Annotated in this window: 110 protein-coding genes and 2 tRNA genes (1 of these 112 running past the window's edge); 63 read left to right on the plus strand and 49 right to left on the minus strand. The window is 52.1% G+C overall.

Annotated features, from left to right (window positions below):
• Window positions 1–279: 279 nt before the first annotated feature.
• Window positions 280–355, plus strand: a tRNA-Val gene (locus tag H8K38_RS07585).
• A gap of 34 nt (window positions 356–389) precedes the next feature.
• Window positions 390–466 (plus strand) — tRNA-Asp (locus tag H8K38_RS07590).
• 183 nt (window positions 467–649) lie between these two features.
• On the opposite strand, the gene H8K38_RS07595 is transcribed toward H8K38_RS07590, so the two are convergent.
• On the minus strand, window positions 650–1,558 hold the full coding sequence (locus H8K38_RS07595) for a recombination-associated protein RdgC (protein WP_186884220.1): 909 nt from the start codon (window positions 1,556–1,558) through the stop codon (window positions 650–652).
• Between the two features lie 180 nt (window positions 1,559–1,738).
• Between H8K38_RS07595 and H8K38_RS07600 the strand changes: the two genes are divergently transcribed.
• The 7 genes from H8K38_RS07600 (at window position 1,739) to H8K38_RS07630 (ending at window position 9,907) form a co-directional block, all read left to right on the plus strand.
• The gene (locus tag H8K38_RS07600; RefSeq protein WP_370587073.1) at window positions 1,739–2,299 is read left to right on the plus strand and encodes a DUF6622 family protein; all 561 of its coding nucleotides are present in this window, start codon (window positions 1,739–1,741) and stop codon (window positions 2,297–2,299) included.
• A gap of 55 nt (window positions 2,300–2,354) precedes the next feature.
• Window positions 2,355–4,067 (plus strand): arginine--tRNA ligase, encoded by a 1,713-nt coding sequence (gene argS, locus H8K38_RS07605; RefSeq protein WP_186884222.1) that lies wholly within the window; start codon window positions 2,355–2,357, stop codon window positions 4,065–4,067.
• A 120-nt stretch (window positions 4,068–4,187) separates the two neighbouring features.
• Window positions 4,188–4,832, plus strand: a complete 645-nt coding sequence (locus tag H8K38_RS07610) for an SPOR domain-containing protein (protein WP_186884223.1) — start codon at window positions 4,188–4,190, stop codon at window positions 4,830–4,832.
• Window positions 4,833–4,868: 36 nt separating this feature from the next.
• Window positions 4,869–5,585 carry a thiol:disulfide interchange protein DsbA/DsbL gene (locus H8K38_RS07615; RefSeq protein WP_186884224.1) on the plus strand — a complete coding sequence of 239 codons (717 nt, stop codon included), beginning with the start codon at window positions 4,869–4,871 and terminating at the stop codon, window positions 5,583–5,585.
• A 57-nt stretch (window positions 5,586–5,642) separates the two neighbouring features.
• The gene (locus H8K38_RS07620; RefSeq protein ID WP_186884225.1) at window positions 5,643–6,425 is read left to right on the plus strand and encodes an SDR family oxidoreductase; all 783 of its coding nucleotides are present in this window, start codon (window positions 5,643–5,645) and stop codon (window positions 6,423–6,425) included.
• Between the two features lie 48 nt (window positions 6,426–6,473).
• Window positions 6,474–7,256, plus strand: coding sequence for a helical backbone metal receptor (locus H8K38_RS07625; protein WP_186884589.1), 783 nt, complete (start codon window positions 6,474–6,476; stop codon window positions 7,254–7,256).
• A 254-nt stretch (window positions 7,257–7,510) separates the two neighbouring features.
• Window positions 7,511–9,907, plus strand: a complete 2,397-nt coding sequence (locus H8K38_RS07630) for a TonB-dependent siderophore receptor (RefSeq protein ID WP_186884226.1) — start codon at window positions 7,511–7,513, stop codon at window positions 9,905–9,907.
• A 97-nt stretch (window positions 9,908–10,004) separates the two neighbouring features.
• Here the strand turns inward: H8K38_RS07630 and H8K38_RS07635 are convergent, their stop codons facing one another.
• Window positions 10,005–10,871, minus strand: coding sequence for a DMT family transporter (locus H8K38_RS07635; RefSeq protein WP_255422885.1), 867 nt, complete (start codon window positions 10,869–10,871; stop codon window positions 10,005–10,007).
• 372 nt (window positions 10,872–11,243) lie between these two features.
• On the opposite strand from H8K38_RS07635, the gene H8K38_RS07640 reads away from it, so the two are divergent.
• From H8K38_RS07640 to H8K38_RS07660, 5 genes are all read left to right on the plus strand, one after another.
• Entirely contained in the window at window positions 11,244–11,543 is a 300-nt protein-coding gene (locus tag H8K38_RS07640; protein ID WP_186884228.1) for a helix-hairpin-helix domain-containing protein, read from the plus strand.
• Between the two features lie 270 nt (window positions 11,544–11,813).
• Window positions 11,814–12,905 (plus strand): zinc ribbon domain-containing protein, encoded by a 1,092-nt coding sequence (locus H8K38_RS07645; protein ID WP_186884229.1) that lies wholly within the window; start codon window positions 11,814–11,816, stop codon window positions 12,903–12,905.
• A 136-nt stretch (window positions 12,906–13,041) separates the two neighbouring features.
• On the plus strand, window positions 13,042–14,250 hold the full coding sequence (locus H8K38_RS07650) for a zinc ribbon domain-containing protein (protein WP_186884230.1): 1,209 nt from the start codon (window positions 13,042–13,044) through the stop codon (window positions 14,248–14,250).
• 227 nt (window positions 14,251–14,477) lie between these two features.
• Entirely contained in the window at window positions 14,478–14,975 is a 498-nt protein-coding gene (locus H8K38_RS07655) for a YfbM family protein (protein WP_186884231.1), read from the plus strand.
• A 44-nt stretch (window positions 14,976–15,019) separates the two neighbouring features.
• Window positions 15,020–15,892 carry an alpha/beta fold hydrolase gene (locus tag H8K38_RS07660; protein WP_186884232.1) on the plus strand — a complete coding sequence of 291 codons (873 nt, stop codon included), beginning with the start codon at window positions 15,020–15,022 and terminating at the stop codon, window positions 15,890–15,892.
• 68 nt (window positions 15,893–15,960) lie between these two features.
• Here H8K38_RS07660 and H8K38_RS07665 read toward each other — a convergent pair whose 3' ends face one another.
• A complete protein-coding gene (locus tag H8K38_RS07665) occupies window positions 15,961–17,034 on the minus strand; it encodes an MBL fold metallo-hydrolase (protein ID WP_186884233.1) in 1,074 nt (357 codons plus the stop codon).
• 131 nt (window positions 17,035–17,165) lie between these two features.
• Here H8K38_RS07665 and H8K38_RS07670 point away from each other — a divergent pair, with 131 nt between their 5' ends.
• From H8K38_RS07670 to H8K38_RS07780, 23 genes are all read left to right on the plus strand, one after another.
• Window positions 17,166–17,567, plus strand: coding sequence for a MerR family DNA-binding transcriptional regulator (locus H8K38_RS07670; RefSeq protein ID WP_186884590.1), 402 nt, complete (start codon window positions 17,166–17,168; stop codon window positions 17,565–17,567).
• A 112-nt stretch (window positions 17,568–17,679) separates the two neighbouring features.
• A complete protein-coding gene (locus H8K38_RS07675; protein ID WP_186884234.1) occupies window positions 17,680–18,138 on the plus strand; it encodes a PaaI family thioesterase in 459 nt (152 codons plus the stop codon).
• Window positions 18,139–18,289: 151 nt separating this feature from the next.
• Entirely contained in the window at window positions 18,290–19,474 is a 1,185-nt protein-coding gene (locus H8K38_RS07680; protein ID WP_186884235.1) for an isovaleryl-CoA dehydrogenase, read from the plus strand.
• 84 nt (window positions 19,475–19,558) lie between these two features.
• Window positions 19,559–20,488 carry a pyridoxal-phosphate dependent enzyme gene (locus H8K38_RS07685; protein WP_186884236.1) on the plus strand — a complete coding sequence of 310 codons (930 nt, stop codon included), beginning with the start codon at window positions 19,559–19,561 and terminating at the stop codon, window positions 20,486–20,488.
• Window positions 20,489–20,497: 9 nt separating this feature from the next.
• Entirely contained in the window at window positions 20,498–22,282 is a 1,785-nt protein-coding gene (gene aceK / locus H8K38_RS07690) for a bifunctional isocitrate dehydrogenase kinase/phosphatase (protein ID WP_186884237.1), read from the plus strand.
• A 110-nt stretch (window positions 22,283–22,392) separates the two neighbouring features.
• A complete protein-coding gene (locus H8K38_RS07695) occupies window positions 22,393–23,574 on the plus strand; it encodes an acetyl-CoA C-acetyltransferase (RefSeq protein ID WP_186884238.1) in 1,182 nt (393 codons plus the stop codon).
• A 238-nt stretch (window positions 23,575–23,812) separates the two neighbouring features.
• Window positions 23,813–24,481 carry an SDR family oxidoreductase gene (locus tag H8K38_RS07700; protein WP_186884239.1) on the plus strand — a complete coding sequence of 223 codons (669 nt, stop codon included), beginning with the start codon at window positions 23,813–23,815 and terminating at the stop codon, window positions 24,479–24,481.
• Between the two features lie 49 nt (window positions 24,482–24,530).
• Window positions 24,531–25,661, plus strand: coding sequence for an acyl-CoA dehydrogenase family protein (locus H8K38_RS07705; protein WP_186884240.1), 1,131 nt, complete (start codon window positions 24,531–24,533; stop codon window positions 25,659–25,661).
• A 47-nt stretch (window positions 25,662–25,708) separates the two neighbouring features.
• Entirely contained in the window at window positions 25,709–26,314 is a 606-nt protein-coding gene (locus tag H8K38_RS07710) for a 2-hydroxychromene-2-carboxylate isomerase (RefSeq protein ID WP_186884241.1), read from the plus strand.
• An 87-nt stretch (window positions 26,315–26,401) separates the two neighbouring features.
• A complete protein-coding gene (locus tag H8K38_RS07715) occupies window positions 26,402–26,806 on the plus strand; it encodes a rhodanese-like domain-containing protein (protein WP_186884242.1) in 405 nt (134 codons plus the stop codon).
• The gene (locus tag H8K38_RS07720) at window positions 26,803–27,204 is read left to right on the plus strand and encodes a YchJ family protein (protein WP_186884243.1); all 402 of its coding nucleotides are present in this window, start codon (window positions 26,803–26,805) and stop codon (window positions 27,202–27,204) included. The genes H8K38_RS07715 and H8K38_RS07720 overlap by 4 nt, the downstream gene beginning before the upstream one ends.
• Before the next feature lie 21 nt (window positions 27,205–27,225).
• Entirely contained in the window at window positions 27,226–28,848 is a 1,623-nt protein-coding gene (locus tag H8K38_RS07725; RefSeq protein ID WP_186884244.1) for a carboxyl transferase domain-containing protein, read from the plus strand.
• Window positions 28,849–28,853: 5 nt separating this feature from the next.
• Window positions 28,854–30,047 (plus strand): dienelactone hydrolase family protein, encoded by a 1,194-nt coding sequence (locus H8K38_RS07730; RefSeq protein WP_255422874.1) that lies wholly within the window; start codon window positions 28,854–28,856, stop codon window positions 30,045–30,047.
• 73 nt (window positions 30,048–30,120) lie between these two features.
• Window positions 30,121–30,900: an enoyl-CoA hydratase/isomerase family protein gene (locus tag H8K38_RS07735; RefSeq protein ID WP_186884245.1), complete on the plus strand. Its 780-nt coding sequence runs from the start codon at window positions 30,121–30,123 to the stop codon at window positions 30,898–30,900.
• Window positions 30,897–31,418 (plus strand): DUF1569 domain-containing protein, encoded by a 522-nt coding sequence (locus H8K38_RS07740; protein ID WP_186884246.1) that lies wholly within the window; start codon window positions 30,897–30,899, stop codon window positions 31,416–31,418. Before H8K38_RS07735 ends, H8K38_RS07740 begins: the two co-directional genes overlap by 4 nt.
• Window positions 31,419–31,648: 230 nt before the next feature.
• On the plus strand, window positions 31,649–32,986 hold the full coding sequence (bioA, locus tag H8K38_RS07745; RefSeq protein WP_186884247.1) for an adenosylmethionine--8-amino-7-oxononanoate transaminase: 1,338 nt from the start codon (window positions 31,649–31,651) through the stop codon (window positions 32,984–32,986).
• Window positions 32,987–33,087: 101 nt separating this feature from the next.
• The gene (gene bioF, locus H8K38_RS07750) at window positions 33,088–34,299 is read left to right on the plus strand and encodes an 8-amino-7-oxononanoate synthase (protein ID WP_186884592.1); all 1,212 of its coding nucleotides are present in this window, start codon (window positions 33,088–33,090) and stop codon (window positions 34,297–34,299) included.
• Window positions 34,299–34,997: a dethiobiotin synthase gene (gene bioD, locus H8K38_RS07755; RefSeq protein ID WP_186884248.1), complete on the plus strand. Its 699-nt coding sequence runs from the start codon at window positions 34,299–34,301 to the stop codon at window positions 34,995–34,997. The genes bioF and bioD overlap by 1 nt, the downstream gene beginning before the upstream one ends.
• A gap of 10 nt (window positions 34,998–35,007) precedes the next feature.
• On the plus strand, window positions 35,008–36,036 hold the full coding sequence (gene bioB / locus H8K38_RS07760; RefSeq protein ID WP_186884249.1) for a biotin synthase BioB: 1,029 nt from the start codon (window positions 35,008–35,010) through the stop codon (window positions 36,034–36,036).
• 97 nt (window positions 36,037–36,133) lie between these two features.
• Window positions 36,134–38,137, plus strand: a complete 2,004-nt coding sequence (locus H8K38_RS07765; protein ID WP_186884250.1) for an acetyl/propionyl/methylcrotonyl-CoA carboxylase subunit alpha — start codon at window positions 36,134–36,136, stop codon at window positions 38,135–38,137.
• A gap of 817 nt (window positions 38,138–38,954) precedes the next feature.
• Window positions 38,955–39,362: an endonuclease domain-containing protein gene (locus H8K38_RS07770; protein WP_186884251.1), complete on the plus strand. Its 408-nt coding sequence runs from the start codon at window positions 38,955–38,957 to the stop codon at window positions 39,360–39,362.
• Window positions 39,363–39,364: 2 nt separating this feature from the next.
• Entirely contained in the window at window positions 39,365–40,108 is a 744-nt protein-coding gene (locus H8K38_RS07775) for a pyridoxine 5'-phosphate synthase (protein ID WP_186884252.1), read from the plus strand.
• 47 nt (window positions 40,109–40,155) lie between these two features.
• Window positions 40,156–41,070, plus strand: coding sequence for a hydroxymethylglutaryl-CoA lyase (locus tag H8K38_RS07780; RefSeq protein WP_186884253.1), 915 nt, complete (start codon window positions 40,156–40,158; stop codon window positions 41,068–41,070).
• A 34-nt stretch (window positions 41,071–41,104) separates the two neighbouring features.
• Here the strand turns inward: H8K38_RS07780 and H8K38_RS07785 are convergent, their stop codons facing one another.
• The 14 genes from H8K38_RS07785 to H8K38_RS07850 form a co-directional block, all read right to left on the minus strand.
• Window positions 41,105–41,620, minus strand: a complete 516-nt coding sequence (locus H8K38_RS07785; protein WP_222610799.1) for a hypothetical protein — start codon at window positions 41,618–41,620, stop codon at window positions 41,105–41,107.
• Window positions 41,621–41,652: 32 nt separating this feature from the next.
• Entirely contained in the window at window positions 41,653–42,324 is a 672-nt protein-coding gene (locus H8K38_RS07790) for a hypothetical protein (RefSeq protein ID WP_186884254.1), read from the minus strand.
• Between the two features lie 508 nt (window positions 42,325–42,832).
• Window positions 42,833–43,342, minus strand: coding sequence for a hypothetical protein (locus H8K38_RS07795; protein ID WP_186884255.1), 510 nt, complete (start codon window positions 43,340–43,342; stop codon window positions 42,833–42,835).
• Window positions 43,343–43,401: 59 nt separating this feature from the next.
• Complete coding sequence (locus H8K38_RS07800) at window positions 43,402–43,803, minus strand: hypothetical protein (protein ID WP_186884256.1); 402 nt, start codon at window positions 43,801–43,803, stop codon at window positions 43,402–43,404.
• 21 nt (window positions 43,804–43,824) lie between these two features.
• Window positions 43,825–44,316 carry a GNAT family N-acetyltransferase gene (locus H8K38_RS07805; protein WP_186884257.1) on the minus strand — a complete coding sequence of 164 codons (492 nt, stop codon included), beginning with the start codon at window positions 44,314–44,316 and terminating at the stop codon, window positions 43,825–43,827.
• An 880-nt stretch (window positions 44,317–45,196) separates the two neighbouring features.
• The gene (locus tag H8K38_RS07810; protein WP_186884258.1) at window positions 45,197–45,925 is read right to left on the minus strand and encodes a tetratricopeptide repeat protein; all 729 of its coding nucleotides are present in this window, start codon (window positions 45,923–45,925) and stop codon (window positions 45,197–45,199) included.
• 140 nt (window positions 45,926–46,065) lie between these two features.
• Window positions 46,066–46,572: a hypothetical protein gene (locus tag H8K38_RS07815; protein WP_186884259.1), complete on the minus strand. Its 507-nt coding sequence runs from the start codon at window positions 46,570–46,572 to the stop codon at window positions 46,066–46,068.
• Window positions 46,573–46,633: 61 nt separating this feature from the next.
• Window positions 46,634–47,242, minus strand: a complete 609-nt coding sequence (locus tag H8K38_RS07820) for a GyrI-like domain-containing protein (protein ID WP_186884260.1) — start codon at window positions 47,240–47,242, stop codon at window positions 46,634–46,636.
• Between the two features lie 106 nt (window positions 47,243–47,348).
• Entirely contained in the window at window positions 47,349–47,831 is a 483-nt protein-coding gene (locus tag H8K38_RS07825; protein WP_186884261.1) for a cupin domain-containing protein, read from the minus strand.
• A 59-nt stretch (window positions 47,832–47,890) separates the two neighbouring features.
• Window positions 47,891–48,520 carry a glutathione S-transferase gene (locus H8K38_RS07830; protein WP_186884262.1) on the minus strand — a complete coding sequence of 210 codons (630 nt, stop codon included), beginning with the start codon at window positions 48,518–48,520 and terminating at the stop codon, window positions 47,891–47,893.
• 182 nt (window positions 48,521–48,702) lie between these two features.
• Window positions 48,703–49,131: a VOC family protein gene (locus H8K38_RS07835; protein WP_186884263.1), complete on the minus strand. Its 429-nt coding sequence runs from the start codon at window positions 49,129–49,131 to the stop codon at window positions 48,703–48,705.
• A gap of 76 nt (window positions 49,132–49,207) precedes the next feature.
• Entirely contained in the window at window positions 49,208–49,915 is a 708-nt protein-coding gene (locus H8K38_RS07840; RefSeq protein WP_186884264.1) for a hypothetical protein, read from the minus strand.
• A gap of 246 nt (window positions 49,916–50,161) precedes the next feature.
• Window positions 50,162–50,593, minus strand: a complete 432-nt coding sequence (locus tag H8K38_RS07845) for a hypothetical protein (RefSeq protein ID WP_186884265.1) — start codon at window positions 50,591–50,593, stop codon at window positions 50,162–50,164.
• 91 nt (window positions 50,594–50,684) lie between these two features.
• Window positions 50,685–51,092, minus strand: coding sequence for an SRPBCC family protein (locus H8K38_RS07850; RefSeq protein ID WP_186884266.1), 408 nt, complete (start codon window positions 51,090–51,092; stop codon window positions 50,685–50,687).
• A 598-nt stretch (window positions 51,093–51,690) separates the two neighbouring features.
• On the opposite strand from H8K38_RS07850, the gene H8K38_RS07855 reads away from it, so the two are divergent.
• The 5 genes from H8K38_RS07855 to H8K38_RS07875 are packed head-to-tail and all read left to right on the plus strand — an operon-like array spanning window position 51,691 to window position 56,354.
• A complete protein-coding gene (locus H8K38_RS07855; protein WP_186884267.1) occupies window positions 51,691–52,323 on the plus strand; it encodes a hypothetical protein in 633 nt (210 codons plus the stop codon).
• Window positions 52,320–52,991, plus strand: a complete 672-nt coding sequence (locus tag H8K38_RS07860) for an ABC transporter ATP-binding protein (protein WP_222610800.1) — start codon at window positions 52,320–52,322, stop codon at window positions 52,989–52,991. Before H8K38_RS07855 ends, H8K38_RS07860 begins: the two co-directional genes overlap by 4 nt.
• Window positions 52,988–54,217, plus strand: a complete 1,230-nt coding sequence (locus tag H8K38_RS07865; protein ID WP_186884268.1) for an ABC transporter permease — start codon at window positions 52,988–52,990, stop codon at window positions 54,215–54,217. The genes H8K38_RS07860 and H8K38_RS07865 overlap by 4 nt, the downstream gene beginning before the upstream one ends.
• A 14-nt stretch (window positions 54,218–54,231) precedes the next feature.
• On the plus strand, window positions 54,232–55,020 hold the full coding sequence (locus tag H8K38_RS07870) for an outer membrane lipoprotein-sorting protein (protein ID WP_186884269.1): 789 nt from the start codon (window positions 54,232–54,234) through the stop codon (window positions 55,018–55,020).
• A 5-nt stretch (window positions 55,021–55,025) separates the two neighbouring features.
• Window positions 55,026–56,354 (plus strand): hypothetical protein, encoded by a 1,329-nt coding sequence (locus H8K38_RS07875; protein WP_186884270.1) that lies wholly within the window; start codon window positions 55,026–55,028, stop codon window positions 56,352–56,354.
• Between the two features lie 39 nt (window positions 56,355–56,393).
• Here H8K38_RS07875 and H8K38_RS07880 read toward each other — a convergent pair whose 3' ends face one another.
• From H8K38_RS07880 to H8K38_RS07925, 11 genes are all read right to left on the minus strand, one after another.
• A complete protein-coding gene (locus H8K38_RS07880; RefSeq protein WP_222610801.1) occupies window positions 56,394–57,452 on the minus strand; it encodes an HD-GYP domain-containing protein in 1,059 nt (352 codons plus the stop codon).
• A gap of 382 nt (window positions 57,453–57,834) precedes the next feature.
• Window positions 57,835–58,431, minus strand: a complete 597-nt coding sequence (locus H8K38_RS18690; RefSeq protein ID WP_222610802.1) for a DUF6151 family protein — start codon at window positions 58,429–58,431, stop codon at window positions 57,835–57,837.
• A 79-nt stretch (window positions 58,432–58,510) separates the two neighbouring features.
• Window positions 58,511–58,864: a hypothetical protein gene (locus tag H8K38_RS07885; protein WP_186884272.1), complete on the minus strand. Its 354-nt coding sequence runs from the start codon at window positions 58,862–58,864 to the stop codon at window positions 58,511–58,513.
• A gap of 89 nt (window positions 58,865–58,953) precedes the next feature.
• Entirely contained in the window at window positions 58,954–59,481 is a 528-nt protein-coding gene (locus tag H8K38_RS07890; protein ID WP_186884273.1) for a hypothetical protein, read from the minus strand.
• 620 nt (window positions 59,482–60,101) lie between these two features.
• Entirely contained in the window at window positions 60,102–61,103 is a 1,002-nt protein-coding gene (locus H8K38_RS07895) for a DUF535 family protein (RefSeq protein WP_186884274.1), read from the minus strand.
• Between the two features lie 352 nt (window positions 61,104–61,455).
• A complete protein-coding gene (locus tag H8K38_RS07900) occupies window positions 61,456–61,842 on the minus strand; it encodes a VOC family protein (protein ID WP_186884275.1) in 387 nt (128 codons plus the stop codon).
• 154 nt (window positions 61,843–61,996) lie between these two features.
• A complete protein-coding gene (locus tag H8K38_RS07905) occupies window positions 61,997–62,296 on the minus strand; it encodes a hypothetical protein (protein ID WP_186884276.1) in 300 nt (99 codons plus the stop codon).
• A 24-nt stretch (window positions 62,297–62,320) separates the two neighbouring features.
• On the minus strand, window positions 62,321–63,190 hold the full coding sequence (locus H8K38_RS07910; RefSeq protein ID WP_186884277.1) for a hypothetical protein: 870 nt from the start codon (window positions 63,188–63,190) through the stop codon (window positions 62,321–62,323).
• A 233-nt stretch (window positions 63,191–63,423) separates the two neighbouring features.
• Complete coding sequence (locus tag H8K38_RS07915; protein ID WP_186884278.1) at window positions 63,424–63,783, minus strand: hypothetical protein; 360 nt, start codon at window positions 63,781–63,783, stop codon at window positions 63,424–63,426.
• Window positions 63,784–63,939: 156 nt separating this feature from the next.
• Window positions 63,940–64,686, minus strand: coding sequence for an alpha/beta fold hydrolase (locus H8K38_RS07920; protein ID WP_186884279.1), 747 nt, complete (start codon window positions 64,684–64,686; stop codon window positions 63,940–63,942).
• Entirely contained in the window at window positions 64,683–65,693 is a 1,011-nt protein-coding gene (locus H8K38_RS07925; RefSeq protein WP_186884280.1) for a M14 family zinc carboxypeptidase, read from the minus strand. Before H8K38_RS07925 ends, H8K38_RS07920 begins: the two co-directional genes overlap by 4 nt.
• Window positions 65,694–65,969: 276 nt before the next feature.
• Between H8K38_RS07925 and H8K38_RS07930 the strand changes: the two genes are divergently transcribed.
• Window positions 65,970–66,761: a TIGR00266 family protein gene (locus H8K38_RS07930; protein WP_186884281.1), complete on the plus strand. Its 792-nt coding sequence runs from the start codon at window positions 65,970–65,972 to the stop codon at window positions 66,759–66,761.
• Between the two features lie 86 nt (window positions 66,762–66,847).
• On the opposite strand, the gene gshA (H8K38_RS07935) is transcribed toward H8K38_RS07930, so the two are convergent.
• On the minus strand, window positions 66,848–68,440 hold the full coding sequence (gene gshA, locus H8K38_RS07935; RefSeq protein WP_186884282.1) for a glutamate--cysteine ligase: 1,593 nt from the start codon (window positions 68,438–68,440) through the stop codon (window positions 66,848–66,850).
• Window positions 68,441–68,728: 288 nt separating this feature from the next.
• Between gshA (H8K38_RS07935) and H8K38_RS07940 the strand changes: the two genes are divergently transcribed.
• Window positions 68,729–69,121, plus strand: a complete 393-nt coding sequence (locus H8K38_RS07940) for a VOC family protein (RefSeq protein WP_186884283.1) — start codon at window positions 68,729–68,731, stop codon at window positions 69,119–69,121.
• 107 nt (window positions 69,122–69,228) lie between these two features.
• A complete protein-coding gene (locus H8K38_RS07945; protein ID WP_186884284.1) occupies window positions 69,229–69,732 on the plus strand; it encodes a hypothetical protein in 504 nt (167 codons plus the stop codon).
• Between the two features lie 82 nt (window positions 69,733–69,814).
• Here the strand turns inward: H8K38_RS07945 and H8K38_RS07950 are convergent, their stop codons facing one another.
• Both H8K38_RS07950 and H8K38_RS07955 read right to left on the minus strand, forming a co-directional pair.
• Window positions 69,815–74,791, minus strand: coding sequence for a PAS domain S-box protein (locus H8K38_RS07950; protein ID WP_186884285.1), 4,977 nt, complete (start codon window positions 74,789–74,791; stop codon window positions 69,815–69,817).
• 146 nt (window positions 74,792–74,937) lie between these two features.
• The gene (locus H8K38_RS07955) at window positions 74,938–76,110 is read right to left on the minus strand and encodes a two-component system response regulator (RefSeq protein WP_186884286.1); all 1,173 of its coding nucleotides are present in this window, start codon (window positions 76,108–76,110) and stop codon (window positions 74,938–74,940) included.
• 312 nt (window positions 76,111–76,422) lie between these two features.
• Here H8K38_RS07955 and H8K38_RS07960 point away from each other — a divergent pair, with 312 nt between their 5' ends.
• The 3 genes from H8K38_RS07960 to H8K38_RS07970 all read left to right on the plus strand — a co-directional run bounded on the left by H8K38_RS07960 (window position 76,423) and on the right by H8K38_RS07970 (window position 79,610).
• Window positions 76,423–77,181, plus strand: coding sequence for a DUF1700 domain-containing protein (locus H8K38_RS07960; protein ID WP_186884287.1), 759 nt, complete (start codon window positions 76,423–76,425; stop codon window positions 77,179–77,181).
• 82 nt (window positions 77,182–77,263) lie between these two features.
• Window positions 77,264–78,088: a head GIN domain-containing protein gene (locus H8K38_RS07965; protein ID WP_186884288.1), complete on the plus strand. Its 825-nt coding sequence runs from the start codon at window positions 77,264–77,266 to the stop codon at window positions 78,086–78,088.
• A gap of 415 nt (window positions 78,089–78,503) precedes the next feature.
• Complete coding sequence (locus H8K38_RS07970) at window positions 78,504–79,610, plus strand: substrate-binding domain-containing protein (RefSeq protein WP_186884289.1); 1,107 nt, start codon at window positions 78,504–78,506, stop codon at window positions 79,608–79,610.
• An 86-nt stretch (window positions 79,611–79,696) separates the two neighbouring features.
• Here the strand turns inward: H8K38_RS07970 and H8K38_RS07975 are convergent, their stop codons facing one another.
• The 4 genes from H8K38_RS07975 to H8K38_RS07990 are packed head-to-tail and all read right to left on the minus strand — an operon-like array spanning window position 79,697 to window position 85,573.
• Window positions 79,697–80,971: a TolC family protein gene (locus H8K38_RS07975; RefSeq protein WP_186884290.1), complete on the minus strand. Its 1,275-nt coding sequence runs from the start codon at window positions 80,969–80,971 to the stop codon at window positions 79,697–79,699.
• Complete coding sequence (locus H8K38_RS07980; protein ID WP_186884291.1) at window positions 80,968–81,291, minus strand: DUF3240 family protein; 324 nt, start codon at window positions 81,289–81,291, stop codon at window positions 80,968–80,970. The genes H8K38_RS07975 and H8K38_RS07980 overlap by 4 nt, the downstream gene beginning before the upstream one ends.
• An 11-nt stretch (window positions 81,292–81,302) precedes the next feature.
• A complete protein-coding gene (locus tag H8K38_RS07985) occupies window positions 81,303–84,383 on the minus strand; it encodes an efflux RND transporter permease subunit (RefSeq protein WP_186884292.1) in 3,081 nt (1,026 codons plus the stop codon).
• A complete protein-coding gene (locus H8K38_RS07990) occupies window positions 84,383–85,573 on the minus strand; it encodes an efflux RND transporter periplasmic adaptor subunit (protein WP_186884293.1) in 1,191 nt (396 codons plus the stop codon). Before H8K38_RS07990 ends, H8K38_RS07985 begins: the two co-directional genes overlap by 1 nt.
• A gap of 112 nt (window positions 85,574–85,685) precedes the next feature.
• Here H8K38_RS07990 and H8K38_RS07995 point away from each other — a divergent pair, with 112 nt between their 5' ends.
• From H8K38_RS07995 to H8K38_RS08025, 7 genes are all read left to right on the plus strand, one after another.
• Window positions 85,686–86,372, plus strand: a complete 687-nt coding sequence (locus H8K38_RS07995; RefSeq protein ID WP_186884294.1) for a response regulator transcription factor — start codon at window positions 85,686–85,688, stop codon at window positions 86,370–86,372.
• Entirely contained in the window at window positions 86,369–87,802 is a 1,434-nt protein-coding gene (locus tag H8K38_RS08000) for an ATP-binding protein (RefSeq protein ID WP_186884295.1), read from the plus strand. The genes H8K38_RS07995 and H8K38_RS08000 overlap by 4 nt, the downstream gene beginning before the upstream one ends.
• 130 nt (window positions 87,803–87,932) lie before the next feature.
• Window positions 87,933–89,210 (plus strand): TIGR03862 family flavoprotein, encoded by a 1,278-nt coding sequence (locus H8K38_RS08005; RefSeq protein WP_186884296.1) that lies wholly within the window; start codon window positions 87,933–87,935, stop codon window positions 89,208–89,210.
• A 107-nt stretch (window positions 89,211–89,317) separates the two neighbouring features.
• Window positions 89,318–89,644 (plus strand): PilZ domain-containing protein, encoded by a 327-nt coding sequence (locus tag H8K38_RS08010; protein ID WP_186884297.1) that lies wholly within the window; start codon window positions 89,318–89,320, stop codon window positions 89,642–89,644.
• A 118-nt stretch (window positions 89,645–89,762) separates the two neighbouring features.
• Entirely contained in the window at window positions 89,763–90,254 is a 492-nt protein-coding gene (locus H8K38_RS08015; protein WP_370587074.1) for a YbaK/EbsC family protein, read from the plus strand.
• Window positions 90,251–90,457, plus strand: a complete 207-nt coding sequence (locus tag H8K38_RS08020; RefSeq protein WP_186884299.1) for a DUF1289 domain-containing protein — start codon at window positions 90,251–90,253, stop codon at window positions 90,455–90,457. Before H8K38_RS08015 ends, H8K38_RS08020 begins: the two co-directional genes overlap by 4 nt.
• 22 nt (window positions 90,458–90,479) lie before the next feature.
• A complete protein-coding gene (locus H8K38_RS08025) occupies window positions 90,480–91,400 on the plus strand; it encodes an MBL fold metallo-hydrolase (RefSeq protein ID WP_255422875.1) in 921 nt (306 codons plus the stop codon).
• 61 nt (window positions 91,401–91,461) lie between these two features.
• On the opposite strand, the gene H8K38_RS08030 is transcribed toward H8K38_RS08025, so the two are convergent.
• Together H8K38_RS08030 and H8K38_RS08035 are read right to left on the minus strand one after the other, a co-directional pair.
• A complete protein-coding gene (locus H8K38_RS08030; RefSeq protein ID WP_186884300.1) occupies window positions 91,462–92,316 on the minus strand; it encodes an enoyl-CoA hydratase-related protein in 855 nt (284 codons plus the stop codon).
• A 13-nt stretch (window positions 92,317–92,329) separates the two neighbouring features.
• The gene (locus H8K38_RS08035) at window positions 92,330–92,971 is read right to left on the minus strand and encodes a TetR/AcrR family transcriptional regulator (RefSeq protein ID WP_186884301.1); all 642 of its coding nucleotides are present in this window, start codon (window positions 92,969–92,971) and stop codon (window positions 92,330–92,332) included.
• Window positions 92,972–93,130: 159 nt separating this feature from the next.
• Here H8K38_RS08035 and H8K38_RS08040 point away from each other — a divergent pair, with 159 nt between their 5' ends.
• The 3 genes from H8K38_RS08040 to H8K38_RS08050 all read left to right on the plus strand — a co-directional run bounded on the left by H8K38_RS08040 (window position 93,131) and on the right by H8K38_RS08050 (window position 96,534).
• A complete protein-coding gene (locus H8K38_RS08040; protein WP_186884302.1) occupies window positions 93,131–94,108 on the plus strand; it encodes a nitronate monooxygenase family protein in 978 nt (325 codons plus the stop codon).
• 201 nt (window positions 94,109–94,309) lie between these two features.
• The gene (locus H8K38_RS08045) at window positions 94,310–95,368 is read left to right on the plus strand and encodes a carbonic anhydrase (protein WP_255422876.1); all 1,059 of its coding nucleotides are present in this window, start codon (window positions 94,310–94,312) and stop codon (window positions 95,366–95,368) included.
• Between the two features lie 386 nt (window positions 95,369–95,754).
• A complete protein-coding gene (locus tag H8K38_RS08050) occupies window positions 95,755–96,534 on the plus strand; it encodes an EAL domain-containing protein (protein WP_186884304.1) in 780 nt (259 codons plus the stop codon).
• Between the two features lie 150 nt (window positions 96,535–96,684).
• Here the strand turns inward: H8K38_RS08050 and H8K38_RS08055 are convergent, their stop codons facing one another.
• The 10 genes from H8K38_RS08055 to H8K38_RS08100 form a co-directional block, all read right to left on the minus strand.
• Window positions 96,685–97,143 carry a cache domain-containing protein gene (locus H8K38_RS08055; protein WP_186884305.1) on the minus strand — a complete coding sequence of 153 codons (459 nt, stop codon included), beginning with the start codon at window positions 97,141–97,143 and terminating at the stop codon, window positions 96,685–96,687.
• A gap of 475 nt (window positions 97,144–97,618) precedes the next feature.
• Window positions 97,619–99,871, minus strand: a complete 2,253-nt coding sequence (locus tag H8K38_RS08060; protein ID WP_186884306.1) for a xanthine dehydrogenase family protein molybdopterin-binding subunit — start codon at window positions 99,869–99,871, stop codon at window positions 97,619–97,621.
• A gap of 13 nt (window positions 99,872–99,884) precedes the next feature.
• Complete coding sequence (locus tag H8K38_RS08065) at window positions 99,885–100,343, minus strand: (2Fe-2S)-binding protein (RefSeq protein WP_186884307.1); 459 nt, start codon at window positions 100,341–100,343, stop codon at window positions 99,885–99,887.
• A 206-nt stretch (window positions 100,344–100,549) separates the two neighbouring features.
• Window positions 100,550–101,797, minus strand: coding sequence for a phenylacetate--CoA ligase family protein (locus H8K38_RS08070; protein WP_186884308.1), 1,248 nt, complete (start codon window positions 101,795–101,797; stop codon window positions 100,550–100,552).
• A 71-nt stretch (window positions 101,798–101,868) separates the two neighbouring features.
• Window positions 101,869–102,711, minus strand: a complete 843-nt coding sequence (locus tag H8K38_RS08075) for an ABC transporter ATP-binding protein (protein WP_186884309.1) — start codon at window positions 102,709–102,711, stop codon at window positions 101,869–101,871.
• A gap of 69 nt (window positions 102,712–102,780) precedes the next feature.
• Window positions 102,781–104,082: an ABC transporter substrate-binding protein gene (locus H8K38_RS08080; protein ID WP_186884310.1), complete on the minus strand. Its 1,302-nt coding sequence runs from the start codon at window positions 104,080–104,082 to the stop codon at window positions 102,781–102,783.
• 82 nt (window positions 104,083–104,164) lie between these two features.
• Window positions 104,165–105,223: a branched-chain amino acid ABC transporter permease gene (locus H8K38_RS08085; RefSeq protein ID WP_186884311.1), complete on the minus strand. Its 1,059-nt coding sequence runs from the start codon at window positions 105,221–105,223 to the stop codon at window positions 104,165–104,167.
• Window positions 105,224–105,341: 118 nt separating this feature from the next.
• Entirely contained in the window at window positions 105,342–106,244 is a 903-nt protein-coding gene (locus H8K38_RS08090) for a branched-chain amino acid ABC transporter permease (protein WP_186884312.1), read from the minus strand.
• A gap of 24 nt (window positions 106,245–106,268) precedes the next feature.
• Complete coding sequence (locus H8K38_RS08095) at window positions 106,269–107,057, minus strand: ABC transporter ATP-binding protein (RefSeq protein ID WP_186884313.1); 789 nt, start codon at window positions 107,055–107,057, stop codon at window positions 106,269–106,271.
• 9 nt (window positions 107,058–107,066) lie between these two features.
• Window positions 107,067–109,013, minus strand: a complete 1,947-nt coding sequence (locus tag H8K38_RS08100) for a long-chain fatty acid--CoA ligase (RefSeq protein ID WP_186884314.1) — start codon at window positions 109,011–109,013, stop codon at window positions 107,067–107,069.
• 473 nt (window positions 109,014–109,486) lie between these two features.
• On the opposite strand from H8K38_RS08100, the gene H8K38_RS08105 reads away from it, so the two are divergent.
• Entirely contained in the window at window positions 109,487–110,140 is a 654-nt protein-coding gene (locus H8K38_RS08105; protein ID WP_370527181.1) for a Crp/Fnr family transcriptional regulator, read from the plus strand.
• The gene (locus H8K38_RS08110) at window positions 110,137–110,970 is read left to right on the plus strand and encodes a Rossmann-like and DUF2520 domain-containing protein (protein ID WP_186884315.1); all 834 of its coding nucleotides are present in this window, start codon (window positions 110,137–110,139) and stop codon (window positions 110,968–110,970) included. The genes H8K38_RS08105 and H8K38_RS08110 overlap by 4 nt, the downstream gene beginning before the upstream one ends.
• Here H8K38_RS08110 and H8K38_RS08115 read toward each other — a convergent pair.
• Both H8K38_RS08115 and H8K38_RS08120 read right to left on the minus strand, forming a co-directional pair.
• Window positions 110,955–112,415 (minus strand): sensor domain-containing diguanylate cyclase, encoded by a 1,461-nt coding sequence (locus tag H8K38_RS08115; RefSeq protein ID WP_255422878.1) that lies wholly within the window; start codon window positions 112,413–112,415, stop codon window positions 110,955–110,957. The genes H8K38_RS08110 and H8K38_RS08115 overlap by 16 nt on opposite strands.
• 194 nt (window positions 112,416–112,609) lie before the next feature.
• The gene (locus H8K38_RS08120; RefSeq protein ID WP_186884317.1) at window positions 112,610–113,128 is read right to left on the minus strand and encodes a glycine zipper 2TM domain-containing protein; all 519 of its coding nucleotides are present in this window, start codon (window positions 113,126–113,128) and stop codon (window positions 112,610–112,612) included.
• 325 nt (window positions 113,129–113,453) lie between these two features.
• Between H8K38_RS08120 and H8K38_RS08125 the strand changes: the two genes are divergently transcribed.
• From H8K38_RS08125 to gshA (H8K38_RS08135), 3 genes are all read left to right on the plus strand, one after another.
• Complete coding sequence (locus tag H8K38_RS08125; RefSeq protein WP_186884318.1) at window positions 113,454–114,467, plus strand: AI-2E family transporter; 1,014 nt, start codon at window positions 113,454–113,456, stop codon at window positions 114,465–114,467.
• 76 nt (window positions 114,468–114,543) lie between these two features.
• Complete coding sequence (locus H8K38_RS08130; protein WP_186884319.1) at window positions 114,544–114,846, plus strand: antibiotic biosynthesis monooxygenase; 303 nt, start codon at window positions 114,544–114,546, stop codon at window positions 114,844–114,846.
• 138 nt (window positions 114,847–114,984) lie between these two features.
• A protein-coding gene (gene gshA, locus H8K38_RS08135) for a glutamate--cysteine ligase (RefSeq protein WP_186884320.1) crosses the window boundary here: on the plus strand, window positions 114,985–115,343 show its 5' portion. It continues 940 nt past the right edge of the window; the window shows 359 of its 1,299 coding nt (coding positions 1–359); its start codon is at window positions 114,985–114,987; its stop codon lies off the right edge, out of view.

Raw genomic sequence — 115,343 nt, forward strand, 5'->3', positions numbered from 1 at the left:
CCCGAACAGGACCGTGAAACGACTCTGCGCCAATGATAGTGCTGCAACCAGTGTGAAAGTAGGTTATCGTCAGGCTTGTATTCTGCGAACCCCCCGTTACTAGCGTAACGGGGGGTTTTGCTTTTAGTGAGAGTACTAGTTTTTTAAAGGTGTTTTCGCTGAAATTAAGCGAAAAAACTGATTGAGAGGCTAGACAAAAAGCAGATGTTAAACTATAATGTTGCTTCTGTTGACGTTGGTGACACAGCGTTAAATGTTTGTCTGACTAAGCAAGAATATGGGTGCTTAGCTCAGTTGGTAGAGCGGCGCCCTTACAAGGCGTAGGTCGGGAGTTCGAGCCTCTCAGCACCCACCACAGATAAACATCGCAGTACAGGTTAAGTAGTTTCGGAGTGGTAGTTCAGTTGGTTAGAATACCGGCCTGTCACGCCGGGGGTCGCGGGTTCGAGCCCCGTCCGCTCCGCCAGTAATTGAGCAAACGAGTTGCGTAAGCAGCTCGTTTTTTTTATTTGTACGTTCTGAATTCAATTTACCGTGCGCTGTGTCACTTATGCTGCATCACTGTATTTTTCCGGACGTGACGCTAAGTATCAGGTATAAAAAAAGACGAGTGAGATACTCGTCTTTTAAATTCTCCCATCAAACTTGCTTACGCCGTTTTAGGACTTTCGAGTTCTCCATCCAGAGCAAACACGATGTCATCCAGCATTTTTGCTAATTCCGCCGTCATCAGCATAAAGTCTGCATCGAAGCGCTCTTCCTCATTGGTTCCTTTGTCTTTATCTTCATCGAGAATATCCAGTGGCTTAATCCGTTTGATCGTCAGTGTATCTGTCAACACAAAGCTGATGCGGTCGTCCCAGGTTAATGCCAGCTTCGTGCACTGCTTACCAGCCGCGATATGTTTCTGGACGTCGTCAGGGTCAAGCGTATGACGCACATAGCGCACCGTCGCTTTATCTTCGGTCGATGATTTCAGCTCCGTATCCTGGTCAATCGTGAAGCCTTTTGGCGCTTCATTGCCAGCCAACCAGCCTGTCATTGCAGCCTGAGGGGAGGATTTGACCCGCAAACCTTCGAGCGGAAGCTTGTCACAGCACTTCAATAGCAATTTAATGACTTCATCGGCACGAGACGGGCTTGATGCGTCAATCACCAGCCAACGATTCGCCGGGTCGATCCAGACAAAGGTATTTCGCTTAACGCCAAATGCGCGAGGCAATAATTCATCAGTTACGCGTTCTTTTAAATCTTTCATCGCCTTTCTGCCGGGCGCAAAACCTTGCTGCTCCTCTAACTCTGCCGCGCGCGCTTTCGTGACCTGATTAATAACGCTGGACGGCAGCAGCTTTTTCTCTGTTGCCAGTGCTATCAGAAACTGATGATTGACACTGTGAACCAGCATATCGTTGTTGCGAGGCGATGCCCAACCCTGGCTTTGCATTTCATTCGATGCACATTGCGCGAAAGAGATTCTGGATAATTGCGCATTTAATTCCTCTGCGCTGATGTTCCAGGGAGAGGTAAGACGAAAAACCTGTAAGTTCTTAAACCACATAGCGTATCCAAACGAAGAAAACTGACATTCTACACGCCGCCCCATCGCAACTCACGTCGTAAAACGCCAGCTTCACGACATTCAACGTCCACTGGTCGTATAGGACTGGAACGAAGTTCAATTGCCCAACATACTTCGCTCACAAATACATCAATTCATTACTTACCGAAGGGGGCAATCATGTTGCAACAAATCCTGATCAACACACCAATCTGGGTATGGGCGTTACTGGCGTTTCTCATTTATCGCGGAGTCTTGATGAGTCGTGACCGCCAGGTCACTTTACGTGCAACATTTATTTTGCCTCTGCTCATGTTGGGTCTGTCTTTGCAAGGGCTGATACAGCATTTTGGCATTCGCTTTGAATCAGTAGGGCTGTGGCTGCTTGCCACTGTTTGCGCCAGTATTTTGTACGCCAAGTTTTTTGGCAAAAGCGGTGTCCAAGTGCTGTCTGAACGCTTGATTCAGTTGCAGGGCAGTTGGATGCCACTCATCCTTATGATGTTGATTTTCTTCTTGAAATACTGTGAAAACATTGCTGTTGTAGTACAGCCAGAGCTGCGCTCTGACGCTATGTTCATGAGTGTCTGCAGCATCAGCTTCGGCATCATGAATGGTCTGTTTTTCGGTAAGCTACTGAGAGTGCTGAGTTTGCTGACAAAACATAAACAACCTGCTTTGATGAAAACCGCATCAACGCTTACACTTGCAGACGGACATGGCGCGGGGGAGACAGTATAATGACCGCTGTCCTTATTTAGATTTGTTGCGCGAAACGCGATGAACCCTATGTGCCATGTTAGCTGAACAAAAACAAGAAATTCTCAATTCCTTAAAAAACGCGGTTGCCCCCATTTTGGAAGGCAGCGATCTGCAACCCACGATATTGCTTGAACGCCCACGAGATCCTTCGCATGGCGATATCGCTTGCAATATCGCCATGCAGATCGCCAAACCTTTGCGTAAAAATCCACGTGAAATCGCTCAGGCAGTTGTTGCGAACCTGGAGGCACAAAATAATCCTCTGATCAGCGCGGTAGAAATTGCGGGTCCGGGCTTTATTAATATTCGTATCGCAACGGCTGCCAAACAGTCAGTGGTCAAAACGGTGCTGCAACAAGGCGCGACTTACGGTCAGAGTCAACGCGGAGCCGGGCAAAAAGTTGTTGTCGAATTCGTGTCGGCAAACCCTACCGGTCCTTTGCATGTCGGCCATGGCCGTCAGGGCGCGCTCGGTGATGCACTTGCTGCCTTGCTGGATGTTCAGGGGTACGATGTATCGCGCGAGTTTTACTACAACGATGCCGGTGTGCAAATCGGGAATCTGGCTTTATCCGTGCAGGCGCGCGCAAAAGGTCATGCGCCGGGTGATGTCGCATGGCCGGAATCAGCGTATAACGGCGATTACATCGCTGATATTGCCCGCGATTTTCTCGACAAAAAAACCGTTTCTGCCAGCAATGGTCAGCCAGTCACAGCCACGGGTGATGTCGACGATATAAATTCCATCCGTGAATTCAGTGTGACTTATCTGCGCCGCGAACAAGATACCGATTTGCTCGCATTCGGTGTCAAGTTCGATAATTATTACCTTGAAACTTCGCTGTACACCGACGGTAAAGTCGAAGCCACTGTCAATGCGCTCAAAGCTGCGGGTAAAACATACGAACAAGATGGCGCATTGTGGCTGCGTACGACCGAGTATGGTGACGACAAAGACCGGGTGATGAAAAAATCGGACGGTACTTACACTTACTTCGTCCCGGACGTTGCCTATCACGTCACCAAGTGGGAACGAGGTTATCGCCAGGCCATCAATGTGCAGGGTAGCGATCATCATGGCACGATAGCCCGCGTCCGAGCCGGTTTGCAGGCATTGAATGTCGGTATTCCACAAGGCTACCCTGACTACATCCTGCACAAAATGGTCACCGTTATGAAGGATGGTGCCGAAGTCAAGATTTCCAAACGGGCTGGATCTTATGTGACCGTGCGTGATCTGATCGAATGGTCAGGCGGCGGTGATGAACAGCGTGGCCGGGATGCAGTGCGTTTCTTCCTGATCTCGCGTAAAGCTGATACCGAGTTTGTATTTGATGTCGACGTTGCTCTGGCACGTTCAGATGAAAATCCAGTGTATTACGTCCAGTATGCGCATGCGCGTATCTGTTCCGTACTCGCACAATATGCGACCGATGAAGCCGCTTTTGCGCCTTTGCTGAATGTTGATCTGTCGCCGCTGACAGCGCCGCGCGAAGCGAGTTTGCTGGCAAAAATTGCGGAATATCCTGAAGCATTGGAAAAAGCACTGGATGAACTCGGCCCGCATCAGGTTGCTTTCTATTTACGCGATCTGGCTGGTGAATTGCATAGTTATTACAATGCCGAACGGGTATTAGTGGATGATGAGCCGACCAAGCTGGCACGTCTGGCACTGATGCTGGCAACCCGTCAGGTGATCCGTAACGGTCTGGCTCTGATCGGTGTATCTGCACCGAATAAAATGTAATAGTCATTTCCTTTCTGTCGTTCTGGTTACAACTGTTGTCATGATTTTCAACCAGAATGACAGATTGCCTAAGCAGTACCGGTCAGTATTCACAGAGTACAATTTTTTCGTCGGAGACGCATGAAATCACATCACTCAACGCTGCAGCGTCAGCAAGGTAATACCTTAACAGGCATCATTATTGGTCTGGTCATTGGACTGGGCATTGCGGTGGCAGTCGCATTGCTGATCACAAAATCATCGATGCCTTTTACAAACAAAGGTGGAAAATCTGACAAACCCGATCAGCCGGTGACGCAGTTGCAGGATCCGAACCGGCCTATGTATGGCAAGCCTGATGCGGTTAAAGAGGCGGCAAAGGAACAGGCAAAAGACGCCGCAGTGGCCAAACCAGCCGACGCTGCACCGGCGCAGGCGGCTGTCCGCCCACCTGAAGTGAAAGCCGAAGCAAAGCCAGCGCAGGAAAAACCGGCGGCTGATAAAGTGAGCGACAAATCGGAAAAAGCAGCAGATGCGGCGGCGGATGATAAATACATCTATTTCCTGCAGGCTGGCGCTTTCAAAGAGCAGGCCGATGCTGATAGTGCCCGTGCCAAGCTGGCTCTGATAGGCTTTGAAGCCAGAGTGACAGAGAAAAATTCAGATACCGGTACGATGTATCGCGTCCGTGTCGGCCCGATAAATAATGCCGAAACAATGAACCGAATGAAGGCCAAATTGTCTGAGAATGGCGTTGATGTGGCAATTGTCAGAACTGCGAAGTAATCAGATTCAGTAATTCAGATTAATAAAGGAAAAGATATGCGTAGATTTACTCAAGCGATATATGCAGTATTTTTGCTGGGCTTAGGCCTGGTTTCAGCAGGTGCGGGAGCCTCTCCGGCGATGCCGCAATCCGGCGTTGAATACCGCGTACTCGGTCGTCCGCAGCCAACAGAAGCTGGTAAAAAAATTGAAGTCATCGAATTTTTTGGCTATTTTTGCCCGCACTGCAATGCGCTCGAGCCTTTGATCGCCGAATGGGTCAAAAAGCAGGGCGACAATATCGTGTTCAAGCGTGTGCACGTGAATTTTCATAATCTGGTGCAACAGCAAAAACTGTATCTGACACTGGAAGCAATGGGTAAAGCCGACGAGTATCAAATCAAAGCGTTTAACGCTTTGCACGTCGAGCGTAACCGTTTGCAATCCGATGCAGAAGTCATGAGTTTCGTTGCCAAGTCGGGTCTCGATAAACAGAAATTTACGGATGTTTATAATTCCTTTGCGATTCAAAGCAAACTGAACCGTACCAATCAATTGCTGGAGTCGTATCAGGTTGATAGCGTTCCTATGGTTGCGGTGGATGGCCGTTTCCTTACTTCACCGGTAGAGTCTGTCCGCACCATGGGTCGCGTTTCTGAAGAAACTCAGAACCGTTCATTGTTGCAGGTACTCGATTTCCTGGTCAGTAAAGCGCAAAAAGAAAAAGCGGGCGCAGCACCTGCTGCTGCGGCTGACAGTGGCAAGAAAAAATAAGCTGAAGTACGATGCAATAAGTCCGCTTCTGGCGGACTTTTTTTTTAATTGGACACTATGAAAAATGTTTTTATTACGGGTGCATCTTCCGGCATAGGCGCTGCGCTTGCGCGTGAATATGCGGCGCAAGGCGCAACGCTGGGCTTGCTGGCTCGCCGCCGCGATAATCTTGAACAATTACGCTGCAGCCTGCCAAATCCCGAGCTACATCATATTTATGCGCTCGACGTCACCGATCATGCGGCCTTAGCTGCCGCCGCTGCCGATTTCATACAAAAGACCGGCAAAGTCCATGTGGTGATTGCGAATGCAGGTATTTCCGTCGGCACCTTGACCGAATACGCTGGCGACCTCGCTGTTTTTGAACGCGTTGTACAAACCAATCTGACCGCCACCGTGGCGACGTTTGCGCCATTCATCCAGACCATGAAATGCGATGCGCAACAGGATACATGCCGGCTCGTCGGTATTGCCAGCGTCGCCGGTATCCGTGGTCTGCCTGGCGCTGAAGCCTACAGCGCCTCCAAAGCTGCTGTCATCAGCTATTGCGAATCGCTGCGGGTTGAATTGAAAAAAAGCGGCATCCGCGTTGTCACGATTGCGCCGGGCTACATCGACACGCCGATGACGCAGATTAACACCTATCGCATGCCTTTCCTGATGCCGGTGCAAAAATTTGCGGCGAAAGCAGTACAGACGATTGATGCCGGTTGCTCGTATCGTGTTATTCCGTGGCAGATGGGCATAGTCGCCAAGTGTTTGAGGTTGTTACCGAACGCCTTGTACGATGCTGTATTTTCACGCGCCCCGCACAAGGCGCGCGCAGACGATCAGCATTAGTTCATACCCGATACCTACGATGACGATAGTCAAAAAATGACGAACGATATCTCCCTTACCGATGCTATCGGGCAGCAACATCAGCCCGTGGCGGCAGCGCAAGCCAGAATCGTCAGTCTGGTGCCATCAATAACTGAGCTGATCTGCGATCTCGGTCTGGCATCTTCACTGGTCGGGCGTACCGGGTTTTGTATACATCCTGCCGACGTGGTAAAAGCGATTCCCAAAATCGGCGGTACTAAGGACGTAAATATAGAAAAAATCCGCCGGCTCGCACCGACGCATCTGATTGTGAATATCGATGAAAATGAAAAACCGACCGTGGACTTGCTCGCAGAATTTATCCCGCATGTGATCGTGACGCATCCGAATACCCCGCGCGACAATCTGGCTTTATATCGTCTGCTCGGTGGAATTTTTCAAGTCGAGGCCGCTGCCGAACAACTCTGCACGGCCTTTGACAAGGCGTACGCTGATCTGCCTTTGCGTGTATCCACGCAGCGCGTTTTGTACTGTATCTGGAAAGACCCGTGGATGACCATTGCGGGCGATACCTATATCGCGAATATGCTGAAGCTGGCGGGTTGCCAGGTCTGGGCTCCGGAAAACAATACCTTGCGCTATCCGGCTTTCAGTTGGAATGACACGATGGCGACGCAATTTGACAGCGTCTTATTATCGACCGAACCTTATCGCTTCACCGAAGTCCATGTCGATGCGCTGGAACGCCAACTCGGCAAGCCTGTGCAACTGGTCGATGGTGAAATGCTGTCGTGGTATGGCAGCCGGGCGATCAAAGGCTTGATGTATTTAAAAACATTGAGATTTTAAATCTGAAAATATTTTTACAAATTTTGGCTATTCCGCATAAATGTCACACTGAGGACACAAACCAGACACACCAGGATTGACATGTTTTTCTTCAGGGGCTGATACTCAAATGCATAGAAATCTGTCTGAAACCAAGGGCTGGCCTGCACTTCGATTGGGCATGGCCTGACGCTATTGCTATTTTGCCCGGCTGACAGATTTCTCATCAAATTGAATATCTCCCAATCAACATTGCAATTCTAAGGAATCTTGTCATGACCAAAATGCGTAAGGCCATTTTGCTCGCCCTCTATGGTGCCAGCTCTGCCGCAGCGTTGACTCCGGTTTGCGTGTACGCGCAGACCAGCCCGGAAAAAGCCTCTGATGCACCGGTACAAACGATGACCATCGTCGGTTCCCGCCGGATTAATTCTTCGGCCACGGAAACACCATTACCAATCGACTTTATTTCTGTTTCCAAATCCGCTGAACAAGGTGGACAGTTCGATCTTGCTCAGACTCTGGCGAATATCTCGCCTTCGTTCAATTCCACCCGCCAGACTGGTGCCGATGGTGCTGATCTGGTGGATTCTGCAGCATTGCGCGGCCTGGGTTCAGACCAGACGCTGGTGCTTGTGAACGGTAAACGTCGCCACACCGTGTCGCTGGTCAATCTGTTCGGCGCGCGTAACCGTGGCAATACCGGTACCGATCTGAATGCGATTCCGGTCATGGCGATTAGCAATGTACAGGTGTTGCGTGATGGCGCAGCGGCGCAATACGGCTCCGATGCGATTGCCGGTGTGATGGATATCAGCCTGAAAAAAAATCTGGGTTGCGAAGCCAGTTTCGGTTACAGCCAGTATTCTGTCGGCGATGGTAAAAACTATCTGCCGTCTGCCTATTGCGGCATACAGATCGGTGAAAAAGGCGTGCTCGGCGTGACTGTGGAATACACTGATCGCGGCCGTTCAAACCGGGCAGATCCGGGCAATCCGCGCACCATCGGTGACACTAAAGTCACAGGGCCTACCGTGTATCTGAACGGTGAAGTGCCGAATGGCGGCAACGATAAATTCTATTTCACGCTGGGAACGCAGCAACGTAAAGCGTCTTCAGCAGCATGGGCACGTGGCGGTGTGGGGTCTGACGACATTCCTTCGCGCAATTCTGCGGCGATGTACCCGAACGGCTTTGTGCCTTACATCAATGGCGATATCAACGATATCTACGGCATCGCCGGTTACCGCTTCAGCATAGGCGAGTGGCGTGCGGATTTGTCGCAGACTTACGGTTTCAACGAACTCAAGTACAACATCAGCAATACTCTGAATGCCTCCATCGCGAATAAAGATTTGCTGAGCGGCGGCAAAGGCATCAGCCCGAGCAGTTTTGATGCGGGCGGCTTCTCATTTTCTCAGGCGACGACGAATCTGGATTTCAGCCGTTTCTTTGACGGTTTCATGAATGGCGTGAACGTCGCGTTTGGTGGTGAATATCGCCGTGAAAACTATAAGATTTTTTCCGGTGAACCAGGCTCTTACAATGATGTCGATGGCGTCGGCTTCGGTGGTAATGCCGGTAGTCAGGGCTTTCCTGGTTTTCAACCGGGGGATCGTACTGATCGCAGCCGCAACAGCCTCGCGGCCTATGTCGATATCGAAACCGATGTGACGAATCGCTTTAAAGTACAAACCGCGGTGCGTGGTGAACGTTACAGTGATTTCGGCTCCACGCTCACCGGTAAAGTTGCTGCGAGCTACAAAGCGACCGACGACGTGAATCTGCGTGGCTCGTTGAGCACAGGTTTCCGCGCACCGTCGCTGCAGCAAGTGTATTTTTCGTCGACCTTCACCGACTTCATTTCCGGCGTACCGATGGATGTGGTGCTGGCACCGAATGGCGGCACCATTGCGAACGCCGCAGGCATCCCGAAACTGCATGAAGAAAAATCGAAAAACTATACGCTGGGTCTGACGTATAAACCAAGCAATACGTTTTCTATGACAGCCGATTTGTACCGCATCGATATTTCTGATCGCATCGTTTTATCGGGTCGTTTTGATGCGAATAATTATCCGGCGCTGGGTGCAACGCTGTCTGCGCTGGGTGTTGGTCAGGCACAGTTTTTTGTGAATTCCATCAATACCAAAACGCAAGGTATCGATCTGACCGCATCGCATAAAACCAATCTTGGTGCCGGCAAACTCTCGACCTATCTGGGCCTCAATTACAGCAAAACTGAAGTCACGAAAGTGAATGCGCCGACATCGCTGAAAGGCTATGAAGATGTGTTGCTGTCCGAGCGTGAACGCCTGTTCATCGAACAAGGCGGCCCGCGCGTGAAAGGCACGCTGGCATTTAACTATGAGCAAGGTCCGTGGGCCAGCGAATTCAAAGTCATCCACTATGGTTCGCAAACACTGGGTACTTTCTCTGGTACGGCAGCAGGTGTGCCGAATGCGTATTACGAACCAAAAACATCTGCCGATCTGGCAGTGACGTATGCATTCAATGACACCACCAAACTGACGGTTGGCGGTACGAATATTTTCAACGTCAAACCAACGCGTCAGAATCCGAATGAAACCGACAACGGTTTCTATTACGACAGCGTGCAGTTCGGTCTGGGCGGTGCGGCGTATTTCGTCAAACTGTGGAAAAAATTCTGATCAGGACACTGATCTTTCCGCCTGTATTTCCGGCGTAAAAAAAGGAGGCAAATGCCTCCTTTTTTATTCGATCATCGATGCAGAACATGCGCTGATATTATTGCCGGTTGGTCAGTGATACGCCCGCAATCACCAGCAAACCGCCGACGATCATCGACAACAAAATTGGTTCGCCCAGCAACAGCGCGGCGAGCGTGATACCGAACACCGGCACCAGATTATTGAATACCGCGGTTCGCGCCGGGCCGATGGCTTTCACGCCTTCGTAATACCAGACAAAACCAATCACCGTACCGAATGCACCCAGATACACAATCGCAGCCAGTACCGGCCAGGTCAGACGGCTGGTATCGAATTGCGGCCATTCCGTGACCGCGCCGCAGACCAATAACGACAAGCCCCACAGCGATGCATACGTGGTTGCAGCGATAGGCGACAAACCGCGCAGCGCATGTTTGCCGATGATGGTGTAGGCGGCCCAGCCGCAGACCGCGCACAGCATGAATAATTCACCTTTACCGACTGATTGCGAGACATCACGGATCGCGCTACCCAGATCGCCGCGCGTGATCACCACCGCCGCACCGGCAAACGCAATCGCGATGCCCAGCCAGCGCCGCGCGCCGAGGCGTTCACCAAACAGTGCCGCCAGTGCCAGCGCCGTGACAATCGGATTCAGCGCGACAAACAAGGCCGTGCGTCCGGCGGGCATCAGTGCCAGTGCTGAAAAAAAGCAGATGTTATATAAAAAGATGCCCGTCGCACCAAGCGCAAATGTCGCCTGCATCTGCTGCCGCGTCAGTTTCGGCAAGCCGCCTTCGAGCTTCCACGCCAGCAACCACAGCAGGCCGCTGGCCACCGCAAAACGCAGCGCCGCCGCTGTCATGTGCGGAATTTCACTCGCCACAATACGACCCGCAATAAAAGTGCCGCCCCAGAACAAGGCGACCGCAACCAGTTTCAGATACGTGGTGACAGGAACGGGAGTGTGGGCAGATTTCACGATAGCGCGCTTCAACAGAAAGCGTGAAGGGTACACGAAAATGCCGGTTCGCCGCATCAGCGCGACGCTGAGTTGTGCTATATCGCGTAAATCCCGGCACGAAAGGAGCTGAAAATTCCCCGAAAAATGCCATAAAAAGCGAAAAAATGGGGAGTATCAGCCATTTTTGCCTTCATCTCCTTATAAACAAAGGGCGTTAAAAAATACTGGGGGGAGTATATTTTTGACTTTGGGAGGCCGGAATCACCGTTGCCGACGACTTGTAAGCGGATTGCCAATCGATCTGCATACGGTTATTGTGCGGTGATCAGTACACAGATCCGGAGTCCATCCATGCATCCCGACAAAGTTGACCGAAACCGCTTGCGCCAGCTGACGGATTTACCGAATATCGGCAAGGCCGGTGCGGCGGATCTGCGCTTGCTGGGCATCAGCGCGCCTGCGGATTTGGTGGGGCAGTGTCCGTGGCAGATGTATGAAAAGCTGTGCCAGCTGACCGGCGTGCGGCATGATCCCTGCGTGATCGATGTGTTCATGTCGGTTACCGCATTCATGAATGGCGAACCTGCGAAACCGTGGTGGGAATTTACCGATGCCCGCAAGCTAGCGCAGGCTGCGAAAGCCGTTTTCTGAGTAAAAACGGGGAGTATCCGGCTTTTTCGCATTGATCTCCTTATAAACAAAGGGGATTGAAAAATACCCCACCCAGTATGTTGATGGTCTCAACAACGGCTTTGCTACGTTGTTGTGTTGCACAGCTGAGCCGTTACCTGTCGTATTCCTGATTTTTTGCCATCGTTTTAATTGTCTTGTTACAAACCCCTTGTATAATTTTTGCAATAACTTCTTTGCTACTGATCGTAGTGATTGATTGCTGAGTAAACCGACAAAAAAGGAAGATGGATGAATACCTGTGTGAGCTGCGGTACTGACAACCGGGATGGTGCCAATTTTTGTAAATCGTGTGGCACTGCGTTGTTACCGCCAGCGCCGTCGATGCCTGAATGTCATCAATGCCATGCGCCACTGACCCCGGGCGCGCGTTTCTGCAAAAAATGCGGTGCCAGCACTGGCGCTGATGCGGCCGCTGCTACGGCAACGGATGTTGTGGCGGCAAATGCCAGCGAGGCACCAGTCAGCACGACAGAAAAACCACCAGAACAACCGACAGAACAACCGACAGAACAGCCAGCAGATCTGCCGACAGCGCAGACATTTATTGCCAGCATTGCCAGCGAAGCCGCGACAAATCCGCCTGTGCAAAGCGTGAGCGCCGCTGTTGTCGATGCTGTGCCATCCGCAAACACGGATGTCCCTGTCGCTGCAGCGACGCCAGCCGCAAGCACCGCGAGCGTCATTGAGACGCAGGCCGCCGCTAATGCAGCGGCGCAGCCATCGCTGCCAACTGGCGCTGACGGTTCTCCTTCCTACAATGCGCTGCCGGTCAGCAAGACGGCGACGCCGGTGACGGCCATCGTGCTGGTTGCGGCGGTCGTGGCAATTGCCGCTGGCGCTGGTGCTTACGTCTGGTATGCAAAATCCCGTTCGCAGACCGAGCCCGTCGTGACCAGTGCTGAACCCGTCGCCGCCTCATTGCCGAGCAGCCCGCCGGCGGATGTTGCACCGGCTCCAGCTTCCGCCGTTGCAATGCCGGAAGTGACGACAGCACCGACGATACCCGCAGCCACGGAAGCGCCTGCGCCCGCGACCGCCAAAAAGAAACGTCGGAATGACGATGATGAATTTGACGAAGATGACGATTTTTACGATGAACCGGTCAACGCTAAACGCCAACCGCGGGCACAGGCGCAGCCAGGCGGCGAAATGATGCATGGTAAGGCGACGGCTTTGTTAAACCGTGCCGACAGTTTTATCGCCAGCGGTGATTACGATAATGCACTGGCGACCGCGCAGACGGCACTGGCGCTGGACCCTGGAAATACCGCGGCTCTCGCAAAAATCAGGAAAATCAAACAACTGCGTTCACGCTATTAAACCAGTTCAGCACATGGGCATACGCATGATTTCGTGTGCCCATGTTCCGGCGTGGCATTGATAGCCCGTGCCGCACATCTTCCATCACCCATCATTGTTAACCCCGTCCAGAGTGACGACATCCATCGGAGACTACATGAGCAGCAATCCAACGACTTCCGGCAGCCCATTTGTGTTGCTGCGTGCCGCAGAGGCCGCAACGAACTGGCGCGCGCTTGCCATGACTGGCATGGCAGCACTGGCTTTTTTCCTGTCTATGGCGATGACCGCCTGGCTGACACGCCACAGCTTTTTGCTGGGTGGCCTGTTTTCCATCGTGACGTTGATTGTCGGTATCACTGGCTATTCGGCAGTCGGTATTTTGTTGATGCGCCAGTCGCAGGGGCGTGAACTCAGTTTCACCGATGCGATTATCCAGGGCGTCTTTACGGTACATCGCATGCTGGGCGTGGCGCTGGTGTTGCTGGTGATTTTTTTGCTGGTGGCGCTGCTTGCGTTTGCCGTGCTGTTTTTGTGTAAGTTGCCCGGACTTGGTTCCTTGCTGTATGCCGTTATGTTGCCATTGCTGACGGTGATCATCGGCGTCACTTTTGCCAGTATATTTTATGTAGCCATGCCACTGGCGGCACCGGCAATCTGGGCCGGTAACTCGGTAATGGAAACGATTGCCCGTTTGTTTGTGATTGTCCGTCAGCGTTTGCTGATGACGATTACTTATATCGTCGTGCTGTCTTTCCTGGTGCTGTTTTTGTCTGGCGTGGTGTCTTTCATTTTGTTTTCCGGCTATGTCACGACAATGGGAATTTCTCAGGCCGTCGGCATTAATCCTATGGGAAATGTGATGGGAATGATGTCCGGCATCATGGGAAACCATATGGGAAATCAGATGGGATATGGCGGCGGCTTTGAGGCTCTGGAGAGCGGCATGGCGTACACCGGTGCGTTTGGTTTCGCAACCGGGCTGCTGTTCAGCGTTGGTATGGTCATTCCGTTTCTGACGATGATTAACGGTACCTGCCTGATTTATCTGCAAGTGACGGATGGTCTGAATTTCACCGAAGCGGAAGAACAATTACAGGCGCAGATGCAGGAGGCAAAACGTCGCGCCAACGAGGCCAAAGACCGTGCCGGGGCAAAATTGCAGGAAGCAAAAGACGCCGCAGCTGCATCTGCAGCGGCGGCCAAGAATAATCAGCCAGCGGCGAAAGCAGAAGCAGATATCGCCCCAACAGTGACGCCAGCAGCGCCGCCTGCGCCTGTTGCCAGAGTATGTTCTGCCTGCAAAGCACCATTGGCAGCAGACGACATTTTCTGTGGTGAATGCGGCACAAAAAATCCTCTGTAAAACTCTTATAAATCCGGTGCGATACCAGCTTCAGGTCAGTCGTCAAAGCGAAATTCCAGCGTTGTACGACTGGCCTGACAGATCAGATCAAACGCCATCGGCGGGTTGTTTCGGACGACAGAAATTTATGCGGAAATGGGTCGCACTCAGTTATATTGTGAATGCCGTTCGTGTTGAAGGCAGTGGATTTTGACTGAGTGACGATAGCCGATTTTCGGGAGCATTTCATGGGCATGAGCTGTTTTTATCTGACGCTGACACAGGAAAAACTGGATGAACTGAAACAGCATCCCGGACAAGTCCGCCAATTTATTTTTGCCAAAAACGGCGGCAATGACGAAGCGGAATTGTTTGATCTCGAAAAAGCCTGGCATGGCATACAGTATTTGCTCAACGGCGCGACATTTGGTGGTGATGAACCTTTGGGATGGGCCGTGTTTGGCGATCAGGAAGTCAGTGATGATCTCGGTAACGGCCCCGCCCGTTGCCTGACCGCGCCTCAGGTCGCCGCAGTCAGTGCCGCGTTGCAGGAAATGCCCGCATCCGCGCTGGCGCAGCGCTTTGACGCAGCAAAGATGGAAAAAGCGCAGGTTTATCCTGAAGGGATGTGGATCACCGACGGGGTGCAGGCATTAAATTATTTGCTGGAACATTATTCCCATCTGCAAAATTTTTATGCAAATGCCGCCGCACATGGCAAGGCGGTCATCTGTTTTATCAGTTAGATCGTTGAGGTGTGTGTTATCCAGATTAGATAAGGAGCAGCGTGATGCATACAGCAACAGGATTCAGAAAGCGTTCATACATCGGTATGTTGATCGGTTTGACGGCATTGACGGTCACGTCGACTCAGGTTGTCGCGGCGGAGCGTATTTCTCTGACGCGTCAGGATGGTCAGAGTGTTCCTGCTATGGTGTATCAGAATGCGGGAGCATGTCAGGGTGTGGCAATTATTTCCCATGGCGCTGGTGGTTCGGAAAAAGGCTATGTTTATCTGGCTGAATTCATGGCGAAAGAGGGTTTTCTGAGCGTTGTGCCGGGGCATCTGGAAAGCGGCAGACAATCTTTGCGTGAAGCCAAGCGCGGCGGCAGTTTGCAGGATGGTCTGACAGAATTAGTCACCGATGCCCCTGCTTATACGGCGCGGCTGATGGACATTAATGCAGCGCGTCAATGGGCTGCATCACGTTGCACCGGAAAACGCGCGGTCTTACTCGGTCATTCCATGGGGGCGGCAGTGGCCATGATGGAAGCCGGTGCCGACAATAAAATGGGCGTGACCGGCACTGCCAGTTTCGATGCGTATATTGCCTTGTCGCCACAAGGTGAAGGATTAATTTTTCCCGCCCATGCCTGGTACAAAATCAGTAAGCCGGTGTTATTGATGACAGGAACCAGAGATGATGATCTGGCACATGCTTCCTGGCGTACCCGTACCGAACCGTTTGCCGACATGTCTCCGGGTTGCAAATGGCTGGGCATCGTGAATGGCGCGTCACATATGAATTTTGGCGGGAATGGTTTATTGCATCGCACCGAAGGACTGACCACGCAAACCATCCATGCGTTTTTGCAAGGTGCGCAAAGCGGAAATTGTGTGGCTCCGCCACCGTTGGCGGGCATGGAACTCAGAACAAAATAGCCACCTGCCATCAGTTCGTGTGAACCGTTGCAGGCAGGTCAGCTCGCTTGTTACCGCAATGTCAGTGCCTATGTTCTGGCAACAAAACGGATGATGCCGTCATCACCTGTTTGCCGCTGCAAAATGTCGTCAAACCATAATTTATGCAGATGCGCGAGTGCTTCGCCGATGGCAAACGTTAATTGGTGGGCATCGAGCGGACGGCGGAACATCAGTGGCACGATGTCACAGGCTGATTGCGGCGTCGTACAAGCAGCAACGACCTCGGCCAGGCGTTCAGCGTGATGTTCTTCTAATTGCGTGATGCGCGTGTGCAGCCCCTTGAACGGCTTGCCATGCGAAGGCAGGATAAGCACATCCTCAGGCAGCGGCAGGTATTTTTTGAGGGAGTCGAGATACTGCTGCACCGGATTGGCTTCCGGCTCAATCGCAAACACGGACACATTCGTAGAAATGCGTGGCAACAGCATATCGCCAGAAATCAGGATATTCAGATCGGCACAATACAATGAGGCGTGTTCTGGCGAGTGACCAAAACCGGTGATGATCTGCCAGCGCCGCTGATGAATCGTCAGGTCGATGCCTTCTTGCATGCGGCGATACGAAGTCGGCACCGTCGGTACCATGCGGCTGTAATGACTTTTTCTTTCCTGTATCTGTTCTTGCATCGCCGGATCTAGTCCGTGTTTGCGGAAATGCGGAAACATCGCTGTGCCATCCGCACCCGGTAAGCCAGCCGACATCATGCGGGCAAAGCCATATTCGCCCGCTGTCATCCACAGCGGCACGTTCCACAAGGTGCACAACCAGTCTGCTAGGCCGATATGATCGGGATGACAGTGGGTGGCAATCACCCGCACCACTGGCAAGCCGCGCAGATGATTGTGCAGATCACCGAACAACACTTCCCAGGCATCACGGGTGGCATCGCTGGCGATGCCGCAATCGACAATTGTCCAGCCATGTACCCGCCCCTGCGCAGTCTCGACTTCATCTTCCAGCAGCCACAGATTGATGTGGTTCAGTGCAAACGGCAGGCCCATGCGTATCCATAAAACGCCGGGCGCTATTTCCACCGTCTTGCCAGATTCCGGCAGGGTTTCGCCAAACGGATAATCGAGTTGTTGTTCCAGGTGATTCATTGTTGTCTCTTCTCTTTTTGGTACGTACGTTATAGCCGGAATAGCCTACAATGCGTTTTTATGCAATTGACGTTAACGTCAATTCGATTTCAGCGATTGTAATCAGAAAAACGATTTTGTGTACTAAAACTATGGCCACCTACACCATTACTGACTTAGCCCGCGAATTTGATATCACGCCACGAGCGATACGTTTTTACGAAGATCAGGGCTTGTTAAGCCCGACCCGCGAAGGTCCCAGCGGTCGCAATCGCGTCTATACCGCGCGCGAACGCACACAGCTGAAGCTGACCCTGCGTGGTAAGCGTCTGGGTCTGAGCCTGTCGGATATCAAGAGCCTGGTCGATATGTACCGCTCACCAAAAGATACCGAAGCGCAATTACAGAGCTTTCTGGTGGTGCTGGCACGTCACCGCGCCTCACTTGAGCAGCAGCGCGAGGATATTGAAGTCATGCTGGCGGAAATCAGTGCACATGAAGATAAAAGCCGGCGTTTGCTGGCCTTGCATACGAAAGCTGGTCAGACCGCGTAGAAATACCAGTCTGCACAAAACGCAATGAATTGACGTTTACGTTAACGTCAATTAGTCGTATTATTTCCTACGCTCAGATTTTGCTCAGATTTTGTATTCCCGGGGAGACTTTATGTATCAGGACGCCACATCCGCAGCACCCGCCGCGCTCGATCCCACGCTGGCGTTGACCTTACTGCAGAGCTTCAACGGGCAGGGTGCGTTGATGGCGTGGAATGCGAAACTGACCGGAATGACACCCGGCACCTGTGAGATCAGCTTGCCATACAGCGATGCTGTCAGTCAGCAACACGGCTATTTTCATGGCGGCGTGATTGGCACACTGGCGGATGCTGCCGGTGGTTATGCCGCAAATACATTGTTGATGCCTGTAAGTGAGTGCTTAACTGCTGAGTATAAAATTAATATCGTTGCACCCGGCATAGGCGATACCCTGATCGCCCGTGGCAAGGTCTTGAAATCAGGAAAAACTCTGGTCGTTTCAAGCGCCGAGGTGTTTGTCGTCAATCAGGGGCAAGAAAAATTGTGCGCGATCATGCAACAGACTTTGTTTGTGATCGCAAAAAAATAACTGACGGTTCGCCGTGACGGTCAATGTAGTCGCAGCAAAAAATAACAGAGTGGAGGCAAAATTGGTTTGGCAAGGCTATCGCTGCGAAACCGGGATTGCGCCACTCTGATGAATAAAAAAGATTCTGTTCCATCATTACAGTGAGGATGACATGCTCCATTTACCCGGTTTAACTTTCGATCATGGCGACGATATCGCCGCTTTGCGTGAAGCTGTTCAACAATTTGCTGCCGCCGAAATCGCGCCGCGTGCGGCCGAAATCGACCGCAACGACCAATTCCCCATGGATCTGTGGCGCAAGATGGGCGATCTCGGCATTCTGGGTGTGACCGTCAGCGAAGAATACGGCGGCGCCAACATGGGCTATCTCGCCCACATCATCGCCATGGAAGAAATCTCACGCGCCTCTGCCTCGGTTGGTCTGTCGTACGGTGCTCACTCGAATCTGTGCGTGAACCAGATCAAACGCAACGGCACCGAAGAGCAAAAACAAAAATACCTGCCGAAACTGATTTCCGGCGAACACATCGGTGCGCTCGCGATGTCCGAGCCAAATGCCGGTTCTGACGTCGTCAGCATGAAATTGCGCGCTGATTTCAAAGGTGACCGCTGGGTGCTGAATGGCACCAAGATGTGGATCACTAATGGCCCTGACGCCGACGTGCTGGTGGTGTATGCAAAAAACGATCTGGAAGCTGGCCCACGTGGCATGACCGCTTTCCTGATTGAAAAAGGATACAAAGGTTTCAGCATTGCGCAAAAACTCGACAAGCTCGGCATGCGCGGTTCCCATACCGGTGAACTGGTATTTGAAGATTGCGAAGTACCTGCAGAAAACGTGCTCGGCGGCTTGGGCAAAGGCGTTAATGTGCTGATGTCCGGCCTCGATTTCGAGCGCACGGTTTTGTCCGGCGGCCCGCTGGGCATCATGCAGGCGTGTATGGATGCCGTCGTGCCTTATGTGCATGACCGCAAACAATTCGGTCAGCCGATTGGCGAATTCCAACTGATGCAAGGCAAACTGGCGGATATGTATTCCACCATGATGGCCTGCAAAGCCTATGTCTACGCGGTTGGCCAGGCTTGCGACCGTGCCACCAATCCGGAACAAGTCCGCGCCTTACGCAAAGATGCTGCGGGCGCGATTTTGTATTCCGCAGAAAAAGCCACCTGGATGGCAGGTGAAGCGATTCAGACGCTGGGCGGCAATGGCTATATCAACGAATACCCGGTTGGTCGCCTGTGGCGCGATGCCAAACTGTATGAAATCGGTGCTGGTACCAGCGAAATCCGCCGCATGCTGATAGGCCGCGAGCTGTTTGCGGAAACGAAGTAAACTGGATTTTTCGTACTGGTGCGCACTCCTTTAAGCCACGCTTACACGTAAGGGATTGCGCGTACACAGCAACTATACACAGTCATGACTCAATTACACATCACGACACCGGTGCTTGCGCATCGCCCGCTTTCCGCTCAGCTAAATAAATCAGTCTGGCTGAAGATGGATAATTCGCAGCCCTCGGGCTCGTTCAAATTACGCGGCATCGGTCTGATGTGTCAGCGCGCCGCTGTGCTGGGGGCACAACATTTTGTCTGCCCATCTGGCGGGAATGCGGGTTTTGCGGCTGCGGTTGCGGGTGTGGCGCTGGGTCTGCCGACCACGATTTTTGTCCCGGAAACTACTGCTGAAAGTGTGCGTGCCGAGATATGCGCGATCGGTGCAACGGTGATCGTCACTGGCAAAGTGTGGGACGAAACCAACCAGGCGGCTTTGCAAGCCTGCAAACAGCCGGGTGCGGTATATATCCCACCATTCGACCATCCTGATATCTGGAATGGCAATGCGACTTTGATCGACGAGCTTGCTGGTACGCTGGATTTTGACGTTGTGCTGTGCTCTGTCGGCGGTGGCGGCTTATTAAGCGGCATTGTGCAGGGCTTACACCGCAATGGTCTGGCGCATATTCCTGTTATTGCTGTAGAAACAGAAGGTGCGGCATCCTTACATGCATCGGTACTAGCGGGTGAACTGGTGACATTGCCTGCGATTACCTCGATTGCCACCACATTAGGTGCCCGTCGGGTGGCGCAACAAGCGTTCGACTGGACGCAGAAACATGAGATTCACAGTGTCACCGTCAGCGATGCACAGGCAGTTGCCGCCTGTCTCGCGTTTGCGGATGATATGCGCACGCTGGTAGAACCCGCTTGCGGTGCCACGCTGGCGGTGGCGTACCAGAACCTGCCTGTATTAAAAGAATTTAAGCGTCCCTTGATCGTGGTATGCGGTGGTATCGCTGTTGATATGGTAAAACTAGAGGCTTGGAAAACCCAGTTCAACCTGCCCTGAGCCATCGCCATGCCAAACACACATTTTCCTAAGTTATTGTCGTCCCAGATCGCGTTTGATATCGCGCGTACGATACTGGATGGCTTTGACAAGCATTACCATTTATTCCGTATCAGTAGTCAGCAGGCAAAGCAGTTTTTTGAGGCGGGCGACTGGAAAGCAGCGCAAATCGCGGCCCGTGAACGTATTCAGTTTTACGACACCCGCGTGCGGGAATGTGTGCGCGTGCTGGAAGATGACTACGATGAAAACGATCTGACCGATGAGGTCTGGCGTGAAGTCAAACTGCATTACATGGGTTTGCTGATCGACCACTTACGGCCGGAACTGGCTGAGACTTTTTTCAACACCGTCTGCACGAAATTGCTTAACAGAAATTATTTTCATAATGATTTCATTTTCGTGCGTCCGGCAACTTCAACTGAATACATAGAACGTGACGATACGCCGCCGACTTATCGCGTGTATTACCCGGCAACTGACGGTCTGAACTACACGATCAAACGTATCGTCACGAATTTTCAGCTCAATACCCCTTTTGAAGATCTTGATCGCGATGTCGCCGTCGTCGAGGCACGTTTGCGTGAACATTTCGGGCGTGAAAAGCTGGAACCGAATCACCAGATTCAGGTGTTGGCGAATTTGTTTTACCGGAATAAATCTGCCTACATCATTGGTAAAGGGATTAACGGTAATCGCGAATATCCGTTTGTGATTCCTCTGATGCATAAACGGAAAAATGAGCTGGTACTCGATACGATCTTGTTTGATGTGATGCAGATTACGGTGCTGTTTTCATTCACACGTGCGTATTTCATGGTCGATATGGAAGTGCCATCGGCGTATGTACAATTCATCCGCAGCATTTTGCCGAAGAAACCTCGTAGCGAAATCTATACGATGATAGGTTTGCAAAAACATGGCAAAAACCTGTTCTATCGCGATTTTCTGCATCATCTGAAATACTCGTCGGATCGCATCGAAGCGGCGCCCGGTATTCGCGGTCTCGTTATGCTGGTGTTCGCACTGCCTTCTTTCCCGTATGTGTTCAAGCTGATCAAAGACAGTTTCCCGCCGCCGAAAGAAACCACCCGGGCGCTGATTAAAGAAAAATATCTGCTGGTGAAAAACCATGACCGTGTTGGTCGCATGGCCGACACGCTGGAATATTCCGATGTCGCTTTTCCACGTTCGCGGTTCTCTGAAGAATTGCTCGAAGAAATCCGCCAATACGCGCCGTCCATGCTGGAAGTGAATGATGAAGAAGTCGTCATCAAACATCTGTACATAGAACGCCGCATGACGCCTCTCAATATTTGGCTGACTGAAGCCGAACAACGTGGCGATATGCAGGCCATGGAACAGGGCGTGCTGGAATACGGTAATGCGATTAAAGATCTGGTGTCGGCCAATATTTTCCCGGGCGACATGTTGTATAAAAACTTTGGCGTGACACGTCATGGTCGTGTCGTTTTTTATGACTACGATGAAATTGAATACATCACCGACTGCACTTTCCGCAAGATACCGTTGCCGCGCAATGAAGAAGATGAGATGTCCGCTGAACCGTGGTATCCGATCGCAAAGAATGACGTATTTCCTGAGCAATTCGGTACTTTCCTGCTCGGAAATCAGAAAGTAAAAGAATTTTTTATGAAACACCACGCTGACTTGCTGACCGCCGATTACTGGCAGGGTCGCAAGCTGCGCATCGTGGACGGCAAGGTGGATGATGTCTTCCCGTATCCGCAGGAAGTCAGGTTTATCAATAAAGAGTTAGCACAGCAAAAATAATTTTTTTATGTCTTATCAGTATCAACAGTCTTAATCGCGCTTGCAGATGTTTTCAGAGAAAAACAGACAAGCAGAAATTTTGTATCACCTCACATTCAATGGAGAAAAACATGACAGATCCTATCGTAATCGTTGGCGCAGCCCGTACCCCTATGGGTGCATTTCAGAGCGATTTCGCTTCCCTGACGGCAAGTCAGCTCGGTGCTGTGGCGATCAAGGCCGCGGTTGAACGTGCTAGCGTCAAGCCCGAGCTGATTGAAGAAGTCCTGTTTGGTAACTGCTTGATGGCCGGTCAGGGTCAGGCACCTGCGCGTCAGGCCGCACTGGCGGCAGGTTTGCCGATGTCCACTGGTGCAGTGACCTTGTCCAAGATGTGCGGTTCCGCGATGAAGGCAACGATGATGGCATTCGATTCCATCAGCGCAGGCAGCAATGAAGTGATGATCACTGGCGGTATGGAGTCCATGACCAACGCACCCTACATTATTCCAAAAGCACGCGGCGGCTATCGTATCGGTCACGGCATGATTTACGATCACATGATGCTGGATGGTCTGGAAGACGCTTACGACAAAGGCCGTTCCATGGGAACTTTTGCTGAAGATTGTTCTGCCAAATACCAGTTCAGCCGCGAAGATCAGGACGCATTTGCGATTGCTTCCGTCAAGCGCGCGCAAGCAGCGACAGCAGACGGCTCGTTTGCGTGGGAAATCGCACCGGTTACCGTTTCCGGTCGCGGTGGTGACGTCGTCATCGATAAAGACGAAGGCCCGCTGAAAGCCAAGCTCGACAAAATCCCGGCTCTGAAACCAGCCTTCAAAAAAGACGGCACGATCACTGCCGCATCTTCTTCCTCCATCAACGATGGCGCTGCAGCGCTGGTGCTGATGCGCGAGTCCAAAGCCAAAGAACTCGGCCTGACACCGATCGCAAAAATCGTCGCTCACGCATCGCATGCACAGGAACCAGGTTGGTTCACGACCGCGCCGATCGGTGCGATACAAAAGCTGTACAAAAAAACCGGCTGGACAACGGCAGATGTCGATCTGTTTGAAATCAACGAAGCTTTCGCTGCCGTACCTATGGCCGCGATGAAAGATCTCGGCATCTCCCACGACAAAGTCAACGTCCACGGTGGTGCCTGCGCACTCGGCCATCCTATCGGCGCATCCGGTGCACGTATCATCATCACGCTGATCGGCGCGTTGAAAAAACAAGGTAAGAAGCGCGGTGTGGCATCCCTGTGTATCGGAGGTGGTGAAGGCACAGCGATGGCCATCGAGTTGTTCTAAATAGTGTGCGCTGCGTTCATCCAATATCCGGGCGCATAGCGGCGTTGCAAAGCCTCGCAATACCGACGTATTGCTGCGTTTTGCGCCTTGCTCTGCATCCCGGATATTGAATGAACTTGCGCACTTGAATTGCGGACGTAGCGTACGCCGCGCGCATCGTTAATCGCGGTAAGCGTGTCGACAATGAGATTGCAGCTACATCGTCGACATGCGGCTGAAAATACGAAAAGGAAGCAAGATGCCCACAGCACTTATCATCGGCGCGTCACGCGGTATCGGTCACGAACTGGCTTTGCAATATAAGGCGGCTGGCTGGCGTGTGATTGCCACGGCGCGTAAGGCGGTTGATCTGACAACTTTGCAGGCGCAGGGTTGTGAGGTCGTTCCTTTGGATGTCACGAACATCAATGATTGCGGTGGTCTTGGCTGGCGACTCGATGATGAAAAAATCGATGTCGCTATTCTGAACGCCGGTGTGTATGGCCCGCGCACCACAGGATTGCAGACACCGCATGATACGCAGTTTGATGAAGTGATGCATACCAATGTGCTGGCCGCGATGCGGATTCTTCCTATCGTGCTGCCGCTGGTCGAGAATGCCGGTGGCCGTCTTGCCGTCATTTCATCGATGATGGGTTCCATCAGTGAACGTAACGGTAGTCACGGCTGGTTATATCGTGCCAGCAAAGCCGCGTTGAATTCTGTACTGAAGGATGTGTCTTTACAGACGCGACAAGCGATTTGCGTGGCGTTGCATCCGGGTTGGGTTAAAACAGAAATGGGCGGCGTCGGTGCTGAACTTCCGGTGGCAGACAGTGCGCACGGCATACGCAAAACACTGGCGGGTTTGCAGTCAGACGACAACGGCCAGTTTTTCAATTACAACGGTGCCAGCCTGAACTGGTAAGCAGAAAAAACAAAAAAACAGACAGAACAACATCAGAACGAGACCAGGTATGTTACTTACAGCAGAACACGAAATGATCCGCGATGCGATACGCGCATTTGCACAGGAAAAACTGGTGCCGAATGCGGCGCGCTGGGACAAGGAACACCATTTTCCGGCAGCAGAATTAAAAGAACTGGCGCAGATGGGCGCGTATGGCGTTGCGGTGCCGGAAGAATTCGGCGGTGCCGGGATGGATTACCTGTCGCTGGCGCTGGTGCTGGAAGAAATCGCCGCCGGCGATGGCGGTACATCGACGGTTGTGTCCGTGAACAACTGCCCGGTCTGCAGTATCGCGATGATGTATGCGAATGATGCGCAGAAACAGCAATGGCTGCGGCCGCTCGCACAAGGTGAGATGTTGGGTGCGTTCTGCCTGACCGAGCCGCATGCAGGCAGCGATGCGTCTGATCTGAAAACCACCGCCCGTCGCGAAGGCAATGACTATGTGCTGAATGGCGTCAAGCAATTCATCACCAGCGGCAAGCATGCAGATGTCGCCATCGTTATGGCCGTGACGGATAAAGCTGCGGGTAAAAAAGGCATCAGCGCATTTTGGGTGCCGACGAAAACGCCGGGTTACATCGTTGCCGGGCTCGAAAATAAAATGGGTCAGCATTCTTCCGATACCGCGCAAATCCTGTTTGAGAATTGCCGTATCCCTGCTGAAAATCTGATTGGCGAAGAAGGCATGGGCTACAAAATCGCCTTGTCCGGACTCGAAGGTGGCCGCATCGGAATCGCATCACAATCGGTAGGCATGGCGCGCGCCGCGTTTGAAGCCGCTCTGGCCTATGCCAAAGACCGCAGCAGCTTTGGTAAATCAATTTACGAACATCAGGCAGTGCAATTCAAACTGGCGGACATGGCAACCCAGATCGAAGCCGCACGTCAGCTGATCTGGCATGCAGCGAGTATGAAAGATGCTGGTAAGCCTTGCCTGAAAGAAGCGGCGATGGCGAAATTGTTTGCGTCTGAAATGGCAGAAAAAGTCTGCTCCGATGCGATACAGATACACGGCGGTTACGGCTACGTCAGTGATTTTCCGGTGGAGCGGATTTATCGCGATGTGCGCGTATGCCAGATTTACGAAGGCACCTCAGAGATACAGAAAATCCTGATCAGCCGCGCGCTGGCCTGAGCGTACACCTTGTCAACAGCTTCCTGCATTTTCAAAAGGACACCGTGATGAAAGCACCCGTGGAATTCTGGTTTGATTTTGTTTCGCCGTATGCGTATATCGCTGCGCAATCCATAGAACAGCTGGCCGCCAGACATGGGCGTGAAGTGAGCTGGAAACCGATGTTGCTGGGTGCCGTATTCAAAGTGACCGGCTCCAGTCCGCTGACCATGCGGCCGCCGCAAATGGCGGACTATTTCAAGCATGATTTTTTGCGCTCTGCGCGTTATGCAGGAGTGCCGTTTGTTTTGCCGGAACTGTTTCCTATCGCAACCCAGAATACCTCACGGGTCTGCCTGTGGCTGCAAGACACTGCACCGCAGCGTGTCGGTGAATTCGTGCGTCAGGTCACACGTGCATATTTCTCCGGACCGGCGGCATTGAATGACACCGGCTGGCTGGCGGCGCAGATAGCGGCGATGGGGCTGGACGGTGCCGCCGCAGCGGCTGCCTGCGAAGATACTCATTACAAGCAGGCACTGAAAGCGCAATGCGAACAGGCGATAGAAAAAGGCATCTTTGGTGCACCGTGGATCATCGTTGATGGTGAATCGTTTTGGGGCAATGACCGCTTGCCGCAAGTCGAACAATGGCTGGCGCAAGGTGGCTTTTAATTAGCATCTTCCAGATAAAAGATCGGATTCATCAAAACATAACAGGTCAGCAAACGCAGAATTTTTCTGCGTCATGAGGAGAACAGCATGTTAAAAAAAGGCTATCAGCAGTTGGTAGACGAAGCGTACGCACAGATTAAGACTTACAGCGTCGCCGAAGCGCTGACGAAGCTGGACAAAGGCGACGTGCAATTCATTGATGTGCGCGACATCCGTGAGCTTGAGCGCGAAGGCGTGATCGTTGGCGCATTCCACGCGCCGCGCGGCATGATCGAATTCTGGGTCGATCCGGATTCACCTTACTTCCGTCCTGTTTTTGGTGAGAACAAAGAATTTATTTTATTTTGTGCCGCAGGCTGGCGCAGCGCCCTGACCACCAAGACTTTGATGGATATGGGTCTGGAAAATGTTGCCCATATCGAAGGTGGCTTTACTGCCTGGAAAGCCGCGGGCGCACCTACTGTTGCCAAGGAAATCAAGAAAGTTGTATGAGTCGTCAAGAGCAAAAAAATGCTAGCCCGTGTCCCTGTGGTTCAGCAAAAAAGTATGAACAATGCTGCGGCGTGTATATCAGCGGTACTGCCGCCGCACCAACCGCAGAAGCGCTGATGCGCTCACGTTACAGCGCGTATACGCGCAATGATGAAGCCTATCTGCGCGCGACCTGGGATGAACGTACTTGTCCGTCAGAGCGCATCACCCATGATGATCCGACCAACTGGCTGGGGCTGGAAGTCAGGAAACATCAGCAGGACGGCGATCAGGCCATCGTGGAATTTGTCGCCCGCTACAAAATTGCAGGTAAAGCGCACCGCCTGCACGAAGTCAGTCGTTTTGTGAAATATGACGGCAAATGGTTGTATGTCGATGGCAGCTTTCCTCAAAAATAAATCAATACCGGAATCCAAATAATGACAATCCTAGAATCCAAACTGAGCCCACGTTCTGATGATTTCAAAGTCAACGCCGCAGCAATGCAGGCGGTGGTGGATGATCTGAAAGCCAAAATAGAAAAAATCGCGCTGGGTGGCGGAGACGAAGCGCGCAGCAAACATCTGGCACGCGGCAAACTGTTGCCGCGTGACCGCGTGCAAATGCTGCTGGATGCCGGCACACCGTTTCTGGAATTTTCCCAGCTTGCGGCCTACGACATGTACAAAGAAAAAAGCGGTAATGATGCGGCGCCGTCGGCTGGTGTGATTACCGGCATCGGCCGCGTGGCAGGGCAGGAATGCGTGATCGTCTGTAATGATGCGACCGTCAAGGGCGGCACTTACTATCCGCTGACCGTCAAAAAACATCTGCGTGCACAAGAGATTGCTGAGCAAAATAATCTGCCATGTATTTATCTGGTCGATAGCGGCGGCGCGAATCTGCCGAATCAGGATGATGTTTTTCCCGATCGCGATCACTTCGGTCGTATCTTCTACAATCAGGCAACGATGTCGGCCAAGGGTATACCGCAAATCGCGGTGGTGATGGGTTCTTGTACTGCTGGCGGCGCGTATGTGCCGGCGATGAGTGACGAATCCATTATCGTTAAAAATCAGGGCACGATTTTTCTCGGCGGCCCGCCTTTGGTGAAAGCTGCGACTGGCGAAGTGGTTAGCGCCGAAGACCTTGGTGGTGGTGATGTGCATACGCGTTTGTCGGGCGTGGTCGATCATCTGGCACAAAACGATACCCATGCGCTGTCGCTGGCGCGTACCATCGTCTCGAATCTGAACCGCCAGAAGCCACAAACCGTGGTGCTGAAAGAAGTGGAAGAACCGAAGTATCCGGCCAGCGAATTGTATGGTGTGATTCCGGTTGATACGCGCAAGCCTTTCGATGTGCGTGAAGTGATTGCGCGGATTGTCGATGGCAGCCATTTCGACGAATTCAAAGCGCGTTATGGCACGACTTTAGTCTGCGGCTTTGCGCATATTCATGGCATGCCGGTCGGCATCATTGCGAATAACGGTATTTTGTTTTCTGAGTCTGCATTAAAAGGCACGCACTTCATTGAACTGTGCTGCCAGCGCAAAATCCCGCTGGTATTTTTGCAGAACATCACCGGCTTCATGGTCGGGCGCAAATACGAAAACGAAGGCATCGCGCGTAACGGCGCGAAGATGGTGACGGCGGTTGCAACGGCGAATGTGCCGAAATTTACGGTGATTATCGGTGGCAGTTTTGGTGCTGGCAATTACGGTATGTGCGGCCGCGCTTTCTCGCCACGCTTTATGTGGATGTGGCCGAATGCGCGCATCAGCGTCATGGGTGGCGAGCAGGCCGCCAGCGTACTGGCGACCGTTAAACGCGATGGCATAGAAGGCAAAGGCGGTAGCTGGAGTGCCGACGAAGAAGCCGCGTTCAAACAACCGATCAAAGAGCAATACGAACATCAGGGGCACCCGTATTACGCCTCCGCCCGTTTGTGGGATGACGGCGTGATCGACCCTGCCGATACCCGCATGGTGCTGGGGCTGGGCTTGAGCGCCGCGCTGAATGCGCCGATTCCGGATGTGAAGTTTGGTTTGTTCAGGATGTAAGTTATATGAAACGCTATGCGCTGATTAGCGTATTCATGCTGGCTGCAAGTTCGGGAATTGCCCGGGCAGAGGAGCAATTATCCACAGCTTTAAATGAATCGGTGATTAAGCTTCCTACCACCGTTAGTAACATATTTAATCAGGTGATTACTAAGGACATGGTCGTGACCCAGTTTCGGCCCCATGGTGAAGGACCGTTTCCGATCGCAATTTTATTGCATGGACGTAGTTATAAAGATCGCTCTAAACCAGGCCGCGAACGTTTTTTGCAGGCCACGAAATATTTTGTTAACCGAGGTTTTGCCGTTTGGGTACCGACACGTCTTGGATATGGTGAGTCAGGAACTGAGCCTGATCCTGAATACTCGGGGACTTGTTCGGGTAAAAAATATATACCTGCATATGAGGTTGCGGCAAGCAGTACGCTTGATGTGATCGCCTACGCAAAGCAGCAAAGTTATGTCGATCCGGCGCGTATTGTCGTTCTTGGGCAATCCTATGGTGGTACGACCGCTATCACGCTCGCTGCGAAGAATCCATCAGGTCTGATCGCCACTATTAATTTTGCTGGCGGTGGTGGTGGCAATCCCGAGACGCAGCCAAATGAGCCATGCCGTCCTGATTTATTGAAAGAGATGTTCGGGCTTTACGGCAAAACTGCAAAGGTGCCCAGTCTGTGGATTTATACCGAGAACGATAAATATTTTGGTCCTGTTTATCCTAAGCAATGGTTTGCAGAATTTCAAAAACAATCTCCTGTCAGTCAGCTTGCCGAATACCGGGCTATGCCTGCGTTTGGCGATAATGGACACTTCTTTTTCTCGCGAGGGTTTTCTATCTGGCGGCCTGTTGTTGACGAATTTTTGCGTCGCCAAGGCGTTCCCATTCCGCACACTCCCGGAAGTTTTCAAGACACAGGTTTTGCAAATATCCATGAGCCTGCCAGCTTACCTGTCAACAAAGCTGAAATACGGGAGCGCTACGTGAAATTTCTAGATTTAGACCTTCCGCGTGCCTTTGTTTTGGATGCTGCCGGTGAATTTGCCGGATATGCAGGAGGAATGCCCGATGCGCTGGAAAAAGCAATGGCGATTTGTAAAAAACGTGCGCAAAAGGAATGCTTGGCTTATGCGGTGGATGATAAGGTTGTCTGGAAAAATCTAATATCAGAGAACACTAAGGAGCAGTTACTCCGGTGATTTTTCAGATCGTCAAAAAACTCAATGAGAAAATCCTCATAACGATGGCCAACTATTCGTAAGGAAGTGCAGTATGCAAACCCTGAGTCTCACTATTCAACACGCGGTTGCCACCGTGACCCTGAATCGTCCCGATGTGCGCAATGCATTCAATGAAACCACGATTGCTGAAATCACGCAGGTGTTTCAGGCACTCGATGCGGACGCGGGTGTGCGTGCGATTGTGCTGGCAGCGAATGGCCCGGCGTTTTGTGCTGGTGCTGATCTGAACTGGATGAAAAAGATGGCGGATTACACGCATGCCGAAAATCTTGCCGATGCTGCTCAGCTGGCGGCGATGCTGGCAGCGATCTACCGTTGCAGCAAGCCGGTGGTGGCAAAAGTGCAGGGCGATTGCTATGCCGGTGGCATGGGGCTGGTGGCCGCATGCGATATTGCGGTCAGTGTGGATGGCGCGAATTACTGCCTCAGTGAAGTGAAGCTGGGTTTGATTCCGGCGACGATTTCGCCGTATGTAATCAAGGCCATGGGTGAGAGTGCAGCGCGCCGTTACTTCATCACGGCAGAGCGTTTCAGCGCGACAGAGGCGCATCGTATTGGCTTCGTGCATGAAGTGGTGAGCGCTGACATGCTCGATAGCAAAGTGGCAGAGATCGTCAAGGCGCTGGTATCGAACAGCCCGCATGCCGTGCGTCAGGCCAAGCGTCTGGTACAGGACGTCGCCAGCCGTGAGCTGACGCCTGAACTGATCGCGGCGACGGTGGAAGGGATTGCGCAAATACGCGCGTCTGATGAAGGGCGCGAGGGTGTGCGCTCTTTCCTGGAAAAACGCAAACCGGAGTGGTTAGTATGAAAAAGCGCACCTTATTAACGGGCGCCGTCGCAGTGACGGCGCTGGCAGCAGCAGGTCTGGCGACGTACCGCAAATCGACCGTAGAAATCACATCGGTAGAGCGTATGCTGACCCTGTTAGACAGCCTGAAGTCACGGCAGTTAGCCGCCAAAAGCGGCTGGTCGCCGTACAAGGTGTTTGTGCATCTGGCGCAGAGCATACAGTATTCGATGAGCGGCTATCCTGAGTTGAAATCAGAAGTATTTCAGCACACGGCGGGCAGTGCGGCTTTTTACGCATTCTCAGTTGCCGGTGCGATGCGCCACAATCTGACCGAGCCTATTCCCGGCGCCCCGGCTATTGCTGACGAGGGCAATGTGAATGAGGCGATTGATCTGGTGATCGCTGCCCTGCAGCAGTTTCAGGCATATCGTGGTCAGCTGCAACCGCACTTCGCGTATGGCTTGCTGAGTAAGACTGAATTCGCGCATGCGCATGTGATGCATATTGAAAACCATCTGCTGGAAATGCAGACCTGACCTGATTAGTGGCAGATACGGCAGGTGCATCGACTTGCAACAATGGCTGTAATGGCTGTGATGGCTGGATTGGCTGCATTCTCCGCTCAACGTGCGGCTTTCAGGCGGTAATAGCATGGTTTTTTTGAAAACTTTCAATACAGATGCCCAGTATTTATGCGGCTTGCGAAATTAAATTAGCTGGAAATGCCCGTAAAATGTGCGGGTTTTAAAAGTAGTCTGGAGCAAGTTTGAATTTCAACACACAAAATGATTGGGTCGCACGCAGCCTGCAACATGTATGGCATCCGTGTACCCAGATGCAGCACCATGAAACGGTGCCCCTGATTCCGGTCAGTCACGGGCGCGGTGCATGGTTGTACGATATGGATGGCAAGCGGTATCTGGATGCCATCAGCTCATGGTGGGTGAATCTGTTTGGTCACGCCAATCCACGCATCAATGCTGCACTCAAGGATCAGCTCGATCAGCTGGAACACGCGATGCTGGCGGGTTTTACGCATACGCCCGTCATTGAATTATCAGAAAAATTAGCCGCAATGACCGACCACCAGCTTGGTCATTGCTTTTACGCCTCCGATGGTGCGTCGGCGGTCGAGATTGCGCTGAAGATGAGTTTTCATTCGTGGCGTAACCGCGAGCAGACCGACAAACAGGAATTCATCTGCATCCAAGGCAGCTATCACGGCGAAACCATCGGTGCGCTGGCGGTCACTGATGTCAGCCTGTTCCGCGAAGCGTATGGCCCTATGTTGCAACGGGCGCATGTGGTCGCTTCGCCGGATGCACGTCTGGCGCAGGAAGGCGAAAGCGCTGCCGATGTGGCATTGCGTGCCGCCGCCGATCTGGAACGTGTGTTGCAGCAGCGCGAAGGCAAGATTGCCGCAGTGATTATCGAGCCGCTGGTGCAATGTGCGACTGGCATGGCGATGCACGATCCTGTGTATCTGCGCCGTTTGCGCGAGTTGTGCGATCAATACCATGTGCATCTGATCGCCGATGAAATTGCGGTGGGTTGTGGCCGCAGCGGCACTTTCTTTGCCTGTGAATCGGCACAGATCTGGCCTGATTTTTTATGTCTGTCGAAAGGCATCAGCGGCGGTTATCTGCCCTTGAGTCTGGTGATGACGACCGATACGGTCTATCAGTCATTTTACGATGCCGATGTACGGCGTGGCTTTTTGCACTCGCATTCGTACACCGGCAATCCGCTTGCCTGCCGTGCGGCACTGGCGACGCTGGCAATTTTTGCAGAGGACGATGTGCTGGCGCAGAACCGCCGCAAAGCACAGTTGTTTGCAGACGCGTTTGCACCATTGCGCGATGATCCGCGTGTGCGGCATGTGCGCCAGCAAGGGATGATTTTTGCGTTTGATGCGATTGTCGATGACGCTGAAAAAGCCGCGACATTTTCGCGCCGTTTTTTCAGCGCCGCCTTGCAGCAGGAATTATTGATGCGCCCGATAGGACGCAGTGTCTATCTGATGCCGCCGTATATTCTGAGCGATGATGAAATCGCTTTGCTGGCGCAGAAGACCATGAAAGTATTTGAAGAGGTTATGGCATGAGTGGCATCAGTAGTAATCAAAGTAATCAACATCCGGAGAGTAAAAATCCGGTGCATCAGAGTAATGAAAAGAGCGGTAATCTGCGGATTGCTGCTGCCAGAATGCCGCTGTTGCAAACCCTGCGTGACGACCTTGATGTGCTGGAAGCACAGCATCTGATCCGTCGTCGCCGCACCGTAGAAACGCCATGCGCACCGAATGTGCGTGCCGATGGCAAAGAGTATGTCGCCTTTTGCAGCAATGATTATCTGGGGCTGGCGGCGCATCCCTTAGTCACACAGGCATTGCAAAAAGGTGTCAGTCTGTATGGAGCCGGAAGTGGCGCATCCCATCTGATCAGCGGTCACAGTCGCGCTCATGCGAATCTGGAACAGAAGCTGGCAGAATTCATGGCACCGAATATCGATCAGGCGCGCGCTTTGTATTTCTGTACCGGTTACATGGCGAATCAGGCCGTGATCACCGCACTGACAGGCAAAGATGCCGCCGTGTTTTCAGAAGAACTGAACCACGCTTCGCTGATCGATGGTGTGCGTTTATCGCGCGCCGCAACCCAGGTTTTTGCGCACCGCGATTACGCCGCGCTGGAAACTATGCTGAAAAATTGCACCAGCAAAAAACGTATCGTCGTCACCGACAGCGTTTTCAGTATGGATGGCAATATCGCCGATATTCCTGCCTTGCTGGCTTTATGTGAGCAATACGATGCGTGGCTGATTGTCGATGATGCGCACGGCTTTGGTGTGCTGGGCGAACATGGTCGCGGTGTGTTTGAACATTTCAATCTGCGTTCACCGAATCTGGTGTACATGGGCACGCTGGGTAAAGCCGCCGGTGTCGGTGGCGCGTTTGTCGCTGCGCATGAAACCGTGATCGAATGGTTGATACAAAAAGCCCGTGCCTATATTTTCACCACTGCCGCCGCGCCCGCGCTGGCGCATGCGCTGCTCACCAGCATCGATATTATTGCCGGTGAAGAAGGGCAGCAAAGACGCGCGCATTTGAACAAACTCATACAGATGTTCCGCCACGGACAGGATTTAAAAGTCTGGCAAGGTATGCCGTCCGACACCGCGATTCAACCGGTTGTCATCGGCAAAAACGATGCGATGCTGGCCGTTGCTGGCAACTTGCTGGATCAGGGTTATTGGGTCGGGGCGATACGCCCGCCAACTGTGCCTTTGGATACAGCACGTTTGCGCGTGACCTTATCCGCTGCACATACGGAAGTGCAGGTGCTGCAACTGGTGCAGGCGATTAACCGTCTGGATCAGATGCATTATGTGGCGCAGTGTTTTGCGGAGGTAGCCTGATGTCTGCGTTGCGTCCGCACGATTATTTTGTGACCGGTACTGACACCGAAATCGGCAAGACGCTGGTCAGTAGTGCTTTGCTGCTGGCCTTGTCACAACGCGGTGTACGCAGCCTGGGGATGAAACCCATCGCTGCTGGTGCAGTATTACAAGATGGCGTCTGGCATAACGATGATGTCGATAGTCTGGTGCAGGCGTCTGACGTAAAAGCGCCGCAACACATCGTTTGTCCGTATCTGATGCAGACCCCGGCAGCACCGCACATCGTGGCGCGGCAAGAGCAGGTCCGTATTTCGCTGCCGCAGATTGTGGATGCGTATCAGCAGGCAATGCAGCTCGCTGATGCGGTGATCGTCGAAGGTGTCGGTGGTTTCTGCGTACCGCTGGATGACCGCCACGACACTGCCGACATGGCGCAGGTATTGAATCTACCGGTGATCATGGTAGTTGGCATACGCCTCGGTTGTATCAACCATGCTTTACTGACGGCGCAGGCGATTACAGCGCGCGGGCTGCGACTGGCGGGCTGGGTCGCTAATATCGTCGATACACAAATGCTGTATCCCGACGAAAATATCGCCGCATTACGTGATCGTTTGACAGCGCCGCTGCTGGGATGTATTCCGCGTCTGAACCTTGAGGATACGCAGAAGGCAAAAGCTGCCGCCGCGCATCTTGATCTGAATTTTTTGAAGTGAAGGAAGTTTTATGCAAGCCAATGACACTCAGCAACACGCCGTACAGTTTCAAGCGCCCGTCAAAAAAATCGAAGCCGAAACCTGGCCGGTCGATGATGTGCTGGCGCTGTTTGATCTGCCATTCAACGATCTGATGTTCAAAGCACAGACCGCCCATCGCGCCAATTTCCCGGATGGCGATGTCGAGCTGGCGACGCTGCTGTCGATCAAGACCGGCGGCTGCGAAGAAGATTGCGGCTACTGCCCGCAAGCCGCGCGTTACGACACTGGCGTCGAAGCCAAAAAAATGCTGGATGTGCGCGAAGTGTTGGACGCTGCCAAAGCGGCGCGTGAAAACGGCGCGACCCGTTTCTGCATGGGCGCAGCATGGCGCTCGCCAAAAGACCGCGACATGGAAAAAGTCGAAACCATGGTGCGCGAAGTCAAAGCCATGGGTCTGGAAACCTGCGCCACGCTGGGCATGTTGAAAGAAGAACAGGCACAACGTCTGGCTGATGCCGGTCTCGATTACTACAACCACAATCTCGATACCGCGCCGGAGTTTTACAGCAATGTGATTTCCACGCGCGACTATCAGGATAGACTCGATACGCTGGGTCATGTGCGCACCGCTGGCCTGAAAGTCTGCTGCGGCGGCATCGTCGGTATGGGCGAATCACGCCGTCAACGCGCTGGCCTGATTGCGCAACTGGCGAATCTGAATCCGTATCCGGAATCAGTGCCGGTCAATCATCTGGTGCAGGTTGAGGGAACGCCTTTGCACGGGCTAGATCCGCTGGATCCACTGGAATTTGTCCGCACGATTGCGGTTGCCCGCATCACCATGCCGAAAGCGCGCGTGCGCTTGTCCGCAGGCCGCCGTCAGATGGGCGAAGCGGTGCAGGCGATGTGCTTCCTCGCTGGCGCGAATTCGATTTTCTACGGCGATAAATTGCTGACGACAGAAAATCCGGAAGCCGCCGATGATCGCGTCTTGCTGGATAAATTAGGTTTGAAAACCCGTGGCAAAGTCGAAGCAAAAGCGGGTAGCTGCAGTTAAATCATTTCAAAAAAAGAGCCGATACACGCTGTAAAACATGCTCCCGCCTGTCTGACAGGCTTGTATCTGCTACTCCAAAAAATAAGGACAACGAGACATGTTCACCAAAATCCTGATCGCCAATCGCGGCGAAATCGCCTGCCGTGTCGCTGCTACTGCACGCCGCATGGGTATCAAAACCGTCGCCGTTTATTCGGAAGCCGACGCCAATGCCAAGCATGTGACTGTCTGCGATGAAGCGGTGCTGATCGGTCCGGCTGCCGCCAAAGAAAGCTATCTGTGTGCTGACAAAATCATCGCAGTGGCGCTGGCGACCGGCGCACAGGCGATACATCCGGGTTATGGTTTCTTGTCTGAAAACAGTGAATTCGCCGAAGCCTGCGCCAAAAACGGCATCGCCTTCATCGGCCCGCCAGCCTCTGCAATTCAAGCGATGGGCAGCAAATCTGCGGCGAAATCGCTGATGGAAAAAGCCAATGTGCCGCTGGTGCCTGGCTATCACGGCGATAATCAGGATGCCGATTTTTTGCAGAACGAAGCCGACCGCATCGGTTATCCGGTGTTGCTGAAAGCCAGCGCCGGTGGCGGTGGCAAAGGCATGCGTGTAATCGAACACAGCAAGGATTTTAAAGAGGCGCTGGCATCGTGCAAACGCGAAGCGATCAATTCTTTTGGTGACGATAAAGTGCTGGCAGAAAAATATCTGCAACGTCCGCGCCATATCGAAATTCAGGTGTTTGCCGATACGCATGGCAATTGCGTCTATCTGTTTGAACGCGATTGCTCGGTGCAACGTCGCCATCAAAAAGTATTAGAAGAAGCACCGGCACCCGGCATGACGCCAGAGCGCCGCGCAGCAATGGGCGAAGCGGCTGTCGCCGCCGCGAAAGCAGTGGGTTATGTTGGCGCGGGCACGGTCGAATTTATTGCAAATCAGGATGGTTCTTTCTACTTCATGGAAATGAATACGCGCTTGCAGGTCGAACATCCGGTCACAGAAATGATCACCGGCACCGATCTGGTGGAGTGGCAATTGCGCGTGGCAGCAGGTGAAGCCTTGCCGCTGCAACAGGAACAATTACAGATACACGGCCATGCGATTGAAGCGCGTGTGTATGCTGAAAATCCGGAAAAAGGTTTCCTGCCATCGATAGGCACTTTGCGTCATGCACGTACCCCGGCGGCAGTGAATTTTGAACTTGGCGGCAGCGCAGAACCAGCGGCTTTCCGCATTGACAGCGGCGTGCGCGAGGGCGATACGATTTCGCCTTTCTATGATCCTATGATCGCCAAAATGATCGTCTGGGGCAAAGACCGCACCGAAGCATTGGCGCGCATGGCGCAGGCTTTATCGCAATATCAGATCGTTGGCTTATCATCGAATATCGCCTTCCTGTCGCGCCTGATACACAGCGACGCCTTTGCCAATGCCGATCTGGATACCGGCCTGATTGCGCGTAACGAAGCACAACTGTTCCCGCCAGCCCAACCAGCATCGGTGGATGTGGTCGCATTGGCTGTCGTGTCGCTGTTGCTGTCTGAAAAATCCGGCGGCAGTGACCCGTGGCAGAGCAGCCACGGCTGGCGCATGAACAGCCTGATGCAGCGCGCCTTGCAATTTGCTGAAGAACATCACCAGCACAGCGTACAGATCACGTATCTGGCCGATGGCTGGAAATTACGCACCGATAGTGGTGCGGTAGAGATCAAGCTCGCGTCGGCGAGTGGCAGCGGCGGCAACGATCTGGTATTGAAAATCGCCGACCGCACCGTCAGCGGCACCGTCGTGCGCGATGGTGAACATTTCCACATCTTCAGCCAGGGTGTGCATACCGATCTGCATTACAGCGATGCCCTTGCTCATGCCGGTGAAACCGAAGCCGAAGGCGGCCGCCTGACCGCACCGATGCCGGGCAAGATTGTCGCGGTGTTGGTAACCAAAGCACAGGAAGTCAAAAAAGGCGACGCGCTGCTGATCATGGAAGCCATGAAAATGGAACACACGATCTCCGCCCCGCACGATGGCGTAATCGACGATGTGCTGTACGCGATCGGCGATCAGGTCACCGAAGGCGCACAATTACTGGCGTTTGCGCAGTAAGAGCGAAGATAGAATTTGCAGTCAGAACCCTTATCCCGCACGCGGGAGAAGGGCAGGGATGAGGGCGCTGGATAAGCCGTGTAATGATTAACGGCGTTGCCCTCACCCCCAGCCCCTCTCCCGCCAGCGGGCGAGGGGAGTAAAAAATAGTGTTTGCCGCAGGTGCACAGTTGCTGGCGTTCGCTCAGTAAGAGCGAAAATAGAACAAGCAGTCAGAACCCTTCTCCCGCATGCGGGAGAAGGGCAGGGATGAGGGCGCTGGATTAGCCGTGGAATGATCAACGGCGTTGCCCTCACCCCCAGCCCCTCTCCCACCAGTGGGCGAGGGGAGTAAAAAGCAGCGTTTGCCGCAGGCGCAGAATGAAGGCGTTTGCGCAGTAAGCGCGAAAATAGAATGAGCAGTCAGAACCCTTCTCCCGCACGCGGGAGAAGGGCAGGGATGAGGGCGCTGGATCAGTCGTGGAATGATCAACGGCGTTCCCCTCCCCCCCAGCCCCTCTCCCACCAGTGGGCGAGGGGAGTAAAAAGCAGCGTTTGCCGTAGGCGCACAGTTATTGGCATTTGCGCAGTAAGCGCGAAGATAGAATGAGCAGTCAGAACCCTTCTCCCGCGCGCGGGAGAAGGGCAGGGATGAGGGCGCTGGATCAGCCGTGTAATGATCAACGGCATTGCCCTCACCCCCAGCCCCTCTCCCGCCAGTGGGAGAGGGGAGTAAAAAGCAGCCCTCTCCCAAAAGTGGGCGAGGGAAGCACAAAGCAACAACGATGCAACACAAAGCAAACTTTACCGACAGATAGTGCCGTTGAGAGTGAACAATATGCCTGACCTCTTTCCTCGTCATCCCAGCGTTGTGCCGGAAGATTTAAAGCGCTATGCCAGGACAATGCGAACGTCGATGCCGGATGCAGAGGCTTTGTTATGGAGTTTGTTACGCAACCGCCGGCTGGCGAATGCCAAGTTCCGGCGGCAACATGTGATTGCGCCTTACATCGTTGATTTTTATTGTGCAGAACACAGGCTGGTGATCGAACTCGATGGCGGGCAGCATAGCGAACAGCAAGACTACGATCAGCGGCGCGATGCATTTTTAGAACAGAAAAATATCACGGTGCTCCGTTTCTGGAATCATCAGATGCTCAATGAAACAGAGGCCGTGCTGGAAGCAATTTACCGTATGGTGTCAACCGCGATCACGCCTGCAATGCGCGTATCGCCTAAGGAATAAGCATGACTCTACTCTCTGTCAATATCAACAAAATCGCTTTACTGCGGAATTCACGCGGTCGCAATTACCCCGATGTCGATGCGTTTGCCGCGCGCTTTCTCGATCTTGGCGCGGCGGGCATCACGCTGCATCCGCGTCAGGATCAACGCCACGCACGTTATTCGGATGTCGAAAGTCTCGGTCAGTTGTGTCAACAGCGCGGTGCAGAATTGAATGTCGAAGGTTACCCGGCAACGGAATTCATGGAAGTCGTCTATCGCTATCGCCCCGCGCAATGCACGCTGGTGCCGGATGCGCCGGATCAGCTGACTTCCGATCACGGCTGGGACATGCGCAAAGATGCTGCCTTATTGCAGCCAGTGCTGGCGGGTTTGAAAGCCGCTGGCATACGCAGCAGCCTGTTTGTGGATGCCGGTATCAGCGATGCCGATCTGGCGCTGGCAAAACAAATGGGTGCCGACCGCGTCGAGTTATATACCGAGCCGTATGCCGAAACCTATGGCACAGCGCAAAACGATGCCGTGTTGCAGACTTTTGCCGACACCGCCTTGCGCGCGCAACGCGCCGGTCTGGGTGTGAATGCCGGACATGATCTGAACCTGCAAAACCTGAGCAAATTTTTGCAGATCAAAGACATACTCGAAGTCTCTATCGGCCATGCCGTGATCGTTGAAAGCCTGGAACAAGGCATGGACAATGTCACGCGCCAGTATCTCGACATCATCCGTCGCGCAGCACAGGCATAAGCGCACGCATAAGCCATCCACAGACTATGCAGGCAAAAGGAAAACAGATGAACACATCACTACCGCAACAAGTCAAAATCGTTGAAGTCGGCCCGCGTGACGGCTTGCAAAACGAAAAAGAAAGCATCCCCGCCGACATTAAAATCGAACTCGTGAATCGCCTCACTGCTGCCGGTTTTGCGAACATCGAAGCCGCCTCTTTCGTCTCGCCAAAATGGGTGCCGCAGATGGCGACGTCGGCCGAAGTCATGGCTGGCATCAGCCGCAAACCCGGCGTGATTTATTCGGTGCTGACGCCGAACATGAAAGGCTTTGAAGCCGCACTCGCTGCCGGTGCTGATGAAGTCGTGATTTTCAGTTCCGCCTCCGAAGCCTTTGCGCAAAAAAATATCAACTGCTCGATAGAAGAATCGATAGAACGTTTCCGCGATGTCGCGCTGGCGGCCAAGCAAAATAACATCCGTTTGCGCGGCTCCATCAGTTGTGCTTTCGGCTGCCCGTATCAGGGCGAAGTCGCACCTGCCAGCGTGGCCGATGTCGTCCGCCGCCTGCGCGATCTGGGCTGCGATGAAATCGACATCGCCGACACCATCGGCGTCGGCACTGCGCGCCAGGTGCAAAACGTGATGCAAGTCGTCGCACAGGAATTCCCGCTGCACAGTTTATCGGGCCATTTTCATGACACCTACGGCCAGGCGCTGGCGAATATTTACGCCAGTCTGGAAGTCGGCATCAGCATCTTCCATTCCAGCGTCGCTGGCCTCGGCGGCTGCCCTTACGCCAAAGGCGCGACCGGCAACGTCGCCACCGAAGACGTGCTGTTCCTGATGCAAGGCTTAGGCATCCACACCGGCATTGATCTGAATGCCGTGGTCGACGCCGGACAATTCATCTCCACCCACCTCGGCCGCAAAGCCGTCAGCCGCGCAGGCAATGCGATTGCGGCGAAACGGGCGGGGTGAAACAGAGAGGGTTGCTGGGTGCTTGTGGATAAGTTTAGAGCGCATCTGCAGTATGCCATTGTTCTAGCATTTGTTTCGAAACACGATCAACGTATTGCGTCGATATACCGTGCTTCTGGCCGAAGGAGACAGTTTCCTCTGCGATGTACTTGAGCAAAGAGAGCGCTTCGTCGGCAATACCGTTAAGCCTAAGAGTCAGAGCATTTAGGGCTGAATCGTGGTGGATCGCATCGCGACTATCGGCGCGAGAACGATGGACTAACCAGTTTCTTTCAGCGAGGAGCTTTTTGAATCTTTCTTCGATTTCTGGTGGAACAAGACCAGCCTTTGTGACCTGATTTAGTGTTGCTCCAAATGTCTTAGCTAGAGCCTTCTCTACAAGAACGCTGCCTTCGGAAAGACCCATGCCTTTCTTCGCCTGAGTAAGCAAGACGAAATATTGAGCGGTGACGCCCTCTAATTCTTGAAGTTGCCACAGGGCAAAGCCGACGCTCTGACTCACGGCGGCCAAGCGGTCTGCCTTCATAAGTTGATGTGTAAGATAGTTCATCTGCTCTAACGTTCAAGTTCCGGGACGCTGGGTTACCCCTTATTTTTCCATCGTGCATCAATTTCCTCACAAGCTGCCTCGATGTCGTGCATTTTTCGTTTGAAGGACTTCGGTGCAATAACAACTCGCTGAGTTGGTACATCAACCACATAGCATTTGGAATGATCGATTGCTGAGTTTTTTTCGGTACTTTCCAAATATACCCTCATCGCAGTAGCCACATATTCGGCCGCCTGAGGCGTCAATGGACTTGTCTTGGGGAAATGGAGTTTTACACAACCGACGACTTGTCCAGATTCTTGATCTTTAAGAACGGCGTCCGGCCTCATGCTGATGTCCACCCCGGCGACTTCCATATTATTGGATGAAGTAGATTCTCCCGATTCAACAAAGAGGCCTTCCAAATCCAAATCTCCTGAGGCCTCTAAGAAGTCCTCAATTGCCGAAGCGGAAGCTTGACGATCCTGTTCTACGAATTCACTTCCACCATTTGAGATTCTAAGTTCTGCCGTAGCGGATAGAATTTTTGATTCGTCGTTCATGCCAGTTGAGAGGTATTCAACTATTTCTTTTCTAGCGTCAGAGTACCTAGCTGCGATAAATGTCTTTGGCTGCTGCTGATCTTCGATGATTCTCTTTCGTCTGGAAGGTGTTGCAGTAAGATACTCACCAAGTTTATTAACACTAATTCTAGGCTTTGACATGAATAGACTCCTGTGAGAAAGGTCTAACGTGATTTAATTTTCATTTTTGAAAGATAACTGATTGTCAAAATAATTACAATTTGTTTCTATCCTTTAGAAACTCGCATGGTGCTGATTGTTTTTGCTGATACCTGATCAGTAGTAGGTATAACTGAATCGACAAAAAGTACTGATTAAATCAACTCAACACGCATCTTGTCTGCACGAGGCAAATAGCAAAAAAAGCAACCAAAGCCATCGTTTTTCATCAGACCAAAAAATCAGAATCTGACATTGCCCGGCGTAGGCGGGAACCGAGCTGCAGCGCTCTTTAAATCATGCGATTTTTGGAAAAAACAGGGGAGTATGCGCCAAAAATGCCTTAATCTCTGAATAAAACAAAGGGGTTTTAAATATACTCCACCCAGTATATTTTTAGCCTCAACGGACAAAAGAGACGCATGAAGAGGGGAAATGCCGGTCTCAGTGTTCCGGTGATGCCAGCAGTGTAGGGCGGCTTGAGCGTAGGCTAGACTTCTGTCTCCGGGCCATCTGCGCGAATCGATGCCATTAACGTCTGTGGGTCCTCAATGGACACTTTGCCAGAGAGTGCGCGGACTAAGAAATCGGATACCTTGCCGTGCAGAGTTTCGTTCCAATCTGGCTTCACTTCTTCAAACGTTCCGCCGACGTTGACAAGGCGATAGATGCGTCCGGCTCTGGAGCCGTAAACGATCACATGGCTTAACTGTTCAAGCGGGATGGCGACGCCGCCGCGACTGTCGTTTGGTCTGTCAATGTACAGCGTTTGGTTTGACACTGAGACGGCAGGTTTTCCATTCGCGCCGTAGCGTTTGTAGTCCCGATACCGCCGCCATGCAAAGGACAGTATCAAGGGAAAAAGAATAATCAGAGCGAATTGGGAGCGATAAACTGCCATCGTTAGCAACGTAGCGAGCGCGATGCCAAACCCGATCAGCTCAAGCTGAACGTTGATGGGTTGGGTGTGAAGGCTGGTGGGCGTTTCGATCATTTTCATCTTAATCGGTGCCTGTTCCAGGAAGCCTGAAGTTTGACATGAGAAGATCAGACGGCGTGCTATTCATTGCGATGGTCTGTGTGATTCTGCGTGAGCGACTTGAGTGTTTGTGCCGCAGTGAGTTGAATCGGCAGCGCAGCGAACACGAGCATGGGTGATAGAAATGCGTCCCAGAACAGCGCGCTTGCAATCGCCAGCCCTTGAATCATTCCGACGAATATCAATGCCGTCACGCACTGAATCAGCACAGCGCCCTTGCGAATGAGCACCAGACCCGCACACAGAACGACAATTAGGCTCCAACTGATGAAAGGATTGTTGACCAAGCGATACGGCGTCGTTTTGGGTCGCCACTCTATCGTGATGCCTGCAACCGGCAACAGAAGAAGCACAGTCAGCAGCACTGTTGCAGCCAGCAAGGCGGCAGAGCCGAGGTGATTGATGTGTTTCATTGTGGGCATGGTCAACATTGTTTGTGGCTTTTAACGTTGAAATTCAGCAGACCAGCCAGCGAAGCTGGCGCAGGTCGGCTGCAATGAAAGGTTAGGGCTCTGGCGGAAGGACAGGACCACAAACGCGCCGTGCTCGGACTCGCCCGAACCGACCTCCTCCCAGCCGGCACGCAGGTAGAACCTGAGAGCACCAACATTCTTGCGAACGCATTTCAATTGCCACGGCTGAGGTAGCCAGACTTGAAGCGAATTCAGCAATGCCTGCCCAACACCCAACCCTCGGGCATCCGGATGCACATAGAGATGATGAACGAAGGAGTCACCTGTCTGGACGGACACGAAGCCAGCCACCACACCCGCGTTGGCCTCTGCCACGTGAATGACCTCGCCATGAGAAACGCCCGCAAATGCGGTGTTCTGCTTCGCAGACGCTGGCAACCAGCTCGCCTCCAAGAGGCTTAGCTCATAGATCGTCTGGACTGCGGCGCAATCGTCTGCTGTTGCGGAACGGACGGCAATCATCTCTGAGAGCTCTAACGTTGAATTGTGCGGCGCGCGCACGAGTTATTAAAATATAGCGAAGCGCTAATTGGCGCGTCTGTCACGAATGTCATGTTATATGTCATTATCACCGATCAATATGCGGTGTAAATCTAGAACAACTGGGTTGCAAAATTTATTCATAGAATCTAAGGATAAACCTACCGGGAAGTCATCATAAGTAAGCCAAAAAAAGCGCCATTTAATTATGACAATCCACATTCTTTCAACCGGCGTATCAATACTTTTTAGTCGTATTCCATTAAATCGATTGAGGAAATTTTGAGCCTGATCCGGAAAGGACTCCCAGCTTACATCTTCAGTGATAAGCAAGGATAAATTTCCACATGCCATTTTAGAGATTGATGGAGGCTGCATTATTTTCTAAATTTCGAGCTATTGTTGCCTGTTCTTGAGTAGGGCATATAACGTGTTTTAATTTTCATTTTTGAAAGATAACTGACTGCCAAAATAAATGCAATTTGTTTCCATCCTTTTGAAACCCGCATGGCGCTTGATTATTTTTTCTGATACCTGATCAATAGCAGGTATAACTGAATCGAGAAAAATTGCAGATCGAATCAACCCAGCACGCATCGTGTCAGCACCGGGCTAGCATTAAAAAAATCAGCCAAAGCCCCCCGTTTCTCATCAAACCAAAAATCTGAATCTGACATTGCCAAGCGTAGGTGGAAACAGAGCTACATCACTCTTCAAATCATGCCGTTTTTGGCAAAAACAGGGGAGTATGTGCCAAAAATGCTTTATTCTCTGAATAAAACAAAGGGGTTTTAAAGATACTCCACCCAGTATATTTTCAGCCCAGCAGGCAAAAAAGAGGAAAAAACAGGCAATGCCGGTCTCAGTGTTCCAGCGATGTCAGCAATTTGGGGACGGCGGCAACGCCGCTGCGGGCGAGTGCGGTGAGTGGGGTGACGCCTGTGTACCATGATGCGCGTATGACGTCGGCGGCGGTTTTTTCTTCCGGCGAGAGTCGGGCTTCAACGCTGGCGATTCTTTCTTTTAACTGCGGCGTCACTTGCGGTGTCGCTTCTTTGTAGAGCAGCAACAGCGCGTAGCCGGTCGCCAGATCGGGCGTGTCGTCGCGGCTCAGGTAATGGGCGAGCTGGCTGGTGGCGGGGATATTTTTTTGTCGTGAAGCACGTTCCAACCAGAGCGCGGCATTGCGGATGTCGCCTTTTTTAATCAGATGCAGGGCGATATCTGATTGCGCCAGATCGTAACCGGCTTCGGCTGCGCGTAGTTTGTATTTCCATGCGAGTTCTTCGTTCACTTCCACCGTGCCGGGAAACTGTCCGGCGTAATAGCAGCCGGTTTTATACGATGCCAGTAAGCTGCCGGCTTCGGCTGCTTCCAAAAAATAACGAAACGCGCTTTTGCTATCGCGCGCGGTGCCGATGCCGTTTTGGTAGAACATGCCGAGGTTGTATTTCACTTCCGCATTGCCGCTGGCAAGCTGCTCATGCAGTTTTTTGAACATGGCGTCGGAAGACAGATCAGCCGCGCTGACGCCAGCAACGCCGCAGCAAAGAAATGCAATTATCGTCAAGCGTGATGCCAGTGTGCGCATGGTTCAGTGAATCCGGTAGGAAGTTAAAAATCGGTGAGGATGATGTGATGCACTGCAAGTGCTGTCGCTCTTCCTGATTATGCTGCAATGTACATCAGCATTCGGCGTTCAGCGTTTAACATTGCGCGATCATCGCGCCATCATTGCCGCCGCGTGAGTGTATCGCGGGCAAAGGTTTTGCGGGTGCCATCTTTGGCGACGGATTGCAGATGGCAGCTCCATGTTTTGGTTTCCGGGTCCCAGGCGAAGGTGTTGAAGAAGGGGCCGTCGGGATATTCAAAGCGAAACTCCACCGAGTTGCCGTTGCGTTTGCCACGCCCAACAGCCGAGAACTGCGCGCCGAAATTATCGATCCAATGCGCGACGTATTCGGCGCGTGCATGTGAATAGCCGATGTAGATGTCTGCTTCATAGCGTGAAGGGATGCTGGCATCGCGCATTTTCAGTAGCAGAAACTGATGCTGTAACACCCATGTTGCAGAGGCGGTGTTGTTAAGTTCTTTGCCGCCGATGCTGCGCGTGAGCGACCAGTCGCCTTCGAGATTACTAAACAAGTCATCATCAAAGCGCCCGCCACGGCCATCCTGGGCGATGGCGAGCGAAGCCAGCGTTGTCAATGCGAGTGCGAGTAGTGTACGACGATTCATCAGGGGTCTCCGGGATGATGAAGTGTGAGATTGATCGATTGCTCAACGCAGCGGGGTGCGTTCACAGCATAGGATGGCGAATGATGGTTTTCCAATTGGCGGGGTTGGCGCGCCGGATATCACTGAGATAAATTTCGTGGTGTTTGCCGCTGCGGCTAGCGCGGGCATCGATGAAATCATGCAGACGTTGTATCGTTGGCCCTTCGTCAGAAAACGGGCCAATATGCAGAATCTGCGCGCAGCGTCCTTCGCTGAAGGATTCAAGGCGCAGTTGCGATATGGCCAGCAATTTTTTCTTCTTCAACACTTCTGTCATCGCTTGTGCAATCGTTTCTGCATCAACGAATGCCGGTTGCATGATCATCATGGTCCATTTCCACTGCGCTTTGTCGTTGGCAACAAAGGCGGCCATATCGTCGGCCCACCACAAGCCTTCCAACGGCATGACCGCGTAATCAAGTGCCTGCACGCCTTTTTTGAGCATGAACTTTACCGTGTACGACACCGAGAATAATGCCTCCACAGCCTCAGCATATTCGGGTGAAGAATTGGGGTCTCCCTGACCATCGATCATCAGATATCTGAACGTTGGTACATCCACCTCAGTCACTTCTTTTGCAGATGGTTGATAGAGATAAGAAAGCTCTTTTTTCAAATCAACTTTTGCCATACGTTTCCTGATGAGGTGCGAAGGTTTGTGGTTTGGATGTCGCTGATTTTGACTGACTTTGACTGATTTTGGTTGATGGCGGGCGCGATCATCTTCATCGCGTTTACTAATAGCACGCGCCATCCTTATGCGCAAACTTCCATGTTCCGTCATCACCAAACACCGCTTGTAAATCATCATCGGGATAACTCACGCTATCACTTGGGCTGCGATCACCGATGTCGAGATACAGTACATCCGCATCGGTGCGGTTGACCAGATGATGGGCGTTTCCCGTACCCGCCTTGAATCCCGAACACATACCCGGCGCCAGAGGTGTTTCACCATGATCGGTGATGAGTACCGGATAGCCTTCGAGAATGTAGATAAATTCATCCTGCGTCGCATGTGCATGGCGTAGCGCAGAGCCTGCACCGGGAACGAGTCGGGTCAGGTTGACGCCAAAGTTGGCAAGACCAAAAAAATCACCCAATGCGCGTTTTTCTCTTCCGGCCATGCGTGCCGCAAACGGCTCAGGATAATTGCTCGGCTTTGTTCTTGGTGGAACATCCAGCGCGACGACGGCTATCGATGAATCTGCTTGAGACATAACAGGCTCCGAAGTGTAAGCATGCTGACGCATTGCTTGGCATGAAAAAATGATGCGCGTTACTTCACGTAGGTGCCATCACCATGCGGCGCTGCGCGGAATTCTGGCAATGCTTCAAGCGCTTGTGAATACGTAGCCAGCAGAGGAAAACTTGCCGCTGGCACGGTTTCCGGAATCATTTGCTGCGTGAAATGCCAGGCTACGCCGATGGTGACGCAAGCCTGACTCAGGCTTGCACTGGTGCGCGCCAGTGGCGTGGCAGCGAGCGCTGATTCCAGTTCCGTGTAGGCGGCGAGTACCTGCTCTGAAATCCGGTTCAGCCACGGTTCGTGCAGTTTTTCTGATGGACGGAGATTGCGTTCATACACGATCTGCACACTTTTTTCAGTGGCGGCCAACGCCAGGCCAATCAGATGCAGTTCGTGCTGCAAGCCTTGCACATCGGAAGGAAGCAGTGTGCGTGGCCGCGCAAGCGCTTCTGCATACTGAAGAATCAGCGTCGAATCCATGATCACGCATCCGTCATCACAGACGAGCGTCGGCGCTTTGACGACAGGATTGATCTGCTGAAATTCAGCGTAGCCGCGGAATACCGATAGCGACTGGTGCTCAAAATCGATGCCCAACAACTGCAGTGAAATCGCCACCCGGCGAACGTAGGGTGAATCAAGCATGCCTATCAGTTTCATGGTTACTCCTGTGATGACGTTGGTATTTCAATGGTATTTCAATGGTATTTCGGCGGTGTTTCGATATGGCTTCGATGCTGCGACCCCGAGGCAAAAGCCATTTGGTTTTCTCATCGTCTGGGGGCAAAGATCATGGCTTTAAACGCTGATATAAATTCTGATGTATGCAACGGCTGCCGTGTTTAGAATGTGATCACCACAGACGCTGAACTGCGGCTTGCTTCGCCGTGAAACACCGCTTCGATATTGTTGCCATCGGGGTCCACGACGAAGGCCGCGTAGTAACCGGGATGGTAAGCGCGCTCTCCGGGAGCGCCGTTGTCTTTGCCGCCATGCGCGAGTGCGGTTTGGTAAAAGTGATCGACCATGTTTCGGTCCTGCGCCTGAAATGCGAGGTGATGGCGGCCAGTCAGCACACCCAGCGCAGCCGGGCTATCAATCGCGGTCACGAATAATTCGTCTGCCCAGAAGTAGCCGTCACCAGTGCCACCCATCGGTACATTCAGTGCTGCAAAAATGGCTGCATAAAAATTTTGGCTCGCTGAAATGTCTTGCACGACCAATTGGATGTGATCGATCAACCGACCTCGATGTAGTTCTTGCGTTTCCATAAAATCCCCTTAGTGATAAATCCAGCGATTTGCGCAAGGTATGCGCGGCATCCTCAGGATTGAATTGCTTACGGCCTTATTTCGACGCATTGCTTACTGCTTCATCGAGTTCTTTTTTGAGTACGCCAGATTCAGTGACACGACGCTTTTGAACTATCCCGGCGACACGCGTATGTTGTCGGATGTTTGAAGTGAGCGACCATTTCGCAGCTCCTTTCATCAACAGCATTTTAACGCTACCCTCTGTGCCTTTTTCCGGCGATGGTCTGGCCAGAACATCAATGATTTTATTGACGGCAGCTTCATTTCCTGTCGCGCTGAAAACTGCCCACAACATATCCAGGTCTGCCGGGGTTGACGGCTCTTTTGCCAACGCATCATAGCGAGTGGCGCTCATGATTTTCTTGATGTCACTGTCAGACAAACCCAACTGCGTTTGAACGCACTGCTCTGCAGCAGGAACATTGGAATTGTAAAATGACCATCCGACGTATGCTTTGTTAGTCGAGGATATCGTTGCAAGGTCTTTGCACCATTGAGCGCCTTTATCCGGATTCATTTTCAAAATTTCTGTCGTGAAGATCATCAGCGGAAAGCGCGCTGATGGCTTTTCGAAGGCTCCCGCCACCGACGCATCGTTAAGCCATTTTGTGAATTGGTCTGGTGCTGGCTTCTCGTAATAATGCGACATCCATTCCCCAAGTTGCTGCAAGCTTTCCTGTGCATGCGCGACGCTGCATAAACAGAACAGAGAGATAGACAAAAATTTGAACAGTCGTGACATTGTGCGAGAACCTTTTGTGTGGCCGACATGGTTTAACTTAACAAAAATGAAGCTTAACTTGTAAGGTCGAAAAGAACAATTTTCTTCAACTGCCTTGAAAGCCGCATATAGCTTCGCTGTATTTGGCTGTGCTGAATAGATGCACGTCAGGTTGACGTGCTTATCGCCAGAGGGAATCTGCGGATGTCGGATGCAATGTGCTAAGCGTGGGCGATAACGCTATCCCGCTAGCGCGCAGGGTTTGCGTCACAACTGATGCCATACCTGGCGCAGACCAACCAGATGTACCAGGCCGATGAAGAAACAAATTCCTGATGTGACCAGCCAGAATGTGTCGCTGTTGTCGGGGAAGGCGGGTTTCAGTAATGGGAAAGCGACCGCACGTAGAAGGTAGATTCCTGTGATTGCGCTCAGGACTAATTGAACAAAGGGCAGCCGGATCAGCAGCCCCGCACCCGACAATGCGTACGCAGCCCACACAGCGAGGAGTGTGCCGATCGCAAAGGCGATGAAGTTTGCATACCAATGTCCTTTTTCCGCCATTCGCGCAATCGGCTCACCAGCACCGAGAAACCGGAATAGTGGCGCACCCCAAATCATGCAAGCGAAGTGCAAGGCAGCGGCAATCGCGCTCAGGGCGGCACCAATAATCAGAAAGACATTGTATGAAGATGGCACGGGGAATACTCCGATAATTACCACGCAGCGAGAGCTGCGATGTGTAATTTTTTTTGTCCGTCACTATATGGACGAGTTCGCTATTGAAAGACTACTTCTGACCTTCAACATGGCGCGCAAAATTATTGAGAATTGCCTGCCACCCGTCTCGCTGCTGTTCATCAGAGTGCGTTGTTTCTGCATCGAATGAAACTCTTACTTTGACGCCCTCCGGGCTTGCGCTGAATTCAACTGTTGCCGTCCGGTCGCCAAACGAATATTCAATGAGACGATTCGGGACTACGTTGGTATAGGTGCCGGCAAAGTCAAATCCAAAGCTGCCGTCTTTCGCTTCCATCCGGGATGAGAAAGTGCCGCCGATTCGAAGATCAACATTGGATCTGGTGGTGTGCCAGTCATCGGAAGCAGCATTCCATTGGACGATGTCGTCTGGCGTGGTATAGGCCTGCCAGACTCTTTCTATCGGTGCGCGGACATTGGTCTCGACGATAATTTTCATAAATTCTTCCTTCGTTTCAGTGGCAGTGAACGCGATGTAATTTGGCGACGACGTAGCTTAACTTGGAATGTTAAAAATAACAATTTTCTTACTATCCCTAAAAAGCCTCATGCGCTGTGCCTGTGGCACATGGAACACCGAAAATCGCCGTTTGAAAACGTCGATTTTTATAAAAATGGGGGAGTATGTACAAAAATTGCTTAAATCTCTCAATAAAATAAAGGGGTTGTAGATATACCCCACCCAGTATATTTTGCCTCTCCAGAGGCAAAAAACCACCTCCGGCGCGTGCATTGCTGGTGATTGTGCTTGGGTTGACGGTGGGCTTTCTGCTGTAGTGGGGTCACCGTTTGGTCGTTGTCTGGTCGCTGTCGGGTCGTTTTTGGATCATTCTTTGATCGCCGTTTCGTGCGTGATTCTTAACCTTATTCTGCGCTTTACTCTGTGCCTTACTTTGCGCGCTAACGCATACCATTCGCGCCATTTTGCTGATCGTTCGCGACAGGAAATCGCCGGTGGTCGCATTCCTGTCGCACGTCTTCATCCCTCTCCTTAAGCTGGCATCTGCTGTCCCCACTTTCATTTTAAGGAGAACACGATGTCCACCAAATATAGCGCTGCCTTGTTGCTCAGTCTGTGCGCATCCATGTTGCCGATGCCGGACGCCAACGCGTATTCCGAAGCCGATTTTCAAACGGCGTTTCAATCTTTGCGCGCGGGTGCCGGTCATGAAGAACGTGCCGCTAAAGCGTTTCAGAATTTACTGAGTGCCGAACCCGACCAGCCTTTGCTGATGGCGTATGCGGGTTCTGCGACCAGCCGTCTGGCGGTGACGACGATATTCCCGTGGAAAAAAATGTCGTATGCGGAAGAGGGGCTGGCGATGATAGATAAGTCGCTGATACTGGCAGAAAAAGAACCCACGCAGTTGCACGGTCATACCTTGCAACTATTGGAAATCAAGCTGGTTGCCGCATCGACTTTTCTGGCAGTGCCGGAATTCATGAACCGCCATGCGCGCGGTCAGAAACTGCTGGATGACATATTGGTGCATCCGCAGTTATCGACGGCCGATCTGGGGTTCCGTGGTGAAGTCTGGATGCGCGCAGCGCGTCTGGCGCAACAGCAAAAGCGGATAGAGGATGCAAAAAAACTGGCGGAAGAAGTGATCCGCAATCAGGCACCGCAGGCAGAAAAAGCCAGACAATTATTGCAGGGCTTAAGCGCATGAGCGCCATCATCGAATTGCAGGGCGTGCATAAATCGTATCGCCTCGGTCAGCATCTGGTGCGTGCTTTGCGCGGCGTCGATCTGCAAGTGCAGGCCGGTGAATTGCTGGCGCTGACCGGCCCTTCGGGTAGCGGCAAGAGCACGATACTGAATCTGTGCGGGCTGATCGATCAGGCAGATCAGGGCAGCGTTTCGATACTGGGCAGAGACATCGCCCATTTTTCTGAACGCGAGCTGACGCTGCAACGACGCCAGACCATTGGCTTCATTTTTCAGAGTTTCAATCTGGTGCCGGTGATGACGGTGGCTGAAAACGTTGACTATCCGCTGTTCCTCAACGGGGTGCCGGAAGCCGAACGCAAAATCTGCGTGGCGGAACAGCTCAAAGCCGTTGGCCTCGAAGAGCATGCGCAGCACCGGCCCGATGCCTTGTCAGGTGGGCAGCGTCAGCGCGTCGCGATTGCACGCGCACTGATCAAGCGCCCTGCTTTAGTAATCGCCGATGAGCCAACGGCCAGCCTGGATTCTGTCACCGCCGATCAGGTGCTAGATCTGATGCGTGAGCGCGGTCAGGCTGAAGGCGCTGCATTTGTGATCGCCAGCCACGATGATCGTTTAACCCGCCGTGCGGACCGCATCGTGCATTTACTGGATGGGAGGCTGCAATGAGATTCGTGCGCTTTGATACAACCTGGCTGCGCTTTGCTTTTCATAATGCCTTGCGCAACCGCCGCCGTTCACTGGTGACAGTGAGTGTCGCCGCATTAGGCACGGCGGCGCTGCTGCTGGCAGGCGGTTTTGCGTATTCGACTTATGAAGGCTTGGCGCAGGCGGCAGCACGCACCAGCGGGCATCTGATCGTCGGCACAGCAGCACATTTCGACAAAGAAGAAAACACGCCGTTGCAATATGGGCTGAGCAATGTATCGCAACTCGAAAAACAATTACTGAGTGACGCTGCGGTGCGTTATGTATTGCCACGGGTGGACTTCAGCGGGCTGATCAGTAATGGCGATAAATCTACCATCATGCTGGGTGTGGGTATCGATGCGAATGCCGAGTTCGCAGTTAAAGGCCCGTTTCTGAAAGTCGTGGCAGGCAAGATATTGGAAGATCAGAAGACCGCAGAAATCGTGATTGGCGAAGCCCTCGCCCGTAGCCTGAAAGCCGCGCCGGGCAGCAATCTGACGCTGATGGTCAGCACGACCGAAGGTGCGCTGAATGCGATAGATGTGAATGTCAGCGGCATCGTGACGACAGGCATTCCGGATATCGATAAACGTCTGGTGTACACCGATATGCGCACGGCACAAAGCCTGTTGCATACCGATAAAGTCAGCAGTCTTGGTGTGTTTCTGAGCGACATGAATGCGACGCCGATGGCGCAACAACGTCTGCAACAGCAATTGCCAGGGCTGACCATACAGACATGGGAAGATCAGGCGTTTTTCTATAAATCGGTACGCGATTTGTATAACCGCATTTTTGGTGCACTCGGCCTCATCATCAGCCTGATCGTGGTGTTTGTTGTGGCCAATGCAATGGCGATGGCGATTATTGAACGTACCCGTGAAACCGGCAGTTTGCGGGCGATGGGCACGCTGCCTGCCGAACTGATCCGCAGCTTTTCATATGAGGGAATGTTCCTCGGTGGCAGTGGTACGCTGCTGGGCGCGGCGATTGCCTTGACGGTGGCCTTGTTGCTGACTGTTTTTCCGGTACAGATGCCACCGCCACCCGGTCGTTCTACCGGTTATCCGTTAATGATCAGCCTTGATCTGAGCATGTATTTACTGACCATCAGCGGCATGATTTTGCTGTCCATGCTGTCATCCGCATTGATAGCGCGCCGCACACTGCACCAGTCCGTCGTCGATGCACTGGCCCATACCTGAACCGAAAGACGAGCATGAAAAAAATATTCTACCCAGCCAGTATGAATCTGCTGAGCCTGCTGAGTTTGAGCTGTCTGTTGAGCATGACCACCGCGCAGGCCGCCTCGCAGTTTGCTGCGCAGTTACCTGATGTGAGTCAGATGTTGAAAGCCACCGACCAGTTGCGCGTGGGTGGCGGCAATATGCAGGTGGAAACTGAAATCACCACGTTTCAACGTGATGGCAGTGTTGAAAAAGAGCGCAAATACCGCGTCTATAGTCAGGCGCAACGGCAGTTGCTGGTATTGATGCAGAGCCCGGCAGAAAAAGGCCAGAAAGTGCTGATGTCCGGCGATGATTTCTGGATGTTGTTGCCCGGTAGCCAGCGGCCGATGCGCATCACGCCTATGCAGAAATTACTCGGCGATGCTTCGGTCGGTGATATCGCCACCATGAATTGGGCTGAGGATTATCAGGCAAGCCTGGTCGCGGAAGAAAAATGCGACGACAAAGCTTGTCTGCATTTACGATTGGATGCCAGCCGCAAAAGTCTCGCCTATCAACATATCGAACTCTGGATAGGCAAGAAATTTTATGAACCCTTGAAAGCCGATTTGTACGTGCAGTCGGAAAAACTGGCGAAGCAGGCGCGCTTTGTGATGGATAAAGCGCAGGCACCGACCGCGGTGGTGGAAATGCTGTTGGCAGATCAGCTCAGCAACCATAAAGAAACCCGCATACGCTATCTGCAGCGTCAACCGAAAACTGTCCCGGAACAATGGCTCAATCCCATGTTCCTGGCAAAAAATCCGACGCTGGAGTGAGCAGCATGCGCCACATACATCAGACGCTGATTTGCCTGATTCCGTTGCTGTTGGTCGCCTTCCATTCAGCAGCGCACGCGGCGGATACCGAAGCGCTTGCCGTCATGGCTGACACGAGTGAAGTGCCGGCGACAGCAGCGACAACTGCAGCGACAACACCGGCAGACTTCAGTTATAGCGGCAACTGGCGCACGCTGTTGAACTCCGCACAGATCAATACTGTCGGGCCTGCAGCACGCACCGGGCAACTTCAGCCAGGCATATTAACGCCGCTACAAACGAGTGTGCAAAGTGAGCTGGAAATGAAGGCGCAGTACAAAAACTGGCACACCACGGCTACCCTGCACACAGAAAAATCCGACAGCAACAGCGCCCACAATACAGGCTGGCTCAATGAGTTCTATGGCAATCTGGATCTGGGCGCGTGGCAGTTGAGCGCAGGGAAAAAAATCATTGCCTGGGATGTCGGTTATGGCTTTCGTCCGAATGATGTGATTCAGCAGGAAAAACGGCGCAGTTTGATCAGCCAGACGGCGATAGGCAAACCCCTGGCGAGTCTGGATTTTTTTACCGCAGATCAGGCGCTGAGTCTGGTCTGGGTGAATCCTGCGCAGAATGACGCCATCAATAATATCGAAGAACAAGCCATCGCAGCACGTTGGTACCAGCGCAGCGGCAACGTTGACTGGCATGGTTTTGCGCGCTATGGCAAACATACGCAAACCAGTCTTGGTGCCGCTTTTTCGTGGGTCGCCAGCGATGCCATTGAGCTGCATGGGTCTTTGCGTGTACAGCAAAAAGCAGCGATATTGCAGCAGACCGCATTCACTGGTTTGGCACGTAGCGCACCGTGGCAATGGGAAATGCAGAATCAGGTTAGTCAGTTGCTGCTCGGTGCGAATCTGACGACAGAAGATCAGCACAGTTTTTTTGTTGAATACTGGTATGACGGCGGCGCTCGCAGTCAGTCTGACTGGCGGCAGTGGCTGACGCAGAATCAGCAATTACTAAGCATGGGTCAGCAAGCGGCATGGCGCTTGGCGGCTGCAGCCAATCTCGCATGGCAGAATAATGCTTTTAACGCCAGCAGCAATCTGCGCCGTCAGAATCTGTTTGCCCGCTGGAGCTGGCAACGTGATGCGTGGCAAACGGCGGTTGATGTGCTGTGGATGCCGGAAGACGGCGGCAGGATAACAACCTTCAGTCAGGAATGGCAGGGTGACCGCTGGCACTGGCAGACCGGCCTGCGCGTATTCAATGGCCCGCAACAGGCCATCGCGCGGCAATTACCGAATACCCACTCGGCCTATGTATCGGCAACATGGGCGTTCTGAGCGAAGTGATTTGTGTGAGAAGAAACGGCGAGCGCTTACTTAATTTTGCTTCATCATCAGGCCGCGCACGACATCATTGAACGCATTCACCAGTTTGGGATCGAACTGCACTTCGATGTTGGCATTGATTTCTGAAATCGCACTCAGCAAACTTTTTTTATAGCTGCGATCTGAGCGTTCGGTGGTGATAGAACAAAAGGTATCGACAATCGCCAGTATGCGGGCACCCGGGTGAATTTGTTCTCCGGATAAACGATTCGGGTAGCCGGTGCCATCGTAGGATTCGTGATGATCCAGCACCATGCGTGCGGCCTCATCCCAACCCGAAAAGCGTTGCAGCATCTGATGGCCGATACGCACATGTTCCTGAATGATGCGTTGCTCTTCACGCGAGAGATGACCTTCTTTGTTAAAAATCGCATGCGGAATAAATGCCATTCCCATGTCATGCATCAGTGCCGCTGCCTGCAACTGTACCGGGTCAACGATCTGCCCAACTGCCTGATTTAAAGCCTCGGTGAGCTGGGCTGTCTGTGTGCTGCGGTTTTTACGGAAAATGCTGAGATTATCGATATACGACGACCACTGCTGCATCAGCGCCAAGTCCGGGGGCAGGGGTAATTCCACACGTTCATTTTTTTGCGCGTCGCCTTTATCCGTCGCCCTGCCACCCAGCGCTTCAATCGCTGCGCGGAAATGTTCAACTTTCAGACCGTTGACGGTACTTTTTTGTAAGTTGTCACAAACCAGCGCAAGGCGGGCACGACGATGCTCGTCACCGACACCTTCGCTGATAAGCTCAGTAAGCAACTGCTCAATCTCATCGGTGGCGAGTAATAGAAATTCGCCAAGCTCAGGAAAATACTGTTCCGGATGCGCACGTAATCTGGAAAAAATTTCTTCGACTCTGTGCATTAATGCATTGAGCGGCGCCAGCCCGACCATCTGGCAATTACCTTTGAGCGAGTGCATAGAACGAAACATGCGATGTATGTATTCCTGCCCGCCTTGCTTGTTCAGAGCTTTGACGCAGGTGTCGACTTCGATACAGCATTCCCGTGTGCAATCGACAAACTCATCAATAATCGTACGTTCCATCGTGAGGAACTCGGGACAGGTAAAGAAATTGTTTTGGTCGCTGACGTTCATTGTTTCCTGGCTTTCATAGACTGAGATGGCATGAGTATTTAGGGCACAGCGAGAATGCGAGTGCCAGGCGATGGAGACATGACCAGCGCGGAATACAGCTATTTATTACTATAGGGCAATTTTTGAGCGAATAAAAAAATGCTGTTTGTACTGAAATACAAACAGCATTTTTTTTTCAAACATTAACAAAAACGTCGGTTTTTCACGTCAATTGCAAGAGCATATTTTCAACATTGATCGAGCCTGTTGATACCGCAGAATGGTGCGGAAGGCCGAGAATGAAATGACGGCCAGAAGCGACAAGCTGTGGCAGGCCCGCTTGAACGATGGGTTATTCGGCGTCTGCTGACGCCCGCACCCGCTCGTCTTTGGACAATACCGTTGGAAGAACGACGGGCTCGCCGCCCGAGTGAAAGAACGGTGTTGACTTGTATGAGCCCCTGATCGTCGCAGCGAAAACCCGCGACATAAGAGACGCCACGGACACAAAGCTCTTTAGTGCCAGGGCGGGCGGCGGCTGCTTTGCGCTAGAAGTATTTGCCCGAATCTTCACATCACCAAAGGTGCTCTCGTACGCACCCGGTTCATTTTCCATGAACGCTCTCACCAGCCCAACGTAAGGCAGCTTCCAGTTTCTTGGTGTGCCAGCAATCGGAGTGTTACAACATTTGGCATACCACCGAAGAAGGCCGTTTGGTGAAAGAGATATGCAAGCGATGTTCTGTGCACCTTCTGTAATGGAAATTTGATTCCCCAGTGCTGCTACAAAATCCGCACCGCCGAGTGAGTCGTGCGTACGTGACTCGATGCCCAAGTGACACGAATACGCTCGACAATCCTTGCAATAGCACATTCCGCGAATACCGTTCTCTGCGTGGCTAAGCAGGCCTCGCACGGAACCGCACATACATTGAAGCTGATAGTTCATCGATTTACCTTATTACGCCTAACGTTTGAATTAAGGGGCACGCTCCAGCGTGTCCCGCTTGAATGATGATAGGGGAACACTAGCAAATGACCCCGTTGACGATTTTTTGGCTTTTTACATCAATACCAAACCAGCAGCGATATTCTTTACCACCAGAAGATAGGGTGCATTGCATATTACCTATAGTCTTTGTTTGGGTGCCAGTTTCACCGCACACCTCTTTTTGGGGTTTTACCGCCATTGTTTGGTATAAATCCTTTGCGGCAGAACCTGATAACTCAAAATAGATGTTTGTATTTTGTGGCTCATTTTTTGGTGGATCGTATAAGGTTTTGCCTCCAATACGATAAGTGCCAGATAGCTGGTTGTATGCTGAAGCATAAACTAACGATGAGGCCAGAAGCAGAAGAGTAATTATTCCAAAGGGTTTCATAATTCCCCTAACGCCGATTTGAAAGGCGCGCACGCCAATCAGTAAATTTTAGAAATGCGCTCAATCGCGCGTCATTTTCGAAAGTCATGTTAGCCCCCGTGACGTTCAATGCGGGAAACTTTTGGAGACTGCGCATCCATAAACATGTAGCACCGCCCAAAAAGTGCCTTCTTTCCGAAGTCATCGAAAACGTTTTGCCCATGAGGTGTAATTAGCACTTCTGAGGTAGCAATTGCCTGCTGATGCTGTTTGTCAATTTCAGACCAATTCTGTTCCGCGACATCCGACAACACTAAACTTGCTACATCATGGTTATATTGAATAAGGATATTGCCGTCCTTCATATTCATCGGATTCATATCTGGATGAGCGTGGAAAACATTTCGCAGTGCTAGCTCGGCATGCTCCTTTGCAGCTTCATCGCTGAGGTTACTCGGAAGTATTGCAACCGTCCCATGTTCGAAGACGGCAAAATCACGAGTTCCATTTGTATAGAAGCGAAAACGTTCCACTATACGTTCGATTGGCAGAGAAATCGCTGGCTGCCAATCTGGGACTGGCGGGAATTGCTTTGGGCGCTCCGGCGGTGGCTGTTTTTTCTTAAATAATCCGAACAAGACGGAATCCTCCTTAGGGCTAACGTGATTTAATTTTCATTTTTGAAAGATAACTGACCACCAAAATAATTGCAATTTGTTTACATCCTTTCGAAACCCGCATGGAGCTTGATTGTATTTGCTGATACTAGATCAGTAACAGGTATCACTGAATCGAGAAAAATTGCAGATTGCATCAGCTCAACTCGCATCGTGTTAGCACTAGGCAGGCAGCAAAAAAGCAGCCAAAGCCCCCGTTTCTTATCAAACCAAAAATCAGAATCTGACTATGCGCGGTGGGTGCGGAAACGGAACCACATCGCTCTTTGAATCATGCCGTTTTTGGCAAAAACAGGGGAGTATGTGCCAAAAATGCCTTTATCTCTAAATGAAACAAAGGGGTTTTAAATATACTCCACCCAGTATATTTTGAGCTCCGACAGGCAAAAAAAGGGACATGGATAGGCAATGCTGCTCTCAGTGTTTCAGCGATGTCAGTCATTTTGGAATGGCGGAAACACCGCTGCGGGTGAGTGCGGTCTGCGGCGTGATGCCGATGCGCCACGATGTGCGTGAGGTCGGTGGTGGGTTTTTCTTCTGGCGATATTCAATTGCGCCAGATCGTCAGCAGGATGTGATCGTTAGTTGTGGCTATGCTGGAGATGGTGATTGCGGTCGTGGATGGCGGTGTGCATTTGTGCGCGCATGGCATCGGTTAGCGCTGCGCGGCGGCGATATTCGCTGCGTTTGTTGGATGGTCGGGATTCAATCGGTTTCTCATCCGATGCATGCGGGATCTCGAAATTTCCTCTGTGATTTTGATATCCGCCAGCCAGCAACCATAACTGGTCGTACTCGGCATGAATACATTTTTTCAGGCGATAACGCCATGCGCGGTGTATGTGATTTTCTTTACTGACGCATTCTATTGTTGTGCAATGGATTTGCGAGGCGAGGTTGCGTAATACATCGATCAATAACAGGCGTGGCTGAATTCCATGCAATGCGCTGGTGGCTGTGCGTGCCAGTTGACGGCAATTGCCGCGGTTTGATTGTATACCGCCGACCTTAATCGCATTGCCGTGGTGATTTTTCACCAGGGTGAACGTGACATAAAGAAGCGTCTCGTCATTCATACTCAGTGCAAGTGTGAGGCCGCCTTCGCGTTTAAATGCATCATCCCGCAACAGGTGAATGGTGAAGTGTTCCTCATTTTTTCCGGCAAACCGGGACAGTAAAAAACGATGGCCACTGACAATATCTGCCGTATTTTTTGCACCCAACAGACTATGCAGTAATTCGAAATGGCAGGCGAGCATGTTAACCCGTTCCATTGCGCCGAGATTGCGGTCAAAGAATGGGCGATGAATAACATCAAGCAGGTTGGCATCGCGACCAACGAGCTGTCGTAAATAACTGCTTCTGACGAACTGATACCAAGACAGGCTGGGTTTTAAATTGAGCAGCGTGCGGGCTACAAATTTACTTTTTCGCTCAAGGCTGACGGTGTCTGCGGCGGACGTCATTTTGTAGGCCCATGCCAGACTGGCTGTGACCTCATTTGTCCACTGATAGCATCGCTTCAGATGTGCAACCAGGCCGGGCGTACATAAAGCGGAAATATTTTGTTCAAGCTGTGACACAGCGCTACCCATTCATGCAACATAATGTGGCTGATTGTAACTCAATGTATCAACTTCACAATTGGAGCGATGCTTCAGGAATGGTGAAAGCAGTACACAAATCTGGCTGATTTCTAACGATTTAACAATATTTATAGTTTTGAGGTCGCTTGCTCGTCAGGTTTGGGGCAACGGTGTTCCGTTTGTCTGGAACGCAGCAAGAACGAATCGTGTGTGCCGGGCGTGACCCACGCCGATGCCAGCACTGGAAGATGAGCGCGCCGCTGTTTGCGCAACAACGCCGCACGCTGTTTTATCTATATTGGTAGCGGGGAAGGCATCCCGCAATTTGAATCTGAAAAGACTTGCGCGCTTACTGGCCTTGCGGTGCTTGCCACAGTTCGACTTTATTTCCCTCAGGATCAATCACCCAGGCGAATTTTCCATATTCAGATTCATCTGTCTGATCGAGCACGTGACAGCCTTCGTCCTTTAACGCCTTGACTAATGCGTGCAGGTCTTCCACCCGGTAATTCACCATGAAGGAGGCCGAACCCGGTGCGAAATGATTGCTGTCTTGCGGGTGTATGCACCAGGCAGTGGTGCCTGCAACTGGTTTGCCATCGGCATCTGCCCAGTCAAAAGCTGCGCCGCCCCAGACCTGAACATCAATTCCCAGATGTTGCTTGTACCAAGCCTGCAATGCCGGTGCATCTTTGGCTTTGAAGAAAATGCCGCCTATGCCTGTGACTCGCTTCATAGCAACTCCGCTGTGTGATGGTAGAAAAAGAAATGGGCTGATGATGGGGGTATCTGAGAAAACAGAAACCTGAACGCAGGGAGAACAGCCATCGGGCGTGTCCAGCCGTTGTGAAGGATACTTGCCGTGCGCTATTTCTGCAACAATACCGCGCTCAGGCGGCAGCAATCAGGGCGACGATTTTTGCGATGGCGATCAGCAAATCCTGGCGGTCGGCATCGTCGCTGATGGCGGTTTGTATGGCTTTCATTTGCGCCAGTTCTGCATCGCTGGTGATGGTGCCTGCTTTCAGCAAACGTGCCTGATAGTCCCCGTAGTCTTGCAGCAATTCTTTGAGTGGTGCGATCAGTACGGCTTTATCATCCAGTGTGGCAGCACGATACCGGATTTGCAGGTCGGTGATGGTGTTGCCCATCACGCGCAACATTTCAGCGTCATTGTCTTTGACAGGCATGGTGTCTCTCCCTTTAACAGCGCATTATTTCTGGCTGACGACGGCATCAAGCAAAGGACTGAGCGCAGCGTCATTTTTCAAGTTTGCTTCTACGCGGTTGATGCTGTTGATGGCACTTTGTGCTGTGGCTGCGCGGTTGGTGATGTTGCCGTACAGGGCAGAAAATTCTCTGAGTGATTCCAGCAAATCAGCCACTGTCATCTGATCGTAATGGACGCTGGTTTGCGCCAGTTTTTCTCCGAGTACAGTCGCTTTTGCAAACTGGCTGAGGATGAGGTCGCAGCTCTGTGCCTCGTTGGTTTGATTCAGCAGGATATCGTCAGCAACGCTGCCGAGCAACGCGGCGCGGGCTTTTTCGTCAGCGACGGCCATGGCTTTGCTGCGGGCTTCGATAATGCGGATGCGGGAAATATTATCGCGGCCGGTGGATGGCAATTCAGCAAAGATATGCCCCAGTCTGGCAAAACGTGCCGTGACATTGACTACTAGTTTCTGCGCTTTTTTTACCTCATCCGTTGCCAGCAAGTAGCCGCGCGGCAGATCGGTGTACATGGCGGCGAGCTGCCGGTGTGCCTCGCACGCCTGATTCAGGGCAGTCAGCGCAGGCGCGTTTGCGCTGTCGGTGATGCTGTTGTCGGCATAGATTAAATCGAGCTCGGTAGCGCCAAATTTCTTTGCCTGCGCCAGTGATGTGGCAATGTCGGAGCGGGTAAGTGCTGGCATTGCCACAGCCGCTTGCAAACTATCGGCACCCATTTTGCAGGCGCGGTCTGCTTCATTGCTGAATGTGGTCGCGGCAAGCTGCAAAGCCTGCGCTTTTTCCTGATTGCACGCGGAAAGACAACAAACGCTCAATAAGATCAGGGCGCACTTGATTGCTGGCAGGGTATTCACGCGATGCTCCTTGAGTTAGGTGGCAAGGGAGTCAGAACTTTGAATGGCTGTTGGCAATTTAGCAGTGATTTTTAAAATGTCAATAATTTAATAATTGGCTGGATAGTTCTATCACACCGGAATCGCATCCAGCCCAAATCTGGAGCGATAAAAAAAGGAAGGCATTGATTTGACGCGCCTTGGCGAGCGGAATGTGGCCAGCAGGCGCATCCTGATTGGGAGGGATATGCCGCTTATTTTTTTACGGCAGGCAGATTGTATTTTGCGCGGCACGATTGGCGCATTTCCATTTCCTGATTCAGGGTTTCCTGCAACGGTGTCTGATTGGCGGCAGATTGCGATTTGAGTGCGCGTTCGAGGAATTTATCCGCAAAACATTTGCAATAATCATCCAGCTTAGGATTGCCTTTGAGGTCACTTTCTCCTGTCGGCATATTCACCGATTTTTTGCACATATCAGCATAACCATTCGATGCCTGAACGAGTTGTGCGGCGGTCTGTGCGGATGCCGTGACACTGAACAATGCGGCAGCAGCGCAGGCGGAAATGACGGAAGCGATGGAAGCGAAGCGAAAAGCTGAAGGGCGATGCATAAAATTTCCTTCTGATGTGAGTTGAAGCTCTATTTTTGAAGTTCTATTTTAACAATGCGCGCTTTTTTATCTCTTGATAAAAGTGTAAGTAAATGTATGCGTGGCGGCAGATCAGTGTGCTGCGTATGTCGCGTCAATGCGGCGCTGAGGAGATGATTAACTCAGTGTTTGCTGTATGACCCAGGCGGGATCGTCGAGTGGCAGGTCGTGTCCAGCCTCAGGGTGGATGCGCAATTCGACCTGCCAGCGGTGAGCCAGAGTGGCGGAGCATTGCGGGCTGACCAGCACATCCTTGGCGCCAGCCAGCATCAGCAGCGGCACTTGCGGTGCCTGTGCCGGGGCGCGGTAGCGCATCGCGGCGACCAGTTGACGCAGGATGTTGCGGCGGCAGATAGGGTATTGCTGCGCGTAATGAACCCAGTCGTTGAGCAGTTGTTCTGCTTGAGGGACATCGCTCTGATGACTGGTCAGGCGCAGGATCAGTTCTTCGCGCTGGCGCTGTGAGCCTGTCAGCATGGTGCTGATGATGGCGGGATAGTTGGCCGGGCGCAGGCGCTGATAAAACGGGTTGTGCGGCGCGAGGCTGGTGTTGATCAGCACCATGCGTTGCAGCTCTTGCGGATAGCGTTCTGCCCATGCCACCGCGACCATGCCGCCGAGCGAGATGGCGAGCAGTTTGATGTTGCCTTTGACTTGCTGCTGAAGTTGTTGTTGAACTTGCCCGCGCGCCTGTTCAACCATCGCGCCTATGCTGGTGGCGCTGGCTAGCTGATATAAAGCGCCATTACCGGCAAAATCGAGGGTGATGATGCGTTCGTGCGGATGGGCTTGTGCAAACCGTTGCGTGAAGTTGCCCCAATGCCGTTGTTCGCGCATCAGGCCACGCAGCAGTACCCAGGTCATGGACGATACCAGCGTTGCACGGCGCGCTCTTGCAGGCGCAGGCGGGTCGGGCCTTGCGCCAGCCATTCCTGATGACCACAGGTGGCGCGCATTAAAAAATCCAGCCACGAAGTATGCCGCCGTAAAACACGGTGCAGGCGATGCTCTGCCACCGGATTGAACATGCCGTGGCGTGAAAATAATTGGCGCGGATTTTTTTTGACCCACAACCACGAGCCCATTTCCAGCGTCAGCGGCAGAAAGGTTTTGCCGGGCTGTTCTTGTGATTGCAGGTATAGATAATCCCAGATGTCCCCATGCGTGCGGTATTGCAGGCTTTGCGGTTCAAACAGGTAGCGATGATTCGGATGAGTTTGCTGAAACAGTTCTTCGAGCGACAAAATATCGGCCAGATGCGGAATCGGATGCACGCTGTGGGCATGCGGAAACCAGACGCGGTCGCGCAGGCCAAAGCCGGAATGACAGTCGATCGCGATGCTGAATTGACGCGATAATAATTCTTGCTGAACCGTGCGTACCAGCGCAATATTTTCAGCTTCCATGTCAGCGTCTGCCGGCCCCCGGTACCACGGCAAGTGTTTGCTGATGCGATGCCCGCCGAGCAGGAACGGCACTTTTTCGGTTGCTTCTACCGGCGCATTGCGCATCAGATCGACGCCATTCGGATTAGCGCGCGTTGCCTGCCACATGCCGCCCGGATTCACCAGCGGCATAAAAACCAGCCGCACATCCTGCAGCATGTGTTGCAGGCTTTTATCCCATTTCAGACGGGTCAGTAATCCACGCAGAAAAGATAGCAGCACTTGCGAACCTATACGTTCCAGCCCGTGGATGCCGCCAAAAAAACCTATCGCAGGCAAGGATGGGTCGGGATTGCCCAGTGCCAGTTTGTACACCGGAAAGCGCTTGTGCTGGACATCGATCTCGCACAGTACGTCAACCTCCAGATGCGGATGTCCGAGTTGAATAATGTGTTCGAGTTCTTTTAATTCAGGCAAGGCGGGCATGGAGGTGTGCTTGAAAATGGACTGTGCCATGCTAGGGGAGTGGCGGCAAGAATGCAAGAATATCCTTGCGCAGTGCGCATGGATCAGACGCTGACGGCCGCTGGCCGTTGGTGCTCAGAAAAATGGGTGCCGGGCGACGAACTGATGTATTTTGTAGCTCGGTATTTTCAGAAAAATATTACCGGGCGAAAAACTAGCGTTCGCGCTGCTGTTCTGGCTACAATGCCGCTCGCTGTGTCTTGCACCGGTCAACTTTTTTTATCAGGAAAATTCATCATGGCAATGGACGTTATTGATTATCAGATTTTCGGCGACGACATGCAGTTTGTCGAAATTGAACTCGACCCGAATGAAGCGGCAGTTGGCGAGGCGGGTGCGATGTTTTACATGGAAGACGATGTGCAGATGGAGACGATCTTCGGTGACGGCTCCGCTGCGCAAAGCGGCATTTTCGGAAAATTGCTGGGCGCTGGTAAGCGTTTGGTGACCGGCGAATCGATGTTTACCACGGTGTTCATGAACGGCGGCAGACAAAAACGCAAAGTGGCTTTTGGTGCTGCATATCCCGGCAAAATCATTCCTATGGATCTGGCGCAACTCGGCGGTACTCTGCTGTGTCAGAAAGATGCTTTTCTGTGCGCGGCAAAAGGCGTGGCGCTCGGCATCGCATTTCAGAAACGTCTGGGCGCAGGTTTCTTTGGAGGTGAAGGTTTTGTATTGCAAAAGCTCGAAGGCGATGGCCTCGCATTTATTCATGCCGGTGGTGCGATCATAGAAAAGACCTTACAACCAGGCCAGACCTTGCGCGTCGATAGTGGCTGCGTGGTCGCCTTTACGCAGGATATTGATTTCGATATTCAGTTTGTTGGCGGCGTGAAGACCGCCTTGTTTGGTGGTGAGGGCATGTTCTTTGCGACCTTGCGTGGTCCGGGCAAAGTCTGGCTGCAGTCGCTGCCATTATCCCGCCTGGCTAACCGCATTGTCGGTGCGTCTAAAATCGGCGGTGGTAAAGGCGCAGAACAGGGTTCTGTGCTTGGTGGCATTGGCAATCTGTTTGAGGACGAATAAGTCGCTCTGACTGAATAAAGAAGCCGCCAACAGTCTGATCTGTTGGCGGCTTTTTTAATATTCATCAAATCAGCATCGTCGTTACATCAGCTTTCGCAGCATAACTGACTGGATGTGCGGGAACGATAATCGGTGATGAACTCATCAAAGCTACCGGTTTGCGATCGTTCCATTTCTTCCTGTTCCGCGACGGAGGCTCTGGCCAGTTCTTCGAAATAGCGACGTTCTTCTGCGCTTGGCGGGCGGGCGCGGAATTGTTCCGCCAGCACCTTGCTTTGTTTCAGAGCAAACTGATAAAACGAATTATTTTCGGCACGTATCGCTGCCAAAACTTGCGCGGATGGCGTCAGATCGGGGTTTTGTAATTTTTTGCGCTGCACCTGCAGAGAATCGGCATGCACACGATCGCCGCGTTGTGCATCCAGCAGTGCGGCTACCGGTGCAATTTTTTCTAATAATTCCAACCCCCAATTTTGCAGGGAAATTTCTTGCCCGCCATGACGCAGCATGAGACCAGGGCGGCGTCCTTCTTTAACTGTCAGCGCAAAATTGCGGGTATTTTCCTCGCCTTCGGCCTGATTGGTCAGCGGACTTTCATCCAGCGCACAGAACAATAAAAACGCATCCAGAAAACGCGAGGTTTCCAGATTAATCCCCAGCGGATCAAATGGATTCACATCCATACAACGCACTTCGACATATTGCACACCGCGCGCGCAAAGCGCTTCGATAGGGCGCTCGCCGGTGCGGATCACGCGTTTCGGGCGTATGGTTGCGTAAAACTCGTTTTCAATTTGCAGAATGTTGGTATTGATCTGTACCCATTCGCCATTGATTTGGGTGCCGATTTTTTCGTAAGCAGGATAAGGCTTGCGAACAGCGATGGACAGGCTGCGCATGTAATCCATCAGGCTGTTATACGGCGGAACCAGACCATCCTGTGCGTTATTCTGATAACCCAGATCGCTCATGCGCAGGCTGGTCGCGTAAGGCAGATACAGCGTATCTTCCGACAGGCTTTGTAACTGATGCGTACGGCCACGCAAAAACGATGTTGCCAACGCTGGCGAAGCACCGAACAGATACATTAACAACCAGCTGTAACGTTTGAAATTGCGGATCATGGCGATGTAATTTTCTGACTGCACGTACATGGCGTCGCCGCTGGTGTTTTCCGCTTTTTGTAATACCTTCCAGATGTTTTCAGAAATTGAGTAGTTGTAATGAATACCGGCAATGCATTGCATGCTTTTGCCATAACGCAATGCCAGGCCACGACGATACACATGCTTGATCATGCCGATGTGCGAGTTGCCATACCAGGCGATCTGTATGTCTTTTTCGTCTGGCAAAGGGCAAGGCATGGACTGGCTCCACAGCATTTCGTCGCCCAGTTCGGTATAGGCGAAACGGTGAATCTGATCCAGTTTTTCCAATGCCAGCGAGATATCCTGTTCTGCCGGCGTGATGAATTCCATCAGCGACTCGGCATAGTCGGTTGTGATCTGCGGGTGGGTCAGCGTTGCACCCAATGCGGCTGGGTGTGGCTTCGGCGACAGGTGTCCTTCTGCATCAACGCGCAGGGTTTCGCGTTCTATACCACGCAAGCCCTGTCCGAGCAGAGGGCGGTACGTGTCGTTATCCAGTAGTGCCAGTCGTCGGTTTAACAAGTTGCTCACGAGAATTCCTTCTAAATTACGGTGTTTTGCATCATCTGCATTAATTTCCGAGCAAGCATAGCCGAAATTTGCATTTGGCATCGTGACCCGCATCAGTGTTTGCTTTTCAGCGATTGATGAATCTGAAAATAAAAAAGCAAAACATTGTAATTTTGGTTATATTGTAATGATGACGCTGAGAAATTGTACGGTGGATTTATTGCAGGCATATTTTCCCGGGTGGAATCTCTTGTTGAGTCTGTTTTTAGTTCCCGGCCGCCTTAATCATTATTCATGGGGAGTCAGTTGATGCAATTCGCATACACGATTATTTACGTACCTGACGTTGCCGCGTCGCTCAGTTTTTTTGAAAAGGCTTTTGGCTGTCGTCGTCGTTTTTTAGATGATTCAGGCATGTATGGCGAACTCGATACCGGTGCAACCAAGCTGGCGTTTGCGGTACATGAAATGGGGACTTTTAATTATCCCGGTGGTCATGTTGAAGCCCATAAGTCTGCGCAACCACTTGGTTTTGAAGTCGCCTTTGTCACTGATGATGTGGCGCAGGCACATGCGCACGCTTTGCAGAGCGGTGCCAGAGAACTTTCACCGCCTTCACAGAAACCGTGGGGACAGACGGTTTCTTACCTACGCTGCCCCGATGGCATCATGGTTGAGTTGTGCACGCCGTTGCCAGACTGAATTCGTGAACGACAGACGCAAGGAAGTGCTTAAAAAACTTGCAGATCTGTGGCGATAGTACAGAATACAGTGCTGTCCTCGTCGTAATTTTTCAGTCGGAGTCCGCCATGATGACCGTGCCTATTGTGATCGCGTTTGAAGCCTCGGGTTTTGGCAGAGGCAGTTATCCGGTTGAAGTCGGTTTTTCTCAGCGTCACGGCGAAGGCTGGTGCAGCCTGATCAGGCCAGAACATGACTGGAATCTGTGGGACGAGATTGCTGCTGGCTTACACCAGATTCCACGTGAAATTCTGGTGGCGAATGGTAATCCCGCGCGGATGGTCGCCGAACAGCTTAATAGCCAACTCGATGGATATACCGTGTACACCGATGGCTGGGTGCATGATTACATCTTGATGGCACGTTTGTTTGAGGCGGCGGCGTGTTCACCGAATTTCAGATTAGCCGATCTGCGCGAAATCATTTCACCGCAGCAGGAATCCATGTGGCAGGCAACAAAAATACAGGTTGAGGACGAACTCAATTTGGCGCGCCATCGTGCCAGCAACGAGGCGCGGATACTGCAATTGACATGGTTACGTACATTTGATGCCTGTCGCATCCTTCATTAATAAGCGCAACGCCTCATTTTTTGTGGGCGTGGGTTGTTGCAGAAACTAGCCATTTTTCTTCCTTTAACATCGGCCTGACAGCCTAGATGTCGATTCCATGTATCGCCATTGCTTCCCGCAACTGATCTGCAGCAAGAGCAAAATTAAAATCATGTATGGCGGACGCAAGTGTAATAAAACGTTCACCGAGAGCCGCCCGCATCAGCGCTTCGTGCTGATCAAAGGTATCGCTGCTGGCAAAATCATCCGCCGCAAGTTCCGCGGCGAGACGAATACTTATTTCACGCAATTCGCCCAGGTCAACAGCCACCGCGCTCTGTACTGACTCGACTACCGGGAAGCGCTTATCGATTGCGCTAACGAGTTCCGCCAGCGTGCCTGGAACGAGTTTTAGTGTTGCTTGAATTTTCTCCTTCGGCTCTCTATTCCTGATGGACTGTTCAAGTGACTCGGCCATCGTGCGCAATTCTCCGGCACCAATTTGTCCGCATAAACCTTTGAATGTGTGTGCCAGGCGTTCCGCCAACACCAGATCGCCTTGTGTCATTGCCTCTGCCAGCCGCTCTGGAAAATCTTTCTGGCCGTCACTGAACTTGCGAAGTAAAGACGTGTACAGCGCTTCTTTTCCCAGCGCGTGATGTAAGCCAGCCTTCACATCAAGCCCGGCAACAGGCGCGATCGTGACAACGTCAGATTGCTTATGTGCAGGTTTGACTGTGGCGAGAGTCACTTCCCGCAGCGGTTTAATCCAGCGCCGCAGAGTCATCCATAACTGATCAGGATCGATAGGTTTGACGAGGTAATCATTCATACCGGCGTCGATGCAACGGTCACGGTCGCTTGCCATCGCATTGGCTGTCATCGCTATTATCGGCAACGCCGACCACTTTGCCTGCTTGCGAATTTCGCGGGTTGCGGTGACGCCATCCATGACCGGCATTTGCATATCCATCAGAACCATATCGTAGTCCTTGTCCTGATTGTTCAGCATATTCATCGCAATCGCGCCGTTATCAGCAATGTCGACCAGAAACCCAGCCTGATGAAGCAGTTCCATCGCGACTTCCTGATTCAGTTCATTGTCCTCAACCAGTAAGATGCGGGCACCGGTAATCGCTGCCAGATCGGTTCCGGGTGCCGGATGTTCTGCCGAGCGCAACTGGCTGGTCTGGGTGGTGCCGAGGATGCGCATTGCGGTGTCGAACAATAGTGACGAAGTCACAGGCTTGATCAGAACATCATCGATTCTTGCATCGTCCGCAGCCTTCATAACTTCGTCGCGACCATAGGCTGTGATCATCACCATGTGCGGCGCATTCATCGGCATGCTGTCGCTGATTTTCCTGGCGGTGGCAATACCGTCCAGACCGGGCATCTGCCAGTCAAGAAACACAATTTCATAGGGCTCGCCCGCGTTTGCGGCGCGTACAATTTCGGCGATACCGGCTAACCCTGAAGGCGCGAGTGAAACAACAAACGACATGTTGCTTAACATGTCGCCAATCACTTCGCGGGCGTGATCGTTGTCATCAATCACCAATACGCGGCGGCCACGCAGATCCGGTGCCGGTAGCAATTGTTGTTGTTTTCCCTCGCGATGACCAAGCGGTACGGTGAACCAGAACGTGGAGCCTGTTCCCAGTTTGCTGTCGACGCCAACCTCGCCGCCCATCAGGCTGACCAGTTGCCGCGAGATGGCCAGTCCCAGACCGGTGCCACCATACTTGCGGGTTGTGGAGGAGTCGGCTTGCTCAAAACTTTGAAATAAGCGGTTGCGTTGTTCCTCATCCAGACCGATGCCAGTGTCGCTGACTGAAAAATTGAGAATCAGCTCGCGGGACGAAGCACGCGCAACGGCGACCCGGATCGCGATATTGCCCTGCTCAGTAAACTTGACGGCATTATTGGCATAGTTAATCAGCACCTGACCGATACGCAATGGATCTCCGATCAGGCTGTGAGGAACGTCTGCATCAATTTCTAAGATCAGTTCGAGGTTTTTGGCGGCTGCTTTTTCGGAAATTAACCCGATCACATTTTCTAATACCTGATCCAGCTCGAAATCGATGGATTCGACAGTCATCTTGCCAGCTTCTATCTTTGACAGATCCAGAATGTCGTTGATGATGCCGAGCAGGTGCTGGCTCGACCACTGTATCTTTTTCATGTAATCGCGCTGGCGTGGCGTCAATTCAGTCTTCATTGCCAGATGCGACATTCCGATAATCGCATTCATTGGTGTGCGGATTTCATGACTCATGTTGGCGAGAAAATCCGATTTCATGCGCACTGCGTTTTCAGCCAGGGTTTTGGCCGCGCGCATTTGTTCTGTGGCGGCACGTTCGGCGGTAACGTCCTCGAACACCACAACGTTGCCTCGCGTCGGATCAGCCGGATCAATGGCCCGGCTGAAGGTACGGCACCAAAGCGAGCTGCCATCTTTGCGTAACAGATTCATCTCGCGGACATCGATTTTTCCATGCAGGATGTTCGGATAAATCTGATTACCTGCGTTAATGTAGGCATTATCATCATGGAACCAGATCCGGGTTGATTGTCCGATTTGTTCGCTGAAGGCATATCCCAACATTTCATCCATGCGCCGGTTGCAGCGCATGATGATTCTGTTTTTGAGCAAGACAATTCCGGTACTCGCCGCATCAAACAGCGCGTCCCGCTCGTGTATTGTGGTATTCAATTCGGCGGTTCGTATCTCTATCAGTTGCTCAAGGTGTTCACGATGACGTTCAAGTTCATCAAGCATCGCCTTTTTCTCGGTGATGTCTTCCTTGATTGCAAGATAGTGCGTTATTTCGCCATCGGGTTGACGTATTGGTGCAATGTTGGCGAACTCCACATATTCGCTTTGATCTTTGCGCCGGTTGACGAGCTCGCCGCGCCAGATTTCACCGCGCGAAAGCGTCGCCCACATGTCGTCGTAGGTTGACTGTGGTGTACGCCCGGATTTGAGGACGCGTGGATTGATGCCGATGGCTTCTTCTTTTGTGTATCCGGTGTTGCGCTGAAAAGCATCATTGACATATTCGATTCTGGCATTGATATCGGTAATGACGATACTGTCCGGGCTTTGCTCGACCGCAAGAATCAATTTACGCAATTGATTTTCCTGTTGCTTCCTGACGGTAATATCCTCTTTGATCGCAACATAATGGGAAATACTGTCATCCGGCTGGCGTAGCGGCACAATAATCGCCGCTTCTATCTGTTCCCGCCCCGCGCGATCGAGGTTGATGAATTCGCCATGCCATGTCGTGCCGTTTGTCAGCGCCTGCCACATGGAATCATAGACTGTCGCCGTTGTTTTGCCTGACTTGAGCAAGCGGGGATTTTTTCCGATCACATCTTCGCGTGTGTAACCGGTATTGCGGGTGAAGGCATCATTCACATACTCGATGCGGCAATCCAGATCGGTGATGATAATGGAGTTGGGGCTTTGTTCAATGACCAGCGACAGTTTCCGTATTTCTGCCGCGACTGCCTTCTCAGCAGTAATATCGCGCCAGATCGCCACCAGATAGTCGCGCTCTTTTTGCCGAATTGCCTTGACGTTGACACGAACCTCGATGACCGTGCCATCTTTGCGCCGGTGACGATTTTCGAACTCCACTCGACCATGGTCTGCGACGTTTTTCCTGAGTTCGGCGAATTTTTCTTCAGTGTCCATCGTTGCCTGCGTATCCGTCACGCGCATGCTGAGCATTTCTTCGTGCGTATAACCCAGCAGTTTGCAGCTCGTTGCATTTGCTTCGATAAAGCGCAGGGTTTCCATATCCACGAGTTCAATGGCATCCGGCGCTTCAGCAATGACAGTGTCAATCAGTGCCTGCCGGTCCGCTTCCTCGGCCGCGATACGGTGCCGCTCGACGGCAGCAGCCATGTGGGTCGCGATGGCTTCCAGCAGGCTCTGTTCTTCGGGAATGAACGGCGCTCCCGCATCGGCAGGCAGCGCTGCGGTATAGACGACGGAGACCCGCGCATTTTGCCCCTGGATTCCGATGAAAGAGGCACTCAGGCGCTCCCCTGAGGCTTGCTTACCGTAATGCTTGTCACCGCAATCGATGAATCCTGTTGCCATATCAGGAAAGCGCATCGCCGCTGGCAGCCGCGCTGCGACTAAATCAAACATACTCTCAATCGCGATGTCGTCGCGGACAGTGATACGCAAGATATCGAACAGGCATGAAAGCTCTTTCATGCGCTCACCAAGATCATACTGCGCTTGGCGGTGCGCCAGACTGGTCTCGCGAAAGGCAAGCACGGCACGCGCCAGATCACCCAGCAGACTGCCTCTTTTTTCTGCGATGACTTGTACGTCTGGCAGCGATTTCGGGGTCAGAACACCTTCTGATAAACCATCCAGAGCAGACGTCAGCATCGACAAGCGACCAGTCAGACGCATGATCAGGCGTAGCCATATCACGATCAGCATCAGTATCAACAAGCCGCCGATCACAACGTTCTGGATCGCATGTGTCTGAAAGTTTTTTTCCCGTGTTGCACTGCGCTGTGCCATCTGATCGTTGAGACTGGCTGCGACGATGCGCACTTGTTGCGAGATATGTTGCTGACTGAGGGTTGCCTGATACGTATGGCTCATCGCACTGGACGTATCGGTTACGGCCAACTTTGTCGCCGCAAGGACGGCATCGCGATAATCCTGAAAATTCTTCTGCAAATCCCTTAGGTTCTTCTCATCCACCGCTTCTTTTGCTGCTACCAGCTGTTGTTCCATTTCGGTCAACTGGTTTGCCAGTTGCTGATGTATACGGTTGGCAACCGCCTCATCAATCTTTTGCAAACGGGCTTGCTCTATCAGCGTCGCGAGCTGAACCTGAATTGCTGTGATGCCGTTGTTGATATTTCTGTTGAGCTTCAGTTTTCTTTGATCCTCGGCTGTTTCGGCAAGCGCGGTCTGATGTTCCTTGTTTAGTTCGCGGAAGGACAGCAGATTAAGCGTGCCGGCCAACAGCACAAACAGTGCTACCGGCAAAAAAAAGCCCATTATGTAAGGTAGCATCGGGCTACGTAAAAGCTTCATTTGTAATCCTGACGTCATTGATGAAATGTTTCAGCACTTACTGCAATCCCGACAAACTCTGTGGTGTTGACCTATGACCGACCGCCGTGACTAATCTGAGTGACGGTCGGTGTTGTCGAATAAATTTTCGTTGAAGTCTTTCTGACTCAGCTGAGCTCTGAGACAGGATCAGCGTATCGCGCAGCAATCTCGGCAAAGCGCTCGCGGCAAGCGACAAAAGCATTAACGACCGCTGGATCAAAGTGCTTACCCCGGCCATCCATGATGATTTTTGTTGTCTCGTCGAGCGTCATTGGTGGTTTGTAAACACGGCGTGTCATCAGTGCATCAAAGACATCTGCCAGCGCCATCAGGCGTGCCGACACCGGAATCGCATCACCGGCAAGACCGGCGGGATAGCCGCTGCCATCCCATTTTTCCTGATGGCTCAGGGAAATTTCGCGAGCTACCTTGAGAAACGCAAACGCACTACCTGCAATTTCTTCCATAGCGTCATCCGCACCAGCTAATGCCTGCTCCATTGCCTTGGTAATCGCATCGGCACCGATCGTCGTATGTGTTTTCATGATCTCGAATTCCTCCACGGTGAGACGACCCGGTTTGAGGAGGATTGCATCCGGTATGCCAACTTTGCCTAGATCGTGCAGCGGCGCTGCTTTGACAATCATGTTAAGTCTGGGGCCTGCCAGCGCATCGCGGAAACGTTCGTGCTCGGCCAGATTTCGTGCCAGCAAATCCACGTATATCTGGGTTCGCACGATGTGTTGCCCGGTCTCGTTATCACGCGCTTCAGCAAGACAGGCGAGTGCCCGTATACTCAAATCCTGTATCAGCAGGTTTTCGCGCATACGGCGTGCCACCTCGCGTTCTAGCCAGTCGTTTTCATTGGCAAGGCGATCGCGTGCGCGCTTAAGTTCCAGTTGCGTATGAACGCGCGCCAACACGATAGAAGGATTGAACGGCTTGGTAATGTAATCAACCGCACCGAGTTCGAGGCCAAATTCTTCGTTTTCCGCAGTCGCCATGGCGGTGATGAAGATGACGGGTATGTTTTTTGTATTTCCATTAGCGCGCAGATGGCGTAATACTTCGTAGCCATTCATTCCGGGCATCATCACGTCCAGCAGAATGAGATCAGGGCGAGGGTCAGAGTCGGCTGCATGTAAAGCCCGTTCACCGGAGTTGGCGGCACGGATGTGGTAGTCCTGTTTCAGGAGTTCGCCCAGCACCTTGATATTTTGTGGCGTATCGTCGACGATCAGAATGGTGGTGGGTGACGCAGAGTCCGAAAGGGAACTTTGCGATATGCTTTTATGCATGACATTATTCTCTTATTGTGACTGGCGATTGTAGGAGTCCCGAATTCAGTATATCTGAGATGCTTTGGTCTGGAAAGCGGTGCATCCGCAGCGTTTTATCGTATGTCCAGACTGCCTTTGATGTTGATGCGCAAGACATATTTTTCGCTGTATGTTTTCCCATCGGCATGAATATTTCCCCCCTCCTGTCTGCCGTTTCTGCATTTCATTCCTGGGTTTTGACACGCTGTCGCATGGCTATCGCTTCGTGCTGAATAAATCCGTATTCTGTTTCCATCGTATCCGGAAACAGAATCAGGGAGGGAACATAGCATGACTAAAACCGATTATATGAATGCACTCAAGCTGGCTCTGCAAGATTTGCCGGGAGATATTCAGGAAGAGCTGTTGTGGACGTATGAGGGAAAGTTTATTGATGGCATGGTTGCAGGAAAAAGTGAGCAGGAAGTCATTGCCCAGTTACCGACACCGGCGTTGGTTGCCATCCAGCAAAAAGCAGCAATACATCTTCGTCAGTTTAAAAACAAAGTCAGCGTCGGTAACCTCGCACGCTTAACTGTTGCTTTGCTTGGACTGGCGATTTTCAATCTGCTGATGCTGATTCCTGCGCTGTTTTGTTTCGCCATGTTAAGCAGTGCCTTTATTACGGCATTGTCTTTGTATTTCGCTGGCATTTTACTGACCGCCGGCGGTATTACAGGCGTTGATGAATTGCATATCCATGACACGCCGTATCAGCTTGTTGTTGATCACTCGCCTGCGACTGCAGATCGTCAGATAGATAAGCAAGCCCGGGTCGATATTTCAGCGTCCGGGATTCAGGTCAATGGTGAATCTGTTGCGGAAGATGAGCAGCAGACAAAACGACTCTGGATTGCGGAGCCGGTCGATATCCAGATTAATCTCGGCAAACAACTTGATCTCTACGATGTATTCAAAGGCATTAGCATGATCATAGGATCGGTGGCTTTGATGATGTTGAGTATGTTTTTGACCGGGCTTAGTTTCCGTGGATTCAGACAGTATCTGCGCTGGAATTTTTCGCAACTCAGACTCACCCCGGCGACCTGAGTCAATGCGAAAACTGATGAATATCATTCCCCCGTTACTGTTACTAACAGCGATTAACCAGAACGACTGAAAGGATTAGGAAATGAAATACATACTTCGCACAGGAGCAGGCATGCTGGTGCTGGCAATCATCCTGACCGCTGCTTCGGCTTTTATCATGCAAGCACATGCCGCTACCACGCTGACAGAAGCTGCTGCCGGTAATTTTTTTTCCAGTGACAGCAACGATACCCGCCCGGTGACAGCACAGGTCACACAAGTAGTGTTAAGTGGGCCGATTGATTTGCTGTTGCATGCGTCAACTGTTCCATCCCTGTCGGTGAGGGGCGATCCCAAGCTGGCTTCACGGGTGACCACCAGAGTTGACGGTAATACTTTATACATTACGACACGCGGTATCTTTATCACTTTAGGAAAATCCGAATCTGTCAGAGTGGAACTGAATTTACCTGTGCTTGAAAAACTACAGTTGTCTGGCAGCGGTGACGTGAATGTCAAAGGCTTTAAAGGAAAGAGGCTGGAGTTCAGCATGCGCGGTTCCGGCGATCTGATATTTGACGGCGATTTCACTCAGATATTGGGCGCGATGAGCGGGAGTGGCGACTTAAATTTATCGCTGGCGAATAGTGAGCAAGTCACGTTAAGCATGCAGGGGTCAGGTGATGCGATGTTAAAAGGTCAGAGTGCTGCACTGACTGTCAAATTATCGGGTTCCGGAGACTTACATGCGGAAGCGTTGAAAGCGAAGCAGGTATTCATAGAATCGCGGGGTTCGGCAGACAGCAAGATTTTTGCGACGGAAGAGGTGAATGCACGGCTGACGGGAAGCGGCGATCTGTCGGTACAGGGAAATCCGCTGCGGAGGAATGCCGAACGTCTGGGTTCCGGCGACATTATCTGGCGATAAAAGGAGAAAACTTCTGAAAAGTGTTGCAAATTGAACTCAAAATTTGCCTTGTTTTAGTGCGAAACAAAATTTTGAATGGTGCATTGAATTTTATGTAATTCAAAATATTGTTTAGTTGCCTGTATAAAAAATTAAATTGTATTTCGTCAGACTTGGTATTGAAACTCTATTTATCTCGAAAAAATTTCTGCAATAATCGTTTCGGAAATGTAAATATTTGTTTCAATTTGATTGATGCAGCAACAAGTAACAGCGGAACTCAGCGTAAACAGACTGTTCAGACTGTTTCTTTGTATCAGAGACAGTCGTGCTGGTGAATTTTGCATGACACCTGTTGTTGCCATCTGGAAAAGATGAAACGCCCATCTGCGCAATCCTTGCGTAGTTCCGTTTTTAACCTGACCAACCAAGAACCATGACTGCTAAGCTAAGTAAATGCCTGACCGTGTTATTTGTTGTGTTTAGTTTCATCACTGGCGCGACAGCCCAAGAAAACCCCGTGCAATTCATGAGCCGTGCCAACGCTAAAGTGGCTCGCGCCGCCGCTTTAAAAAACCGCTGGGAAGGGCCGGTGGATGGCCCGAAGATACACAAGAAAAAGAAAATTATTTTTATTGCCGGTGATATGAGTGATGCAGCGATTGCAGGTGTCTTTCACGGCGTCCGTGAAGCCAGTGCGGCGGGTGCCTGGGAGACATTGTCGATTGATTGCCGTGGCCGCTGTAATCAGGGCGCAGCCATCATTTCTCAGGCAATCGATATGAAGGCGGATGGCATTATTCTGGCGGGTGTCGATGTCGCGACGCAGGCCAAAGGAATCGCGGCAGCGGCAAAAGCGAAAGTACCTGTCGTTGGCTGGCATGCGTCTGTCAAGAGTGGCCCGACTGATGGTTTGTTCACAAATATCACTTCGAATCCGAAAGAAGCCGCGCAAGTAGCGGCCTTATTTACGGTCGTCGATTCGAACAGCAAAGCTGGTATCGTCGTTTTCACCGATTCCAGCAATCCCTATATGGCAGCCAAGTCGGCGGCAATGATAGAAGCGATCAAGCAATGCGACGGCTGCCGTATCCTCAGTGTCGAAGACGTGCCGCTCAGTGACGCTTATCTGAAAATGAAAGGTGTGGTGGAGAACGTAGTCAAACGTCACGGTGCGAAATGGACGCATGTGATGGCCGTGAATGACTTTTATTTTGATTTGCTGGATGCCTCCAGTATCGCACCATTGGTGGCGTCCAACAAACTCTCGGGAATTTCCGCCGGGGATGGTTCTGCGACTGCTTACCGTCGTATCCGTAGCAAAGGAATACAAAGTGGCACGGTTCCTGAGCCTCTGACCATGCATGCATGGCAACTGGTGGATGAACTTAACCGTGCATTCTCAGATCAGCCGGCCAGTGCGTTTGTGACGCCGGTACATCTGGTGACATCGCAAAATATCGCCTATGACGGTGGCGAGAAAAATACCTTTGATCCCGCCAACGACTATCGTAATCATTATCAGCATATGTGGGCGAAATAGCTCGCAAGCACAGAGGCGTATCATTACGCCATCAATAAAAAAGGCAGCTCACGCTGCCTTTTTTATTATTCATCGATTTTTTTACATCAATCAATCACCCATAGTTTGTGCGCATCCAGCTCCAGGCGGGCGTGGGCAAACAAAGCATCGATTTGCGCGGCTTCAGCGGCGAGTGTCGCATCAATCGCATTACGACGGATTTGCAATGTATCGCTGAGCGAGACTTCGCCCAGCTTATAGGCGGCCAGCGCCGTTGTTGCCTGCGCCTGACTTTGCTGCTGTACTGCGTGCATGGTTTGCCAGATCGTATACTGCTTTTGACTTTCCGATACCACGCGCTGCGCCTCACGCGTTACTTTGAGCCGTGTGAACTGATATTTTTCTTCCGCCATTTTCGACTTCAGTGCCGCTGCACTGGCATCCGCTTTGCGAGCCGTACCTGATAAGGGAATAGAGATACTGATGCCGTAGATACGTTCCTGCCCGCTGCGTTCGCGCGCTGCGCGTATGCCCACGGTTGGGTCGGGCATCGTTTCGGCAGCAATTCTCGACGCCTGTAATTTTGACAGCGCCGCTTCTGCTTCGGCCAGTTCCAGCTCATGATTATCGTCCATGATCTGATCGACCCAATAGCTATGGCTTTGTTCTGTTTTCAAGGGCACCGGCAGTTGTGGCAGCTCGCTGATCTGCAGCCCTGAATACAAGGTTGCCAAGGCCTGTTTCTGCTGTTCTTCACGCAGTTGCGCTTGCTGCAATTGGGCTTCCACCCGTTTTGCTTCGGTGTCTGCCAGCATCAGTTCCAGCCTGGCAGCGTCACCCGCTTTCACGCGTTTTTCCGCCATGCTGCGCAGTTGTACCGTGATATCGACTTGTTCTTGCAGGCGTTGGCGATAGGCGACCGCGCGCAAGGTGTCGAACCAGTCGTTGAGTAAGCTGCGACCAGCTTCATGCCAGCTGTCGGCATACGACAGTTGTGCCATATCGACGGTTTTATCACCGATGGCGGCATCTTTACTGGCTTTGCCAAACCAGCGCAACGGCCGTTCTATGGCGATTTCCTGATCGCGTAAGCTGTCGCCATTTTGTTCGGTGCGGCGTGCTTGCGAGACCCGCATAACCCATTCATGGCTACCGGCTTCCAGACGTTGCTTGCTGGCCTGTGCGAGTTCTTTATTCAGTGTGCCGGAACGCAGTTGCGGTAGATTTTCCAGCGTTTTTCTTACCACTTGCTCCGGCGGCAGAATCGCAGCGATATCTGCTGGCGTCGCCGGAGGCAACACATTGGTCGCTCCTGCGATGGCTGAATAACTGACAATACTGATCAGAGCCAGACGCATGGCGGTAGGTAAGATGTTGTTCATGACAGTCTCCCGAATTGCAAAACGGGGGTAATCCAGTAGCTGATGTCCTGGCTTTTAATTTCCAGCGACAATTCTTTTAACAACTGGCGCAGTTTTTCCTGCTCGCCGACGACCAGGAATAGCTTGCGTTTGCAGCGCCCCTGCACCTGTTCCATAGAACTCAGCAGATTGGCGCCTTGTCCCATGCCTTGTGCTGCAACGATAGTGAAGCCGCTCGCCAACGCCGGGCGGAGTAATAAGAAGTCAGCAACCTCGTCTTCGAGTGTCACCGGGATAGCCAGATTCAGCAGGGCATCCATGTTTTTTTCAGATTGAGTCATGCCATATCCGTTCAGTTTTGTTTCGCGCGTTTGTCGGTGGGAATGCCGAAACGCTGAAATAGTATCGGTAACAGGATCAGGGTCAGCAGCGTCGCTGACACCAGACCGCCGATCACCACGATCGCCAGCGGTTTCTGGATTTCAGAACCCGGGCCGGTCGCCATCAGCAAGGGAATCAGACCAAAACCCGTGATGCTGGCGGTCATCATGACCGGGCGGAAGCGCCGTAATGCGCCTTCAGAAACCACTTCTTTGAGGGCAATACCGCGCGCCACCAGTTGATTGAAATAGCTGATCATGACCAGACCATTGAGTACCGCAATCCCCATCAGCGCAATAAAGCCGACCGATGCAGGTACCGACAGATATTCGCCAGTGACTGCCAGTGCAATCACGCCACCCAGCAACGCAAACGGAATATTCACGAACACCAGTAAAGCCTGACGTATGCTGTGCAGGGTCGTGAACAGCAGCAGGAAAATCAGTGCCAGTGCGACCGGTACTACCACCGCCAGCCGTGCGGCGGCTCGTTGCTGATTTTCAAATTGTCCGCCCCAGCTCAGACGATAGCCCGCTGGCAGCTTGACCTGCTGCGCCACTTTTGCTTTTGCTTCATCAACGAAGCTGACCAGATCGCGATCACGTACATTGGCTCTGACGACAGTCAGGCGCGAGGAATTTTCGCGTTCGACTTTGACTGGCCCTTCGACTGTGCGCAGACTGGCGACTTGCGACAAAGGAATAGACAGGTTATCGGTCACTGGCAGACGCAATTGCTGGAACAATGACGGTGATATCTGCATCTGATCGCTGCCGCGTATCAGTAAAGGCAGACGTTGCCCCTCCTGTATCACGACGCCGCTGATCTTGCCTTCCACCAGCGTACGCAAGTCATTTTGTATCTGCTCGACGCTGAGGCCTAATCTGCCTGCGGCTTCGCGGTTGATATCGACTTGCAGGTATTGCACGCCCTCGTTCTTGACGCTGAGTACATCCTGACTGCCACTGACGCCAGAGACGACTTTCACGATCTGTTCTGCCAGCCCACCCAGAATTTGAGTGTTCGGGCCGTAAATTTTAATCGCCAGATCACCGCGCACACCTGACAACATCTCGGATGTACGCATTTCGATCGGCTGCGTGAAACTGAAATTCACCCCGGAAAATTCCATCGTCACTTTACGTAACTGATCGATGAGTTCGTCTTTGCTTTTGACCTTCCAGCTGGCGCGTGGTTTCAGGACCAGAAAGGTATCGGTTTCATTGAGCCCCATCGGGTCCAGACCGAGTTCATCGGAACCCGCGCGGGCGACGATACTGGTCACTTCCGGCACTTTTTCCAGAATGCGCTGTTGTACCGCCATGTCGATGCGGGCGGATTCCTGCAGATTGATCGACGGCAGTTTTTCTATCTGCATGATGATGTCGCCTTCGTCCAGAGTCGGCATGAATGACTTACCGATGAACGGAAACAGACAGGCGGTCAGTAGCAGGGCAGCGACGGAGGCAAATGCAACTTTGCGTCCGTTGGCCAGCGCCTTTGTCAGTGTGGCGCGGTACATCGCTTCCAGCTTCAGTACCAGCTTAGGTGTGCCGCTATGGCCGTCTTTCAGCAGGAAAGATGACAGCACAGGAATTACCGTCAGCGACAAAATTAATGACGATGCCAGTGCAAAAATAATCGTCAGTGCGACTGGTATGAATAATTTTCCTTCCAGTCCTTGCAGCGACAACAGCGGTAAAAACACAATCATAATTACCAGCATACCGGCGGTTACTGGTACCGCGACTTCCTTCACTGCGCGATAAATCACATGCAGGCGGCCAAGTTTAGGCTGACCGTGGTCACCACTATGCGCTTCAATATTTTCGACTACGACAACGGCGGCATCGACCAGCATACCAATCGCAATCGCCAGCCCGCCGAGTGACATCAGATTGGCGGTCAACCCGAAACTTTGCATCAGCAGGAAAGTACCGAGCGCCGATAAAGGCAGGATGCAGGCCACGACCAGCGCCGAGCGTACATTACCGAGGAACAGGTACAGCAACACCACGACCAGGATGGTTGCTTCCGCGAGTGCTTTGGTGACGGTGGAAACAGCGCGTTCGACCAGATTGCCGCGGTCATAAAAAGGCTTGATGCTTGTGCCTGTCGGCAGCGTCTGATTGATCGTGATCAGGCGTTCGCGAATGTTATCGACAACTTGCTGCGCATTCGCACCACGCATTGCCAGTACCAGTGCCTCGACCGCTTCGCCTTTTCCGTCTTTCGTGACGGTACCGTAGCGGGTCAGCTGACCGATTCTGACTTTCGCCACGTCGCCGACTTTGATCGATATGCCATCTTTTTGTGCGATGGCAATCGCCCGCACATCGTCGAGTGTGCGGATGTTGCCATCACTGCGCACCAGCAAGGATTCTTCACCCGAAGACAAGCGACCCGCGCCGTCGTTACGATTATTCGCCTCCAATGCCGCTTGCAGCTGGGCGAGCGAGATGCCACGCGCAATCAGTGCATCGGTATCAGGCACGATCTCAAAACTTTTCACCATGCCGCCGAGTGAATTGACATCCGCGACACCGGCGATATTGCGCAATTGCGGACGTATCGTCCATTCCAGCAAACTGCGTTTTTCCATTAATGACAACGGGCCTTCAATGGTGAACATGAAAATTTCACCGAGTGGCGTGGTGATCGGTGCCAGACCGCCGCTGACAGATGCGGGCAGATCTTTCATCACGTTGCTGAGGCGTTCGCTGACTTGCTGGCGGGCCCAGAACACATCGGTACCATCCTGAAAATCGAGTGTGATATCGGCGATCGCGTATTTGGATTGCGAGCGCAGTATCGCCTGTTTAGGAATGCCTAACAGTTCCTGCTCAATCGGCGCAACGATACGTGCTTCGATTTCTTCCGGGGTCATGCCCGGCGCTTTCATGATCAGCTTGACCTGCGTCGTCGACACATCCGGAAAGGCGTCGATAGGCAAGCCCTTAAATGCCTGATAACCGGCCGCGATCATCAGTATGCTGGCAACGATGATCAGCAGACGCTGAGCGAGTGAAAATGCAATCAGTCGGGATAACATTATTGCGCTCCGCCTTCTTCAGCGCCAAGTCCGGCTCGTGCGCCTTTCAGCTGAATAATGCCCTGCGTGGCAATCTGGCTGCCGACTTGCAATTTCGGATTACTGCTGACCCAGGCATGTTGCCCGACAGTGCTTAACAGCTTGACTTTGACTGCTTCAAATCCCTGCGCATTTTTGACGAAGACATAGTGTTCGTTTTTACTCTGGATCAGGGCTTTCGTAGGGACACCTATGCTATTGGGCGGTATCACGCCGCTCTGGTGACGCGCATCAACGAATTGATTGAGTTTCAGACATGGATTGCCATCGATGACTTGTGTGCGTATCAGTGTGGTCTGGTTACCGCTCTGAATCTGGGACGAGATGGCGGTGACTTTGGCACTGGCGCAGTTATTCACCTGCATCAGATCGCCGATACGGATGCTGGATGCCTGCTGTGCCGATGCCTGCAATTCGACCCAGAACGCGCCGTCTTTGCTGATGCTTGCGATCGGTGTTCCCGCCTCTATACGTTGCCCGGGTTTGACATTGATTTCAGTCAGTATGCCGTTACTGTTGGCGCTGATTCTGAGCACCGACGTCAGATTCTGATTACTGAGTAACTGACGAATCTGGGTCTCGCCCATGCCGGCACTGCGCAGCGCCTGATAGCGTTCTCTGGCAGCGACATCGGCCTGTATCGCCGCGGCACGACTGTCTTGCAGACGGCTTTGGGCAATAATGCCTTCATTAAATAAGCCTTCATCCCGTTCGCGTTTTTCTTTCGCTAGTCTGGATTGGGTGGCGAGTTGTACGTATTCGCGTTGCATCTCCATCAATTGCTGGCTGAAGATAGACACAATCGGATTACCGCTGCGTATCGGCTGCATAGACTGGTGCTGCACTTCCTGCACAACGCCGCTGACCATGCTGCTGATCATGCTGACTGCATTGGGTGGTGCCACGACAGTACCGGATAAATGCTGACCTTCGGTAGCACTTGCTTTGCCGTCACTTTTGGCGGTATCTGCTGCAATCGCTGCTTCGGTTTTGATTCCTGCGCGCAGTATCTGCTCGTTTGTCAGTTTGATCTGGTTATTGGTTTCTGCGACTGCCGCACCACAGCTCAATAACGCTGACAATGTACAGAAAATCAGTTGTTTGGGGACGCCGCTACGGTGTTGCAGTTGTCGTTTTTTCGTGATCATCATGATGTACCCTTGGCTTGAATAGACGTATTCTGGAATGAATATCTTAAGAACTCCTTAACAACTCGCCGTTACAATGCATTCGACAGTTACAGGAGGCCACAGGAGGTATGCAATGCGCATATTATTAGTTGAAGATGATCCCCAATTAGGTCGGGCGACACAAATCGGGCTGGATCAGTCCGGTTATGCCGTTGACTGGGTGCAGACAGCGGATAGCGCCTTATCTGCGGTAAAAACACATGACTATGCTTGTATTCTGCTCGATCTCGGCTTGCCTCAGGTGGACGGCATGGTGGTGCTGACGCGGCTGCGGGCATCAGGATTTGCCGGAGCGATACTGATCGTCACGGCACGCGAACAGATTGCAGATCGTGTCGCAGGCCTTGATGCTGGCGCTGATGACTTTATTATAAAACCTTTCGATCTTGATGAACTCGCGGCACGTATCCGTTCTGCATCACGCCGTAGCGGCGGGCGTACGCGCGAAGTGATTCATCATGGTGACATTGTGATGGATATTGCCGCCCGTTCGGTCACGGTGAAGACGGTTCCTGTCGTTCTCACCGCCAAGGAGTTCCGGGTGCTGCTGATGTTATTTGAACATCTGGGTCGGGTGCTCACCCGCGAACAACTCGAAGAAACGCTGTATAGCTGGGGCGAAGAAATCGAAAGTAATGCAATTCAGGTACACATTCATCATCTGCGCAAAAAACTTGGCAAACACCTGATTCGCACGATACATGCCGTGGGCTACGTCATTGATAAGCCCGGTGCAACTGCGCCAGAGGAGGCGCAATGAATATGAGCATGCCCGCACGCTGGTCGCTGCGCCGCACTTTATTGGCGCTGGTACTGACGCTGACGGTCAGCATCTGGTGCTTCAGCGCCGTGGTTGTGTATCTGGATGCCGATACCGAAAGCCGCGAATTGTTTGACCAGTCTTTATCCGAAACCGGACATTTGCTGCTGGCGCTGGCCGATCATGAACTCGAAGAACATGTGGAAATGGCGGCGCCGACTCTGACCGAAATACATGACGGCAAACACAGCAAATATCTGTTGTTTCAGATCTGGGATGGGCAGCATCGCCTGATCTATCGCAGCGCTGGTGCGCCGGAAACGGCGTTCACGTCCTTATCTCTGGAAAGCGATAATCAGTTTGGCTGGATACGTATGGAAGGGCAGGAATGGCGCACATACAGCAGCTGGAACGCGCGTCAGAATATGCAGATACAAGTCGCCGAACCGAGTAGTCACCGCAAGGAAATCAGCAGCCGTTTTGCGTATAAATTAATGTTGTTCGCCTTGTTGGTGGTGCCATTACTTGTCGTCGGCTTGTGGTGGAGTGTGAACCGCGTCTTCCGTAGTCTGCAAACGGTGGCGAACGAGGTTTCTCAGCGTATGCCGGGAGATTTGCATCAGTTGAACCTGCGTGGTGCACCGACAGAAATCCATCCTTTGCTGCATGCGATTAACCGATTGTTTGAACGTGTCAGCCAGACGCTGGAACGGGAGCAACGATTTACTGCCGATGCCGCGCATGAGTTGCGCACGCCGCTGGCGGCCATTAAAACCAATCTGCAAGTCATACAGCGCGCACGTAACGATGATGAGCGGGCAGAGGCCGCAGCGGGCTTAGGCACCAGCGTTGATCGTGCGACCCGGCTGGTCGGGCAATTGATGACGCTGGCAAAGCTGGAGCCACCCTACGACAAAAACCTGGTATTGCAAGAAACCGATCTGGCGAATTTACTGCAACCGCAAATGGCAGGTTGGCAGACGCAGGCAGAAAAAGCGCAAATCAGCTTCAGCGCAGAGCTGCAGTCTGGGATTGCCTTGATACATGCGGAAAGCATACTGATTTTATTCCGCAATCTGATGGACAATGCGCTGCGCTACACGCCAGTGGGTGGGCGTGTGCAAGTCTCTTGCGGTCAGACCGAAAATGGCGTGTATCTGCGTATTGCCGATAACGGCGCCGGTATCCCAGAGGAGATGCGTGAACGTGTATTTCAGCGTTTCGTGCGCTTGTCCGATGCGACGATTCCGGGCAGCGGTCTGGGATTATCGATCGTCAAAAGCATCGCCGACAATCATCATGCGACGCTGACGCTGGCTGAGGGGCTGGATGAACGTGGCTTAGGTGTGACGCTGGTCTTTCCTTTGTACGCTGCTGCGGTTCAGCCCGCCATACAGTCAACAATACCGCCAACACCGTCAGCGCAGTAATAGTGCAGTAATAGTTTTTCCGGCTGCGTTGTGGCGGGCGTATCCAGCGTAAAATGTCGCCGCTATCTACTTTTTATGCCTCGCGCGGTGTCTGCGTTTCCAGCATCGCGCATGTCCTGTTCAGCTATTCATGTCAATCCGATCCGCTCCTCATTCCACCACTTCAGCCACACCTGCGAGTAAACCTCATGTAATCGTAATCGGTGGCGGCCCTGCAGGTCTGATGGCGGCAGAAACGCTGTCGCAGCAAGGTGTGCAAGTGGATCTGTACGACGCAATGCCTTCGGTGGGACGCAAATTTTTGCTGGCAGGTAAGGGCGGCATGAACCTGACCCATTCAGAAGAATTTTCTGCGTTCATCCAGCGTTACGGTAGCCGTGCCGCCGATTTGCAGCCGCTCTTGGAAGCGTTTGACGCACAGGCATTGCGCGCCTGGGCGCAGGGGCTGGGCGTAGAGACTTTTGTCGGTAGTTCTGGCCGGGTGTTTCCGGTGGATATGAAAGCCGCACCTTTGCTGCGCGCATGGTTGCATCGTTTACGTGAACAAGGCGTGCGCTTTCACATGCGGCATCGCTGGACAGGCTGGGGCGAAGCACCGCAGACGTTGCGTTTTCAGACGCCTGAGGGTGTTTTGAATGTCAGCGCCGATGCAGTGATACTGGCGCTGGGCGGTGCCAGCTGGGCGCGGCTGGGGTCTGATGGCGCCTGGGTGCCATTATTGCAGCAACGTGGCGTTGATATCGCAACTTTGCAGCCTGCCAATTGCGGCTTTGATGTGCCGTGGACAGATTTTCTGAAAAACAAATTTGCCGGTCAGCCTTTGCTGACGGTGGCCGCCCGTGCTCAGGATGCCGATGTGCGCTCCAGTATGCGCAAAGGGCAATTCGTGATTACGGCCGGCGGTGTTGAAGGCAGCCTGATTTACGCCTTGTCTGCAGCCTTGCGCGAGCAGATCAATCGTCGCGGACATGCGGTGCTGGAACTCGATCTGCTGCCCGATAAAAGTGCTGATCGTGTGCTGAGTGAAGTCAGCGCAGGGCGCGGTTCACGCTCTTTATCGAGTCATTTGCAGAGCAAGCTCGGGCTCGATGCATTGAAAATCGCCTTACTGCATGAAGTGTTGAGCAAAGAGCAAATGCAACAGGCAGATGTTCTGGCGGCTACGATTAAACAGCTGCCACTGCGGCTTATTTCACCACGTCCGATTGATGAAGCGATCAGCACTGCCGGTGGCGTCCGTTTTGAAGTGCTCGATGCCAGCGCCATGTTGCGTGCTTGTCCTGGGGTCTTCTGTGCCGGTGAAATGCTGGATTGGGAAGCACCTACCGGTGGTTATCTGCTGACCGCCTGCTTTGCCAGCGGCCGCCATGCGGCGCAGGCGGCGATGCAGTATCTCGACGCCCGCTAATACCCTCGCGCATGGCAAGGTTGTCGCCAGTATTTTTCTGATTCATTGTTACAATTCATAAAGTTTCCATATAGTAATTGTTATTGCATCAGTTGCATTGTTTCTTTATGAATGAATCCAGAAATACTCCGCGCCTTCCTGTGTCGTGGCGGGCTGCAATACAAGTTGTTCCCGGTCATATCGTTCCTGCCAAAGTCGTTAATTTTTCTGCGACCGGCATACAACTGCAAACCAGCGTGATGCTGAAAGAAAAACAGTCTTATCAGATGATGATGGAGATCCCCAGTGTCAAGGACGCATCGGCACGTACGCAGGTTGTTGTTAAAGCCAGTTGTGTATATACGATACTCAGCGGCGATGCCTATCGCGCGGGTCTGAAGTGCACCGATTATCCGCCTGAACACCGTCCTTTACTCGAGAGCTGGGGCGGCTGATCGTCAGCTTCCTCGCCAGGTCCTTGCTACGTTTCGCCAGCGGATGTCCGGCAGCAGAGATGCGGCTGTGTTATAAACACTGCGTGCCAATAACAGAATTTTGTCTAAGCAGATGACTATGAGTACAGAGAATTTTCTTCCGGATACCGCGCAGCGGGTCGCCAGTTTGTTACGCGAATTAGGCCACGATCAGCCGGTCGTGATGCTGCCTGAAAGTGGCAGAACGTCCGCCGAAGCGGCCGCCGGATTAGGCTGCAGCGTTGCCGAGATTGCCAAATCCATCGTTTTTCGTCGGGTTGCCGATGATGCGGCGGTGATGGTGGTCGCCAGCGGCAGCAATCGGGTTGACGAGAAAAAAGTGGCGGCAATCGTCGGGCCGCTAGCGAAAGCCGATGCCCGTTTTGTCCGCGAAAAGATTGGTTATGCGATCGGTGGCGTGTGCCCCGTCGGTCATCTGCAAAAAAGTGTGATGCTGATCGATCAGGATTTATTGCAATACCCTAAAGTCTGGGCGGCGGCCGGTCATCCGCACGCTGTATTCAGCCTGACCCCACAACAACTGGTCGCCATGACCGCTGCGCCAGTTGCCGATATTGCCTTGCAAACATGAGTATTTTGTACGACTACGATCCAGATTCCGCCAGCCCTGAGCAGGCAGTTCCCTCACCCTGCGTCGGCGTTTGCCGCATGGATGAAAAAAAAGCCTGGTGTGCCGGTTGTTTTCGCACCATAGACGAACTGACAGGCTGGAGCACGGCCAGTAACCCAGTCAAATTGCAGATCTGGCGTCAGGTGAAAGAACGGATGTTTTAAGCCAGCCAGCGGGAAAAATCCTATGCCAGACACGCTTATTCAACTTCCTGCCAGCATGCGTGTGTTTGAGCGCGGCTGGTTGTCGTCGAACAATATCCTGTTTATGGATGACGATACAGCGGCGCTGGTGGACAGCGGTTATGTGACCCATGCGCCGCAAACGCTGGCGCTGTTACAACATGCCTTGCAAGGTCGTGCGCTTGATTTGCTGGTCAATACCCATTTACATTCAGATCATTGCGGCGGCAATGCCTTGCTGCAGCAGACTTACGACTGCCGCACTCTGATTCCCGTCGCTGACATGCCAGCAGTGGCAGCGTGGGATGAGGAGGCGCTCACCTACGCCGCGACCGGCCAGCAGTGTGCTCCTTTTCGTTTTGATGGCAGTATCGCGGATGGCGATCAGCTGAGGCTGGGCGGACTCGACTGGCAGGTGCTGGCGGCACCCGGACATGATCCGCATTCGATGATTCTGTATTGCCCGCAAGAAGGCATACTGATTTCAGCCGATGCCTTGTGGGAAAACGGCTTTGGTGTGATTTTTCCTGAGTTGGAAGGTGAATCCGGCTTTGCCGAACAAGCGGCCATTTTGCAGACCATCAGCGAACTCGACGTGCAGCTGGTGATACCGGGTCATGGTGCGCCATTCTCCGATGTGCAGGGAGCTTTGCAACGCGCCCGTCAGCGGCTGGATTATCTGAGCGCCGACCCGCAGCGTAATGCCCGCAATGCGCTGAAAGTCTTGCTCGCGTTTATTCTGCTCGATACGCAAAAGCTGCATCTGGATCAGGCGCTGCTGCAATTCAACAGCAGCCGTCTGATGCGTTCTGCCGCCCGTCAGCTAGCCATGCCAGCGCAGGAATTGCTGCAACAGATCGCCGCCGAGTTGGTACGCGCTGGCGTCGCCCGCCTGGAAGACGGGCTGTTGCTGAATAATCGCTAGGGTCTGACTGCGGGCTTATTTCAACTTATTTCAACTCTTATTTCAACTCTTATTTCAACTCTTATTTCAACTGATAGTCAGCCTCAGTAAACGGATGCAGCGGTGCCAGATCACCGAATTGCGTCGCGCGCCCCTGTTGTTTTGCCATAAATGCTTCCATCAGATTTGCACTTTGCCAGATACCCGATTGCAGCCAGCCCATTTGTTGCAAGGCATCGTGGGTAGAATGATCGCGGGCATAATGTATTGCCTGCTTGCTGCCCCAGATCGCTACTGGCGGTTTTTCAGCAATTTCTTTGGCCATTTGCAGCGCACCTTCCAGCATCGCTTCCTGCGTATCAAACACCTCGTTTACGAGTCCCACCGCTTGCGCACGCTGGGCTGGTAAACGGCGTCCGGTGTACGCCATTTCATGCACGATGCCTTCCGGGATCAGTTTCGGCAGGCGTTGCAGTGTACCCAGATCGGCCGTCATGCCGATATTGATTTCCTGTATGCAGAAAAACGCCTCTTTGCTGGCGAGGCGGATATCGCTGGCGCAGATCAGGTCGACACCACCACCGATGCAGCCGCCCTGAATTGCGCTAATCACCGGCATACGCAATTGCTCGATCAGATTGAACGATTGATGCATATCCTGCAGCACCAGCGCAATATTGGCGCGGCCGATTGCATTGTTATCGTCCAGCGTGATGCCGTTGCCGGAAAATACGTCCAGCGCCATGCCTGCGGTGAAATGCTTACCCGTGGATGAAATGATCAGCACTCGCGCCGATGCTTCACGCTGTAATTTTTGCAGTATCTCGACCAGCTCGCGGAAAAAAACCGGTTGCATGGTGTTGAGGCTGTCGGGACGATTAAAGCGCAGATGGGCGATTTTCTGATCGATGCTGAAGTCAAAACATTGGTAAGTCATCGTGTTTCCTTGTTTAGCCAGGTGGATGTTGAAGTGAGATCAAAACGGCGCGTACAGCAGATTGGAACAGCTCATCAGCATGTTCCTGTTTCAGATAAAAACCTTTCAATTCCAGGCTGATGACACCATGCATGGCAGCCCATAACAGACGCGCGGCGCCACTCGGGCTGGAGGCGGGCAGACTGCCGGTTTGCATGCAGTGTTCAAATTCGGCTATCAGCGGCGTGAACGATTCCCATGCGGCCTGGCGCGATTCCGGCGGTGGCACAAAGCCAGCAATCGCATCGCCAAACATCACCATGTAATAACTCGGATAACGGCGCGCAAACGCGTGATAGTTGTTCGCATACAGCCATAAGCGCTGGATGCCGCGGGCTTTTTGCTCGTCAGCTAAAGTGGCTTCGTAGCTCAGAAATTCACTTTTGAAGCGCTCAAATCCTTCCAGATACAGCGCATTCGACAAACCGTCTTTGCCACCGAAAATCGAATACAGCAAGGTCGTCGAGCAATTCACTGCTTCCGCCACTTTACGTACCGTCAGCGCGGCAGCGCCTTCGGTTTGCAGCAAATGGCTGGCGGCATCCAGCATTCCTTCGCGCAGCGAGCTGCGCAGCGCTTCCTGACTCTGGCGGAAATCAACAACTTTCGGTTTCATCGGTATCACTTTATGGTGAATGGGCTTGCTTCTGAGTTGGTTCACGCTGATGCTTGTGAATAACAACGTTTTTTCTGATAACATCATATCAGGCATGTAAAAAATTACCAAAAAAAGCAGCAAAATATCCACTACGATCTGTTCACCGGAGACCACAGTATGACCAGTACCTCTCATCTGCCGAAAGCCTTACAAAATCTGGCTTTACCCGTTATCGCCTCGCCTATGTTTATCGCCAGCGGCCCGAAGCTGGTCGCTGCACAATGTAAAGCGGGTATCGTTGGCTCGTTCCCTGCGTTGAATGCCCGTCCGGCGGAATTGCTCGATACCTGGCTGACCGATCTGCAAAATGAATTAGCCGCCTACAAAGCCGCCAACCCTGACGCGAAAGTTGGCCCGATTGCCGTGAATCAGATCGTGCATCAGTCGAATGACCGGCTCGCGCATGATGTCGAGGTGTGCGTCAAGCATCAGGTTCCCATCATCATCTCGTCGCTGCGCGCGCCACCGCCAGAAATGCTGGATGCGATACACAGCTATGGCGGCATCGTCCTGCATGATGTGATTTCTATCCGTCACGCGCAGAAAGCGCTGGAAGCCGGTGTTGATGGCCTGATTCTGGTCGCCGCTGGCGCTGGTGGTCATGCCGGTGGCTTATCGCCATTTGCTTTGGTCGGTGAAGTCCGCAAATTTTTCAAAGGGCCGATTGCGCTGTCCGGTTCGATTGCGACCGGCGACGCGATTCTGGCGGCACAGGCAATGGGTGCCGATTTTGCGTACATTGGTTCACGCTGGCTGGCGACGCCGGAATCGAATGTGGATGAGGCTTATCGCCAGGCCATCATAGAATCGAGCGCTGCCGATATCGTCTACACCAATCTGTTTACTGGCGTGCATGGCAACTACCTCAGAAAATCGATTATTGCCGCCGGGCTTGATCCCGACAACCTGCCGGTTTCGGACAAATCCAAAATGAATTTCGGTTCCGGTGGCAACAGCGGTGCGAAAGCCTGGCGCGACATCTGGGGTGCCGGGCAAGGCGTCGGTCTGATGGACGATGCGCCGAGTGTCGCCGAAGTCGTACAGCGCTTCAGTGCCGAATACCAGGCAGCAAAAGCGCGTCTGCTGACGCTGTAAGCAGCAACCCTGCCACAGACTGACAGAATGACTGACTGGCAAGCGCAGCATGTCTGTCGTCGGCCAGTCTGTGGAGGATTGTTAAATTGCCTGATGGAATTCAAGCGGAATTCAAGTTTAAACAGTGCAGGCCGTAAACAGACTATCCCGACCTGAATCCGTCTAATTATGCGCCGCTGCTCTGCTCTCCTGATTTCCCTGATGCTTGCGATCTCCGCTCAGGCGAATGACGCATCATCCCCTCCGTCCAAGCCGATTAAACAGGCATCTGCTTCTGCCAAAGAAGAGGCGTCCGCGCCGAAGGAAAAAGAAAAAGAGACGCGCAAATCTTCCAAAGAAAAAGAGTCGAAAGAAAGCAAAGACGCTGCCAAAGACGCCATGGCTGCCGATGAGCTGGCGGTCAAAATTGCAGAACGTCTCGCCCTTTTGCGTAAAGAAAAAGACGATGTGGCACGCGCCTCAACCCGCGCCGCTGCTCGTTCTCCAGCGTATGTAGCGCCAGTCAGAAAAGTAACGCCAGCCAAACCGAAAGAAGGAAGTGAACACGGTTCTTCGGCGATTATTGCGGCAATGGGTGGACATGGTGCCGTGCATTGGAGTTACGATGGCGAAGGCGGCCCGACCAACTGGGGCAAGCTCAACTCGGCAAACGCGAAATGTGATATCGGTGATCGTCAGTCACCGATCGATATCCGTGACGGTATCCGCGTCGATCTCGAACCGATCAACTTTGATTACAAGCCATCCGGTTTCAATGTGATTGATAATGGCCATACGATACAGGTCAATGTTGCGGCGGGTAATTACATCAGCATCATGGGCCGTAATTATGAACTGCTGCAGTTCCATTTCCACAAACCATCCGAAGAGCGCGTCAATGGCCGGAGTTTTGATATGGTCGTGCATCTGGTGCACAAAGATGCTGACGGCAAACTGGCGGTGGTCGCCGTATTGTTAGAACGCGGCAAAGCGCAGAATATCGTGCAGCAGATCTGGAACAATTTGCCGCTGGAAAAAAATCTGGCTCTGGCCGCACCGACAGCGATTGATATCAATCAGCTCTTACCAGAGAAACGCGATTACTACACTTATATGGGCTCGCTCACCACGCCACCCTGCAGCGAAGAAGTGTTGTGGATGGTGATGAAAGAAACCGTGGAAATTTCCTCTGAACAGATCGCGATTTTCGGTCGCCTGTATCCGATGAATGCCCGCCCTCTGCAAAAAACGGCAGGCCGCCTGATTAAAGAATCTCGCTGAGAATTCAGCATACTCCCCCCTTATTTTATACAAATACCCCTAATCTCCTTGAGAATAAAGGGCTTCAAAATATACTGGGGGGAGTATATTTTACGTCCCACCACGCGTCCACGGCTCCTGGCTATGCGTACCTGCCAGATACCATTTCTGATTCCTCTGTGCAGATTCAGCCCGCAGCACTTATTTTTTATGCGGACATGGCTTGACTGACGTTGTCGCTGACAACCAACTTAGTGCTTCCGGTGATGCGCGCATCCCATTGGACTACATGACGATCGTACCGAATCGGGGTACCATGTTCTACATAAAATCAGATGAGCCTGATGTCAGGCCACAAATCTCGGGTCTGAAGCGGCGCTGTTTTCTCCAGAAAAAATAGGTTCGATATGAATTTGCATCCTCTCGCTCAGAGCAATACTCCGTCGCCTGCTTGCCAGAAATGTAAAGAAGGTCAGCAGCTGGATTTTGATATTGCGTTTGCTTACCAGCCCATCGTTGATCTGCGCAGTCGTACTATCTACGCGCATGAAGCGTTGGTGCGCGGGCCGAATGGCGAATCGGCTTTTTCTGTGTTGTCTAAAGTGACGGATGAAAATCGCTATTCATTTGATCAGGCGTGCCGGGTAGAAGCGATCCGCGGCGCAGCAGAACTCGGTTTGCAGGAATATTTGTCGATCAATTTTCTGCCAAACGCGGTCTATCAGCCAGCCGCTTGCATACGCAGCACGTTTGAAGCGGCGCAGCGCTATCAGTTTCCTATCGAGCGTATTATTTTTGAAGTGACCGAAGGTGAGCGGGTCGATGACCGGCCACATCTGGTCAACATTTTCCGCGAATACAGTCGCTTCGGTTTCCGTACCGCGATCGATGATTTCGGTGCTGGTTATGCAGGTTTGAATCTGCTGTCAGAATATCAGCCGGACATTGTCAAAATCGATATGGATCTGATCCGCAATATCGACACCAGCAAGCCTAAACAAGTGATCGTGCACGGCATTGTGGCGATCTGTGCCGGCTTGAATGTGCGCGTACTGGCCGAAGGCATAGAAACCAAAGCGGAGCGCGACTTTCTGCGCGCTGCTGGTATCGAGCTAATGCAAGGATATTTATTCTGCAAACCGGCATTTCGCGCAATCGGCGTGATCGATCCTGACGCCTGGGATTAAGCTGGCGGTTACTGCTGATCTGGTTCCTGAACTGAGTGCCAGGAAATGCTTAAAAAACACGGAAAAATGGCGCATGACTGAACTGGTTCATGCGCCATTTTTATCTCAGATATGCTGCGTCACACGGGATGATATTGCGGTCGCGACAGATTATTTATAAACACCGCAAGCGAAAACCAGATCGCCTGCTTTTTCATAATAAGTGGATTTCTGCTCGATGGCCTTGGTGGTTGGATTTGGCCACTTGTAATCCACCCAGCCTTTTCCTTTGGTTGCGACGCCGGCCAATACTTCTTCAACAAATGCCTTGTTATCGACATCGCGCAGACTGCGTAAATCTTTGCCGACCAGACGTGCATTCGCACCGTGTGCCAGTGCTTTGCCATTCAGTTCAGTGACCCAGATATACAAATCACGATCGACGAAACTGCCTTTAGGATTATTGAATTCGGCCAGCGCTTTTTCCTGACCATTCGCCTTCAGATAGGCTATCGCTTTTTTAACCAAGGCTTCCGCTTCCTGCTGCGTCCCATGTTCCGCCGCCATTACCGGCTGGCTGATGAACAAAGAGAAAAAAGCAAAAGTAAAAAATTTCAATATTGCACGCATAAACTTGTCTCCGGTTTAGATATTTAAGATTTATTTTTTTAAAAATACTGAGCACGTTGCCAGACTTCAGCAGCTCAGATGCCTGTTCGTAATCAGCTTGCCACGATTACCCAGAGGGCATGAATGATCTTACTTCAGGTGCTACGGCTGTCGCTCTGTTTTTGCATGTTAACGTCGCGTTTTCGCAAAGAAAAAGTATCTCAGGATTGAAATTTTTTCTGCGTGATGCTTTGGTCATCGTTGGAATCCCATACTCATTCCGCTACTGGCAGCGACAAGCGGAAAAACCTGATCCAGAATCAAATTTAATAGCGACCTGCGTGAGATTTTTTACGTCGTGGAATATTCGCCGAAAGTGATGTGAATAAATAGAAAAACGGCGCATCGCTGAGTTAGCCGATGCGCCGTTTTTTTGGGTAGAAATAAGAGCTGATACAGAGTGCTGTCAGCTCGCTTATTTCTGCGGTCGGATGATTTATGCCAGTTTAAATGGCAATTCGCGTAGCCTTTTTCCGCTCAGGCGTGCCAGCGCATTCGCAAACGCCGGGGCGAGTGGCGGCAAGCCGGGTTCACCCATACCTTTTGGTGCGTCGGCGCTTGGCACGATATGCACGGCAACTTTTGGCATGTCGGTAATCCGTGGCACAACATAATCACCGAAATTGCTTTGTTCGACCACGCCGTCTTTGAGTGTGATCGCCGCGCCTGGCAGGCACATCGATAAACCCATCAAGGCGCCGCCTTGTACCTGTGCTTCCACGCTCTTAGGGTTGACTGCCAGATTGCAATGCACGCCAGCGGTGGCGGTCAGCAGTTTCGGCACGCCGTTTTTGATGGTGGCAGTGACAACATAGGCCACCACGGATTCAAAAGACTCATGCACGGCAACGCCCCACGCCTGACCTGCGGGCAGTTTCTTTTTGCCATAGCCGGATTTTTCCACCGCCATCTGCAGCGCCGCCTCATGACGCGGATGTTTGCCCGCCATGAGTTTCAGGCGATACGCGACCGGGTCTTGCTTTGTGGTGGCAGCGATTTCGTCGATCAGCGTTTCCATCACAAAGGCGGTGTGCGTTGAACCGACGCTGCGCCACCACAATACCGGCACATTCTGTTTAGGATGATGTACGGTCAGGCGCATTGGCATGGTGTACGGTTCTTTCATGCCTTCGACCGCAGTACCGTCGATACCGTCTTTGATCATCATAGATTCAAATAAGGTACCGGCAACGATCGATTGCCCGACAATCACATGATCCCAGCCGAGGATATTGCCGCTCGCATCAAAGCCCAGATGCGCGGTGTGCAGATGCATAGGACGGTAGTAGCCGCCTTTGACGTCGTCTTCGCGGCTCCATAAAGTGCGTACCGGCGCTGTCAGACCTGCGCTCTGTGCGGCCTTAGCAACCTGACAGGCTTCGCTGACGTAATCGCTGGTGGTGACGCCACGGCGACCGAAGCCACCACCTGCCATCAGTGTGTGTACCAGCACTTTTTCAGGGGCAATACCGAGTATTTTTGCAGCAGCCAAGCCATCGAAACCCGGCATCTGCGTGCCTGTCCATACTTCTGCGCTATCGCCTTTAATCGCGACGGTGCAATTCAGTGGCTCCATCGGCGTATGTGCCAGATACGGGAATACGAACTCGGCTTTGATCTGATGCGGCGCGGTTGCCAGCGCAGAAATATCGTCTTTGTATTTCTGATTGCCGGCTTGTTTCGCCAGCGCTTTGTAGCTCGCTAATTGCGCCACGCTGTCGACTTTTTCAACGGCGCTGGTATCCCATTCTATTTTCAGCGCATCGCGGCCTTGCTTTGCCGGCCAGTAGCCATTCGCAATGATGGCGACAGATTCGCCACCACGGTCGCCAGGAATGCGCAGTACTGCCTGCACGCCTTTGATCGCTTTGGCGGCACTGTCATCGACGGATTTTATTTTTGCGCCGAATACCGGTGGGCGGGCGATCACGGCAGTCAGCATGCCGGGAAGATGCGCGTCGATGCCGTAGTCTTGCGTGCCGGTGGATTTGGCTTTTGCATCCAGACGCCCGATCGGTTTGCCGATCAGTTTGAATTGTTTCGGATCTTTGAGCACCACGGTTTCCGGCACAGTTTGTTGCATCGCTGCTTCTGCGAGTTCGCCGTAACTGAGTTTTTTACCGCCAGGGCCGACGACGAAGCCGTTTTCAGTGACTAAACCAGCGGCATCGACTTTCCATTGTGCTGCCGCGGCATTCACCAGCATGGCTTTGGTGCGGGCACCGAGTTCGCGATATTGGGTGTATGAGTGCTTGATGGAGTTAGAGCCGCCAGTCAGGTGAATACCGTAGGCCGGGTCTGCATAAGCAGGGTTATTGGTGCCGTGTACGCTGCGGACTTTCGACCAGTCGGCATCGAGTTCTTCAGCGAGTATCAATGGCAGGCCGGTTTGCACGCCCTGACCAAAATCGAGACGGTTAATGGTGACGGTGACGATGCCATTTTTGTCTATGCTGACGAAAGCACCAGGTTGTTGCGTCGGCTTTAATGCGCTGGCGGCCTGTGCCGCTGCATCTGTCTTGCTGTCAGCCGCGCTTGCCAGCAAAGGGTAGCAACCCAGTGCAAAGCCAGAAGCACCGGCAATTTTTAGGAAAGTACGACGCGGTAAGTGTTCTGTTTGCGGCAGATTTTTTTCTGTAAGTGCCAGTAGGTGTTTCGGCATGTCCAGATGATGAGATTCAAAATGCATGGTCTTCTCCTGATTAAGCCAGCATGCTGGCAGCATCGTGAATCGCCGCGCGGATGCGTACATAGGTGCCGCAGCGGCAGATATTGCCCGCCATTGCCGCATCGATGTCGGCATCGGCAGGCTTTTTATTGGTTTTAAGCAAAGCCGTGGCGCTCATGATCTGGCCGCTCTGGCAGTAACCGCATTGGGCGACATCGTGTTTGATCCATGCTGCCTGCACCGCTTTGCCGACTTTGTCGTTGCCTATGGCTTCAATCGTCGTGATTTTCTGTCCGGCGACCGCGGAAACTGGCGTTACACACGAGCGTGTCGCCTGACCGTTGACGTGAACAGTACAGGCGCCGCACAGCGCCTGACCGCAACCGAATTTTGTACCGGTCAGACCCAGTGCGTCACGTAATGCCCACAGTACGGGCGTGGATGGATCAACGTCCACCTGATGTTGTTTGCTATTGATATCGAGCGTCGTCATGGAATGGGTCTCCGGCCAGATGAGGGTAGGGAATATTAAAAACGGGCAAAAAAGCGTTCCGTGCGGATGCGCTTTGCCGTGCACTATAGGATATTTTGAACTTTTCTGCGCGGGAGCGAAAAAAAGGGCGCTGTTTAGCGCCCTCAACAGGTGAACAATCAGTGTCGTGTGTCTTAAATTCTGCGTAATCAGCAGTTCAGAGCGCCTCATTCATAGCGGCGTGTGTCGTCGATCACTTTGCCATCATTCGGCAGACTGCCTGCCGCTACAAACAGTACCTCGCCACGCAATTTGGTCACATCGCGCAAACTGGCGATGATACTGGCTTGCAGTGCATCACTGCGGTCTGCCGTTTCGCAATGCAAGGTCATGACGTCATTCGCCATTTCGCCGCTGACGACCAAACGCGCTTTTTGCACTTGCGGATGGCGTTTAACAACTTCCGCGATCTGCGACGGATGGACGAACATACCTTTGACCTTGGTGGTCTGATCGGCACGTCCCATCCAGCCTTTGATGCGTTGATTGGTGCGGCCGCATGGCGAAATGCCGGGCAGGATCGCGGACATATCGCCGGTCGCGAAACGTATCAGCGGGTAATCCGGGTTGAACGAAGTCACGACAATTTCACCGACTTCACCTTCAGCGACAGGATCGCCGGTGCCCGGACGCACGATTTCGAGAATGATCTCTTCATCCAGCACCATACCCGGATTGAGCACACCGTCGGTCATCGTTTCATAGGCGATATTGCCGATATCGGCGCTGGCATACATCTGTAAGACATGCGGCACGCCGTGATCTTTCAGCCATTGGCGCAATGAAGGCGGCAAAGCTTCTGCACCGACCAGCGCTTTTTTGATACTGGAAATATCGGCACCGCTATCGGCGGCTTTTTCCAGAATAATTTTTAAAAAACTCGGTGTGCCGATATACGCGTCCGGACGCAGTTCTGCCATTGCCTGCACCTGCATTTCCGTCTGCCCTATACCTGCCGGAATCACGGTGCAGCCGAGCTTGGCCGCGGCGCTTTCGACCATGAATGCCGCCGGGGTGAAATGATAGGAAAAACAATTCTGTATCAGATCACCGTTGCGCAAGCCCGCCGCATACATAGGTCGCGCAAAGCGCCACCAGTCCGGCGATTTTCCTTCAGGGTCAAAAATCGGTCCGGGGGACATAAAAATCCTGGCTAGTCCGCGCGGTGCGGTGGTCGTTAATCCACCGAATGGCAACTGTTGCTGCTGCAAGGTTTTGAGATCTGATTTGCGCGTCACCGGTAACTGCGCGAGCGCTTGCCGAGTGTTGATGTCATTTGCCGGCACATCTTTCAGTATCGTTGCCCATCCTGCGGCAGTCTTTGCCTGTGCAATCAGTAATGGCAGCCGCTGCATCAGCGCCTGCTCGCGGCTGTGCGGGGTGCGGGTTTCCAGCGCGTCCAGATATTCAATCATGACGTTCTCTTCGTAATAGGAAAGGGGAGGCCGATGTTCTGCGATGTTTTACGATATGTTGTTGTGTACGGCTATGCCAGCCAGCGCTTGCGACGACGATAAAATTTCATGTCGCGGAAACTCTTGCGACCGGCACCAGACACACCGAGATAAAATTCTTTGACGTCTTCATTACTGGCGAGATCGCTGGCATCACCTTCCATCACGACGCGACCGTTTTCCAGGATGTAACCGAAGTCGGCATAGCGCAGCGCGATATTGGTGTTTTGTTCGGCCAGTAAGAAAGAAACCTGTTCTTGCTGATTCAGGCTTTTGACGATCTCAAAGATTTCTTCCACCAGTTGCGGCGCAATACCCATCGACGGTTCATCCAGCAAAATCATGCTGGGCTTGGCCATCAACGCCCGGCCTATCGCGCACATCTGCTGTTCGCCACCCGAGGTATAGCCGGCTTGCGAATGGCGGCGTTCACGCAGGCGCGGGAAGTAGTGATAGACCTTTTCCAGTTCTGCTTTCAGGTCAGCCCGGCTGAGCTTGCGTGTGTAGGCGCCTGTCAGCAGATTTTCTTCCACGCTTAAATGGCCGAAACAATGCCGTCCTTCCATCACTTGCGACAGGCCGCGTTTCACCAGTTCGTTCGGCGTCAGATGATCGACACGTTGTCCCTGAAACGTAATGTCGCCCTTGGTGATGTCGCCACGTTCATTTTTCAGCAGAGTGGAAATGGCTTTCAGCGTGGTCGATTTTCCAGCGCCATTCGCACCCAGCAGCGCGACAATTTTTCCTTGTGGTACTTGCAGGGAAATGCCTTTCAATACCAGAATCACGTGATCGTAAATCACTTCGATATTGTTGACGCTGAGATAGGCGGGGTTGTTGATTGCGCTCTCAGACGAAATGGAGTGTATGCTCATAATATGCCTGTATTGACGGTCGGCGTAACAGAGATATCCGTTGCCGGATATCTCCTGATTCAGGAAAAATTACTTTAGACAAGCCGGTGTGATTTTTTTCTCTGCGGCATATTTGTTCGAAGATTCCTCCAGCATCGCCCGGGTCAGCGCTTTATCACCAACAACCCAGTTCGGCGTGATGGCTTTCCACTTGTCGCCAGTCCATTGCTGCACTTTGACGGCACCTGAACCTTCATGGTCTTCACACGAGGTTTTCACCGGTGGGAACATGCCAAGCGCACCGAGGGTTTTCTGACGTGCTTCATCGACATTCAGATTTTCAAAACCCCAGCGAATCTGCTCGGAAGTCATCTGCTTGCCTTTACCGTATTTTTCCTGGGCTTTCAGAATCGCTTCTGACCACAGGATAGCTGCTGTCACACCGCGCATGTGATAGACAGAACCGATACGGGATTTGTCGCTGAGATTGCCTTTGCCTGCCGCATAGACTTTATTGCGCAATTCATCGAGTACAGGATAATTGCCCGGCGTGTTAAAGGTCATCGAGGTGTAGCCTTTTGCAGCATCACCTGCAGGCACTGCGTCTTCCTCTGAGCCTGCCCACCAGACGCCCAGCATTTTTTCACGCGAATAGCCATTACGCTGCGCCGTTTTAATCGCGACCGCATTCATCACGCCCCAGCCCCACAGAATCACATAATCAGGATTGGCCTGACGGATCTGCAACCATTGCGATTGCTGCTCATTGCCCGGATGTGCGACCGGGATTTTGATCAGCTCAAAGCCATATTGTTTTGCCTGCGCTTCCAGTACCGGAATCGGCTCTTTACCAAAAGCAGAATCGTGATACAGATGAACGATTTTTTTCCCTTTGAGTTTATCCAGACCGCCGGATTTATCACCCAGATATTTCGTCATCGCCGCAGCCTGATTCCAGTAGCTGGTGATTAGCGGGAAAATATACGGAAACACTTTGCCGTTAGCCGCATCGGAACGACCATAGCCCAGTGTCGTCATCGGAATTTTATCTTCGGCAACGCGATCCAGAATGCCGTAAGCAATGCCGGTGGACAGCGGCTCGACTAATGATGCGCCGCCCTGGGATTTTTTCAATCGTTCATAACATTCAACGCCGCGCGAGGCATTGTATTCAGTCTCGCACTCTTCCCAGGTAATCTTGACGCCATTGAGTCCGCCTTTGGCATTGATCAGATTGAAGTAATCGATGACGCCGCCATAAAAACCGGAGCCACCCGCCGCATAAGGGCCGACGCGGTATGAGAGCAGTGGAATGTACTGGTCATCTGCCTGTGCGACATTCACTGCACCTATCATTGCCGATGCCAGTAGTATTGATTTCATCAGTTTCATGTTGTCTCCTGTTGGTTGGATGGGTAGAACGACGCCTTCAGCATGGCGCTCTGTATTAATAAAAAACGACGACGGTAAAAACTTAATGAGGGAAAGGCCACAGTCTCAGTTTTTCTTTCGTGATCTGCCACAAACGTGCAAGGCCATGTGGTTCAACAATCAGGAAGAAAATAATCAGTGCGCCGAACACCATCAATTCGAGATTCGATGCGATGTTGGTCGGTAGCGATAAAAAATGGGCAATCAGATTCAGAAACACCGGCAGTAAAACGATAAATGCTGAACCAAGAAAAGAGCCGAGGATAGAGCCGACGCCGCCGATGATGATCATGAACAAGATGCGGAACGACAGATCGAGGTTGTAGGCTTCCGGTTCGACCGTACCCAGATAGGCATACGCATACAGCGCGCCCGCGATGCCGCAGTAAAACGACGACACCGCAAATGCCAGCAGCTTGGTGCGCATCAACCGGAAGCCGATGACTTCCGCTGCCACGTCCATGTCACGCACCGCCATCCACGAACGACCGACATTCGAGCGCACCATATTCTTTGCCAGTAAGGCCATCACGCAGACGATGCCTAATGTCAGCAGATATTTTTTGACTGGTGTGTTGAAGCTCATGCCCATGATCACAATTTCCTGCGCGGTGATCACACCGGAAGAACTGTAATTGGTGAACCATTGAATTTTTGTCAGACACCAGACCACAAAAAACTGCGTTGCCAACGTCGCGGCAGCGAGATAAAAACCACGTATGCGCAAAGACGGCAAACCAAAAGCAATGCCGACCATCGCCGCTGATATGCCGCCGAGTACAAACGCCAGCAAGATCGGAATACCAGGCACACGCAGCATGAAATTGTAGGAAGCAAACGCACCGACTGCCATGAACGCAGCTGAACCCAGCGATAATTGTCCGGCATATCCGGTCAGAATATTCAGGCCCAATGCCGCCAGTGAAAAAATCAGAAACGGAATAAAGATCGCGGAAAAAGCGTAATCAGAGGCGAGCAATGGCACCGCAAAAAAAGCGGCGCATAGCAACAGGGCAACGCCGATTCTGTCCTGACGCAATGGAAATATCTGGTTGTCTGCCTGATAGCTGGTTTTAAATTGTCCTGCTTCACGATAGAACATAGTGCTTCCTTAAGTCTTAATATAAGTCTTAGTATGAATCTTAGTATTTATGCGCCTTCCCAGCCATTTTTGTCCGGTAAGGCAGAATATGATTGGGGTTTGCTCAGAACAAGATTGTTTAAATCCTGCGTATGATTTTTTCGCCAAACAAACCTTCCGGCCTCACCAGCAAAAACAACAATGCCAGCACATACGGGAACCAGCCCTCAATACCGCCACCAACCAGCGGGCCGATATACACTTCCGCCAGCTTTTCCGATGCACCGATAATCAGACCACCGACAATCGCGCCGGGAACCGACGTGAAACCGCCCAGAATCAGCACTGGCAAGGCTTTCAGCGCGACAAACGTCAATGCAAACTGCACCCCATTGCGTGCGCCCCACAGTAAGCCCGCCACCAGCGCAACAAACCCGGCAACTGCCCAGACGATGCCCCAGATTTGTTGCAACGGAATGCCGACCGCCAGCGCGGCCTGATGGTCGTCAGCGACCGCCCGCAGCGCGCGCCCGATTTTTGTTTTGGAAAACAGCAGTGCCAGACCAGTGACGAGAATGGCGCAGATCAGTGCGGCAATCACATCGAACTGCGACACCAGAATATTGAATTTTTCCATCAAAAATTCGATAGGCACGTCTTCGATCGGCAATGTCAGCTTGTGCGGTTGCGAACCCCACAGTAATTGCGCCAGCCCTTCGATGAAAAAAGTCAGACCTATGGTAGCCATGAAGAGCGTGATCTCCGGCTGATTGACCAGTGGCCGCAAGACGATTCTTTCTATTGCCAGACCTAAGACGATCATCACGGCCATCGTCAGCGGTATGGCGACCCACATCGACAGATCAAATTTTTCACTGAGGCCGACGCAGGTCAGGGCGGCAAAAAACACCATCGCTCCTTGCGCGAAATTGAAGACGCCAGAGGCTTTGTAGATCAGCACAAAACCTAGTGCAACCAGTGCATACATCACGCCGGACAGCAAGCCACCGATGAGCACTTCAAAGAAGAAACTGAGATTCATTTTGTTTTCCTCAAGACGGTGGTGTCAGTGTGCAACGCCAAGATAGGCATTGATCACTTCCTGATTTGCCAGCACTTCTGCCGGTGTGCCATCGCCGATTTTTTTACCGTAATCCAGCACGACAACCCGGTCAGAAATATCCATCACGACGCCCATGTCATGTTCGATCAGAACGATGGTGGTGCCGAGCTGATCATTCACATCAAGGATGAAACGGCTCATGTCCTGTTTTTCCTCGACGTTCATGCCTGCCATCGGTTCATCCAGCAATAAAATTTCAGGTTCAGCGGCAAGCGCGCGACCGAGTTCAACCCGTTTTTGCAGACCGTAAGATAAGTGTCCGACTGGTGTTTTGCGGATGTGTTGAATTTCCAGAAAATCGATGATTTCTTCGACCTTTTCACGGTGGGCAATTTCTTCTTTGCGTGCAGGCCCGAGATACAGCGCCTGCATCAGAAAATTACATTTCATTTTCAGATTACGCCCCGTCATGATGTTGTCGAGCACACTCATGCCTTTAAATAAGGCGATGTTCTGAAACGTACGGGCGATGCCGCTTTTGGCGGCTGCATAGGTATTCATATCCTTGCGTTGGCGGCCACGGTAGGTGATCTGCCCTTCCTGTGGCCGGTAGACGCCATTGATCACATTCAGCATCGAGCTTTTACCTGCACCGTTCGGGCCGATAATCGCGCGGATTTCGTGTTCTTTGACGTTGAACGAAATATTTGTCAGCGCTTTGACGCCACCAAACGACAAGGAAATGCCTTGCAAATCAAGAATGACTTCACCGGTTTTTCTGTTATTGGTCATTGCTGTTCCTTATGCCGCATGCTGCTGGGCAGCAAATGTCTTGACATCACTGATGTGCAGATCCGCACTGACAGTACCCTGACGGCCATCTTCAAATTTGACTTGCGTTTCTATGTATTGCGAGCGTTTGGCTGAATACAAAGCTTCTATCAGCACCGCATATTTTTCTGCAATAAATTTGCGACGGACTTTGCGTGTGCGGGTCAGCTCATCGTCGTCAGGGTCAAGTTCTTTATGCAGGATCAGGAAGCGATGTATCTGTGTACCTGCCATCAGCGTTTCATTGGCCAGATCGGCATTCACTTTTTCTATGCACGACATGATGAGCTGATACGTCTCGGCTTTTGCGGCCAGATCGGTGTAACCGGAATACGCGATGCCGCGTCGTTCTGACCAGTTACCTACGGCTTCCATATCAATGTTAATGAAGGTGCAGACATGGTTTCTGTCATGACCGAAGGCAACGACTTCTTTAATGAAAGGGAAGAATTTGAGTTTGTTTTCGATGTAGTTCGGCGCAAAGATATCGCCGTTGGTGAGCTTGCCGACATCTGCTGCGCGGTCGATGATTTTCAGATGTCCTTCGGTGTCAAAAATGCCGGCATCACCGGTATGGAAATAGCCCTGTTCATCGATGACTTCGGCGGTGGCATCCGGCCGTTTGTAGTAACCGGTCAGCATGGCACTCGATTTCACCAGCACTTCACCATTGTCTGCCAGCGTCACTTCCACGCCGGGTGCAGCCTGACCGACGCTGTCAAATTTGATGTTGCCATCCGGTTGCAGGCAAACGTAGGCACAGGTTTCGGTCGAGCCATACAACTGCTTCAGATTGATGCCGATAGAGCGATAGAAACGGAACAGATCAGGGCCAATCGCGGCACCAGCGGTATAAGCGACCCTGACGCGGGATAAACCGAGTACATTTTTCAGCGGCCCGTAAATCAGAAATTCGCCGATGCGGTAATTGAGTCTGGCTAACGCAGAAACCGGTTTGCCGTCGAGAATGTCGGAGCCATATTGGCGGGCGATTTCCATGTAATACTGAAACAGATGTTGTTTGACAGCGCCTGCATCTTCCATGCGTATCATGACGGTGGTCAGCATGTTTTCAAACACGCGTGGCGGTGCAAAATAATACGTAGGGCCGACTTCACGCAGATCGGTCAGCACGGTTTCGCTGGATTCCGGGCAGTTCACAGTAAAGCCGGTGACCAGCGCCTGCGCAAATGAAAACAAGTGATCGCCGACCCATGCCATCGGCAGATAGGAAAGTATATCTTCGTCGGCACTCAGGTGATCAAAGCCTGCACCGCCGACAGCAGCGGTCATGAATGAGCGATGACTCTGGCATACGCCTTTCGGCTTACCGGTGGTGCCTGAGGTGTACAGCATGACGGCAGTGTCTTCTGGCTGACCGAGTTCGATCTGATGCATGAAAAATTCAGGGTGGGTACGGTCATACATGCGCCCGGCTTCTTGCAAGGCGGCGTAAGAACTCAGTTCGGGCTGGTGGTAATGCCGCATGCCGCGTTCATCTTCAAAGCAGATGTGTTGTATGCCCGCATATTGTTGTTTGATGTCGAGTAATTTATCGACCTGTTCCTGATCTTCGACAATCGCAAAAACGATCTCGGCATTCTCAAGTACATACGCCATATCGGCAGCCGGCGCGTCCTGATACAAGGGCACAGGGATACCACCGAGACATTGCGCTGCCATCATCGCCCAGTAAAGACGCGGCCGGTTGTCGCCGATAATCGCGAGGTTCATGCCGCGCTGAAACCCTTGTGCCGCCAGACCGCAGGCGAGCGCGCGCACTTCGTCGTTGACCTGTTGCCAGTTCCAGGTTTGCCAGATGCCCAGATCTTTTTCACGGAACGCCGGATGTTGCGGGCGCGTTTTTCCGTGTTCCAGCAATAATCTCGGGAACGTTGTGTTCTCTGTCTTTGTCATGTCTCCACCACCAGCCTTATTTGTATTGGCCTGTCTGGTCAGCTGTACGATACTTTGATCGTTTAAGCAGCCAGTATGATTGCTACTTTTTTTTATGAGTTTCTGCACTACGTCTTACATCAGACTTACTGCAGGTGTTATCTGCGGCTATTGAAACTGTCTGGCATTGTCGATACCGGTCTGCGTATAGCAATCAACGGTGTTTAAGTGGCTCGATTGCATGTCAGCTCGCTTACAATGTCTCCATCAGGACTGACGTCATTTATTCCAGCAAGTCAGTGTGCAGTGTGGCAACGCGCTGGACGATTCTGCGTCAGTTCTGAATAATTTTTTGTTGATCAGATACTAGTTATTTGTACCCGCTGCGGCTGTCGTTTAACTGACAATCTGACGGAATGAACCAACTTTCGGTGGTGCGTTGCACAAATATGGCGAATATAAAAAGTGAACTGAAACAAGGCTTGGCAAAGACAATGTGGGCGCACATGCTGGCGCCGGATCATGTGCAAAAAGTCGAGGATGAGATCATCGAGCGCTTTATCCCGGCCGGTGGTTATGTTTGCCGCAAAGGCGATCCTGTCGATCATTGGATGGGGGTGCTCGATGGCTTTCTGAAAATGAGCAGTATTTCGCCGGAAGGAAAAACGGTCACCTTCAGTTGTATGCTGGCGGGCGGCTGGTTCGGCGAGGGTTCCTTATTAAAAACTGAACCGCGCCGTTACGACGTCGTTGCGCTGCGTGATACCCGCGTCGCGTATATGCCGCGCAGCACCTTTACTTTTTTGCTGGATAACAGTATTCCATTCAATCGCTTTCTCTTGCATCAGTTGAACGAACGGCTGGGCTTGTTTATTTCTTTGGTGGAATATGATCGCATGCTTGATCCGGACACCCGCGTCGCACGTTGTCTCGCAGCGATGTTCAATCCCTATCTGAATCCCGGCAGCAGTATGCAATTGCAGATATCGCAGGAGGAGATTGGCTATATTTCCAGCGTGTCGCGGCAACGAGCGAATCAGGCTTTGCAACTGCTCGAAAAGAAGCAATTGCTGTCCGTTGATTATGGCGGCATCACGATTTTGAATCTGGAAGGTTTGCGGCGTTATCCTGAACCGGTGGTCGCATGAAGACCTTGGCGATAGTCGGTGCGGGTAAAGTCGGTCAGGTATTTGGCCGCTGTTTTCAGCAGCAGACCGTGTTTTCGGTCACGCAGATATTGAACCGTACACTTACCAGCGCCCAGGCTGCCCGGACGTTTATCGGTGCCGGTGCTGCACTTGCCAACTGGCAGGAGTTAATCGCAGCAGATGTGTGGATGCTGGCGGTCGGTGATGATCATATTTCTGAGGTCTGTACTGCCTTATGCGAACGAGGACTGATCAATGAACATACCATCGTGTTTCATTGCAGCGGCTCTAAGGCATCCACAGAACTCGCAGCGGCGGCTGCATCAGGTGCTGCGGTTGCCAGTGTGCATCCGGTGCGTAGTTTTGCAGACCCGCAAGCAGTGGCGGAGCATTTTTCTGGAACCATATGCAGTCTCGAAGGCGATCGCCGGGCGCTTGCTGTGTTGCTGCCGGCGATGCAGGCCATCGGCGCACAGACGGTTGAGATCAGCGCTGAATCAAAATTGTTGTATCACGCAGGCTCTGTGTTTGCCAGCAATTATCTGGTGAGTCTGATGGACGTTGCCTTGCGCGCTTATCAGTCGGCAGGGATTCCATCTGAACTGGCGCTGGCCATGGCTGCACCGTTGGCGAGACAATCGCTGGAGAATGTCTTCACGCTGGGATCAGCCGCAGCACTGACCGGGCCGATCGCGCGCGGTGATATGACAACGGTCAGCAGGCAGCAGGCGATTGTGGCGCAGTGGGATCCGGCTGCGGGAGATTTATATCAGGCATTCGTTACTCCCACTGTCGAATTAGCGGCCCGCAAACATCATTCAGAGAAATAGACGCTGTTACGCCCGTTGGCTTTTGCCTGATACAAAGCCTGATCCGCACGCTCAAATACACTATCCTCGGTTTCATTGCTGCGGCATTCTGCAACGCCCATACTGACAGTGACGCCGAGTCGTGTGCGGGTGAGGTCGGTGGTGCGCGAAAAATCATTGTTCTCAATGGTACTGCGCAGGTTTTCTGCGATTGAGGTTGCTTTTTCGAGTGTGCAGTTTTTCAGCAGAATAAGAAATTCCTCGCCGCCCCAGCGACAGAGAACATCGCTCTCGCGTAAGGAACGTTTCGCGATGGCGGCGATTTCTTTGAGCACGTGATCACCGACCAGATGCCCGTGTTTATCGTTCACCTTTTTGAAAAAATCAATATCCAGCAAAATTGCACACATAGGTTGGCGTGTGCGCTCGGCGTCGAGCAGGCTTTGCTGAAAGACGAAATCAAATGCATGACGGTTCAGCAGATTCGTCAGTGAGTCCGTTGACGCCGATTTTTCCAGACGTTTCTGGTAGCGACGCACTGTGAGCAGAACCATGACCATGATCAGAATGGTGATGGTGGCGCTGATGCCAAGATTCAGCAGGAACACATTCTGAATCGGCCTGATACCAGAGTTCGCCTCTTGCTCCACCAGCAAATGCCAGCCCAATTCCGGAATATAGCGCGAGTTGACCAGCACAGTTCCATTGTCGCCCTGATATTCCAGATGCATGGATTCACTTTGGCGATTCGCCAGAATTTTCTCGGAGATACTCTGGATGCCGCTGATCGTCTGGATGTTGTCGCCTCGTTTACTGAAATTACTTCCGGTCAGAGTGACTTTGCCTTTCTGATCAGCGAAGTAAATCTGGCGATCAAAGCGTTTTTGATAGCTGTCAATCAGATGTTTCAGCGTATTCAGCGTCAGCCCTATACCGGTTGCGCCGATGAATTGACCCTGATAGTCAAGAATCCGGTAATTGACGAAGATCGTGACTGCGTCGTGATTGGCGAGATCCAGATCGACATTGGTTTCGTAGGCGGATTTGAGATTTCTTACACGAAAAAACCAGGTGTCACGCGGTTCGCCTTCTTTGATTTGCTTTAATAAGCCGTCAGCATGGTAGTAGTTGCGGGATTTATCTGAAATCAGAAAACTGGATATCGCTTTATTCTTGAGTTTGATTTCTTTCAGATATTTCGTGATTTTTTCCTGCTCTTCTTCACCGTTGATGATCCAGTCGCGAACAAACGTGTCATGTGCCATTTGCGAAGAAACGAAAACCGGTCGCAGTATGTCTTTTTGTATCTCAGAATAAACATTGTCTCCGGTGATAGGCAGTGTTTGTTCCGAAATTCCTTGTTGTATCGTATCGCGCGAGACGATATATCCGGCAACGGTGGTGAAGACAAAACCGGCAATCAGAAATAGAGATAGCCATACCAGCAGACCGTATTTTTTTAACATGTTTTTCATGGACTGTAGACGGAGCGAATGCATTAAGTTTGGGCAAGATCATACTATAAACCCATGCTATTTCGGTCGGATATGCGCCGGAAATTACTTTCCATGTGGAAATGTTGACGAAAAAAATGCCGCATTTAGCGGCATTTTGTATTCAAGCAACGGTATTTAGCGATTTTTGCTGACTGTCAGACGGTTTAAGGACGAGGTGTCAGGGAAACGTGCAAGCGCAGACGTGAACCAGGATCATATGGCATGACTGAGGTGTAAGTCCGACCGTTGTACTCATAAGTGACGGCATAACCATTCGTGCGGGTTTGCCAGCTATCGACGGTTCTGCATTGACGAACCGGACGGCTCTCGTAACCTTGCTGACCATTGTTGCCATTGTCCATACGGTCGCCAACCAGAGCACCAGTAATTGCCCCCGCTGCAGCAGCAGCGATCTTACCGTTGCCGCCACCAACCTGACTACCGAGCAGACCGCCGGCAATACCGCCGATAATGCCGCCAGAGTTGCTGCGTTCTTGTGGACGTTGATAAGTTTCGTATTCAGTCCGGCAATCCTGACGTGGCATGTTGATCTGTTCAACTTGCGGTGTGACGTTAACGACGCGTGCATAATCCTCAAAATCAGCTGCCTGCGCAATGGAACCGGCGCTGGTGATCGCCAGCAAAGCAGCGGCAGTGGAGAGTTGTTTCAGTGTGAATGTCATATATACCTCGATGCAAGTGATCATCAGTTCAGTTTAGTCCCCATTTAACGCATCAGGTTCCGATAAGGACGACAAGAAAGATGTAAATCTATGTTTCAGCCATGTTTCTGAACATTGCGTACAGATTCCAACACAGGTTGTCAGATCGCGCATAACGATACTGGCCGCAAAAATATTGCTGGAATGTCGATTAAATATCCTTGTTTTTACCGTCGCTGGGTTCGCCTGCACTATGTTTTAATGCGCGTATTGTGGCAGTGACGCCATTTATTAGTTGGTGGTTTTGATGATGGCAGTGGGTCATCTCTTATAAAAAGGAATTCGCATGATGGTAACGCCAAAACTCAGTGCTTCAGTATATGCATCGTATATCGTTGTGGCTGTCAGTTTATTTTTAGTGTTGAAAGCGGGCTTGTTACTGGCTTTATTTTCCGGATTGCTGGTGTATTCACTGGTACATATGCTGACGCCGATGATTGCGCAGAGGTTCAGTCATCGCCAGCCGCGCATGATTGCGGTCGCATTATTGTCCGCGATATTAATCGTCAGTTTGCTGTTGGCAACCTGGGGGTGCCATGTGTTTTTACGCAGTGATGCCGGAAATTTGCATAATTTGCTGCAAAGACTGGCAGATATTCTGGAATCGTCACGCAGTCAGGTACCGCTGTGGATGAGCGCCAATATTCCCGAAGACGTTGATGCGCTGCAGACGATGATTACACATTGGTTGCGTGAGCACGCGGGGGAGGCAAAATTGCTGGTGCCGGAAGCTGGTCATCTGATCGTGCATTTATTGCTCGGGATGATCATCGGCAGCATGGTGGCTTTGCGCGATGCCAGTGGTGATAGCAATCACAAACCGTTTGCTGCCGCGTTACATCAACGTATTGCCGCCTTTGCGCAGATATTTCATAAAATTGTCTTCGCACAATTCAAAATTTCGCTGATTAATACGGTATTAACCGCGATTTATCTGCTCGTCATTCTTCCTTTGGCCGGCGTGCATCTGCCGCTGACCAAAACTATGATTGCGATTACCTTTCTGGCTGGTCTGATTCCGGTCGCTGGCAATATCATTTCTAACTCTGTGATCGTGATTGTTGCGTTATCGCACTCATTGAATATGGCAATGGCTTCATTGGTCTTCATGATCGTAATTCACAAAGCGGAATATTTCCTGAATGCGCGCATCATAGGAGAGCAAGTCAATGCGCGGGCCTGGGAGCTATTGACTGCCATCTTGGTAATGGAAACCCTGTTCGGTGTGCCGGGTGTTGTCGCCGCGCCAGTGTTTTATGCGTATCTGAAGAAGGAATTGAGTGATCGCGGCTTAGTCTGATTTTGCCCCGTTTGGTGCCATAATAGGATTCTGCAACAGACACTTCAGACATTTCATTGTAAATAAAGAGCTAAACATGATTCTCGAACTTGCCGACATCCGCATTCACCCAGGACAACAAGAACAATTTGATGCCGCCATTCAGCGTGGGCTGGATGAAGTTATTTCCCGGGCCAAAGGGTTCAGCGGTTTTAAAGTGAATAAGGGGATAGAGTCCCCTGAACGCTATGTCCTGATGATTTTTTGGGAAACACTGGAAAATCACACGGTAGATTTCCGCGAATCTCCGGCCTTTTTGCAATGGCGCTCTATCGTTGGTCCGTTTTTTGCGGCGCCACCAACTGTTGAGCATTTCAGCCTGCTGACAAAATCATCCTGAATTCCGTAGGGATATTCCCTGGCTTGACTTGATTCTCTGCGTTTCACCCCAAGCTAAGATAGTCTTAAAAAGTCGGCACGCTCCCCAGATATTTGCGAAAGCTGCCGGCGACTCAGGCAGCTTATCAAAAAGGTCACTATGGTTCCGCATCTTGTCACGGCTCTCAACGGGCCACTGCACGATCTCGAAAAGAAAATTCTGGAGGCAACGCCCGCCATCGAACGTTGGTTCCGTCTGGAGTGGCAGGAACATACGCCGCCATTTTACTGTTCCGTCGATTTACGCAATGCGGGATTCAAATTAGCCCCTGTCGATACCAATTTATTTCCGGGTGGATTTAATAATCTGGCAACAGAAATGCTGCCATTGTCAGTGCAGGCAGCAATGGCGGCGATAGAAAAATATTGTCCCGATGCCAAAAACCTGTTGCTGATCCCGGAAAGTCATACACGCAATACCTTTTATTTGCAAAACATCGCCCGCCTGATGCAGATATT

It is taken from the genome of Undibacterium sp. FT79W, from assembly GCF_014284215.1.
Classification (GTDB): Bacteria; Pseudomonadota; Gammaproteobacteria; order Burkholderiales; family Burkholderiaceae_D; genus Undibacterium; species Undibacterium aquatile.

Coding starts and splice junctions, on each gene's coding strand:
- H8K38_RS07905 (WP_186884276.1), bottom strand. CDS start 62,296: ATGCCTGTCAAAGACAATGACGCTGAAATGTTGCGCGTGATGGGCAAC.
- H8K38_RS07940 (WP_186884283.1), top strand. CDS start 68,729: ATGCAATTCGCATACACGATTATTTACGTACCTGACGTTGCCGCGTCG.
- bioD (WP_186884248.1), top strand. CDS start 34,299: ATGTCTGCGTTGCGTCCGCACGATTATTTTGTGACCGGTACTGACACC.
- H8K38_RS08040 (WP_186884302.1), top strand. CDS start 93,131: ATGACCAGTACCTCTCATCTGCCGAAAGCCTTACAAAATCTGGCTTTA.
- H8K38_RS07650 (WP_186884230.1), top strand. CDS start 13,042: ATGAGCAGCAATCCAACGACTTCCGGCAGCCCATTTGTGTTGCTGCGT.
- H8K38_RS07670 (WP_186884590.1), top strand. CDS start 17,166: ATGGCCACCTACACCATTACTGACTTAGCCCGCGAATTTGATATCACG.
- bioF (WP_186884592.1), top strand. CDS start 33,088: ATGCCGCTGTTGCAAACCCTGCGTGACGACCTTGATGTGCTGGAAGCA.
- H8K38_RS08010 (WP_186884297.1), top strand. CDS start 89,318: ATGAATGAATCCAGAAATACTCCGCGCCTTCCTGTGTCGTGGCGGGCT.
- H8K38_RS07725 (WP_186884244.1), top strand. CDS start 27,226: ATGACAATCCTAGAATCCAAACTGAGCCCACGTTCTGATGATTTCAAA.
- H8K38_RS08020 (WP_186884299.1), top strand. CDS start 90,251: ATGAGTATTTTGTACGACTACGATCCAGATTCCGCCAGCCCTGAGCAG.
- H8K38_RS08110 (WP_186884315.1), top strand. CDS start 110,137: ATGAAGACCTTGGCGATAGTCGGTGCGGGTAAAGTCGGTCAGGTATTT.
- H8K38_RS08120 (WP_186884317.1), bottom strand. CDS start 113,128: ATGACATTCACACTGAAACAACTCTCCACTGCCGCTGCTTTGCTGGCG.
- H8K38_RS07630 (WP_186884226.1), top strand. CDS start 7,511: ATGACCAAAATGCGTAAGGCCATTTTGCTCGCCCTCTATGGTGCCAGC.
- H8K38_RS07950 (WP_186884285.1), bottom strand. CDS start 74,791: ATGAAGCTTTTACGTAGCCCGATGCTACCTTACATAATGGGCTTTTTT.
- H8K38_RS07700 (WP_186884239.1), top strand. CDS start 23,813: ATGCCCACAGCACTTATCATCGGCGCGTCACGCGGTATCGGTCACGAA.
- H8K38_RS07715 (WP_186884242.1), top strand. CDS start 26,402: ATGTTAAAAAAAGGCTATCAGCAGTTGGTAGACGAAGCGTACGCACAG.
- H8K38_RS07665 (WP_186884233.1), bottom strand. CDS start 17,034: ATGAATCACCTGGAACAACAACTCGATTATCCGTTTGGCGAAACCCTG.
- H8K38_RS07790 (WP_186884254.1), bottom strand. CDS start 42,324: ATGTCAAAGCCTAGAATTAGTGTTAATAAACTTGGTGAGTATCTTACT.
- H8K38_RS08015 (WP_370587074.1), top strand. CDS start 89,763: ATGAGTACAGAGAATTTTCTTCCGGATACCGCGCAGCGGGTCGCCAGT.
- H8K38_RS07675 (WP_186884234.1), top strand. CDS start 17,680: ATGTATCAGGACGCCACATCCGCAGCACCCGCCGCGCTCGATCCCACG.
- H8K38_RS08080 (WP_186884310.1), bottom strand. CDS start 104,082: ATGAAACTGATGAAATCAATACTACTGGCATCGGCAATGATAGGTGCA.
- argS (WP_186884222.1), top strand. CDS start 2,355: ATGTTAGCTGAACAAAAACAAGAAATTCTCAATTCCTTAAAAAACGCG.
- H8K38_RS07995 (WP_186884294.1), top strand. CDS start 85,686: ATGCGCATATTATTAGTTGAAGATGATCCCCAATTAGGTCGGGCGACA.
- H8K38_RS07780 (WP_186884253.1), top strand. CDS start 40,156: ATGAACACATCACTACCGCAACAAGTCAAAATCGTTGAAGTCGGCCCG.
- H8K38_RS07610 (WP_186884223.1), top strand. CDS start 4,188: ATGAAATCACATCACTCAACGCTGCAGCGTCAGCAAGGTAATACCTTA.
- H8K38_RS07885 (WP_186884272.1), bottom strand. CDS start 58,864: ATGAAACCCTTTGGAATAATTACTCTTCTGCTTCTGGCCTCATCGTTA.
- H8K38_RS08045 (WP_255422876.1), top strand. CDS start 94,310: ATGCTTGCGATCTCCGCTCAGGCGAATGACGCATCATCCCCTCCGTCC.
- H8K38_RS08065 (WP_186884307.1), bottom strand. CDS start 100,343: ATGACGACGCTCGATATCAATAGCAAACAACATCAGGTGGACGTTGAT.
- H8K38_RS08025 (WP_255422875.1), top strand. CDS start 90,480: ATGCCAGACACGCTTATTCAACTTCCTGCCAGCATGCGTGTGTTTGAG.
- H8K38_RS07870 (WP_186884269.1), top strand. CDS start 54,232: ATGAAAAAAATATTCTACCCAGCCAGTATGAATCTGCTGAGCCTGCTG.
- H8K38_RS08000 (WP_186884295.1), top strand. CDS start 86,369: ATGAATATGAGCATGCCCGCACGCTGGTCGCTGCGCCGCACTTTATTG.
- H8K38_RS07985 (WP_186884292.1), bottom strand. CDS start 84,383: ATGTTATCCCGACTGATTGCATTTTCACTCGCTCAGCGTCTGCTGATC.
- H8K38_RS08130 (WP_186884319.1), top strand. CDS start 114,544: ATGATTCTCGAACTTGCCGACATCCGCATTCACCCAGGACAACAAGAA.
- H8K38_RS07830 (WP_186884262.1), bottom strand. CDS start 48,520: ATGAAACTGATAGGCATGCTTGATTCACCCTACGTTCGCCGGGTGGCG.
- H8K38_RS07770 (WP_186884251.1), top strand. CDS start 38,955: ATGCCTGACCTCTTTCCTCGTCATCCCAGCGTTGTGCCGGAAGATTTA.
- H8K38_RS07855 (WP_186884267.1), top strand. CDS start 51,691: ATGTCCACCAAATATAGCGCTGCCTTGTTGCTCAGTCTGTGCGCATCC.
- H8K38_RS07820 (WP_186884260.1), bottom strand. CDS start 47,242: ATGGCAAAAGTTGATTTGAAAAAAGAGCTTTCTTATCTCTATCAACCA.
- H8K38_RS08100 (WP_186884314.1), bottom strand. CDS start 109,013: ATGACAAAGACAGAGAACACAACGTTCCCGAGATTATTGCTGGAACAC.
- H8K38_RS07920 (WP_186884279.1), bottom strand. CDS start 64,686: ATGACCTGGGTACTGCTGCGTGGCCTGATGCGCGAACAACGGCATTGG.
- H8K38_RS07850 (WP_186884266.1), bottom strand. CDS start 51,092: ATGAAAATTATCGTCGAGACCAATGTCCGCGCACCGATAGAAAGAGTC.
- H8K38_RS07720 (WP_186884243.1), top strand. CDS start 26,803: ATGAGTCGTCAAGAGCAAAAAAATGCTAGCCCGTGTCCCTGTGGTTCA.
- H8K38_RS07965 (WP_186884288.1), top strand. CDS start 77,264: ATGAAATACATACTTCGCACAGGAGCAGGCATGCTGGTGCTGGCAATC.
- H8K38_RS07600 (WP_370587073.1), top strand. CDS start 1,739: ATGTTGCAACAAATCCTGATCAACACACCAATCTGGGTATGGGCGTTA.
- H8K38_RS07945 (WP_186884284.1), top strand. CDS start 69,229: ATGATGACCGTGCCTATTGTGATCGCGTTTGAAGCCTCGGGTTTTGGC.
- H8K38_RS07930 (WP_186884281.1), top strand. CDS start 65,970: ATGGCAATGGACGTTATTGATTATCAGATTTTCGGCGACGACATGCAG.
- H8K38_RS07825 (WP_186884261.1), bottom strand. CDS start 47,831: ATGTCTCAAGCAGATTCATCGATAGCCGTCGTCGCGCTGGATGTTCCA.
- aceK (WP_186884237.1), top strand. CDS start 20,498: ATGCCAAACACACATTTTCCTAAGTTATTGTCGTCCCAGATCGCGTTT.
- H8K38_RS07640 (WP_186884228.1), top strand. CDS start 11,244: ATGCATCCCGACAAAGTTGACCGAAACCGCTTGCGCCAGCTGACGGAT.
- H8K38_RS07680 (WP_186884235.1), top strand. CDS start 18,290: ATGCTCCATTTACCCGGTTTAACTTTCGATCATGGCGACGATATCGCC.
- H8K38_RS08050 (WP_186884304.1), top strand. CDS start 95,755: ATGAATTTGCATCCTCTCGCTCAGAGCAATACTCCGTCGCCTGCTTGC.
- H8K38_RS07795 (WP_186884255.1), bottom strand. CDS start 43,342: ATGAAAATGATCGAAACGCCCACCAGCCTTCACACCCAACCCATCAAC.
- H8K38_RS08105 (WP_370527181.1), top strand. CDS start 109,487: ATGTGGGCGCACATGCTGGCGCCGGATCATGTGCAAAAAGTCGAGGAT.
- H8K38_RS07800 (WP_186884256.1), bottom strand. CDS start 43,803: ATGCCCACAATGAAACACATCAATCACCTCGGCTCTGCCGCCTTGCTG.
- H8K38_RS07615 (WP_186884224.1), top strand. CDS start 4,869: ATGCGTAGATTTACTCAAGCGATATATGCAGTATTTTTGCTGGGCTTA.
- H8K38_RS07970 (WP_186884289.1), top strand. CDS start 78,504: ATGACTGCTAAGCTAAGTAAATGCCTGACCGTGTTATTTGTTGTGTTT.
- H8K38_RS08030 (WP_186884300.1), bottom strand. CDS start 92,316: ATGACTTACCAATGTTTTGACTTCAGCATCGATCAGAAAATCGCCCAT.
- H8K38_RS07765 (WP_186884250.1), top strand. CDS start 36,134: ATGTTCACCAAAATCCTGATCGCCAATCGCGGCGAAATCGCCTGCCGT.
- H8K38_RS18690 (WP_222610802.1), bottom strand. CDS start 58,431: ATGAACTATCAGCTTCAATGTATGTGCGGTTCCGTGCGAGGCCTGCTT.
- H8K38_RS07705 (WP_186884240.1), top strand. CDS start 24,531: ATGTTACTTACAGCAGAACACGAAATGATCCGCGATGCGATACGCGCA.
- H8K38_RS07915 (WP_186884278.1), bottom strand. CDS start 63,783: ATGCATCGCCCTTCAGCTTTTCGCTTCGCTTCCATCGCTTCCGTCATT.
- H8K38_RS07955 (WP_186884286.1), bottom strand. CDS start 76,110: ATGCATAAAAGCATATCGCAAAGTTCCCTTTCGGACTCTGCGTCACCC.
- H8K38_RS08070 (WP_186884308.1), bottom strand. CDS start 101,797: ATGATTGAATATCTGGACGCGCTGGAAACCCGCACCCCGCACAGCCGC.
- H8K38_RS07785 (WP_222610799.1), bottom strand. CDS start 41,620: ATGAACTATCTTACACATCAACTTATGAAGGCAGACCGCTTGGCCGCC.
- H8K38_RS07775 (WP_186884252.1), top strand. CDS start 39,365: ATGACTCTACTCTCTGTCAATATCAACAAAATCGCTTTACTGCGGAAT.
- H8K38_RS08095 (WP_186884313.1), bottom strand. CDS start 107,057: ATGACCAATAACAGAAAAACCGGTGAAGTCATTCTTGATTTGCAAGGC.
- H8K38_RS07840 (WP_186884264.1), bottom strand. CDS start 49,915: ATGTCACGACTGTTCAAATTTTTGTCTATCTCTCTGTTCTGTTTATGC.
- H8K38_RS07990 (WP_186884293.1), bottom strand. CDS start 85,573: ATGATGATCACGAAAAAACGACAACTGCAACACCGTAGCGGCGTCCCC.
- H8K38_RS07595 (WP_186884220.1), bottom strand. CDS start 1,558: ATGTGGTTTAAGAACTTACAGGTTTTTCGTCTTACCTCTCCCTGGAAC.
- H8K38_RS07695 (WP_186884238.1), top strand. CDS start 22,393: ATGACAGATCCTATCGTAATCGTTGGCGCAGCCCGTACCCCTATGGGT.
- H8K38_RS08075 (WP_186884309.1), bottom strand. CDS start 102,711: ATGAGCATACACTCCATTTCGTCTGAGAGCGCAATCAACAACCCCGCC.
- H8K38_RS07655 (WP_186884231.1), top strand. CDS start 14,478: ATGGGCATGAGCTGTTTTTATCTGACGCTGACACAGGAAAAACTGGAT.
- H8K38_RS07925 (WP_186884280.1), bottom strand. CDS start 65,693: ATGCCCGCCTTGCCTGAATTAAAAGAACTCGAACACATTATTCAACTC.
- H8K38_RS07900 (WP_186884275.1), bottom strand. CDS start 61,842: ATGAAGCGAGTCACAGGCATAGGCGGCATTTTCTTCAAAGCCAAAGAT.
- H8K38_RS08085 (WP_186884311.1), bottom strand. CDS start 105,223: ATGTTCTATCGTGAAGCAGGACAATTTAAAACCAGCTATCAGGCAGAC.
- H8K38_RS07740 (WP_186884246.1), top strand. CDS start 30,897: ATGAAAAAGCGCACCTTATTAACGGGCGCCGTCGCAGTGACGGCGCTG.
- H8K38_RS07975 (WP_186884290.1), bottom strand. CDS start 80,971: ATGAACAACATCTTACCTACCGCCATGCGTCTGGCTCTGATCAGTATT.
- H8K38_RS07980 (WP_186884291.1), bottom strand. CDS start 81,291: ATGACTCAATCTGAAAAAAACATGGATGCCCTGCTGAATCTGGCTATC.
- H8K38_RS08005 (WP_186884296.1), top strand. CDS start 87,933: ATGTCAATCCGATCCGCTCCTCATTCCACCACTTCAGCCACACCTGCG.
- H8K38_RS08035 (WP_186884301.1), bottom strand. CDS start 92,971: ATGAAACCGAAAGTTGTTGATTTCCGCCAGAGTCAGGAAGCGCTGCGC.
- H8K38_RS08060 (WP_186884306.1), bottom strand. CDS start 99,871: ATGCATTTTGAATCTCATCATCTGGACATGCCGAAACACCTACTGGCA.
- H8K38_RS07810 (WP_186884258.1), bottom strand. CDS start 45,925: ATGCGCACACTGGCATCACGCTTGACGATAATTGCATTTCTTTGCTGC.
- H8K38_RS07875 (WP_186884270.1), top strand. CDS start 55,026: ATGCGCCACATACATCAGACGCTGATTTGCCTGATTCCGTTGCTGTTG.
- H8K38_RS07735 (WP_186884245.1), top strand. CDS start 30,121: ATGCAAACCCTGAGTCTCACTATTCAACACGCGGTTGCCACCGTGACC.
- H8K38_RS08125 (WP_186884318.1), top strand. CDS start 113,454: ATGATGGTAACGCCAAAACTCAGTGCTTCAGTATATGCATCGTATATC.
- H8K38_RS08115 (WP_255422878.1), bottom strand. CDS start 112,415: ATGTTAAAAAAATACGGTCTGCTGGTATGGCTATCTCTATTTCTGATT.
- H8K38_RS07660 (WP_186884232.1), top strand. CDS start 15,020: ATGCATACAGCAACAGGATTCAGAAAGCGTTCATACATCGGTATGTTG.
- H8K38_RS07960 (WP_186884287.1), top strand. CDS start 76,423: ATGACTAAAACCGATTATATGAATGCACTCAAGCTGGCTCTGCAAGAT.
- H8K38_RS07730 (WP_255422874.1), top strand. CDS start 28,854: ATGAAACGCTATGCGCTGATTAGCGTATTCATGCTGGCTGCAAGTTCG.
- H8K38_RS08090 (WP_186884312.1), bottom strand. CDS start 106,244: ATGAATCTCAGTTTCTTCTTTGAAGTGCTCATCGGTGGCTTGCTGTCC.
- H8K38_RS08055 (WP_186884305.1), bottom strand. CDS start 97,143: ATGCGTGCAATATTGAAATTTTTTACTTTTGCTTTTTTCTCTTTGTTC.
- H8K38_RS07685 (WP_186884236.1), top strand. CDS start 19,559: ATGACTCAATTACACATCACGACACCGGTGCTTGCGCATCGCCCGCTT.
- H8K38_RS07835 (WP_186884263.1), bottom strand. CDS start 49,131: ATGGAAACGCAAGAACTACATCGAGGTCGGTTGATCGATCACATCCAA.
- H8K38_RS07815 (WP_186884259.1), bottom strand. CDS start 46,572: ATGAATCGTCGTACACTACTCGCACTCGCATTGACAACGCTGGCTTCG.
- bioB (WP_186884249.1), top strand. CDS start 35,008: ATGCAAGCCAATGACACTCAGCAACACGCCGTACAGTTTCAAGCGCCC.
- H8K38_RS07860 (WP_222610800.1), top strand. CDS start 52,320: ATGAGCGCCATCATCGAATTGCAGGGCGTGCATAAATCGTATCGCCTC.
- H8K38_RS07865 (WP_186884268.1), top strand. CDS start 52,988: ATGAGATTCGTGCGCTTTGATACAACCTGGCTGCGCTTTGCTTTTCAT.
- H8K38_RS07805 (WP_186884257.1), bottom strand. CDS start 44,316: ATGATTGCCGTCCGTTCCGCAACAGCAGACGATTGCGCCGCAGTCCAG.
- H8K38_RS07620 (WP_186884225.1), top strand. CDS start 5,643: ATGAAAAATGTTTTTATTACGGGTGCATCTTCCGGCATAGGCGCTGCG.
- H8K38_RS07710 (WP_186884241.1), top strand. CDS start 25,709: ATGAAAGCACCCGTGGAATTCTGGTTTGATTTTGTTTCGCCGTATGCG.
- H8K38_RS07880 (WP_222610801.1), bottom strand. CDS start 57,452: ATGGAACGTACGATTATTGATGAGTTTGTCGATTGCACACGGGAATGC.
- H8K38_RS07645 (WP_186884229.1), top strand. CDS start 11,814: ATGAATACCTGTGTGAGCTGCGGTACTGACAACCGGGATGGTGCCAAT.